Source organism: Marinobacter sp., assembly GCF_041687235.1.
Taxonomy (GTDB): domain Bacteria; phylum Pseudomonadota; class Gammaproteobacteria; order Pseudomonadales; family Oleiphilaceae; genus Marinobacter.
The window spans coordinates 115,343-230,685 of record NZ_JAWLCH010000002.1 but is presented as its reverse complement, the minus strand read 5'-3'; the positions used below and the strand labels follow the sequence as shown (position 1 = coordinate 230,685).

104 protein-coding genes and 3 tRNA genes (2 of these 107 running past the window's edge) are annotated in these 115,343 nt (G+C 52.6%); 59 read left to right on the top strand and 48 right to left on the bottom strand.

Annotated elements, in window-relative coordinates:
- The 6 genes from sucC to rluB all read left to right on the top strand — a co-directional run.
- Window positions 1–14 carry the final stretch of an ADP-forming succinate--CoA ligase subunit beta gene (gene sucC / locus ACESMK_RS04795; protein ID WP_372995803.1) on the top strand. The gene continues 1,153 nt to the left of window position 1, outside the view, so the window shows 14 of its 1,167 coding nt (coding positions 1,154–1,167); its start codon lies off the left edge, out of view; its stop codon occupies window positions 12–14.
- Window positions 14–886, top strand: coding sequence for a succinate--CoA ligase subunit alpha (gene sucD / locus ACESMK_RS04790; protein WP_064228102.1), 873 nt, complete (start codon window positions 14–16; stop codon window positions 884–886). The genes sucC and sucD overlap by 1 nt, the downstream gene beginning before the upstream one ends.
- Before the next feature lie 120 nt (window positions 887–1,006).
- On the top strand, window positions 1,007–2,221 hold the full coding sequence (locus ACESMK_RS04785; RefSeq protein WP_372995801.1) for a tryptophan--tRNA ligase: 1,215 nt from the start codon (window positions 1,007–1,009) through the stop codon (window positions 2,219–2,221).
- Between the two features lie 59 nt (window positions 2,222–2,280).
- Window positions 2,281–3,114, top strand: coding sequence for a segregation and condensation protein A (locus tag ACESMK_RS04780; protein ID WP_372995799.1), 834 nt, complete (start codon window positions 2,281–2,283; stop codon window positions 3,112–3,114).
- Between the two features lie 42 nt (window positions 3,115–3,156).
- Window positions 3,157–3,795, top strand: a complete 639-nt coding sequence (scpB, locus tag ACESMK_RS04775; RefSeq protein WP_372995797.1) for an SMC-Scp complex subunit ScpB — start codon at window positions 3,157–3,159, stop codon at window positions 3,793–3,795.
- 39 nt (window positions 3,796–3,834) lie between these two features.
- On the top strand, window positions 3,835–4,818 hold the full coding sequence (rluB, locus tag ACESMK_RS04770; RefSeq protein ID WP_372995795.1) for a 23S rRNA pseudouridine(2605) synthase RluB: 984 nt from the start codon (window positions 3,835–3,837) through the stop codon (window positions 4,816–4,818).
- A 3-nt stretch (window positions 4,819–4,821) separates the two neighbouring features.
- Here the strand turns inward: rluB and ACESMK_RS04765 are convergent, their stop codons facing one another.
- Window positions 4,822–5,748, bottom strand: coding sequence for a GGDEF domain-containing protein (locus ACESMK_RS04765; RefSeq protein WP_372995793.1), 927 nt, complete (start codon window positions 5,746–5,748; stop codon window positions 4,822–4,824).
- Window positions 5,749–6,034: 286 nt separating this feature from the next.
- On the opposite strand from ACESMK_RS04765, the gene ACESMK_RS04760 reads away from it, so the two are divergent.
- The 5 genes from ACESMK_RS04760 to ACESMK_RS04740 all read left to right on the top strand — a co-directional run bounded on the left by ACESMK_RS04760 (window position 6,035) and on the right by ACESMK_RS04740 (window position 16,355).
- The gene (locus tag ACESMK_RS04760) at window positions 6,035–6,718 is read left to right on the top strand and encodes a GntR family transcriptional regulator (protein ID WP_372995792.1); all 684 of its coding nucleotides are present in this window, start codon (window positions 6,035–6,037) and stop codon (window positions 6,716–6,718) included.
- A 1-nt stretch (window position 6,719) separates the two neighbouring features.
- On the top strand, window positions 6,720–10,214 hold the full coding sequence (gene smc, locus ACESMK_RS04755; protein WP_372995790.1) for a chromosome segregation protein SMC: 3,495 nt from the start codon (window positions 6,720–6,722) through the stop codon (window positions 10,212–10,214).
- A 122-nt stretch (window positions 10,215–10,336) separates the two neighbouring features.
- Window positions 10,337–11,350, top strand: a complete 1,014-nt coding sequence (zipA, locus tag ACESMK_RS04750; protein ID WP_372995788.1) for a cell division protein ZipA — start codon at window positions 10,337–10,339, stop codon at window positions 11,348–11,350.
- A 73-nt stretch (window positions 11,351–11,423) separates the two neighbouring features.
- On the top strand, window positions 11,424–13,460 hold the full coding sequence (gene ligA, locus ACESMK_RS04745; protein ID WP_372995786.1) for an NAD-dependent DNA ligase LigA: 2,037 nt from the start codon (window positions 11,424–11,426) through the stop codon (window positions 13,458–13,460).
- Between the two features lie 144 nt (window positions 13,461–13,604).
- Window positions 13,605–16,355 carry a hypothetical protein gene (locus ACESMK_RS04740; protein ID WP_372995784.1) on the top strand — a complete coding sequence of 917 codons (2,751 nt, stop codon included), beginning with the start codon at window positions 13,605–13,607 and terminating at the stop codon, window positions 16,353–16,355.
- Between the two features lie 11 nt (window positions 16,356–16,366).
- Here the strand turns inward: ACESMK_RS04740 and ACESMK_RS04735 are convergent, their stop codons facing one another.
- From ACESMK_RS04735 to ACESMK_RS04725, 3 genes are all read right to left on the bottom strand, one after another.
- Window positions 16,367–16,999 (bottom strand): CBS domain-containing protein, encoded by a 633-nt coding sequence (locus ACESMK_RS04735; RefSeq protein ID WP_372995782.1) that lies wholly within the window; start codon window positions 16,997–16,999, stop codon window positions 16,367–16,369.
- Between the two features lie 73 nt (window positions 17,000–17,072).
- Entirely contained in the window at window positions 17,073–18,968 is a 1,896-nt protein-coding gene (gene mnmC, locus ACESMK_RS04730) for a bifunctional tRNA (5-methylaminomethyl-2-thiouridine)(34)-methyltransferase MnmD/FAD-dependent 5-carboxymethylaminomethyl-2-thiouridine(34) oxidoreductase MnmC (protein ID WP_372995780.1), read from the bottom strand.
- A 4-nt stretch (window positions 18,969–18,972) separates the two neighbouring features.
- A complete protein-coding gene (locus ACESMK_RS04725; protein WP_372996060.1) occupies window positions 18,973–19,545 on the bottom strand; it encodes a peptidylprolyl isomerase in 573 nt (190 codons plus the stop codon).
- Between the two features lie 265 nt (window positions 19,546–19,810).
- On the opposite strand from ACESMK_RS04725, the gene ACESMK_RS04720 reads away from it, so the two are divergent.
- Window positions 19,811–20,560: a pilus assembly protein PilB gene (locus ACESMK_RS04720; RefSeq protein ID WP_372995778.1), complete on the top strand. Its 750-nt coding sequence runs from the start codon at window positions 19,811–19,813 to the stop codon at window positions 20,558–20,560.
- Window positions 20,561–20,590: 30 nt separating this feature from the next.
- On the opposite strand, the gene ACESMK_RS04715 is transcribed toward ACESMK_RS04720, so the two are convergent.
- The 3 genes from ACESMK_RS04715 to flgA all read right to left on the bottom strand — a co-directional run bounded on the left by ACESMK_RS04715 (window position 20,591) and on the right by flgA (window position 22,250).
- Complete coding sequence (locus tag ACESMK_RS04715; RefSeq protein ID WP_372995776.1) at window positions 20,591–21,061, bottom strand: flagella synthesis protein FlgN; 471 nt, start codon at window positions 21,059–21,061, stop codon at window positions 20,591–20,593.
- A 7-nt stretch (window positions 21,062–21,068) separates the two neighbouring features.
- The gene (gene flgM / locus ACESMK_RS04710) at window positions 21,069–21,395 is read right to left on the bottom strand and encodes a flagellar biosynthesis anti-sigma factor FlgM (RefSeq protein ID WP_372995774.1); all 327 of its coding nucleotides are present in this window, start codon (window positions 21,393–21,395) and stop codon (window positions 21,069–21,071) included.
- A 153-nt stretch (window positions 21,396–21,548) separates the two neighbouring features.
- Complete coding sequence (gene flgA / locus ACESMK_RS04705; RefSeq protein ID WP_372995772.1) at window positions 21,549–22,250, bottom strand: flagellar basal body P-ring formation chaperone FlgA; 702 nt, start codon at window positions 22,248–22,250, stop codon at window positions 21,549–21,551.
- A 188-nt stretch (window positions 22,251–22,438) separates the two neighbouring features.
- On the opposite strand from flgA, the gene ACESMK_RS04700 reads away from it, so the two are divergent.
- From ACESMK_RS04700 to ACESMK_RS04675, 6 genes are all read left to right on the top strand, one after another.
- On the top strand, window positions 22,439–23,368 hold the full coding sequence (locus ACESMK_RS04700) for a chemotaxis protein CheV (RefSeq protein WP_372995770.1): 930 nt from the start codon (window positions 22,439–22,441) through the stop codon (window positions 23,366–23,368).
- 37 nt (window positions 23,369–23,405) lie between these two features.
- Window positions 23,406–24,233 carry a CheR family methyltransferase gene (locus ACESMK_RS04695; protein WP_372995768.1) on the top strand — a complete coding sequence of 276 codons (828 nt, stop codon included), beginning with the start codon at window positions 23,406–23,408 and terminating at the stop codon, window positions 24,231–24,233.
- A gap of 3 nt (window positions 24,234–24,236) precedes the next feature.
- On the top strand, window positions 24,237–25,433 hold the full coding sequence (locus ACESMK_RS04690) for an MFS transporter (RefSeq protein ID WP_372995766.1): 1,197 nt from the start codon (window positions 24,237–24,239) through the stop codon (window positions 25,431–25,433).
- Window positions 25,433–26,050, top strand: a complete 618-nt coding sequence (locus ACESMK_RS04685) for a flavin reductase family protein (protein WP_372995764.1) — start codon at window positions 25,433–25,435, stop codon at window positions 26,048–26,050. Before ACESMK_RS04690 ends, ACESMK_RS04685 begins: the two co-directional genes overlap by 1 nt.
- Before the next feature lie 20 nt (window positions 26,051–26,070).
- A complete protein-coding gene (locus ACESMK_RS04680; protein WP_372995762.1) occupies window positions 26,071–26,970 on the top strand; it encodes a LysR family transcriptional regulator in 900 nt (299 codons plus the stop codon).
- A gap of 110 nt (window positions 26,971–27,080) precedes the next feature.
- Window positions 27,081–27,446, top strand: coding sequence for a hypothetical protein (locus tag ACESMK_RS04675; RefSeq protein WP_372995760.1), 366 nt, complete (start codon window positions 27,081–27,083; stop codon window positions 27,444–27,446).
- Window positions 27,447–27,475: 29 nt separating this feature from the next.
- On the opposite strand, the gene ACESMK_RS04670 is transcribed toward ACESMK_RS04675, so the two are convergent.
- Complete coding sequence (locus tag ACESMK_RS04670) at window positions 27,476–28,135, bottom strand: cupin domain-containing protein (protein WP_372995758.1); 660 nt, start codon at window positions 28,133–28,135, stop codon at window positions 27,476–27,478.
- Between the two features lie 66 nt (window positions 28,136–28,201).
- Window positions 28,202–28,732 carry an isochorismatase family protein gene (locus tag ACESMK_RS04665; protein WP_372995756.1) on the bottom strand — a complete coding sequence of 177 codons (531 nt, stop codon included), beginning with the start codon at window positions 28,730–28,732 and terminating at the stop codon, window positions 28,202–28,204.
- Between the two features lie 190 nt (window positions 28,733–28,922).
- On the opposite strand from ACESMK_RS04665, the gene ACESMK_RS04660 reads away from it, so the two are divergent.
- From ACESMK_RS04660 to ACESMK_RS04650, 3 genes are all read left to right on the top strand, one after another.
- Window positions 28,923–29,013 (top strand) — tRNA-Ser (locus ACESMK_RS04660).
- A gap of 84 nt (window positions 29,014–29,097) precedes the next feature.
- Entirely contained in the window at window positions 29,098–30,360 is a 1,263-nt protein-coding gene (locus ACESMK_RS04655; protein ID WP_372995754.1) for a tyrosine-type recombinase/integrase, read from the top strand.
- A 213-nt stretch (window positions 30,361–30,573) separates the two neighbouring features.
- On the top strand, window positions 30,574–31,647 hold the full coding sequence (locus ACESMK_RS04650; RefSeq protein WP_372995752.1) for a tyrosine-type recombinase/integrase: 1,074 nt from the start codon (window positions 30,574–30,576) through the stop codon (window positions 31,645–31,647).
- 103 nt (window positions 31,648–31,750) lie between these two features.
- Here ACESMK_RS04650 and ACESMK_RS04645 read toward each other — a convergent pair whose 3' ends face one another.
- Window positions 31,751–32,050, bottom strand: coding sequence for a mobilization protein (locus tag ACESMK_RS04645; protein WP_372995750.1), 300 nt, complete (start codon window positions 32,048–32,050; stop codon window positions 31,751–31,753).
- Window positions 32,051–32,252: 202 nt separating this feature from the next.
- Between ACESMK_RS04645 and mobQ the strand changes: the two genes are divergently transcribed.
- From mobQ to ACESMK_RS04620, 5 genes are all read left to right on the top strand, one after another.
- Window positions 32,253–33,938, top strand: coding sequence for a MobQ family relaxase (mobQ, locus tag ACESMK_RS04640; RefSeq protein WP_372995748.1), 1,686 nt, complete (start codon window positions 32,253–32,255; stop codon window positions 33,936–33,938).
- A 509-nt stretch (window positions 33,939–34,447) separates the two neighbouring features.
- The gene (locus ACESMK_RS04635; RefSeq protein ID WP_372995746.1) at window positions 34,448–35,344 is read left to right on the top strand and encodes a hypothetical protein; all 897 of its coding nucleotides are present in this window, start codon (window positions 34,448–34,450) and stop codon (window positions 35,342–35,344) included.
- Window positions 35,345–35,431: 87 nt separating this feature from the next.
- Window positions 35,432–36,061: a hypothetical protein gene (locus ACESMK_RS04630; protein WP_372995744.1), complete on the top strand. Its 630-nt coding sequence runs from the start codon at window positions 35,432–35,434 to the stop codon at window positions 36,059–36,061.
- Between the two features lie 89 nt (window positions 36,062–36,150).
- Window positions 36,151–36,711 carry a hypothetical protein gene (locus ACESMK_RS04625; protein WP_372995742.1) on the top strand — a complete coding sequence of 187 codons (561 nt, stop codon included), beginning with the start codon at window positions 36,151–36,153 and terminating at the stop codon, window positions 36,709–36,711.
- Window positions 36,712–36,789: 78 nt separating this feature from the next.
- On the top strand, window positions 36,790–37,386 hold the full coding sequence (locus ACESMK_RS04620) for a hypothetical protein (RefSeq protein ID WP_372995740.1): 597 nt from the start codon (window positions 36,790–36,792) through the stop codon (window positions 37,384–37,386).
- Between the two features lie 254 nt (window positions 37,387–37,640).
- On the opposite strand, the gene ACESMK_RS04615 is transcribed toward ACESMK_RS04620, so the two are convergent.
- The 5 genes from ACESMK_RS04615 to ACESMK_RS04595 form a co-directional block, all read right to left on the bottom strand.
- A complete protein-coding gene (locus tag ACESMK_RS04615) occupies window positions 37,641–37,946 on the bottom strand; it encodes a hypothetical protein (protein WP_372995738.1) in 306 nt (101 codons plus the stop codon).
- 307 nt (window positions 37,947–38,253) lie between these two features.
- On the bottom strand, window positions 38,254–40,530 hold the full coding sequence (locus tag ACESMK_RS04610) for an AAA family ATPase (protein ID WP_372995736.1): 2,277 nt from the start codon (window positions 40,528–40,530) through the stop codon (window positions 38,254–38,256).
- Between the two features lie 97 nt (window positions 40,531–40,627).
- Window positions 40,628–41,407 carry a hypothetical protein gene (locus ACESMK_RS04605; RefSeq protein WP_372995734.1) on the bottom strand — a complete coding sequence of 260 codons (780 nt, stop codon included), beginning with the start codon at window positions 41,405–41,407 and terminating at the stop codon, window positions 40,628–40,630.
- A 19-nt stretch (window positions 41,408–41,426) separates the two neighbouring features.
- Window positions 41,427–42,557: a restriction endonuclease, SacI family gene (locus tag ACESMK_RS04600; RefSeq protein WP_372995732.1), complete on the bottom strand. Its 1,131-nt coding sequence runs from the start codon at window positions 42,555–42,557 to the stop codon at window positions 41,427–41,429.
- Entirely contained in the window at window positions 42,505–42,732 is a 228-nt protein-coding gene (locus ACESMK_RS04595) for a helix-turn-helix domain-containing protein (protein ID WP_372995730.1), read from the bottom strand. Before ACESMK_RS04595 ends, ACESMK_RS04600 begins: the two co-directional genes overlap by 53 nt.
- Window positions 42,733–42,859: 127 nt before the next feature.
- On the opposite strand from ACESMK_RS04595, the gene ACESMK_RS04590 reads away from it, so the two are divergent.
- From ACESMK_RS04590 to ACESMK_RS04580, 3 genes are all read left to right on the top strand, one after another.
- Window positions 42,860–44,098: a DNA cytosine methyltransferase gene (locus ACESMK_RS04590; protein WP_372995728.1), complete on the top strand. Its 1,239-nt coding sequence runs from the start codon at window positions 42,860–42,862 to the stop codon at window positions 44,096–44,098.
- Between the two features lie 360 nt (window positions 44,099–44,458).
- The gene (locus ACESMK_RS04585) at window positions 44,459–48,325 is read left to right on the top strand and encodes a DUF4365 domain-containing protein (RefSeq protein ID WP_372995726.1); all 3,867 of its coding nucleotides are present in this window, start codon (window positions 44,459–44,461) and stop codon (window positions 48,323–48,325) included.
- Window positions 48,326–49,069: 744 nt separating this feature from the next.
- Window positions 49,070–49,363, top strand: coding sequence for a hypothetical protein (locus tag ACESMK_RS04580; RefSeq protein ID WP_372995724.1), 294 nt, complete (start codon window positions 49,070–49,072; stop codon window positions 49,361–49,363).
- Between the two features lie 816 nt (window positions 49,364–50,179).
- Here the strand turns inward: ACESMK_RS04580 and ACESMK_RS04575 are convergent.
- The 4 genes from ACESMK_RS04575 to ACESMK_RS04560 all read right to left on the bottom strand — a co-directional run bounded on the left by ACESMK_RS04575 (window position 50,180) and on the right by ACESMK_RS04560 (window position 53,283).
- Window positions 50,180–50,884, bottom strand: coding sequence for a hypothetical protein (locus tag ACESMK_RS04575; RefSeq protein WP_372995722.1), 705 nt, complete (start codon window positions 50,882–50,884; stop codon window positions 50,180–50,182).
- A 325-nt stretch (window positions 50,885–51,209) separates the two neighbouring features.
- On the bottom strand, window positions 51,210–51,890 hold the full coding sequence (locus ACESMK_RS04570) for a DNA-binding protein (protein ID WP_372995720.1): 681 nt from the start codon (window positions 51,888–51,890) through the stop codon (window positions 51,210–51,212).
- Window positions 51,891–52,387: 497 nt separating this feature from the next.
- On the bottom strand, window positions 52,388–53,008 hold the full coding sequence (locus tag ACESMK_RS04565) for a DUF938 domain-containing protein (protein WP_372995718.1): 621 nt from the start codon (window positions 53,006–53,008) through the stop codon (window positions 52,388–52,390).
- A complete protein-coding gene (locus ACESMK_RS04560; RefSeq protein WP_372995716.1) occupies window positions 53,008–53,283 on the bottom strand; it encodes an acylphosphatase in 276 nt (91 codons plus the stop codon). Before ACESMK_RS04560 ends, ACESMK_RS04565 begins: the two co-directional genes overlap by 1 nt.
- An 85-nt stretch (window positions 53,284–53,368) precedes the next feature.
- Here ACESMK_RS04560 and ACESMK_RS04555 point away from each other — a divergent pair, with 85 nt between their 5' ends.
- The gene (locus ACESMK_RS04555; protein ID WP_372995714.1) at window positions 53,369–54,142 is read left to right on the top strand and encodes a fructosamine kinase family protein; all 774 of its coding nucleotides are present in this window, start codon (window positions 53,369–53,371) and stop codon (window positions 54,140–54,142) included.
- Here the strand turns inward: ACESMK_RS04555 and ACESMK_RS04550 are convergent.
- From ACESMK_RS04550 to ACESMK_RS04540, 3 genes are all read right to left on the bottom strand, one after another.
- Window positions 54,139–55,086, bottom strand: a complete 948-nt coding sequence (locus ACESMK_RS04550; protein ID WP_372995712.1) for an AEC family transporter — start codon at window positions 55,084–55,086, stop codon at window positions 54,139–54,141. The genes ACESMK_RS04555 and ACESMK_RS04550 overlap by 4 nt on opposite strands.
- A gap of 153 nt (window positions 55,087–55,239) precedes the next feature.
- Entirely contained in the window at window positions 55,240–57,570 is a 2,331-nt protein-coding gene (locus ACESMK_RS04545) for a xanthine dehydrogenase family protein molybdopterin-binding subunit (protein ID WP_372995710.1), read from the bottom strand.
- Window positions 57,567–58,028, bottom strand: a complete 462-nt coding sequence (locus tag ACESMK_RS04540) for a (2Fe-2S)-binding protein (RefSeq protein ID WP_372995708.1) — start codon at window positions 58,026–58,028, stop codon at window positions 57,567–57,569. The genes ACESMK_RS04545 and ACESMK_RS04540 overlap by 4 nt, the downstream gene beginning before the upstream one ends.
- 163 nt (window positions 58,029–58,191) lie before the next feature.
- Between ACESMK_RS04540 and ACESMK_RS04535 the strand changes: the two genes are divergently transcribed.
- Window positions 58,192–58,596, top strand: coding sequence for a DUF1330 domain-containing protein (locus tag ACESMK_RS04535; protein WP_372995706.1), 405 nt, complete (start codon window positions 58,192–58,194; stop codon window positions 58,594–58,596).
- On the opposite strand, the gene ACESMK_RS04530 is transcribed toward ACESMK_RS04535, so the two are convergent.
- Window positions 58,597–58,926: a branched-chain amino acid transporter permease gene (locus tag ACESMK_RS04530; RefSeq protein ID WP_372995704.1), complete on the bottom strand. Its 330-nt coding sequence runs from the start codon at window positions 58,924–58,926 to the stop codon at window positions 58,597–58,599.
- Window positions 58,919–59,623 (bottom strand): AzlC family ABC transporter permease, encoded by a 705-nt coding sequence (locus tag ACESMK_RS04525; protein WP_372995702.1) that lies wholly within the window; start codon window positions 59,621–59,623, stop codon window positions 58,919–58,921. Before ACESMK_RS04525 ends, ACESMK_RS04530 begins: the two co-directional genes overlap by 8 nt.
- A gap of 168 nt (window positions 59,624–59,791) precedes the next feature.
- Here ACESMK_RS04525 and ACESMK_RS04520 point away from each other — a divergent pair, with 168 nt between their 5' ends.
- The 5 genes from ACESMK_RS04520 (at window position 59,792) to pgsA (ending at window position 64,941) form a co-directional block, all read left to right on the top strand.
- Window positions 59,792–61,411, top strand: a complete 1,620-nt coding sequence (locus ACESMK_RS04520) for a methyl-accepting chemotaxis protein (RefSeq protein WP_372995700.1) — start codon at window positions 59,792–59,794, stop codon at window positions 61,409–61,411.
- Window positions 61,412–61,494: 83 nt separating this feature from the next.
- Complete coding sequence (locus ACESMK_RS04515) at window positions 61,495–61,746, top strand: hypothetical protein (protein WP_372995698.1); 252 nt, start codon at window positions 61,495–61,497, stop codon at window positions 61,744–61,746.
- A gap of 100 nt (window positions 61,747–61,846) precedes the next feature.
- A complete protein-coding gene (uvrY, locus tag ACESMK_RS04510) occupies window positions 61,847–62,509 on the top strand; it encodes a UvrY/SirA/GacA family response regulator transcription factor (protein WP_092032593.1) in 663 nt (220 codons plus the stop codon).
- Window positions 62,493–64,355 (top strand): excinuclease ABC subunit UvrC, encoded by a 1,863-nt coding sequence (gene uvrC, locus ACESMK_RS04505; RefSeq protein WP_372995696.1) that lies wholly within the window; start codon window positions 62,493–62,495, stop codon window positions 64,353–64,355. The genes uvrY and uvrC overlap by 17 nt, the downstream gene beginning before the upstream one ends.
- Before the next feature lie 7 nt (window positions 64,356–64,362).
- Window positions 64,363–64,941, top strand: coding sequence for a CDP-diacylglycerol--glycerol-3-phosphate 3-phosphatidyltransferase (gene pgsA / locus ACESMK_RS04500; protein WP_372995694.1), 579 nt, complete (start codon window positions 64,363–64,365; stop codon window positions 64,939–64,941).
- Here the strand turns inward: pgsA and ACESMK_RS04495 are convergent.
- Genes ACESMK_RS04495 through ACESMK_RS04480 form a run of 4 tightly spaced genes read right to left on the bottom strand, consistent with a single transcriptional unit; the run spans window position 64,874 to window position 68,467 of the window.
- Window positions 64,874–65,524 carry an ABC-type transport auxiliary lipoprotein family protein gene (locus ACESMK_RS04495; RefSeq protein WP_372996058.1) on the bottom strand — a complete coding sequence of 217 codons (651 nt, stop codon included), beginning with the start codon at window positions 65,522–65,524 and terminating at the stop codon, window positions 64,874–64,876. The two genes, pgsA and ACESMK_RS04495, sit on opposite strands and share 68 nt — an antisense overlap.
- The gene (locus ACESMK_RS04490; RefSeq protein WP_372995692.1) at window positions 65,524–66,462 is read right to left on the bottom strand and encodes an MlaD family protein; all 939 of its coding nucleotides are present in this window, start codon (window positions 66,460–66,462) and stop codon (window positions 65,524–65,526) included. The genes ACESMK_RS04495 and ACESMK_RS04490 overlap by 1 nt, the downstream gene beginning before the upstream one ends.
- A 5-nt stretch (window positions 66,463–66,467) precedes the next feature.
- Window positions 66,468–67,289 carry an ABC transporter ATP-binding protein gene (locus ACESMK_RS04485; protein WP_372996057.1) on the bottom strand — a complete coding sequence of 274 codons (822 nt, stop codon included), beginning with the start codon at window positions 67,287–67,289 and terminating at the stop codon, window positions 66,468–66,470.
- An 11-nt stretch (window positions 67,290–67,300) separates the two neighbouring features.
- Window positions 67,301–68,467 carry an MlaE family ABC transporter permease gene (locus ACESMK_RS04480; RefSeq protein ID WP_372995690.1) on the bottom strand — a complete coding sequence of 389 codons (1,167 nt, stop codon included), beginning with the start codon at window positions 68,465–68,467 and terminating at the stop codon, window positions 67,301–67,303.
- A gap of 152 nt (window positions 68,468–68,619) precedes the next feature.
- Between ACESMK_RS04480 and ACESMK_RS04475 the strand changes: the two genes are divergently transcribed.
- Window positions 68,620–68,695 (top strand) — tRNA-Gly (locus ACESMK_RS04475).
- 60 nt (window positions 68,696–68,755) lie between these two features.
- A tRNA-Cys gene (locus ACESMK_RS04470) sits at window positions 68,756–68,829 on the top strand.
- A 92-nt stretch (window positions 68,830–68,921) separates the two neighbouring features.
- Here ACESMK_RS04470 and ACESMK_RS04465 read toward each other — a convergent pair.
- The 3 genes from ACESMK_RS04465 to ACESMK_RS04455 all read right to left on the bottom strand — a co-directional run bounded on the left by ACESMK_RS04465 (window position 68,922) and on the right by ACESMK_RS04455 (window position 70,982).
- On the bottom strand, window positions 68,922–70,025 hold the full coding sequence (locus ACESMK_RS04465; RefSeq protein WP_372995688.1) for a hypothetical protein: 1,104 nt from the start codon (window positions 70,023–70,025) through the stop codon (window positions 68,922–68,924).
- Window positions 70,026–70,168: 143 nt separating this feature from the next.
- Window positions 70,169–70,408 (bottom strand): hypothetical protein, encoded by a 240-nt coding sequence (locus tag ACESMK_RS04460; RefSeq protein ID WP_372995686.1) that lies wholly within the window; start codon window positions 70,406–70,408, stop codon window positions 70,169–70,171.
- Between the two features lie 154 nt (window positions 70,409–70,562).
- Window positions 70,563–70,982, bottom strand: coding sequence for a hypothetical protein (locus ACESMK_RS04455; RefSeq protein ID WP_372995684.1), 420 nt, complete (start codon window positions 70,980–70,982; stop codon window positions 70,563–70,565).
- A 799-nt stretch (window positions 70,983–71,781) separates the two neighbouring features.
- Here ACESMK_RS04455 and ACESMK_RS04450 point away from each other — a divergent pair.
- Both ACESMK_RS04450 and ACESMK_RS04445 read left to right on the top strand, forming a co-directional pair.
- A protein-coding gene (locus ACESMK_RS04450) for an IS3 family transposase (RefSeq protein ID WP_372995596.1) occupies window positions 71,782–72,905 on the top strand; the annotation gives its coding sequence in 2 pieces (ribosomal slippage) (window positions 71,782–72,040 and window positions 72,040–72,905; 1,125 coding nt in all).
- Between the two features lie 282 nt (window positions 72,906–73,187).
- Complete coding sequence (locus tag ACESMK_RS04445; RefSeq protein ID WP_372995682.1) at window positions 73,188–73,544, top strand: hypothetical protein; 357 nt, start codon at window positions 73,188–73,190, stop codon at window positions 73,542–73,544.
- Between the two features lie 2 nt (window positions 73,545–73,546).
- Here ACESMK_RS04445 and ACESMK_RS04440 read toward each other — a convergent pair whose 3' ends face one another.
- On the bottom strand, window positions 73,547–74,236 hold the full coding sequence (locus tag ACESMK_RS04440) for a hypothetical protein (RefSeq protein ID WP_372995680.1): 690 nt from the start codon (window positions 74,234–74,236) through the stop codon (window positions 73,547–73,549).
- A 273-nt stretch (window positions 74,237–74,509) separates the two neighbouring features.
- Here ACESMK_RS04440 and ACESMK_RS04435 point away from each other — a divergent pair, with 273 nt between their 5' ends.
- From ACESMK_RS04435 to ACESMK_RS04425, 3 genes are all read left to right on the top strand, one after another.
- Window positions 74,510–75,244 (top strand): HNH endonuclease family protein, encoded by a 735-nt coding sequence (locus ACESMK_RS04435; protein WP_372996055.1) that lies wholly within the window; start codon window positions 74,510–74,512, stop codon window positions 75,242–75,244.
- 54 nt (window positions 75,245–75,298) lie between these two features.
- Entirely contained in the window at window positions 75,299–75,538 is a 240-nt protein-coding gene (locus tag ACESMK_RS04430; RefSeq protein WP_372995678.1) for a hypothetical protein, read from the top strand.
- Between the two features lie 660 nt (window positions 75,539–76,198).
- The gene (locus tag ACESMK_RS04425) at window positions 76,199–76,816 is read left to right on the top strand and encodes a hypothetical protein (protein ID WP_372995676.1); all 618 of its coding nucleotides are present in this window, start codon (window positions 76,199–76,201) and stop codon (window positions 76,814–76,816) included.
- 944 nt (window positions 76,817–77,760) lie between these two features.
- Here ACESMK_RS04425 and ACESMK_RS04420 read toward each other — a convergent pair.
- From ACESMK_RS04420 to ACESMK_RS04410, 3 genes are all read right to left on the bottom strand, one after another.
- The gene (locus ACESMK_RS04420; RefSeq protein WP_372995674.1) at window positions 77,761–78,426 is read right to left on the bottom strand and encodes a hypothetical protein; all 666 of its coding nucleotides are present in this window, start codon (window positions 78,424–78,426) and stop codon (window positions 77,761–77,763) included.
- A 567-nt stretch (window positions 78,427–78,993) separates the two neighbouring features.
- Window positions 78,994–79,923 (bottom strand): hypothetical protein, encoded by a 930-nt coding sequence (locus ACESMK_RS04415; RefSeq protein ID WP_372995672.1) that lies wholly within the window; start codon window positions 79,921–79,923, stop codon window positions 78,994–78,996.
- 610 nt (window positions 79,924–80,533) lie between these two features.
- Complete coding sequence (locus tag ACESMK_RS04410) at window positions 80,534–80,890, bottom strand: hypothetical protein (RefSeq protein WP_372995670.1); 357 nt, start codon at window positions 80,888–80,890, stop codon at window positions 80,534–80,536.
- A 510-nt stretch (window positions 80,891–81,400) separates the two neighbouring features.
- On the opposite strand from ACESMK_RS04410, the gene ACESMK_RS04405 reads away from it, so the two are divergent.
- The 3 genes from ACESMK_RS04405 (at window position 81,401) to ACESMK_RS04395 (ending at window position 86,283) form a co-directional block, all read left to right on the top strand.
- On the top strand, window positions 81,401–82,396 hold the full coding sequence (locus ACESMK_RS04405) for a helix-turn-helix transcriptional regulator (RefSeq protein ID WP_372995668.1): 996 nt from the start codon (window positions 81,401–81,403) through the stop codon (window positions 82,394–82,396).
- A gap of 806 nt (window positions 82,397–83,202) precedes the next feature.
- A complete protein-coding gene (locus ACESMK_RS04400) occupies window positions 83,203–85,314 on the top strand; it encodes an AAA family ATPase (RefSeq protein WP_372995666.1) in 2,112 nt (703 codons plus the stop codon).
- 15 nt (window positions 85,315–85,329) lie between these two features.
- Window positions 85,330–86,283, top strand: coding sequence for an opioid growth factor receptor-related protein (locus tag ACESMK_RS04395; protein ID WP_372995664.1), 954 nt, complete (start codon window positions 85,330–85,332; stop codon window positions 86,281–86,283).
- A gap of 10 nt (window positions 86,284–86,293) precedes the next feature.
- Here ACESMK_RS04395 and ACESMK_RS04390 read toward each other — a convergent pair whose 3' ends face one another.
- Window positions 86,294–86,971, bottom strand: coding sequence for a hypothetical protein (locus ACESMK_RS04390; RefSeq protein ID WP_372995662.1), 678 nt, complete (start codon window positions 86,969–86,971; stop codon window positions 86,294–86,296).
- 183 nt (window positions 86,972–87,154) lie between these two features.
- Between ACESMK_RS04390 and ACESMK_RS04385 the strand changes: the two genes are divergently transcribed.
- Window positions 87,155–87,781, top strand: a complete 627-nt coding sequence (locus tag ACESMK_RS04385; RefSeq protein WP_372995660.1) for a hypothetical protein — start codon at window positions 87,155–87,157, stop codon at window positions 87,779–87,781.
- 208 nt (window positions 87,782–87,989) lie between these two features.
- Here ACESMK_RS04385 and ACESMK_RS04380 read toward each other — a convergent pair whose 3' ends face one another.
- Window positions 87,990–88,916, bottom strand: coding sequence for a 5'-nucleotidase (locus ACESMK_RS04380; RefSeq protein ID WP_372995658.1), 927 nt, complete (start codon window positions 88,914–88,916; stop codon window positions 87,990–87,992).
- Between the two features lie 109 nt (window positions 88,917–89,025).
- On the opposite strand from ACESMK_RS04380, the gene ACESMK_RS04375 reads away from it, so the two are divergent.
- From ACESMK_RS04375 to ACESMK_RS04350, 6 genes are all read left to right on the top strand, one after another.
- Entirely contained in the window at window positions 89,026–89,283 is a 258-nt protein-coding gene (locus ACESMK_RS04375; protein ID WP_372995656.1) for a hypothetical protein, read from the top strand.
- Window positions 89,238–90,227 (top strand): metallophosphoesterase, encoded by a 990-nt coding sequence (locus ACESMK_RS04370; protein WP_372995654.1) that lies wholly within the window; start codon window positions 89,238–89,240, stop codon window positions 90,225–90,227. Before ACESMK_RS04375 ends, ACESMK_RS04370 begins: the two co-directional genes overlap by 46 nt.
- 128 nt (window positions 90,228–90,355) lie before the next feature.
- Window positions 90,356–92,995 carry a PD-(D/E)XK nuclease family protein gene (locus ACESMK_RS04365; protein WP_372995652.1) on the top strand — a complete coding sequence of 880 codons (2,640 nt, stop codon included), beginning with the start codon at window positions 90,356–90,358 and terminating at the stop codon, window positions 92,993–92,995.
- Complete coding sequence (locus ACESMK_RS04360; RefSeq protein WP_372995650.1) at window positions 92,992–96,192, top strand: UvrD-helicase domain-containing protein; 3,201 nt, start codon at window positions 92,992–92,994, stop codon at window positions 96,190–96,192. Before ACESMK_RS04365 ends, ACESMK_RS04360 begins: the two co-directional genes overlap by 4 nt.
- Window positions 96,193–96,235: 43 nt before the next feature.
- Entirely contained in the window at window positions 96,236–97,918 is a 1,683-nt protein-coding gene (locus ACESMK_RS04355; protein ID WP_372995648.1) for a hypothetical protein, read from the top strand.
- Window positions 97,911–98,915: a 4Fe-4S binding protein gene (locus ACESMK_RS04350; protein WP_372995646.1), complete on the top strand. Its 1,005-nt coding sequence runs from the start codon at window positions 97,911–97,913 to the stop codon at window positions 98,913–98,915. Before ACESMK_RS04355 ends, ACESMK_RS04350 begins: the two co-directional genes overlap by 8 nt.
- Here ACESMK_RS04350 and ACESMK_RS04345 read toward each other — a convergent pair.
- From ACESMK_RS04345 to ACESMK_RS04295, 11 genes are all read right to left on the bottom strand, one after another.
- The gene (locus ACESMK_RS04345) at window positions 98,908–99,681 is read right to left on the bottom strand and encodes a DNA-methyltransferase (RefSeq protein WP_372995644.1); all 774 of its coding nucleotides are present in this window, start codon (window positions 99,679–99,681) and stop codon (window positions 98,908–98,910) included. The genes ACESMK_RS04350 and ACESMK_RS04345 overlap by 8 nt on opposite strands.
- Window positions 99,668–100,588, bottom strand: coding sequence for a DNA methyltransferase (locus ACESMK_RS04340; RefSeq protein WP_372996053.1), 921 nt, complete (start codon window positions 100,586–100,588; stop codon window positions 99,668–99,670). The genes ACESMK_RS04345 and ACESMK_RS04340 overlap by 14 nt, the downstream gene beginning before the upstream one ends.
- A gap of 257 nt (window positions 100,589–100,845) precedes the next feature.
- Window positions 100,846–101,802, bottom strand: a complete 957-nt coding sequence (locus tag ACESMK_RS04335; RefSeq protein WP_372995642.1) for a WYL domain-containing protein — start codon at window positions 101,800–101,802, stop codon at window positions 100,846–100,848.
- Window positions 101,803–101,809: 7 nt separating this feature from the next.
- Window positions 101,810–102,730, bottom strand: coding sequence for an ADP-ribosylglycohydrolase family protein (locus tag ACESMK_RS04330; protein ID WP_372995640.1), 921 nt, complete (start codon window positions 102,728–102,730; stop codon window positions 101,810–101,812).
- A 98-nt stretch (window positions 102,731–102,828) separates the two neighbouring features.
- Window positions 102,829–104,064: a DUF2201 family putative metallopeptidase gene (locus ACESMK_RS04325; protein ID WP_372995638.1), complete on the bottom strand. Its 1,236-nt coding sequence runs from the start codon at window positions 104,062–104,064 to the stop codon at window positions 102,829–102,831.
- Window positions 104,061–105,185: an AAA family ATPase gene (locus ACESMK_RS04320; RefSeq protein ID WP_372995636.1), complete on the bottom strand. Its 1,125-nt coding sequence runs from the start codon at window positions 105,183–105,185 to the stop codon at window positions 104,061–104,063. Before ACESMK_RS04320 ends, ACESMK_RS04325 begins: the two co-directional genes overlap by 4 nt.
- A 1-nt stretch (window position 105,186) precedes the next feature.
- Entirely contained in the window at window positions 105,187–106,989 is a 1,803-nt protein-coding gene (locus tag ACESMK_RS04315) for a hypothetical protein (RefSeq protein WP_372995634.1), read from the bottom strand.
- A gap of 79 nt (window positions 106,990–107,068) precedes the next feature.
- On the bottom strand, window positions 107,069–107,227 hold the full coding sequence (locus ACESMK_RS04310) for an ATP-binding domain-containing protein (RefSeq protein ID WP_372995632.1): 159 nt from the start codon (window positions 107,225–107,227) through the stop codon (window positions 107,069–107,071).
- 960 nt (window positions 107,228–108,187) lie between these two features.
- The gene (locus ACESMK_RS04305) at window positions 108,188–108,478 is read right to left on the bottom strand and encodes a hypothetical protein (protein ID WP_372995630.1); all 291 of its coding nucleotides are present in this window, start codon (window positions 108,476–108,478) and stop codon (window positions 108,188–108,190) included.
- 315 nt (window positions 108,479–108,793) lie between these two features.
- Window positions 108,794–109,021: a hypothetical protein gene (locus tag ACESMK_RS04300; RefSeq protein ID WP_372995628.1), complete on the bottom strand. Its 228-nt coding sequence runs from the start codon at window positions 109,019–109,021 to the stop codon at window positions 108,794–108,796.
- A gap of 68 nt (window positions 109,022–109,089) precedes the next feature.
- Window positions 109,090–109,977 (bottom strand): metallophosphoesterase, encoded by an 888-nt coding sequence (locus tag ACESMK_RS04295; RefSeq protein WP_372995626.1) that lies wholly within the window; start codon window positions 109,975–109,977, stop codon window positions 109,090–109,092.
- A 133-nt stretch (window positions 109,978–110,110) separates the two neighbouring features.
- Between ACESMK_RS04295 and ACESMK_RS04290 the strand changes: the two genes are divergently transcribed.
- From ACESMK_RS04290 to ACESMK_RS04265, 6 genes are all read left to right on the top strand, one after another.
- Window positions 110,111–111,031, top strand: coding sequence for an ADP-ribosylglycohydrolase family protein (locus ACESMK_RS04290; protein ID WP_372995624.1), 921 nt, complete (start codon window positions 110,111–110,113; stop codon window positions 111,029–111,031).
- Between the two features lie 944 nt (window positions 111,032–111,975).
- Window positions 111,976–112,521, top strand: a complete 546-nt coding sequence (locus ACESMK_RS04285) for a TIGR00725 family protein (protein ID WP_372995622.1) — start codon at window positions 111,976–111,978, stop codon at window positions 112,519–112,521.
- Window positions 112,522–112,652: 131 nt separating this feature from the next.
- Window positions 112,653–113,477 (top strand): hypothetical protein, encoded by an 825-nt coding sequence (locus ACESMK_RS04280; RefSeq protein ID WP_372995620.1) that lies wholly within the window; start codon window positions 112,653–112,655, stop codon window positions 113,475–113,477.
- Window positions 113,478–113,539: 62 nt separating this feature from the next.
- Entirely contained in the window at window positions 113,540–114,268 is a 729-nt protein-coding gene (locus tag ACESMK_RS04275) for a polysaccharide deacetylase family protein (RefSeq protein WP_372995618.1), read from the top strand.
- The gene (locus ACESMK_RS04270; RefSeq protein ID WP_372995616.1) at window positions 114,246–115,067 is read left to right on the top strand and encodes an arylamine N-acetyltransferase; all 822 of its coding nucleotides are present in this window, start codon (window positions 114,246–114,248) and stop codon (window positions 115,065–115,067) included. Before ACESMK_RS04275 ends, ACESMK_RS04270 begins: the two co-directional genes overlap by 23 nt.
- Before the next feature lie 3 nt (window positions 115,068–115,070).
- Window positions 115,071–115,343 carry the 5' portion of a phytanoyl-CoA dioxygenase family protein gene (locus ACESMK_RS04265; protein ID WP_372995614.1) on the top strand. The gene runs 828 nt beyond the window's last position, so 273 of the gene's 1,101 nt are visible here — the first part of the coding sequence; its start codon is at window positions 115,071–115,073; the stop codon falls past the right edge of the window.

Genomic DNA, 115,343 nt, shown 5'->3' with positions numbered 1-115,343 from the left:
CAGGGGGTAAATAATGAGCATCCTGATTAACAAAGACACCAAGGTTATCTGTCAGGGCTTTACCGGCGCGCAGGGCACCTTCCACTCAGAGCAGGCGATTGCCTACGGTACCAAGATGGTTGGCGGCGTCAGCCCCGGCAAGGGCGGCACCGAGCATCTGGGACTGCCGGTGTTCAACACCGTGCGTGACGCCGTTGAAGCAACCGGCGCAGAAGCGACCGTTATCTACGTTCCGGCGCCGTTCTGTAAAGACGCCATCATCGAAGCGGCGGATGCCGGCATTCAGCTGATCGTATGTATCACTGAAGGTATCCCGACCATCGATATGCTCTACGCCAAGGAATACGTGGATCGCAAGGGCGTTCGCATGATCGGCCCCAACTGCCCGGGTGTTATCACTCCGGACGAGTGCAAGATCGGCATCATGCCTGGCCACATCCACAAGAAAGGCAAGGTGGGTATCGTATCCCGTTCAGGCACCCTGACTTACGAAGCGGTCAAGCAGACCACTGACTTCGGCTACGGTCAGTCTACCTGTATCGGTATCGGTGGTGACCCGATTCCGGGCTCCAACTTCATCGATATCCTGGCGCTGCTTCAGGAAGATCCTGAGACCGAAGCCATTGTAATGATCGGCGAAATCGGCGGTACCGCCGAGGAAGAAGCCGCAGCCTATATCAAGCAGAACGTCACCAAGCCGGTGGTTTCCTACATCGCTGGTGTTACTGCGCCTCCGGGCAAGCGTATGGGTCACGCCGGTGCTATTATCTCCGGTGGTAAGGGCACAGCAGACGAGAAGTTTGCCGCCCTGGAAGACGCCGGTGTGCGCACTGTCCGCAGTCTGGCCGAGATTGGCCAGGCCCTGAAGGAAGTCACTGGCTGGTAAGCTGGCCTTCTTTCAGTAAAAACCCCCGTTTCTGCCCTGCAGAGCGGGGGTTTTTTATTTATAATGCCGGGTCGCCTGAACTATGATGGCGGTTCCAATACAAAATAAGGAGTTCGTGCTTTGAGTTCTGTAGATTCCCAGCAAAGGGTTTTGTCCGGCATGCGTCCGACCGGCAAGCTTCACCTTGGCCACTATCACGGTGTGCTGAAAAACTGGGTGAAACTCCAGCACGAATTCGAATGCTTCTTCTTTGTGGCGGACTGGCACGCGCTGACCACCAACTACGACGACCCCTCGGGCATTGAGCAGAGCGTCTGGGATATGGTCATTGACTGGCTTGCGGCCGGAGTGAATCCGGGCTCGTCCACCATGTTTATCCAGTCTCAGGTGCCCGAACATGCGGAACTGCACCTGCTGCTGTCGATGATTACTCCTCTCGGCTGGCTGGAGCGGGTCCCCACTTTCAAGGACCAGCAGGAAAAGCTCCGGGAGAAAGATCTGGCGACCTATGGCTTCCTGGGTTACCCGTTGCTGCAAAGCGCAGACATCCTGGTCTATCGGGCCGGAAAGGTTCCCGTGGGTGCTGATCAGGTTTCTCATGTCGAGATTACCCGGGAGGTTGCCCGACGCTTTAACCATATCTACGGCCGGGAACCAGGATTCGAAGAGCAGGCCGAAGGTGCCATCGTGAAGATGGGCAAGAAAAACGCCAAGCTTTATCGCAATCTCAAGAAGCGCTATCAGGAAGAGGGCGATATGGAAGCCCTGGAAACAGCGCGGGCCCTGCTGAAAGAACAGCAGAATATCTCCCTGGGCGATCGTGAGCGCCTGTATGGCTATATTGAAGGTGGTGGCAAGGTTATTCTGCCCGAGCCGCAGCCGTTGTTGACGCCGGAATCCAAGTTACCGGGGCTGGACGGCCAGAAGATGTCCAAGTCCTACAACAACTATATAGGCCTGCGGGAAGAGCCGGACAGTGTTGCGCAGAAGGTCCGTACCATGCAGACCGACCCCCAGCGGGTTCGCCGAACCGATCCGGGTGAACCGGAGAAGTGCCCGGTGTGGGGGATGCATAAGATTTACTCCGACGCTGACACCCGGGAATGGGTTCAGACTGGCTGCCGCAGCGCGGGCATTGGCTGTCTGGACTGCAAGAAGCCGCTGATTGATGCCATCGTTGAAGAACAGCGTCCGCTTCACGAACGGGCGCGGGAGTATGAGGGCAATCCGGATCTGGTCCACTCCATTCTCCAGGAAGGCCGTGAACACGCCCGTGATGCCGCTCGTGATACCCTCGAGGAAGTCCGCGCAGCGATGGGGCTTCATTATCGCTGAACCCGCAGGATCCGGTGCCGGGGCCTGACAGGCACGGCGCTGCTCCGGAGTGAAAGGTTATGACGGAAGAATCCACCGATCAGGCAACGCCCGAAGGTCAGGACGCCACACCAGAGCAATCGCCGCTTGCGCGGGTGTCCGGCAAGCCGGTGGTGGATCTTCCCAAAGACCTCTATATCCCGCCGGATGCGCTTGCAGTGTTCCTGGAAGCTTTTGAAGGGCCACTGGATCTCCTGCTTTATCTTATCCGTCGCCAGAATATGAATATTCTGGATATCGACGTCAGCGAGATTACCCGTCAGTACATGGACTACATCGGCGCCGTCGAAGCCATGAGATTTGAGTTGGCTGCAGAATACCTGGTGATGGCGGCAACCCTGGCGGAGATCAAATCCAGAATGCTGCTGCCCCGCCAGGAGAGCGACGACGAGGAAGAGATTGATCCGAGGGCTGAACTGATTCGGCGGCTGCAGCAGTATGAACGGTTCAAGCAAGCGGCCGAGGATATCGACGAGATGCCCCGCCTGGAGCGGGATAACTATGCAGCCTCCGCCACTCTGCCGAAGATGCCTTCCACTCAGCCCCATCCCGATGTGGACCTGAGGGAAATGCTGCTGGCACTCCAGGGTGTATTGAAGCGTGCGGATCTGTTCACCAGCCACCATGTGGAGCGTGAAAGGCTCTCCACCCGTGAGCGCATGTCCGCGATTTTGTCGGTGCTTCAGGATGATCGTTTTGTGACCTTCGAGAGCCTGTTCACACTGGAGGAGGGGCGTCTTGGAGTTGTGGTTACCTTCCTTGCGACACTGGAGCTGGTCAAAGAACAGCTGATTGAGGTTGTCCAGGCGGAAGTGCTTGGCCCGATTCATGTCCGCGCCAGGGCAGCCAGCTAAAACCGCCGGTAACCGAAAGCACGAGAAAACGGATTAGACACCATGAATGAAGAGCATCTGGCGAGAATCCAGGCCATTGCCGAAGCGGCCTTGCTGGCGGCGGGCAAGCCGCTGTCCCTCGACCAGCTCCGGGAGCTGTTCAGTGAAGAGGAGCGTCCGGCCCGGCAGGTCATGGAGCACGTGATGGTGCTTCTTGAGGCGGCCTGTGAGGGCAGGGGATTTGAACTGAAGAAGGTCGCCAGTGGCTACCGGATCCAGGTTCGCGAGGAATTCGCGCCCTGGGTCGGTCGCCTGTTTGAGGAAAAACCCCAGCGCTATTCCAGGGCACTCCTGGAAACCCTCGCGCTGATTGCCTACCGGCAACCCATCACGCGGGGTGAAATTGAGGACATTCGGGGTGTTACGGTAAGCAGCAATATCATTCGTACCCTGCTTGAGCGAGAGTGGGTGCGCGTTGTCGGCCACCGCGATGTTCCCGGTCGTCCGGCCATGTACGCGACGACCAAACAGTTTCTGGATTATTTCAACCTCACGGGCCTGGACCAGCTGCCGCCCCTGAACGAAATCCGGGACCTTGAAGAAATCGGCCGGGAAATCGAAAAGAATATGCAGGCCGAGATCGAGTTCGAATCACCGGCTGCCGAGAATGACGACGACTCTTCGAGCCAGACACTTCACTGATGCCATTCAGGTGTCAGTCAGCGACTAAGGATTGATTTCATGGCGGCAGAACGCCCCAAAAAGCCGGCCGGACCGGCGCAGGACAAGATTAGCCATGGAGGGCCCGAGCGTATCCAGAAGCTACTCGCCAGAGCGGGTATCGGTTCACGCCGGGAAATTGAAGGCTGGATGGAAGCCGGCCGCCTCACGGTGAACGGCCAGCCGGTGTCTCCCGGCCAGAAGGCAACCGTGGAAGATCGCTTCGAGCTCGACGGCAAGCGCCTGGAAGTGTCCGGGGCAGCGGACGTGATGCGCAGGGTGCTTATCTACAACAAGCCCGAGGGCGAAGTCACTACCCGAAAGGACCCGGAGGGGCGGCCGACCGTGTTCGATCGTCTGCCGCGTCTCAAAGAGCACCGGTGGATCTCCATTGGCCGGCTTGATATCAACACCACCGGCCTGGTGCTCTTTACCACGGACGGCGAGCTTGCCAACCGGTTGATGCACCCCTCCAATCAGATCGATCGGGAGTACGCAGTGCGTATTTTCGGGGAAGTGGACGATGCAATGATCGAGCGGCTGCTTCAGGGTGTTCTTCTGGAAGATGGCATGGCGAAGTTTTCCGATATCTCACCAGCCGGTGGCAGTGGTATGAATCGTTGGTTTCACGTTACCCTGCTGGAAGGCAGGAACCGGGAAGTTCGGCGGTTATGGGAGTCCCAGGGGGTTCGGGTCAGCCGTCTCAAACGGGTGCGTTACGGACCTGTTTTTCTGCCCAGCAGACTGACTGTCGGTAAATGGGAAGAGCTTGACCAGAAGGCCGTGGATACCCTGAGCAGGACTGTCGGGCTCGAGACGGTTGAGATTCCCCAGAAAACGCCGAACGAAAAAGCAGCCCATGACCGCCAGAGGCGCAAAAGCCCTGGCCGCTCCGGCAAGAAAGTACCCGGCAATAAATGGGCCGTCAGTGATACCAGGCCAGCAAAACCGGCGGGCCGCAGCCCAAGGCCGGAGCGCTCGCGGAGCAAAACACCCCGCGGCTGATGCTCAGGAAATGGTGGCAAACACCCGGGTGCAGTTCCGGCCCTGGTGTTTGGCACGATAAAGTGCTTCATCAGCTCGTGCCAACCACGCCTGTGGCGATTCCTTGGGCAGGAAAGTGGCAACGCCACAGCTGGTGGTGATCTTCAACTCTTTTTCTCCACCATCCACCCGGATGGCTGCAACCGCCTCTCGAACCCGCTCGGCTACGTCTTTGGCATCCTCCTGCGATGTATGGGGCAGCAGGATGGCAAACTCCTCCCCGCCAAAACGGTATACCGTGTCGGACGTCCTGACCGACCTCTCCAGCTCTGCAGCTGCAATCTGAAGCAGGTGGTCTCCCACCACATGGCCGTGGGTGTCGTTGACGGCCTTGAAATAATCCAGATCGCAAAGTATGAGCGAGTAGGGTTCGCCATGGCGCTCAGACAGGAGGCTTGAACGCTGGAGGGCATCGTCCAGGGCTCGTTTGTTGGGAATACCGGTCAGTGAGTCTGTCAGCGACGCCTGCTCAATGGCAACGTATTGGCAGGCGTTGCGAATCGGGCAGATGGCCGCGCCGAGTATCATCTCGACACCTTCCAGCTCCTGCTCCGAAAACCGCTGCCGGCGCTGGAGGGTGAGGGTTCCGTAGTTGACACCTTCAAGACTGAGCCGGTACTCACACCGATGGGGGCCACCCATACCAGTGGCGTAGACAAAATCCTGATTGCCAATCCGGTGACGGTAGTTGAGGGCGGTGAAGGGGATGATAGTAACCAGTTCTTCCGCCAGAATGGCCAGCTGTTGTTCCAGGGACAGCGTGGTCGACAGGCGACGGGTCAGCCTGGTGAGCACATCCGGCGTGTTGTTCCAGTCCTGATGTGCCTGACGCAGCGCAGCCAGTTTCTGGGGCTGGGAGGGAGACTGTTGGATCGACGGTATGTTTTTCACTCGGATTCACTCTGTCGCGGAAGTTTACAGTGCTGGATTTGTCCAAAGCAGAAACTGTGCCCGATCCGTAATTTCTTTTTAAAACAACGAGTAAAAATAAAAAAGTAATTCCAGATCTAGATTAAATAAGCCGGTTTTCGGGTTGCCGTCAAAAAACCGGCAGGGATTTGCCGCGGAGTTTTCGCCGCTATGCAAAATGTCAGACAAGGGGATGGGGCTAAAGATTCCCTGTGGTAAACTTCTGCGTTTGAAATTGTGCCGTCTGCAGAAATGAGCGACCAACTCTATGAGGTTTCAGGCCCCGGAAAGTCTGTCTGAACAAATCGCCCAGCATCTTGGGCAAAGGATCATCACGCGAGATCTCAAACCCGGAGAACGCATTCAGGAGCTGAAGGTGTCCGGCGAACTGAATGTCAGCCGTGGTTCTGTGCGGGAAGCGCTACTTATTCTCGAGCGGCGGCATCTGATCGAGATTTTCCCCCGGCGCGGTGCCGTGGTCTCAAGCCTGACGGCCGAGAGTGTCAACAGCCTTTACGACATCTACATTGATCTGCTTTGCATGCTCGGTCGAAAGGTGCTCGAGCGCTGGTCCGGTAAGGAACTGGGCGGCGTTATGGGGCAGGTTCGTGAGCTGCAGGCAGTGATTGATGCTCTCAACGCGACCAGCGCTGACGCCGCCGAGCAGGTTATTGATGCCGGTTTCGGGGTTATGCGTTACGCCTACGGCCTGGTTGACAACCCGTTTCTTGAAGAAACCCTCGAGAACTTCCGCCCCGCTATAAGCCGTACCTATTTCGTGGCACTTGAACATTTCCGGGAAGAGATCGGTGAGACGGCGACCTTCTTCCGGCAACTGGCAGACGCCGCCATCAATGACGATACCGAACGTCTGCAGGCCGTTATCCAGGCTTTTGGAGAGCACCAACGGCAGCAGGTGTTGACGATTCTCCGACAGGAGGCGAGCGCCTGATATGCGTCTGAAGTCCATCAAACTGTCTGGCTTCAAATCCTTCGTCGATCCCACCACGGTGCCGTTTCCTTCCAACATGACGGCCGTGGTCGGGCCCAACGGCTGTGGCAAGTCCAACATCATTGACGCGGTTCGTTGGGTCATGGGTGAAAGCTCCGCCAAGTACCTGCGCGGTGAATCCATGACCGACGTCATCTTCAACGGATCCAGTGCCCGCAAGCCCGTCGGCCAGGCGTCTATCGAACTTGTGTTTGATAACAGCGATGGTTCCGCGCCGGGTGAATTTGTCCGTTTCAACGAAATCTCGGTTCGCCGACGGGTTTCCAGGGAAGGGCAGTCCGAGTATTTTCTGAACGGGTCCAAGTGCCGGCGTAGGGACATAACCGACCTGTTCCTGGGTACTGGTTTGGGGCCGCGCAGTTACGCAATTATCGAACAGGGCATGATTTCCCGGCTGATTGAGGCCAAGCCGGAGGAACTTCGGATCTATATCGAAGAGGCCGCCGGCATATCCAAGTACAAGGAGCGGCGCCGGGAGACTGAGAACCGCATCCGCCGCACCCAGGAAAATCTTGAGCGCCTGACCGATCTGCGAGAGGAACTGGGCCGTCAACTGCAGCATCTGGAGCGCCAGGCCGCAGCCGCCGAAAAGTACAAGGCCTACAAGCAGGAAGAGCGCCAGAAAAAAGCCGAGTTGACAGTTCTCCGTTGGCAATCGCTGGACAATGATCTGCAAACCTGGCGCGGCAAGATCCGGGATACCGAACTTGAGCTTGAAAAGCACCTGACCGAGCGCGTCAGTCTAGAAACGTCTCTGGAATCCCTCAGAGATAATCATCAGGAGCGTACCGAACATTTCAATCGCGCCCAGGCCAGGTATTACGAGGCCGGAGCTGATATTGCACGTATCGAGCAGAGTCTCGAACACCAGCGTGAACGAAGCCGCCAGATGGCCGCCGAGCTGGATCAGGCGCTGGCCAACCAGCGCGAACTTGCCCGTGAACTTGAGCAGGACGAGGACAAGCTGGCCGGTATTCAGGAAGAGCTCGACATGATGGAGCCGGAACAGGAGGCGCTGGCGCTGCGGTCTGAGGAATCCGGCGAGAAACTCCAGCTTGCCGAAGACGCCATGAGCGACTGGCAACACAAGTGGGAGGATTTCAGTGCCCGTTCGTCGGATGCCCGGCGCCAGGCCGAGCTTGCCCAGTCCAGAATTCGCTCCCTTGAGGATGCTATCGAGCAGTTGCTGACGCGTCAGCGCAAACTCCAGGATGAGCAGGAATTGCTGGAGGGCCAGATGGATCGCGCAGAGCTGGAAGAGCTGCTGGAGCAACAGGAAACCCTGGAACTGCAGCGTGAAGACGCGGCCGAGCGCATTGCCGCCATACAGGAAGAGCTCTATGACGCCCGCCAGAACCAGCGCGATGCTGAGCAGGCGGTCTCCGAAGAACGCCAGCGGGTGCAGAGCCTTCGAGCCTCTCTGGAATCACAGCAGGCGCTGCTTGATGAGCAGATGGGGGCCGGCGATGATGTCCTGCAATCCTGGCTTTCACAGAATGCGTTGAGCGATATGCCCCGCGTTGCCAGCCAGCTCAAGATTGCCGATGGCTGGGAGTTTGCCGTCGAACAGGTGATCGGCCGTTTTACCCAGGGGCTGTGCCTGCCTGAGATCGGCCAGCTCTCATCAGCCATGAAGGAGGCGCCCCGGGGGCTTGCCCTTGTTGAAGCCGGCGCCTCGGGTGACAGCGGGAGCAGCGGTCTGGCTGCCAAGGTGTCCGGCGTTAAGGCGATTGCCTCCCTGCTTCGTGGCATTGACGCGGTAGAGACCGTTGCCGATGCCATGGGAATGCGATCCACGCTTGGGGACGGGCAGAGCCTGATAACACCGGAGGGCGTTTGGGTATCCCGGGATTGGGTATTGATGCCGGACTCGGACGCCGGCCAGGTCGGAGTGATCGAGCGCCAGAAAAAAGTGACGGAACTGGCCTCGCAACTGGCCGAAGCGGAAGAAAGGCTGGAGGCCGCGTGCGAGCAACTGGACAGGCTCCAGGAACGGGCGGAACGCTCTGAATCCGCCCGGGACGAGGCTCAGACCCGTTTGAGCGAGGCCGATCGGGAGCTTGGCACCTTGTCCTCCCGTGTCAGCGGCCTGCGGGCCCGGGCTGAGCAGATCGATGCCCGGCTTCAGCGGATACGGGATGACATCGACGATGTTGGGCAGAATCTCGAGGGCCAGAAAGAGAGCCTCCAGGAGGCCCGGGAAGAGTGGCAGCAGGCGCTGGCATCCACGGAAGACAGCGATGAAGAAAAAGAACGACTTCTCGAACAGCGCGACAGCCTGCGCGAGAACCTCGACCGGCTGCGGCAGGAGGCCCGGCACGACCGTGACCACGCCCACCAACTGCAGCTTCAGCTTCAGACCCTGAACAGCCAGCGTGATGGACTCAGGCAGACCATCGACCGGATGCAGATGCAAAAGGAGCGTATCGATGAGCGCCTGGATATCCTGAGGGAATCCCGTGAAAGCGCCGAGGAGCCCATTGAAGACCTTCAGATGCAGCTCGAAGGCCTGCTTGACCGTCGTCTGGCAGAAGAGGAAAAACTTGGCGCGGCTCGCGATGCCCTTGAAGAGATCGACCGAGAAGTGCGGGAAAAAGAGCAGGGCAGAAGCGGCACGGAACACCGGATACAGGAGGTCCGCTCGCGGCTGGAAACGCTTAAAATGGAATCCCAGGCGCTGGAAATCCGTTCCGGCAACCACATCGACCAGCTCAAGGATCTGGATGTGAAGCTCCAGGACATCCTGTCGCAGCTTCCGGACGGAGCCAACGAGAAAGACTGGGCGGACGAGCTGGAGCGTATTGGTAACCGTATTCAACGACTGGGCGCGATCAACCTCGCGGCCATTGAGGAATACCAGGTTCAGAGCGAGCGGAAAACCTATCTCGACGCCCAGCACGAGGATCTGATGGAGGCCCTCGAAACCCTCGACAACGCCATCAGGAAGATAGACCGGGAAACCAGGCAACGCTTCAAGGAAACCTTTGATCAGGTGAACGGTGGCCTCCAGGCGCTGTTCCCGAAGGTGTTCGGGGGCGGTAATGCCTACCTGGAACTCACCGGCGAAGACCTGCTGGAAACCGGTGTGGCGATTATGGCGCGGCCGCCTGGCAAGAAGAACAGCACCATCCACCTGTTGTCAGGGGGCGAAAAGGCGCTGACGGCCATTGCCCTGGTGTTCTCGATTTTCCAGCTGAACCCGGCCCCCTTCTGTATGCTGGATGAAGTGGATGCGCCGCTGGATGACGCCAACGTGGGCCGTTACGCCAACATGGTCAAGGAAATGTCCAAACAGGTGCAGTTCATCTACATTACCCACAACAAGATTGCCATGGAGATGGCCGATCAGCTGATGGGGGTAACCATGCATGAACCGGGGTGCTCCCGTCTGGTGTCGGTGGACGTGGACGAAGCGGCGGCGCTCGCGGAAGCGTAAGGCTGTTCAGAAAACCGGCAACCATGACAAAAACGCCATCTGGCCCGGGTGTGCGTTGTATTCATTACGGGCTTTTCTTAGAGTAGCAACGTTACGGGATCTGCAAACAGGACAGCAGCACTATGTCACTTAGGGAATGGTTAATTGCCATCGGTACCCTGGTCATTATCGGCATTGTCATTGACGGTGTTCGCCGGATGCGGCGGGCCCGCAAGGAATCCATGGCGATTTCATCGGGTATGGGAGCGGACGAGCTGGAGGATTCTCCTCTCGACGACGAGTACAACCCCGAGTTGCCCAACGGCGGGGCGCGGACCATTTCCCGGGATACCCTTGAAGAGCGTGGCTACGTAAAGCGTGACAAGTCCAGCCGATTCGGGTCTCCGAAACCCAAGCCGACTCGTCCGGTGACAGCCGCTGCCAAGTCTGGTGAGCCGGAGTCGCCGGAACCGGAACCGCAGCAAGTACCGGAGCCGGAGCCACTGACGGGGCGCCATGAACAGGCCGTTGAGTCAGATCAGGACTTCGACCTGTCCAGCCGTGAGCCCGATGAAACCGAGCTGGAATCCGGTTGGGGTGCCATTGACGAAGACGCGGAGGCAGCTCCACCGACTGTCACAACGGAAGTGGAGGAGGACACCGCCCGGCGCGAACCCGCCAGACCCACCAGCGGCCAGCCTTTGGCGGGTGCCAATCGGCCGGAGGCTCGGGAAGTCATTGTTATCAACGTGCTTGCCAAGAGTGATGAGGATTTCAAGGGGCCAGCCCTGAAGAAGCTGTTTGAAGCCTGCGGCCTGGAACACGGTGACATGGATATTTACCACCGCCATGAACAGTCCGACACGACCAGTCCGGTCCAGTTCAGCGTTGCCAACGCCGTGGAACCCGGCACCTTCAAGCCCAGGGACATGCCCGCTCTGTCCACCCCGGGGATCAGTTTCTTCATGAGCATGCCGGGACCGACCAATTCGATGCAGGCGTTTGACTTCATGCTTGAAACGGCTCAATGCGTGGTGCGTAACCTGGGCGGAGAACTGAAAGACGAACGCCGAAGTGTGATGACCCCTCAGACTATCGAACATTGTCGCCAACGGATCCGGGAGTTTGAGCGCAAGCAGCGTTCCCAGAGGGTCTGAAACCCGGTGACAAAAGACGGCCAGATGCCCGGTTTGTTCCGGGCATTTTTTTGAGAGACGAGAGTGCCAGTCCATGAGCAAAGCCACGCCCGACATCATTCAGCGTGTAGAAGAACTCCGTTCGGTCATTGATGACCATAATTATCGGTACTACGTGCTGGATGACCCCCGGATTCCAGACGCGGAATACGACAGGCTGTTCCGGGAATTGCAGACCCTGGAAACCAATTACCCGGAACTGGCAACGGATAATTCGCCTACCCGGCGGGTTGGCAGCGCTGTCGAGACCAGTTTTGAAGAGGTGGTACACCGGTTACCCATGCTGTCGCTGGACAATGCGTTCAGTGAAGATGAGCTTCGTGATTTCGACCGGCGGGTCAGGGACCGGCTCGATATCAGTGACGACGTGGAATACGTCTGTGAGCCCAAGCTGGACGGGCTTGCGGTCAGTCTGCACTACGAAAATGGCGCGCTGACGACCGCCGCTACCCGGGGGGATGGCTATTCCGGGGAGGACATAACCGCCAACATCCGAACCATTCCCTCTGTGCCATTGAAACTCCGCGGAGACGATGTGCCTGATCTGGTGGAAGTCCGGGGCGAGGTCTATATGCCCAAGGACGGTTTCGAACAGCTCAATCGCCGGTTGGCTGAGCGGGGCGAGAAGACCTTTGTGAACCCCCGCAATGCAGCGGCTGGCAGTCTCAGGCAGAAGAAATCCACGGTCACCGCCAGGCGGCCCCTGGAAATGTGTGCCTACAGCGTTGCAGTGACCGACGAGAGCCTGTTGCCCGATACCCAATGGGACGGGCTCCAGAGGGTTAAACGCTGGGGCTTCCGGATTAACCCGGAGATGCGCAAGGCCAAGGGCGTTGAGGAATGCCTTGCGGCCTACAGCGAACTTATGGCCAAACGGGACAGCCTGCCCTACGAGATTGATGGGATTGTGTTCAAGGTCAATCGCCTTGACCAGCAGAAAGCCCTGGGCTTCGTCTCCCGGGCGCCGCGCTGGGCAATTGCCCACAAGTTTCCGGCCCAGGAAGAGTTGACGATCATTGAGGATGTGGAGTTCCAGGTGGGGCGCACCGGTGCCGTCACCCCGGTGGCAAGGCTGAAGCCGGTATTCGTGGGCGGCGTGACGGTCAGCAACGCCACCCTCCACAACATGGATGAAATCCGACGTCTTGATGTGCACATTGGCGATACCGTGTTTATCCGCCGCGCCGGTGATGTGATACCGCAGGTGGTCAAGGTGGTCACAGAAAAGCGTCCTCCGGGCGCGAAAGAAGTGGAGCTGCCCTCACAGTGCCCGGTCTGCGATTCGGATGTTATCCAGATTGAAGGAGAAGCGGTCGCCCGATGTTCCGGCGGCCTGTTCTGCCCGGCCCAACGCAAGGAAGCCATCCGTCACTATGCCTCCCGGAAAGCCCTGGATATCGAAGGCCTCGGTGACAAATGGATCGACATCATGGTCGATCAGGGCATGGTGGAAACCGTCGCCGACCTGTATCGCCTGACAACCGATGATCTGGTTAAACTTGAACGAATGGGGGAGAAGTCGGCCGCCAATCTGGTTGCTGCCATTGATCGGGCCAGAAAGCCAGTCCTGTGGCGTTTCCTTTACGCCCTCGGCATTCGAGAGGTCGGGGAGGCCACTGCCAAGGGCCTGGCGGCGCACTTCGGGACTCTGGAGGCCATTGCCGAGGCTGATGAAGAAAACCTGCAGGCAGTGCCGGATGTCGGGCCGATCGTTGCAGGTCATATTCGGAGCTTTTTCGAGCAGACCCATAATCGGGAAACCCTGGAAGCGCTGCGTGAAGCCGGCGTGGAATGGCAGGAAGAGCAGATCCAGAAGGGGGATAAGCCCCTGAAAGGCCAGACCTGGGTGCTGACAGGCACGCTCTCCAGAATGACCCGGGACGACGCCAAAGAGAAGCTGGAGGCCCTGGGCGCCAAGGTGGCCGGAAGCGTCTCCAAAAAAACTGCCTGCGTGGTTGCGGGCGAGGCCGCCGGTTCCAAGCTGGCCAAGGCTGAACAATTGGCGGTTCCTGTTCTGGATGAGGCAGGCTTGATTGCCTTGTTGGAAGAACATGGGCTGGAGGTGGGCTAACCGAATCTGAGAACTCGCGCAGATCCCCTGCGCACCAAATTGGCTACCATGGCGTTGTTCTGTAACGGTGTGTAAACCGCCCGGTGTTTCTGCTTCATCCGGGCGTTCGCTGCCACAACAACAACGATTGAAACGGATTTTTTCATGGGCGCCGATTTTTACTCCCGCATTCATCCTGTTCGCCGTATCGCCGTTCTGGTGCTGCTTCTGGCCGGGTTCTCTGGCTGCAAAACGGAAAAAGATCCCGATCAGCCGACCGTTCTTGGTGCGCCTCCGGTGTTCGCCTACCTCGGCGTTGAATATTCCTACAATTTCGGGGCCTATGGTGGCGAGGATATCCTGGATTACTCTCTCACTAATGCTCCGTCCTGGCTGGCGCTTGAGGACACCAGCAACAAGGCACGTCAGGGCATTATCATGCGGGGGGTTCCGGGTCTGAGCGGCGGTAACCGGGGGGACGCCGATCTCGGCAAGACCGAAGGAATCAACCTGTTGACAACCGACGGCAGGATGGCCGGCTTTCAGCCGTTCGACATCGACGTTAAATACAACGTCATGTCGCTGGATGCGGAGCTCTTCACCGAGGGTGAAAGCCTGGAAGTCCCTGAAAGTAATCGGGAGCAATGTGCGTTGCCGGATCTGGAAACCGAAGGCGAGCACCGTTTCTCGGTCAACCAGTACAACGATGATGGCTCTGTGTCAGGTACCAGGGAACTGAGCTTGCCAACGCGCCGTGTTTTTGTGAAGGTCATTCTTGATCAACCCTCCGTAACCCGGGTAGCTGTTGCCTTTGAGCTACGCTCCGATTACGACCCGACCAGCTGCGACGTCGGGTTCTCGCCTCCGCATCAGAAGTGCGATCACAGCGTGTCCAATACCGGTGATGCCATCCTGGGCAAGGATGTTGTCGGGCTTGGAAGTGACAGTCCTCTTCCGCGGGATGAGAGCGGGGAGAACGAACTTGACTACATCGACTATGAAATGGACGAAGAGGGCTTCTACACCCGTGGTGTGATTACGCTCGAGCCCGGTATTACCGAGTGCTACCTTCCCCTCGAAGTTGTTGAAGACAGCTTTCCTGAGCCTGTTGAGTCACTTCAACTGGCGTTGACCGAGGTTCGTTCCGGGCTGGCTGGTCTTGGCAGTGGCAACGGGGGTGTGGTCACCAACCTTTCCATTCAGGATAACGAACCCGTTCTTGCACTGAAAACGGCCAAAGGTGGTGTCAGGGATACGCTCAATGTTGGTGATGTGCGCGAATACGTTGCCCGGCTTTCTGGTGAGCGGGACCGGGATATTTTTGCAAAACTCAGCCATACCGAGGACTCCACCGCACGAGTTGGTTCCGAATTTGTTATCGAGCGGCAGGAAGATGGAAACTGGGTTGAGAATGACGAACTGGTTTTCCCGATGGGTACAGATGAAGTGCCTTTCCGGATTCGGGTGCCAGCAGACAGCTACGCCAACCCCGCCTTCAATGACCGGGTTATATTGTTGGGCATTGACGAGAGTTTCCAGGCCGGCCGGGAGGACTATGCCCGCGGTGAAACTGAAAACCTGATCCGGGTCAGTCTCAACGAACTGACGTCACCGCTTGCGCTGAATGAGGCTGATGGTTTTGTAGCCACGGATTTTGCCATGGGCCACGACGGCCGACTGTTTGTTGCCGGTTACGACAGCCAGGATAGCGATAGGGTGCTGGTTCGGATTTTCGACCAACGGGGCGCACAGCTTCAGCAGGTTGACATCTCCGACGCCGGCGACAGCCTGCAGGCTCCCGACCCGGTCATTAATGTCGTACAGCGGAAAGTGACCCAGGCCGGTACAAAAGTGGACCGCTTCGAATTTGTGGTTGCCTACAGTACCGAGCAGCCGGTTGCGGGCACCACCGCACTGGGCGGCCGGGACGTCGTGACGTCACTCTACTGGTTCGATTCTGCGAGCAACGGTGGCGAGTATGTTCCCACCTGGACAGTAAGGACTGGCACCGATGCTGACGATCAGGTGCGCTGGGCCGGAATCAATGGCAATACCGGCTATGTTGTGTTGGCCGGTGAAACCACAGGTGTTTTTGACCAGCAGCAGGCATCGGGAGGCATAGACAGTTTCCTCCAGAGAATTGACACGGAGCTGGACGGCAATACCCAGCAACCTGTCGTCGCCTGGACCCGCCAGGCCGGTTCCGGGGCCGATGACAGCGTCGCCGGTGGCAGCACCGGGTCGTCCAACCCCGGGTTGTTCGGTTCAGCAGCGGGCTCGGTGGAAGGCGCTCCGGTCATCGGCGGTACGGATGCCTTTTTCTACACTGCTTCCGGTGCAACCGATGATCTGGACATCTATCAGGTGGGCACAGAGGGCAATGAGACGGTTTCAGGAGGGGTGTTCCGGAACAGCACCTTCTGGTTGATCGGAAGCAGCGATGGCCTCTACTCCGTTGTTGAGCAGGAAGACGAAGACCCCGTACTGGAACGAGAACCGGTTTCAAGTGCTGCAGGGTTCCTTCTCGGATATTCGTCTGCGGGAAATGTGAGCCGGGCTTTTTCTCTCAACGATGAAAGTGATCAGGCTGTTGTGTCGTTCTTGGGGTTGACCGATTTTGACGGCGACATGGCCGTTTCCGGTGTCACGGATGGGGATTTCTCCGGCGAGGCCGTAGTATCCGGTATGGATCAGGGGATTCTTACCCGGATTTCACTGGTGCCGGAGGGCGATGACGATAGCGAGGACAGCCGCTTCCGGAACAACTGGCGCTACCAGCTCGCCGCGGACGACTCCGAAATTCTCGCCCTGGAGAACTACCGTGATGACGAGATTGCAGCGTTAACCAGGCTGGGCAGTGACTGGAAAATACTTCTGTTCAGCCCGGAGGGGCTGCTTCTGACGCCTCTGGACTAGCAGCGAACGGTTCAGACCGTTCCTTCGTGTCGCCCGGCGCTGGCGTACAGGCGCAGGTAGTCTGTGCTGGTTACGATACCTGCAGCAGCGCCCTTGGCGTCTACCACCAGCGCGGCATTGAGTTGGTGGGCCAGCATCAATCGTGCGAGTTGGTGGGCGTCGGTCTCCGGGGACGCGGTCAGGAAAGCGGGAAGCTCAATGTGAACCAGGCTCTGGCTCATGGCATTGCCCTCATGCTCATGGAGCCAGCCAAGGAGCCAGCGCAGATCCACGAGGCCTGCAACGTTGTGTTCAGACATGATCACCAGATGGTGGACCTGATGTTCATCCATCACTGACAAGGCTTCCGAAATCGTTGCAGAGGCCGGCACGGAATACAGGGTGGGTGAAGAAATTCTGGATACCGGAAGATAAGGGCGGTCTTCACGGCGTTCGCCCGCAGCCGCGGCACCGTATTCTTCAAGGGCCTTATACCGACCGGCATTGGCTGCCTGCTGAAATTCGGCGTCGGTCGCTTCACTTCTGCCAGGGTTGATGGCCTGTGTTTCTGCCAGCTCCGTTACGTCGCCCACGGGTCGGGCCCGGAACGCTTCCGGCAACCGGGTTCCGACCGGGCGGCCGGGTTCGCTGACAAAAATGGACATGATTGCTCTCCGTGACAATGCCACCTGTTAAAGGGTTATCGGCAGTCTGACCGGGAACTTCAGATGTAGTTTATTACGAAACCGCCATATCTTTCTGGTACAGGCGTCGGGTTTCCAGGCGTCTGGCGAGGTTTCCGGGCAGACAGGCCGGCTGCCCGGTGAGTTGGTCGGCCAGGTACTCGGCGAGCAACGGAGCATAGGTCAGCCCTTTACTGCCAAGGCCCGTAAACAGGTAGAGATCATCCAGACAGGCACTTTCTCCGTTGAACATCGGGCCGGCGACGGGCTGGTAATCGTGGGTGGTGCAGCGAAAAGCCACTCGACCATCCAGGTCCTGACCTGACAGCCCGCCTTCCTTTGTGTTGAAGACGAGCGGCAACATCTGGTTCAGTTCCCGAAGGTTCTCCTCATGGCTCGCTGCCGTGGGTGACGGGTTATTGCTGCGCAAGTCAAAGGTAGCCCCCGTCACGGCAAAATCGCCGAGCGCCGGGTTCAGATACCGATTGCCACAGATCACGGTCCTGGCGTTAACGACAGACGTTGCAGGCAGGTGAGTGACCTGGCCCCGAATGGCTTTCATCCGGAAACGGCCCTTTATCGGGATCAGGTCGGGGCTCAGATGGCCCGAGCAGATAACCACCCGGTCGGCCACAATGGATGTGCCTTTCTGCGCGGAAATGTGCCACTGTCCGTTGCAGGGTAGCAGTCGATTCACAGCCACATCGAATGCCGTGGTTATCAGTGGATGGTCCGCCAAAGCCCGGCACAGGTTACCTGGCTCGAGCCACCCGCTGCCTGGAAACCAGAGGCCGCCGGATTGTGTTGGCACGCCCGAAAGCTGGCTGGCCTGCTCCCGGGTCACCGGACAGAGAACGTCTTCGGGATAGCCGTTGCGTTGCAGGAAGCGGTTCTGTCGGTCCGCTTCCTGGGGGCTGTGGGCCAGCTGCAGCAACCCCGTCGGGTGCCAGTACTGGTCTCGCCAGGCGTTATAAAAGCGCTGGGAAAAGATCAGGGATGTGAGGGCCAGCTGGGTCTGGTCGTTGAACTCCACGCCGAGTTTCGCATAGAGGGCGCCCTGGGCATTACCCGAAGCGCCGGTTCCGGGCCCCCGGGCATCAATCAGCGTCACTGGCCAGCCCCGGTCCGCGAGGTTTCGTGCCAGTGCGCAGCCGGCAATGCCCGCCCCGAGAATTGCGATCGTTCCGTCTCCGGTTGGCTTGGCTTGAGGGTAGGCTTCATCTTCAGTCGGCAGAGCACCTCTGAGCATTTCGCGCTTTCGGCCGTACCCCGAGGTCTTCTCCATGCAGAACCCGGCGTCCGCCAGGGCACGCCGTACCCGACCGACCGATGTGAAGGTGGCCAGGGTTGTACCGGGTTTACTGTGGGCGCGAATCTGGTTGATGGTGGTCTCAAGCCACATATCTGGATTGCGGGCAGGGGCAAATCCGTCCAGGTACCAGGCATCGGCCTGGAACGCCAGGGATTGCCAGGCATCATGAATGTCGCCGAAGTAAAGGGTCAGCCGAACCCGCCCTCCGGCCAGTACCAGCCGGTGTGCACCGCGCACCAGAGGTGGATAGTGCCGCAGGAGTTCGTCAGCCAGCGGTTGCAGTTCCGGCCACAACGCCAGTGCCCGGGCCAGATCGTCGCGGGTCAGCGGGTAGCGTTCAACGGAGACAAAATGCAGGGTGGCGACATGGGATGGGGCGGTGCTGAGCCAGGCCTGCCAGGTTGCCAGGAAGTTCAGGCCGGTCCCGAATCCGTTTTCGGCGACAACGAAACTCCCACCCCGGGGAACACGCGAGAACCGCTCCGGCAACTTGTTATGTTGCAGAAAGACATGCCGGGTTTCTTCCAGGCCGTTGTCCCGGCTGAAATAGACGTCGCCAAACCGGACCGATTCCGGGACACCGTCCCGCCAGGCAATCTCTGCCGACTCGATCCCCGGAGGCAGCGGTGACCGGTTCATGGTGTCAGCCTTCGGACTCGATTACTGTAACCTTCTCGATCATCACCGGTTCAACCGGGACATCCGCCATACCTTGTTTCCTGGTGGTCTGTTTGCGGGCGATAGCGTCAACAACGCCCATGCCTTCAGTGACCTTACCGAAAACGGCGTAACCGGGGCCACGGACGCCCTCGTTCAGGAAGCCGTTATCTGAAAGATTGATAAAGAACTGGGACGTCGCCGAATCGGGCGCACTGGTGCGGGCCATGGCAATGGTGCCACGCAGGTTTGGTAGCGTACTCTTGGCTTCGTTGCGGATCGGAGCCCGGGTTGATTTGCGGGAGAGATCTTCAGTAAATCCGCCACCCTGGATCATGAATCCGGGGATGACCCTGTGGAAGACGGTGCCATTGAAAAAACCGTCCCGGGCGTATTGCAGGAAATTGGCAACGGTATCCGGCGCAACATCGGGACGCAGCTGTAGTTCAATGGCCCCCTCGCTGGTCACCATCCGGACCATGGGCAGAGCTTCGCTGGCCTGTTGCTCACTGCTCTGGGCCAGCGTTTTGGTAGCCGGCACCAGCAATGTGAGGAGCATAATCAGTACGGGAGTCACACTTCTTACGGGTTTTACCAGATTTGTCATTTTTAGCCGCTCTCTGTGTTATTGGCAGGGGCGTTTCCTGCGACAATTCAGTCAATTCTGTTATCAGGTGCCAGATCTTACCAGAACGGGATGGTAAAACGGCGACTGTATCAACGCACATTTTGTTGTGATCGGCTAACCTTCCGATATCGGAATTCGTGGATCACATTGGCCGGGCCGGGTTGTACGGTTTTCACTGTTCAAGAGGAGAGACTGGGTGAGAATCCGTCAGGGATTTGAAGAAAAATCACGCCTCGGGCGACTGCTGATCAACCGCGGTTATCTGTCTGAAGGGCAGGTCGATGAAGGCCTGAAGCTTCAGCGCGAAACCGGCCAGCGTCTGGGTGAGGTGTTTATCCAGGCTGGCTGGATCAGCGAAAAGGAACTCTACCGGGTTCTCAAACACCAGTCCCGGTACCGTAACGCGGCGGCGCTGGTGACTATGGTCACGCTGCCGTTCCAGCCTCTGGTCACGCTTGCGGCGAGCAATAACGCAAACGCCTCACAGTCGGCACTGGAAGCTGGTGAGCTGTATGAGAGGGGTAATCTAGCCCCCTTGTCGGAGACCGAGCTGGCGGCAATTTCTGGTCAGGGGGATCCAACCCTGCTGGATCGTATCGGAATTGTTGGCGATATGGCGGATAATCCGTCGGGCTCCGGTGGGCAGGATGGACAGGAAGCGGCGGACGTCATCGAAGGCCTGAAGCTTGCGGCGAACATCTTTGTGCCGGTGCTCAACTTTCTCGATTCAGACCTGACCATTTCCGGTGTGCATTACCGTGAAGGAGAACCCCGATACCAGGTGGGGGAAGACGGCGGATTGATGCTGGCGTTCCCGGAGCGCATTGAGGAGATCAGGATGGACAACATCCGCGTTACCGGCAGCCAGGGCGCCTCAATGGGCAACGTGAGTATTCACGACATCCGCTTCCACCCGGACTCACAGATGACCATTTACACCCGCTGAGTGTTCGCCAGTGGCGTTGCCAGGGCCTGATCAGGCGCTGGCGAGCACTGTACTGCTAGAAACCGTGGTCTGTTGTCCCTGGGCACCATAGAGCTTCTGCTGGCCGGTGGCGCCACGGAAAATATCCGTGAGCCGGGAAAGGCGTTTCTGCAGGTGTGCTATCACCCGGCCGTTGGTCTGGTTCAGGGTTTGGCAGGCCCGCAGTTTCCGGTCCGCGTCCTGCCAGAGATTGAACAGTTCGGCAGAGCCGGCACTGCGGATAAAACGGGAGGGGTCACCGCTCTCAGGGCGGTAGCCCATCTGGACCAGCGTCCGGATTTTCTGTTTGGCCCGCTCACGTAAGGCACTCAGAAGGTCGTTTTTCTCTTTGGTAAGAGCGTCCAGCTGGCGGAGGTCGGATTTTGCAAGACAGGATTTTTCTCTGTCCAGGATATCAGCCAGTGTTTCCAGCTGGCTGATATCCTGGGAAAGAAGAGTTTTCAGATCATCAATTGCGGCCATGGTCTACTCACCCGAAAATGCTTTCATCCATCTCAAGCATTTTCTGGGCCAGTTTCTCGGCGTCAATCTTGTACGTGCCGTTCTCCAGGGCGGAGCGGATCTGCTCAATGCGGTCGTCATCCATTTCCGGATAATCACCCAGCTTCTGTTCCAGCTGTTTGAGATTCTTGGCCTGATTGCTCAGGCTCACGTTCTCACCCCGGGCTCCCTGAGCCTGGGTTTTCGCCTGTTCATTGGTCGCCGGCTGGGTATTCTGGGTGCTGGCGCCCTTGTCGGCCGTGGTTCTCTGGGTGTTGACCTGGCCGGGGCCAATTCCATTTAAGTCAACTGACATATCATTACCTGCTTGCCTGTTGCGCCACGCGATTGCGACGCTTACTCGAGTTTATGTCTTCTTAACGGCTGCGCCGCGAAAACCTTTAGTAATTTTTTCGCCTGTTTGCATGGCATAAACTTGCCGCTTCGGCAACGAATTGCCGAGCCCGACCTACATCGGTATCTCCACCTGGCCGGGTGCCACAACGCTGGCCTTTATGGTTCGGGACGAACGCAGATTCTCCACGAGAACCTGTTCCCCGATACTGGCACTGGCGAGGGCTTTGCCGCGGGAACGCACTGAAAACCCCCCGGTTTTTGCGGTGATGATAACATGATCGCCACGTTCCACTGCATTTGGCGCAGAGAGCATGTCGGGAGTAATCAGCGAGCCTGCGTTGACAGCTCTCCGGACCTGCATCCCGATAGCCTGGTCCGTTGCGGTCATGACCCCGCGTCTTGAGGCATTCACTTCAACGGACTGCTGGCTCAACAGGTCACTGGTAATACGTTCCCCCCGGGTCAGTGGGCGCGCTGCCACCAGAGCCGGCCCCCGGATGGAAACAGACGCAGTGACGAACATCCGCCAGGGGCGGGCACCCTCGCAGGCTACCTGTATAGACGGGCTTGTGCTTTTCCAGGGATCACCGCTGAATTCCACGTTCAGTGGCTGTGCGCATTCAGCCAGGGCAAGCCGGCTGTCGATCGAACCGGGCTTGAAGCTGACGTTATAACCCTCGGCAGCCTGTTCAGAGGCGAAACTCTCCAGAAACGCCACTGTCGATTTGCGGATCTGATCGGCGGTGGTTTCAGCCAGCACCGGGCCGCTCAGGCCAGACATTAGGATTAGTAGGGCGAAATTGGTGATGCGCATACGTGTCAGTTTGTCCTATGCTGTCAACATCAGGGCAGAAAAGCCCGAATCAGGTTAAGGATTCGGGAAAAGTAGCCGTTAAACTGGTTGTTCCGCCGCTGATATGACGGTTTTCCGTCAATCAGGCAATTATTCAGTGATCAGCAAGATATATGCCGTTGTGAATTCGGCAAGCCAGGAGAACCAAAATGGCAGGGGTATTGGACAGTGTGAACCAGCGTACTCAGCTGGTGGGGCAGAACCGCCTTGAGCTCCTTCTTTTCCGTCTCAGGGGGCGGCAGATCTACGGGATTAACGTCTTCAAGGTGAAGGAAGTCCTGCAGTGTCCAAGACTCTCGTCACTCCCGAACAGCCGCCCGGTTGTCCGTGGGGTTGCCCACAGTCGGGGAGAGACCATCCCCATCATTGACCTGAGCATGGCGATCGGTTTGCCCGGTATCCCACAGGAGGAACTGGCCACCAGTTTTGTGATTATCACCGAATATAACCGGAAGACGCAGGGTTTCCTGGTAACCGGTGTTGATCGCATCATGAACATGAACTGGGAGGATATACTGCCACCTCCGAAAGGCGCAGGTCGCGATGTGTACCTTACCGCCGTTACCAAAATTGATGATAAGCTCGTAGAAATCATTGATGTAGAGAAGATTCTTGCAGAAGTTTCTCCTCTTGGGGAGGATGTCACTGAAGCGGTTCTCAGCAAGAGTGCAGAGCGGGTGCCCGGTCACCTGCCAGTACTTGTGGTGGACGACTCTTCGGTAGCGCGTCGGCAGATTGAACGCTGCCTCACGGCCATAGGCATGGAAGTTGTCACCAAGAATGATGGCAAGCAGGCGTTCGAATACCTGAAGGAAGTGACTGCTGACGGTTCGCGGGCAAAAGATCACTTCTCATTGATCATCTCTGATGTAGAGATGCCTGAAATGGACGGCTATACCCTGGTGACCAAAGTCAAAGGTGATCCGGCCCTGGCAGACATGTTTGTGATGCTCCACACGTCACTCAGCGGTGTCTTCAACCAGGCTATGGTGAAGAAAGTCGGAGCGGACGACTTTATGGCGAAGTTCAGTCCGGACGAACTGGCAGAACGGGTTATGGAAATCATCGACCAGGGTTGATGGGGCCGCTCAAAGATTCACTCAGAACAGAGACCCAATGAAAGCGGAAATAACGCCACAGGAATATGAAGCCTTCAAATCGTTCCTGCAGGATGCCTGTGGGATTTTACTGGGCGAAAACAAACAGTACCTGGTGAAAAGCCGGTTGCGCAGGATTCTCGAAGAGAACAGCCTGAACACCCTTGGTGAGCTTCTTGAACGCCTCAAGCGGCCGGGCCGTGGTGGCCTGAAAGAAGTGGTCATCGATGCGATGACCACCAATGAAACCCTGTGGTTTCGTGACAATCATCCGTTCCGGATTCTCCAGGAGAAACTGCTTCCCGAGTTCGCCGAGCGCAGCTCAGGGCAGCCTCTGCGAATCTGGTCCGCAGCCTGCTCAACCGGGCAGGAGCCTTACTCCATCGCCATGATTGTGGAGGAATTTCGCCGGTCAAGGCCCGGGAAGCTGCGCGATGTAAAGATCACCGCCACCGATATTTCCAAAAGTGTTCTCGAGGTCGCCCGCAAGGGCGAATACGAGATGATCGCCATTGGCCGGGGTCTCTCCCCGGAGCGGCAGAAGCAGTTTTTCACGCCGTCCCTCAACGGTGGTTGGCAAATCAAACCGCAGATCAAGAGTATGGTGGAGTTCAAGGAGCTGAATCTGCTGGAACGCTACATGCTCGGCAAGTTCGATATCGTGATGTGCCGGAACGTTCTCATTTATTTTTCCGCGGACCTGAAAAAGGACATTCTCACCAGGATGCATGCCACCCTGAACCCTGGCGGGTACCTTGTTCTGGGCGCTTCCGAGTCACTCAACGGCCTGCCGCACCTCTATGAGATGGTGCAGTGCCATCCCGGAATCATCTACAGGAAAAAGTAACCCATGCCCCTTAATGTCTGGGTCCTGGTTGCCGCTCAGGCGCTGGCCATGTGCACAGCGCCTTTTCTTGTGTTTATCGGCAGCATTCAGGGCCGTCTGCTCGCGCCAGCGGCAGAGTATGCAACCCTTCCCGTTGGTCTTGTGGTAGTAGGCACGGTGCTGGCGATAAAGCCGGCAACCTGGCTGATGGAACGGATTGGGCGCAAGCGTGTGATGTTGCTGGGCGCGGTCATGGGCATCGTGGCGGGCCTTATGGGGGCTTTGGCATCCTGGTCGGGGCTGTTTTCGTTGTTGTGCCTTGCCGCTGTGGTCGGCGGTACAGGGCTGGCGGTTGTTCACCAGTACCGGTTTGCTGCCATGGAATCGGTGCCACCGGGCATGGCCGGTTCGGCTGCCGCTCGTGTGTTGCTGGGTGGTCTGGTTGCGGCCTGGCTCGGCCCGGAAGTGGCCGGTTTGGGCAGTGGCGCCGACGAGCAGTATCCGTTCCTGGTCAGCTGGCTCGGCCTGGCGGTGGTGCAGGGCGCTGCCTTGCTGATTCTCGGCGCAGGTTACCGGGCCAGGGGCGAACGGGTGCAGGAAACCCACCCGGGGGGTGGCCGTCCACTGCGTGAAGTCCTGGCGAATCCTCTGGTCTGGGCTGCGATCAGCGCTGCGGCCATCGGTTATGCCGTGATGAGTTTCATAATGACGGCCACGCCATTGAGCATGACCGAGATGGCCGGGCACGATCTCGACGATGCCAAACGTGTCATCCAACTCCATATCATGGCCATGTATCTCCCCTCATTGATCAGCGGCTGGCTGACCCGGGTTGTAGGCATTCCCCTGATGATGGCGGCAGGATTGCTCGCTTACCTTGGCTGTATTGCCCTGGCCGCCAGTGGTGTCAGTTTTCACCATTATCTGTCCGCCCTGTTGTTGCTGGGTATCGGCTGGAATTTCCTCTTCGTGGGCGGGACCACGCTATTGCCCCGGGGGTATCGGGATGCGGAACGCTTCCGGGTACAGGGCCTGAACGACATCATGGTATTTGGCTCCCAGGCTACCGCCGCACTGTCGGCAGGCGCCGTGCTGAGCTGGCTGGGCTGGGGCGGGCTGGTTATGGTCGCGGTACCGTTCCTCATCCTGCACGGGCTGCTGATGACCCTTTGGCTGTTGCGGGAGCGAACGCCTGAAACCGCAGTGAACGGGAGAGAATGATGCTTATAGATTTCGAGGGTATGGACCCGAAGGATGCCTACCACGTTCTGACCCAGACGGTTATTCCGCGCCCTGTGGCCTGGGTGCTGAGTGAAAACCCTGACGGTGATTTCAATCTGGCGCCGTTCTCGTTTTTCACGCCGATCACCAGCAATCCGCCGTTGTTGATGATTTCCGTCGGCAAAAAGCCGGCAGAGGGCGTGTCCAAGGATACCCGGGTGAACATCGAGGCGAGGAAGCATTTCGTCGTTCACATTGCGCACCGGGAACTCGCTGCCGCGGTTACCGAATCCTCGCGAACCTTGCCCCATGGCGAATCCGAGCTGAAGAATCTTGATCTGGAACTGGTGGACTTCGAAGGTGCCGGCCTGCCGCGTCTCAAGGATTGCCACGTAGCGTTCGCTTGCGAACTGTATGATATCAAGGAGATTGGCGCCGCTCCCCAATCGCTGGTTTTCGGAAAAGTAACCCGGGTTTGGGTGTCCGATGCGGCAGCCCGTTACGATGACAAGAACAGGCTGGTCTTTGATGGCGCCGCCATTGATCCGATTGGCCGTTTGGGTGGAAGCGAATATGTCACGTTCGGTGACATACTCAAGATTCCCCGGCCATCCTGATCAGCCCCCGGGAGACAGGGATGGACCAGCTTAATCTTCGCCATCTGTATTATTTCTGGGTGATCAGCCGGGAAGGGTCGATTGCGCGGGCCAGCGAGGTTCTGGAGCTTGCACCTCAGACCCTCAGTGGCCAGCTTGCCACCTTCGAAGCGTCCGTGGGTGGGCGGCTGTTTTCCCGGGAACGGCGCAAACTGGTTCTGACCGATCTCGGGCGGTTGATCCTGGGGTATGCCGACGACATTTTCGCGCTCACCGGAGAGTTGGCAGAGACCCTGCGGCTTGATCCGTCCGAGCGGCCGCTGACGTTGCGTGCTGGCGTCTCTGCGTCTATCCACAAGCTCATTGCCTACTACCTGCTACAGCCCGCCATGGCAGGCGAACGCTCTATTCAACTTGAGTGCCAGACCGGGCGCACCGAAGACCTGGTGCTGAGCCTGAAGCGCAAGGAGCTGGATCTGGTACTGACGGATCGTATGCCGAAGCTGCAGGAGGAGGGGAATCTCACAGTACATCCCTTGTCGGGATCCACCATGAGCCTGTTTGCAGCGCCAGAACTGGCGAATAAGCTGAAGACCGGCTTTCCCGAATCACTCAATGGCCAGCCCTTACTGGCCAACGCCACCGATGCGCCCTATTTCGAGCGGCTGATGAACTGGTTTTCCCTGAATGGGGTTCGCATGAGACTGGTTGCCAGGGTGGACGACAGCGCCCTGATCAAAGTCTTCGGAAGCCAGGGCTACGGTGTTTTCGCCGCCCCGACAGCAATCCGCGATGAGGTCTGCCGGCAGTATGAGGTTGAACAGATTGCATCCATCGACGAAGTGATGGATGAGCTGTTTGCCATTACCCGGGGCCGAAAGACCGCTCACGAGGGGGTGCGCGCCATCGTTGATGCCCATACCGGCCACAGTTACCCCTGACGTCATCGAAAAAAACGAACTTAAAAGATCAGAAAAGCTTATTTTATCGAACTCTGTTCCTGTCCACTATGGAGTTGTGAAAGGCAGCAACCCATAGAGGAGCAGTAGCTATGAAAACCATCCACAAATTCCGTCTGGAACCGGGCAAAGAGCCGACAACGCTCACGCTCAAAGAGGGTTACAGGGTGGTGCGCAGCGAATACGTCGTGCCCCACAAGGCCGTCTACCTCTGGGTGGAGCAGCCTCTGAATGTCACCACACCCACTCTGGAGCGGCAGTTCCGCGTCGCTTTCTCGGGAGAGCCCGTGCCCGACAGCTTCGAGTATCTTGACACGGCACTGGATCCATTTGGCCCTGAGGCGTACCACGTGTTTGCGGTGCCGGCCGGGGAGGAAGTTCTCTTCAGCCCGGTATCCGACGGCGCAAGCAACGACGCATTCAGCAGGCAAAACTGGCAACACACAGCGATCTCTTAGCCACTGTTCGGGCCCCTCGGGGCCCTTTTTTATGGCGCTGAAACCGGTAGGTGACCGGTTTTGACCCAGATAACCGTTTCCCTGTCTACGAAGGGGTGGTGCTGGCTCATGTGGGGGCTTCGAATCCAGGTTCCCTCGGGATAGCGACCATGCTCATCACAGAATTCCCCCGACAGCACGAAAATTTCCTCCCCGCCGAAGTGCCTGTGAGGCTGGAACACCTCGTTGGCTGGCCATTTCACCAGGGCCACATGCTCGTGTTCGAATTCGTGTAACGGCATGACCTCGAGACCTCCGATACCCGGAAGCCAAGCCGTATTCCGGGTGTCGATTCGCACGGTCGACTGATCACGGTCATCGAACTGGTGGAGTTTGACCAACAGGGTGCAGCCCTCTTTGCTGAAAGGCGCGTGCCCGCTGCCTGGCGGATTACGCAAGTAGGTTCCGGCCGGGTAGTCGCCGGTCTCGTCGGAAAACACGCCGTCCAGAACCAGAATTTCCTCTCCCAGGGGATGCTCGTGTCGCTTGAAAGACGCTCCCGGCTCGTACCGAACTACGCTGGTCGCGTGGCCGCGCTCGGCTTCCTCGCGAGCCAGAGGCTTTCTAAGAACCCCGCCGGCGGGGCTGGGAACCCACTCCTGCTCGGCGGTGCGAATGACGACCTTTTTGGAAAAGTCCATATTGAGCATTGCGAACCTCGAAACCACCTGTGACTGAAGCGTTCTTCTACGAATATACCGCCCCAGCGGATGCCTTTATTTGATCAGGGTCTGGATGTTCCGGAACTGCGGATGCCTGGCATGGCGCATCCATTCAAACGCCACCATCTCCAGCGTTACAATCCGGGCGCCGCTCTCGCTCAGGCGATCCAGCGCGACATCGCGATCAAACTCGTTACGGGACCCGGTCGCATCTGCCACTACCCAGACCTTGTAACCCGCATCGATCAGGCTCAGGGCGGTCTGCATCATACAGACATGGGTTTCGCAGCCGCCAACCACAATGTGCTGCCGGCCTTCCGGTAACTGATCCACCAGGCCATCCGGACAGGCATCGAAATGGTGCTTGGCCAGGGTCTGGTCACACAGCTCCCGTACCGCTTCAACGTTATGGCCGAGCTTATCGGGCAGCTGCTCTGTGCCCAGCACCGGAACCTCCATAAGGCCTGCGATGGTGGCCAGAACGATGCACCGGTCTACCACCTCATCACCGTGGCTTATGGCCGGCATCAGTTTTTCCTGAACATCAATGAGCAGCAGTGTCGATTGCTCGGCTTTCATCAGCATGGTTATGTCCTCTTGTGGATGCCTTTCTTTGTAACGATAGTCCTGAATCCGTTCAACCGATAAACAGAAAACCGCCCAGGCATGAATTTTTTTGACGATTTTTCACCAGGGAGTTGCCAACCGCCCGTAAAACCATTAAAGTTTGCGCCCTCAAATGAGCGACGACATCGCTGATTTGAAACAGTTTATTGGAGAGGTGGCCGAGTGGCTGAAGGCGCACGCCTGGAAAGTGTGTATACGTTAATAGCGTATCGAGGGTTCGAATCCCTCCCTCTCCGCCATTTTTTTGGCGTAAGTGACTGAGATATAAGGGCTTTTTCGGTTTAGCCGAAGCGTTTTACTAGGTGGAACAACCTGGTGGAACAATGTACCTTCAAAGATCATCTCACGCAGTTTATTACAGTCGAATCCCGGTGCCTCGAAAATGGCATCGCTCCGGTTTTCCCCACACCGTAAGAATTTCCCTTCGAACAAAGTCCCGGTCGGAAGCACTCAAGCTAAATGCTCGCGTCACACATGCTGTCCTAGAACTTTTCGAGAAGGACTCAACTTTTAGATCGATTGAAGTTTTTAACCAAGCCATTGATGCTGTTCGAATAGCACCGCCGTTGTTCATCCCTTCAGCTCCCGTCCTTTCGCCTGCCAGTCGCTCTTCAAAAGCAAGTCAAAGAAGCACTAGAAATAAGCGTCAAACCTCCGCCATTCTCATTCAAGAATTTATTAAGCATAAAAAAGCAGAAGGGAGCTGCACAGAAAGATATCTGGCACAGCTATTCAACCGGCTAAAGCCGTTTGGAGTGTACCTCGATCAGTTCGGCATGAAAGGATTTGGGCCGAAACAGGCTGTTGGCTATCGGGATGACCTCGTAGCACGTACCAACTGGGCTCCCAAGACGGTTAACGAGCACGTTAGCGTCGCTCGGCAGTTTATTGCCTGGTGCGAATCAATGGAGTACATCACACGCAATCCCTTCGCCCGACTGAGGCTAAAAGTAGCCGATGATCGCAAAGACATTGATCAGCGCGTAATCTGGACAGGGGCTCAGCTTGAGGAGCTTTTTAATGCGAAGCCATTCCAAGGGGTAAGCGGGCTGGAGAACCGGCTGATTGCATCACTACAGTTAAAAATGGGTTTGAGGCCTAGTGAAGCTTGTCAGATACGCTGTGAGGATGTTGCATACGATGAGGCTCATAAGATCTGGTACTTGAAAGTTACCGACGCAGGACCTCAGCAGCATTTAAAAACACTAGCGTCGAAGCGTAACCTTCCCCTGCCGAACAGCATTTTGGACATCGGGTTTCTTAAATATCTAAAGGACAGGAAACAGGAAAAGCACCACCAATTATTCTCGACCTCACCGACAGGAAAGTATAACGATTGGTCACGAAACTTCACCACGAGACTTAATCGCTACATACGCACTTACGTTACTCCTTCAACAAAAGGTCGGTCACCGACCTCGTATAGTTTTAGGCACACGTTTGCCGATGCCCTGAATCGAAAAAGTGTTCCCGAGCACATCGCAGCGCATTTACTTGGTCATAAACATGAGCAAATTACTTATGGCAGATATGGCTCGGCACCGAGTCTAAAGCGGCTTAAAACCATTCTCGATAGATTGGAATGAGGCCTTAATCTGCTGGAATGTACATTTAAAAATGGCGCAGTCGAAAAAAATTACAGAACTTTAATAAATTTGCAAGTTAATGAATTTTCGAATAAATTTAAATAAGGTGTAAATAATTAAATAGTAAAGAACTGAAATTGTTATTTAAATTGCCATTTACAAAATAAAAACTGCCAAATATCATAACGAACATCTTAACTAAAAGGAGTCGTTATGAAAAAAACTAATTCTCGCAAAAACCCTGTTTTCTACAACACAGAAATCGGAAAGCTGTTGGAGGAATGGTTTTTCTATGAATGTGGAAATCTCTCTAGTTCAACGAGGAATAATTACGTCTCAAAGGCGAGGATAATTGATCGATATTTCAAGAAAATTAAGATTAAAAATATAGATCATGACCGAATCATCAAGTATGTGATGTACCAAGGAAGAGAATATTCAAATAAAACCATAAATGAGACCTTCATTGTTCTTAGAGGCATTTTTAAGCGAGCGCGCCGACAAAGACTAATTGATTTTGATCCTATGGCCGAAATCGAAAATCTGAGAGTTTATGATGACGAGGCTGAACCTTTTACAAAGTCGGAGATCGCTAGCATCATTAAAGCATGCGACCAGTCTATGCAAGCGGAAATTGCACTTTTTAAATTAGGATGCATGACAGGTTTAAGGATTAGTGAGTTGCTTGCCCTCGATTGGGAGAATGTGGACTTCACGCGACGCAGAATACGGGTAAGCAGGGCAAAGGTAGAGGGTAAGCTCAAAATTACCAAGACGAAAGCGAGTCGGCGTCATGTAAATCTTATCAATGATGCATTTGAGACCCTTAAGGATCTTTATGAAGTAACTGGTTACGCGAAGCCAAGAACGTATAAAGTGTTTTACTCATCGGATAAGTCGAGAAATAAAAAATTACGTCTTGTATTCATCAATACAATAACGAAGCGACCTATATGTAATGAGAGCCATTACGGAAAATACTTCTTCAAACCGACTCTGGCTAAAGCCGGCGTTTACTACAGAGGTCCATCGCATACTCGGCATACGTTTGCCTCACAAATGCTCACCGCCGGTATACCGATTAAAAAAATTGCTAATGACATGGGGCATACATCAACACAGATGATCTACAAGCACTACGGAAAATGGATTGATGAGGATGCACCGCAATACATCGATCAGGCAGAAACGCAATTTGACGGTGTATTCACGGATAAGAGGACGAACAAGTTTTTCGGGATGCCGGCTGAGAATGGTTGCTCGATTGAGAGAAAGAATTCAGCCTGAAGCAGATCAATTCTGGCGGTCAGAACAACAACAATTACCGCCTCGCATCCCATCTTCCATTGGCACTTCTGTGCGTGAGCACAGGACCATATAAGTCAAAAAATTAATTGCGCTCTGCACTCAGCTTAAAAAGCTCTCGGTCAGTATCCCTAGTCAAGAAATTGTGCATTAGCATTTTCAACTTTTCCTCTGACCAATCTCCGTTATTCACCTTATTTAGGACCGCCGAACCGACGAGTATTTTCCTTCTTGTATCATCTTTACGTTTCTGGTCATTGATTTTAGCCAGCTCTCTTCTTTTTGCCTTTGCAATAGCACTTTTTTTTCTTTTTAACTCCTCTTCGATTTTTGTTTTTTCATTTTCAAGTTCTTCAATTTTTTGTTCTGGCGTTTTTCTATTCATTGTTAACTCCGAGATTTCGTTTATTGTTTTATAATAATAACACAGAGAGTTTGATCTCAATCTAAACACCCTCTGAATTTCGGAACGAAACGAAGACAAGGGCGCACTTATACATTCTTCGAATGTGTGCGATCTGCGATGCAGAGACAAAGTGGATTTTGATAGGAGATTAAATTGTTACTTAAATATTAAAAAGTAGATTATGGCAATTTATCGATTTTCATCACAGATAATTAAAAGGAGTGAGGGTAGATCCGCTACCGCCGCTGCGGCTTATCGTGCAGCGGATAAAATTTATGATCGAACTACCGGTGAGGTGTTTGATTACACGCGGAAGCGTGGTGTTTTTGAATCTTGTATTTTGGCCCCTGACTTTGCCCCTAATTGGGTATATGACAGGTCAGAACTATGGAATCAGGTGGAGGAAGCAGAACGCAGGGGAGACGCTCAGCTTGCTCGAGAGATTGAGTTAGCGATCCCGGTTGAGCTATCTATCAAGGAAGGAATTAACCTGGTTAAGGAGTTTGCAAATGACCAGTTTGTTGATCGTGGGATGATCGTTGATATTGCCTTTCATAATCTTACGTCTGGAAACCCGCATCCTCACCTGCTGGTGAGTATGCGGGAGATCAATGAAAACGGATTTGGCAAAAAAAATCGAGCTTGGAACGACCGGGGTCTGATTGCTACATGGAGAGAGCAATGGGCGAATTATGCGAATCGTTATTTGGAAAATGCCTGTTTAGATATCCGAATTGACCACCGAAGTTACGCGGAGCAAGGGCTGGATAAGATCCCAAAGATACACATGGGCCCAGCCGTCGCAGCTATGGAACGCCAGGGTATCGCAACGAGAATCGGCGATATCAACCGCCATATAGAGGTGGTCAATGCCGCCCAAGAGAGAGAGGTGGCGGAACTTGAGACGAGATGGCGGGAAGTCTTTCTTGAAATAGAGGTTATTCGGAAAGAATCATCCTACTCACAACAGACTTCCGGAACGCTTAGTATCGCGCCCGAAAATCCAGTCATATCAGTTCACTCAGCAGAAGAAGCCTCGAAGTTCGAAATCGGCGTTGCCTCTTCTATTGCCGAGCATTACAAAGCTCGCCTGTTCCAGAAAACCTGGAATGTGGAAGCGCACCCGCGTCTTCTTAAACAGCTGAAATGGGTAGATAGACACGGGCGCTCTCTAACACTTAATTCTGGTGAGCAGATTGTGGACGAAGGTAACAAGGTCAATTTAAGTCGAGGCACAGATGATGGTATCTCAGCTGGCATCGAGGTGATCAAGGCGAAAGGATGGCAAAGAGTGACGCTGAATGGATCGGATGACTTTCAGCTAAGAGCAGCATTGGCTCTGAAGGAGGAGGGCATCCTACCAGTTTTCAGTAGCGCTTCGGCTGAAAAAAGCTTCCTCAAGCGGAGTGAGGCAGTCTCTGTCAATGATTTCCAGAGTTTTGTTGTTACTAGGGGAGAAGTATCGAATCCTGAAACTAGAGCATCATCAGAGCGCCAGTCTCAATGTAAGAGTCAAATAGCAAGATTAAAGAAATATGTGAGAGAGGCTATCGAGCGAAATCCGCTCCCTTCGATTACCGTCTTGCAGGACAACCCCGAGTTTCTCAGGCGATGGGCACGTGCCCGATGGAAGGAATTGGAGTGGAGTGGGAGTCCCGACCTACTTGCTGAAGCTTTCCGCGCTGTTGCCGAAGAACAAGCCTATCTGGCGGGATACTCAGTCCGTTCAGTCCAAGATGTAGGTATTGATGATACCCTGACCGCTCTATTAGCAGGCTCACCAGCTCAGCGGTCTACTGCTCCAAACGCAAAGGCAAAATCCAGTTCGAGTGACCTGTCCCAAATTACTGAACCACTCATTACCTAGTCATGCCGGTTAATTAGCCCTGACTGCGTTTTAGTACCGCTCATTGCCAGAAGAATTCAGCTCTATTCAAGCCCGTTTTCCTGGCTAAAACCTAAGAAATTCATCCTTTCTGGCTCTAAGGAATTGGTCCAAACCTGAGTTTCTGTGGGCGCTTTTGGTCGGCAACGATGTCGGTAGAATATATGTGCATATAGTAAAAAATACCTGAATTCCGCAAAATGCTTGCGGTGTGATTTGCACGGTGCCGTGCACTTTTAACAAGGCACCTTTGTAGATCATCGTTTTAGGCTGAACTTTTTCCGCCCCTGGATTTAACTTGCAGAAATGTGCACGGATAAGCCGCTTGCAAACTTTTGACAGAGCCCGTACTCGCAGAATAGTGGAAAGGCAGCTAGTATCCGTTTGAAATGGATTGAAAATTCGGACTGTGACTCAGGTCTAGATTGAAAGAGCCGACTGGGTGTGGTGCGAATTCAAACTAATAAGCTGTTAGGTCTCAAGGAGAACTCGTGCCAGGAATTGAAGTCGAAATTGCGCCTCCAGCCAATTGGCAGGACTTTGAGCGACTTACGCTCGATTATGCACGTAGGGCATGGAAAGACGATTATGCAGAACGCAACGGCCGTCAAGGCCAAGCCCAAGCAGGCGTTGACGTCTTTGGCTACAATCGTTCGTCGAGAGAAGAAACCGGAATTCAGTGTAAGAAAAAGCAAAATTCTGCTTCTCCTTCAAAACAACTAACAACCGCTGAAATCGATGCTGAAGTATCCGCTGCTAAGGGGTTTAAGCCAAAGCTGTGTCGCTTTGTCATTGCCACCACTGGTCCAAGAGATGCAAATTTGCAGGCGCATGTTCGTGCGTTGAATATTGCCGGGCAACCATTCAAGGTGTCGTTGATGTTCTGGGAGGATTACCAAGACTTTTTCAACGACCACACCGATCTTATGTACCGATACTATAAAGAGGTTCTGGAGTACCGAGATAGTTACGATGAGCTAGAGCATTACTTACTTCTGCTGGGTTCTGCGTTTGACCGCCCTGCCATAAGAACCCCGTTTCACTTGGAGAATCGAGCTACTGATTTCATCAAAGCAATCGGTGATACCCAAAATGCAATTGCTACCGGACGCTTGGTAGATCGAGAATCTAGAATTATCGATGAATGTAGAATTCCAAAACCGCAAATTGTGGGACTAAAGAAGGCTGCGAGGCTCCTCCAGAATGCCAGGGAAATCGCTACTCAAGCTTTGCGCGACGGCGAAATCGTTGAGCATGAGACAGTCATTGAAATTAGGTCGCATGAAGTTGCTCAACAGTTGAACTCCTTACGAGAAGAGGCTGTCGAGCTTCTGAACAAGGAGCTTGTTCAACGCAGTTTGGAACCGGTGGGTTTTTGCGAAAGTTGAGATATAACAATCGCATGTTGTCGGACTGGTTTTCCACTGCGCTCCAAACCAGCCGCAAATGCGGGCGTTAGCCAAGGAGGAAAACATTTGGATTTGATCGAAGTCGGAAAAGCTCTCCTACTGCTTATAAGCGCGATTGCAGGTTTTTTGGTAGGGCAAGCGAATGGTTTTTTTGACAGGCGGAACGAAAAAAGAAAGGCATTCAGTCGCGCACTGGCCGAATTGTTAGAAATTCGGCATCGATTTAAAGGAGCCGTGTATCTTCTCCGACGGCTAGGAACTGATATAAATGTCCCACCCGAATATCTTGACGATATCGTCCAGGGTCTGCCAGACGGTTTGCTCTGGGACCCAAGCGTCTCTGCTCGATACGCTGATGCCATCAATACTCTTTCAGCTTACGCTCCACTGTCTGCCTATGTTTTAAGATCAAAGGACATCGTCGGCCTTGTGTTGAACGGAACTCCGGTCACTTTTGGTACCAATAAAATCACCCACTCCTTAGCCCTGAAAAACTTAGAAATCATTGAGAAAGCCATGCTTCCTGCTTTAGAGGAATCAATTGAAGCTGTCTCACAATTCCTAGGTAAAAAAACAAAGAAACCGACTCAAGAAATCCTCGATGGTAGCCGAGAGGTTCTTCCTGAGGTAAAAAGCATTGCTGATGAGTTAATCGCCAATGTTAACGCTACGATAGCAACAGGGGCTAACCAGTGAATCAAACCGACCATTTTGCGCTGACGCTGCAAACGGCGGCTTACTCAAGGCGTTACTTTCCCCAGCTAGCTCCAAAGAGACTCTAAGTTATGGAGTTTGAAGACCTACTCCTTTTAGTCGTCCTGACTATTGCTGCCTATGTCTACATTGTTGCCCAAATTGAGAAGAAGAAAAGGGCGCGAGAATACGTAGAAAAGCACGCGGAATTGCAGGCAAGGCGTTATCGGGAGATGCAGAAGTCGCTTCCGAAACACATGCAACGTGCATTGTCTCAGTTTGAAACTGAATACCAGCAAAATCCTGGGGCGTTCAAATCATTGCATGAGTTTTCACCACTTGCATGTTTTGGATACAAGGTTGGAAAAACGAATGGACTGCCCGATCAACAGCGGCGTGAGATCATCTATTTTACTTGGTACGCGGAAATTCCCTCAGTAGTACCTAGCCAATATGCTCGAGAGTGGGGAGAGCCCGGTACCAGTAAAAGGTTTTCCAAGATTCGTAGCCACTTGTCTATGCTTGCGAACCAGAGGCGCACACGAAAAGGCTATGAGGTTGCCGTCTCGCACTGGGACTCAGATGTGAAGTGGTTTAGCGGAAATTACTCGGACTTGGCTTACCAGTACAGTCAGTACGGGTTCAAAAGTTAACAAGGTGGCCAACGGGATGCCAACTGCGTGTTGCTACGTTGACGTCCATTGTCACAGCGTTAGGTAAAAAGGATAAGCATGGTCCTTCGATTACTAAAATGGATTTGGCGGGCCTGGCCTGTTCTAGCGGTCACAGCTATGATTATGGCTCATTGGTTGGTACTGATTTTCTTGCCATTTGATTGGGAGATAGTAAACAAAACGATTGCGTTCGCGCTACAGATTATAGGTGGCTTTCTCGTTCTCTACTCTATCGATTCAAATATTGGGGTTATTCGTGGGAGATCGCTAGGCTTAGAATTCCGTCAATATTTGGCGCAGTTCCCACTATTGAGAAAGACGCATGTAATTGAAGCGAAAGGTGCTTCTTGCACATTATCGAGCGGTGAAGCCAAACTCCGAACAACTCGTAACCCTACGACTATGGAAGAGAAGCTAGATTACCTTCAGGAGCAGATTGATGAGATTCGACACAGTTTTAGAGACGAAATTTCTAGAATCCGTGGTGAATTTGATCAAAGAAAGACGGAGGTAGAGCAAAAGATTGGCTCACTTTCTAAATCTATAAACAACGTTGAATCAATTGTTGAGGAAATTTCAATCGGCAGTATAAAGATACAAATTTTTGGCGTGCTTCTCTTAGTTCATGGCGGGATCTCAGGATATATTGCCTAACACGGCCAGACACGCGACGCATTTTGCATTGCGGCTTACCCTCCATTTCAAAGCCCCGCATGTTGCGGGCGTTAAACGTCTCATCCGAGCTACACAAAAGCAGACGCTCGCGCCCGAAGTTAACTGGATGACTTGATTGCCGCAGAAAATCTGGCGAAACACCAACGGGCGGAAAGCTCAAATGAGCGATGCACCTGAAATAGGAATGATTACAGGTCAGTATGTCAGGAGACTTGAATGATGCCGAGAAGTATTCACCTATCCCAGTCGGGATTTTCTGCCCTTAGTTTCTGCTCCTTAGTTAGGTCATTGGGAAAGAGCTTGTCCAAAACACCAGGAAGCCACCAAACACTGCTGATGATCACCACGACGGGTAATATCATGATGGGGCCCCAATGAAATGATTTTGCAGCGCTGAGAAAACCAATAATGATCAATACTACGCAAATGATAGGGCCTTTTGCGCCGCGTTTCTGATAGCTGAGCTTCAAGTTATCTCTCAGCACAAAGTAGACAATGACCCCGCTAACGAGATACGTAAGCCAGTGTTGGTCACCCATAACAAAGCCCTTCCAAAACAGTGAATCTGCCGGAGCCAGTCTACTTGTCATCCTGAAAGAGCGCTACAAACTCAGATCGCCCTGAGTGGTTGGGATGTTCCGTTAGATCCCGAAAGCTCTTATTGAGGAAGCTAATAAATTGAAGAGCACCGGACGGTTACCAGATTGCTCCATCGGCGGATTCCGCTTGTAAATAGTTCTGACTTGCTGAGCGTTGTCTAAGCCGAACGGTGAAGCGATGCATATGGTTCGATGTTTTACATTGGTAAATGTCGCAACTACATCTATAAAAACTTCAAGCGAGAACCTATTGTCCATCATCATTAATTGACTTCATTAGCGCCTGCCAGTGAGGGCGGTCATTGCTCTCAATAGCCGAAAGTAGATCCTTAATCGCATGTTCAACGTCGAAAATAAGCTCGTTATTCCCGGCTAAGCGCTCGATGGTGTTCGCATGACTAAAATAATGGAAAACTTTCAGAATTCGCTTAGCTTTTTCACTGCCAAATAGCTCAGTCGCTCTCTGGTCAACTGTGCTGCTGATATCACCTGGCATACGGGAATATGTGTAAAGCTCTACAAAACGGCGGACAGCGTTTGGAAGTAGCAATAACATTTCGTAGTCGAGCTTGTCCGGAGTGCTAAAAAAGCGGTAGATGATCTCAAAAAGAAAGTGGTACTCAGAGGCGTATCTCGAAAGTGAGAGTGGCATGTTATCTAGGGAAGAGCTTTGACTTCCGATACGTTTGATGAGGAAGAGGGGAGCGTGGTTTTGTTTTGCTGGGGGTATTTCTCGTAGTAAGTGAAAAAACTCAAAATTATGAGTGGAAATAAAGATTTGTTTGCATTTAGTGGTCCACTGTCGGTTTCCGTTTACCGGTACTTGATGGAAAAAAAACTCACGTATTGCAGCGGTAACTTGGAAAACATGATTTGCGTCTAAGCTTGAGATCGGATCGTCGATATACACGACGGTCTTTTCGAATTGCGCTGGCGTCAGCTCTCGGAGTTTTGTCAGGAAGTAGCAGAAAGCAATCGCAGTTCTCTCCCCGTCGCTTAAGTTTCTGGCGACCGCCCCGTTGTTTCGGACCAGTTGAAATCTTTCCTCAGAACCATCAGAAACTACTGTAATTTGAACAGCTTCGGATCCGAGCATCGAAGACAGCTTCTTGTTGATTTTTTCGCGTCCAAGCTGTGCCAAGCTTATGATAGCTTGAAGCTCCTTTGCTTCATTGTTTAGAGCTTCCTCGAGTCGTTTAATCCGGTCCCTTTTGTTTCTCAGGCGCTCGTATTTTACTTCGTTCGAGGAGTCCTGCTGTTCGTCGAGAAACTCTTGCACATAGTGAAATTTAACTTTTTTGATTGCGCGCGCTTTGGCCTCAGAGAAATTTTCAGCCAGCTTATTATTGTCGTCAATCAATTCGTTGACAGAGCTTTTTGCGTCGTCAATGGCCTCAATAAGATTATTTGGCAGAGGAGAGGCTTCCTGGGATCGGAATGGAGCATCAATCTTCTTCTGTATCTCCTCGGCTAAAGTATCTACAACTTGATTAAACTTGCCAATTTCAGCGAGCATTGTAGAGGCGGCCTTGCGAAACTTTTCCCTGAACTGAGGGTTAAACTCTGTTTCTGTCGGTAGGCGGTCGTCTAATTTTGCTCCTTTCACGCGAAAGTATAGGTTTTCAACTTTGCGTTTGTGATCGGCGAGGTCCTTAGAGAAGTGCGCACGTAGCTTATCTAACCTTTCTTGATCCAAGTCGTTGCCACAGAACTCGCATTTATCCTTTTCCTCATGCAAAGAGAGGCCAGTTTCGACCCATTTTTCTATCAGTGGGTTCTCTTCGAGGTGTTCAATGGTACTGGTAAGGTTTGGCTTGGCTAAAAGGAGAGATATAGCCTCTTTATGCAGCCCCTCAATTGACGGCGAGAGCGTCAGATTTTCGACAGTACTTGGTCGCTCGCTCTCGGGCGTGAGCGCGAGTTTTAGATTGTCTTGAAGGGCTTCGTCAGTTAATAGCTGTGATGTTTCAAGGCTAGAAACTGTGCCCATATCAGTTCCGAGATGTGCGGCAGTGTAAGCCTGCACGAGCCCTACAGTCCTTTTAATATGTGCTGCGGTAGTTGTTTTGGCAGCAGCGAAGCTACTTTTGAGGTCGCTCTTCTCTCTTTCATACTCTCCGATTTTCTTCTTCGCTCGGCCGAGCATATCCAGGCATTTATCAAGCCTTGTTTGTGCCTCTTCGGATTCTTTACCCAAAAGGAGGATGGGATTGAATTTTTGGCCTGCGAAGTTAAGGTTGTCCCGTATGAAGTCAGAGTTGAAAACCCGAACTATTTGGTCGGACTCGGTGAAATTTTTCTCGGTGATTACACCATCATCGGTTTCGATAGTAAAAGAACAATCTGATAGATCCGGATTCTGAACTCTTTTTTCTAGCTGGGAAAACAGGCGGGAGAGGGTGGTTTTCCCTGAGTAATTCCAGCCATAAATTAGGTTTTTAACACCAAATGGCTGCATTCCCGCGGGCTTTGTGTAGTTGTCGTATACACCTAAGCCTTTGATTTTTGATATTCCGGTTATCATTTCAGTCCTTTTTGTTTGCTGATTTCAAATCTGCGCTTACTGAAGGACGCTCCTCAGTGATTCTAAATGTGGTCGTGGTTTACGATAAGACCGAACCCTAGTTGACCAACTCATCGGTTAGGAGAGGTAGGTCAATTATTTGTGCTTGCTCAGCAATCTCTAGAAGAGTCCTAACAAGTTCAATATAGGGTAAATTGCTCAGATTAATATTGTTCGCTCTTACCGCCGCTAACATTTCATTCCTTTTGATAGCGAATGGCGCGATATCCTGTTGCTTGGCAGAGCTATATGCGGATTTCAACATCGGAGCTTTCAACGAACCTGCGCTAACGCCGAAATAGCTTTGAGCGGCCTCCGCTAGTCCAATATATCTAGCCGGATCACGACGCTTGCCAAAGTAGCCAACCGGCCATTTCGAAACGTCGTCTATTTTTATGCTCGATCCAATTAAACACTGATCTGCACCAAGGCTTGTGAAAATGGGTATATAGCAATCAGCTCCTCGCTCTTGTGATCTCCTATGTGCCCGATCGTTGATCAAGAAATACGATTTACGCTGCTCTGCAAGCTCACATTTTGCTTCAAATGATTTGACCTTGCCATTCACCTCGCCAACAAAATCTGCCTCATTTACCGGCCTGTTTAGGTCGAGAGCGTTGTGGCGTATGTTGGTTACATTCTTTGATTCCAGGTACTGGAGGCATACCAATTCCCCTAAAGCACCTTGGAGGTCGTTCTGTACGTTACCTGCTTCCTTGCTGTCTCGGTCGTTTGCTCGGAATGGATCGTTGACAGCAACACGTAATGCTCCGAGTACCGCGGCAGCTAACCATGTATCAAGCTTTAGAAACAGTCTCGTAGAATTAGGTTTAGGCAAAGAAATTACTCCCTCATCTTTAGCTAGAGTAAGACTGCCAAAGGTCCATCCCTTCCTGGCTGACGCCAATTTGCTCAAGCCTAGCACCAATCTCCCTGTATGCTTGACCAACGACGGCTGGGCCATCCTCTGAAGCTAATCCAATACACATGTTGGAAAACTCTAGCCAAGATAAAAACACAGTCATCCTGCATCCCAGGTCTCTTGCCGTGTTAACTTCTCGCTCAAAATCAAACTGTTTCTGATTTTTGCTGACAGCGAGGAATAAAACGTTGGTAAGTCCTCTTTCAAGAACTTTCTCCGTACTGGAAAGAAGCTCTGGACCGCTTACAGGCTTGTCTTTAACTTCAATCGAGGTGTGCACTTGGGATCTATCCGCATCTTTAAACACTGTTATGTCCAGTGGAAAGCGCCTGTCGGGATCGTTGATATGGCCGGCCTCAATTTGAGATGGTCCAAAGATTGCCGACAGAAGCCCTGCGGCGGCTGCTTGTGCACGTCTCCCATCCTCACTTTTACTTTTAACAAAGTCGTCGATGGCCTTTGCAAGAGACTTGGTTACGAGGTGGTCACCGGCATTTTCTCCAACTTTGAAGCTGGAGTTAAAGTTTTTTGCCCGGGATGCGATGAACCCTCGCAGCGCTAGCTTGGCTTCTTCAATTGTGTTTATTTCAGCGAGTTGATGTAGCGACGAGAAGAGGTATTCCTTACCTTTCTTGTTTCGCACATTCTCGATAGCATCGATTCTCGAGCGCCCAACGAAAGGAGTGTTGTTGAGCGGGTTAGCGCCATTGGCACCTATATCTATTCCTAGATACGCCCTTTCTTTTGCCCATACGCCATCGGCTAGTGACCTTGCAGAATAGGCATTCTCGCTACCCTCTCTGTCCAGCAAGGAAAAAGTATCGACCTGAGTATTAACACATTTTGCGAGGATCGCTGTGCCAAGGGCAGCAATAAAGGTGGAGCTTTTACCCCTGGGGCAAAGAGCACTTAATTGGTCAGTAATTTCTTTCCATTTCCGAGAAGTAGGATTGTTGGCGTACTCTTTTGCGTTTTTGTGTTCATCATAAAGGGCTTCTTTAGCCCTACTGTGATCAATCTTTATCGCCATTTGGGGTCTCAGTGGTATCGTCGTTGTAATACTCAAGAAGTTCACCTAGTTCGCACTTGAGTACATTGCATAAGGAATCAATAGTAGAAAGCGTAGTGTTGTAGTCGTGCCTTGATCCGAGAGCCTCGATTGTCGCTCGAGACACTCCAGCGTCCGTAGCAAGCTGCGCATAGGTTATTGTTTTTCCGGTTCTCTTTGTGTAAAGAGCCATTGCATGTCGAAGTCGGATTTTTATCACTTGTACTCTCAATACAATATGTGTAAGGTGTGCACTGGGGATTTTTTCGAGCTTGGTCGATGCCCATGCAAACTCTTGAAAATTACAGGTTAGGTCTTAAATGCGCAAGGTTGTGAGTCTGTATACAGGTGCTGGAGGGCTAGATCTGGGTCTCGAAGCTGCAGGTTTCCAAACAGCAGTCGCCGTTGAAATGGACAAGTGGGCATGTAGGACTATTCGCGCCAACCGGGATTGGCCGCTATTCGAGGATGATATTCACAACGTTAGTTCCGAGGAGCTGATTGCTGCTGGCGGGTTTGAAAACGATACCCCCGACCTGTTGATTGGTGGGCCACCGTGCCAACCTTTTTCAAAATCTGCGTATTGGTCCCAAGGTGATACGAAAAGGCTGGACGATCCGAGGGCTGACACTCTTTCTGCCTACCTTAGAGTTTTAAGAGATCTTCGTCCGAAGGCTTTTCTTTTAGAAAACGTCCAGGGCATGACTTTCAAGGGGAAAGATGAAGGCCTCCAGCTTTTGAAAAATATAATCAACAAGATTAACCAGGAGACTGGTTCCAATTATTCCTTTACTTGGCGAGTTCTAAATGCCGCAGACTACGGTGTTCCGCAAATGAGGGAGCGAGTTTATTTGATTGGTGCCCGCTCTGGACAAGAGTTCGTTTTCCCTTCCGCGACACATACATCGCCTGCATCATCTCAAGATGATCTGTTTATCGACACGCCGTGGAATACGGCATGGGACGCAATAGGTGATTTAGAAAACTCTGAGGAGTCGAAGGACCCTAGATTGGCAGTTGGAGGGAAATGGGGCGAATTACTGCCTTCGATCCCGGAGGGTAAAAATTACCTTCATCACACCGATCGAGGAGATGGCCTGCCGCTTTTTGGATGGAGAACCCGTTATTGGGGCTTTTTATTAAAACTCGCAAAGAATCATCCCTCTTGGACGATACAGGCTCAACCAGGGTCTTCGATTGGACCGTTTCATTGGAAGAGCCGAAAATTGTCTATGCGTGAACTTTGTCGATTACAAACTTTTCCAGACGACTATGTGATAGAAGGCGGCCGATCTGAGATGCAGCGTCAGCTAGGAAATGCGGTCGCCAGCTTGATGGGGGAGATTCTCGGCAAAAACATCAGAGATCAATTCTTTAACGATCGAGTTGATCTTTACACTCACAAGTTGATGCCTAGCAAGCGCTCGGATGTTCCGCCTCAAGAGCCCTTGTCTCCTGTTGCTAATCAGTATTTAAGCTTGGCGGGTGAGCACGCAGCTCATCCGGGAACGGGGAAGGGGCCGGTAGCGTTGAAACGTAAGGCTATGTCGGATGTTTAAAAGCCGATGCCCGTAAGCCGTGAGGGTATGGGCTCAATAATAGCTTCTTCCCTAAGGATTTATAACGTTACCGAGCACTGTAGTGAACTGCTTTCGACGAACTATTGCCGGCAAGAGGGCTACCGACGACTCACAGGCCTAGCTGGCCGTTGAACATTATTAAGCTGAAAACGGTTAAGCTAGAGGGGAGCAGGTCAGTACGACATTGCGTTGCTTGGGTCAGACGTGAAACCTAAGGTACTGTGACATGGGCGGGCGAGATCAAAGGCTGAGCGCGTTTGATCGTAGTAGAGGAGGCGCTCTCAATGGGAGCATAGGCGCTGGCCCCATAAAGCGAGCTATCTTGAAGAAGGAATAAGGATGTCCCCGAAACCAATGCCGCGAGACTCTCGTTCTCAAGAGATTGGAAGAAACGCAGCAACGGCCTTGTCAGTTCAAAAGCCAAGTAATTGGATTCCAGACGAAACTGATGGTGACTTAGATTACGGAATCGACTACTCGGTAAATCTCAAGAATGACAATGATGAAATTATCGGCAATTTTCCTTTGCAGCTAAAGGGCACAACCGATCCGAAGTATTCAATCGACCGCACTCAAATTTCATTCTCATTCAATATCAGCACCTTGAATCTCTATGAAAACTTACTGGGTTTCATCGTAGTTGCAGTTGTTGACCTCTCTCAGCATGAGCCTGAGCCATGGAAGTGCCCCATTTATTACAGGATCTTAGACGAAGAATTTTTTGATGAGCTTGGGGATCTGCCGGATGGCCAAAAGACAAAAACGATTAATATTGACTGCGCGTCTCAGCTTAATAAAGGCCTTGATCTTGTTGGTTATTATGAGGGTAAAGTTGAAAAGAAAACCCAATTTTCACTACTAAGTCGTGCGCTTAAAAGAAGGTCTAGCTCTCCTCATAAAGACCTCTCGGTTATCACAGATAGACTTACCTCTCAACCAGCCTTTTATGATGCTATCCATGATGAACAAGACGTTCCCTGGATAACCAATAGCGCATCGATACCCGCCGGCAAGCTTCAGGAGTCATGGGCATTAATAGAAGTCAATAGGCTTAAGTTTGCCCAAGAAAAGTTAAACTGCATATCTGTTGATACTATCGAAAATGATCATGAGAAAGCAGAGTTGGCTTTTCAAAAGTCGAAAATACTTGAGCTTCGGAGTTTGTTTCTTGAAGCTATGAACAGCGCCGAGGAAGCGTTTGAACTTTCTAAAAAGGATCGTTACAAGAAGCACCTCTATCAACTTAAGATATCATGCTTAAGTGACAATCTGTCTGAAATCGATGCAGCTTTTTTTGACGGCTTAGACGAAGAAGACTACTTCGAGTGCGTGACAAAGTCGAAAATTTTGGTTTTAAGAAAAAAGCCTGAAGACGCGTTAGCCCTCATCAGAGAAAAGCACCCCGAAAAAATCCTCGGCCGGTTTTTGATTGCCGCAGCGGCGGGGGACCAGCAAGAGATCGAAGAAATTCTGAATAATCACGAAATAGATGAGCTAGATAATGAAAGAGATCAGCTGTTATGGCTCGTCTTAGCATCAAGAGCTTACTACTTTAAAGCAATAGGAAGAGAAGAGGGCAAACACTCAGATTCGATTATTCCTCTTTGGGGCCGGGAGGGGTTCGATACTGAACTGCTAAAGGCTAGCTATAGCGCGGCAGAGAATGCCTGGATTCTATGCGAGCGACTCGGGTATCCGAATAGCCTAATTTTGCTATTAGACATTTCAGCCTCACTTTACACGCTTTTTAACGCAACAGAAGATTTAATTTTGAGGCTGGAAAATATACATGATGAAAGACCTCAAAATCGTGAGTTGTCGCGCACTTTGGCAAAGCTTTATTTCAATGAAGAGAGATTTGAAGATTGCATTTCTTTGGTAAGATCATTTTCGGATCAAAAGAATGATGAAGATTTGCCCTTAGAAATATTGGCTTATTATCACCTCCCTGACTACGAAGAAGTAGTTAAGCTAGCAAGGGAGAATATCGATTTACTTAGCATTGAGGGTCTCTACCAAGGGGATGTAGCTTTGTGTGTGGCTATACAAGCCGCTTCCGAAACAGTTGATAATAGAAGTTACCGATTATTCCGAGATTCGCTTGAAAAGCTTCCAAACGGTCCTGCCTTACTGGCCTTAATTCAGTTTATGTTAGATGGTCAGAATAAGCCCGAAGATCGTGAACGTTTGGCAAACCAACTGTACGACGAATATGTGAGGTTGGATAGGCCCGTAGTCATTGCGACCCAGCTATTTCGGTTCTTTGATGGTAAAACTCAAGATGGTTCACGAAAAGTAATCGAGCTGGCTGAGAAGATACTTGAGTCCTCTGACTTGAGTCCGGGTGAGTATCTACACCTCTGTCAAGCCTACATCACAAACCGTCAGTGGCAAAACGTAATCGAAATTGCAGACCGAATTCAAGGCCGAAATTTTGAATCGGTAGAATGGACGATAGTGAAGTCTATGGCATTGGAGCAATCTGGGAGAGTGGCCGACGCCTTGGATGTTCTTGAGGAATACGTCGCGCATAGACAGTATTCAGATGGATATCTTGAACACTTCGTCGGCCTCTCTTTACGATTAGGTTTTTTAGATAAGGCTGAGCAAAACCTACGCAAGCTCCTTGGCATGAATCTGAAAAGGCAGAATAAACTGTCGGTATTTCAGGCCCTTATCTATATATACTCCGCTGATCCTGACTCTCAGGAAACTCTTTCTGACTTTGTGGAGAAATTCGGCAATTTAGTCGATCGGGAGAGTGAAGAAGAAGAGGGGCAATACTTAGTCTTTTGCTTAACGTTATCCCCAATCTTTCTAGCACGTTATGAGGAAAAGCGTGCAGAAGTCCAACGACGCCTTAAAGACTACACGGAGAAATTTCCCCAATCTCGTCTTTTAAAAAGTACTCAGTTTGATGAGGATGCGTCTCCAGAGAAGCAAATCGCTCAAATTAGGCAGATGCTTGGTTTTTCGGAAGAAAATCGGGTTCGCCTCCAAAGAAACAGAAACCTCATTCGTCGCAGGGCGCTTCCAATACCATTCTGTGAACTGCATAACGCACTAGAAAATCTGCCAGACATCTTCGCTTCATGGGTTTATGCAAAGAACACAGATGAAACTCAGCGTGAGTACAAAGTTGCCCATAGTGCGTCCACCTCATTCAAAATGAACATCGACTCGTTGAAGTCAAAAAAGCTCTTTGTTGATGAGACTGCAATCCTTCTCCTTCACGATATCGGGGCATTGTCGGTTGTGCTCGATTTTTTCGATAGCGTTCTCGTTCGGAAAACCTTTTACTCAAAGCTGTCAGAAGCCGCGCATCCATCCATGGGAAGCGTAGTTTCTCGCATTCCTCGGGAAATCTTGAAGATTCTCCAATCGCAAATGGGAAAAATAACGCTTGTTGGAGGTCCGGCTGAGAATTCAATGCATGACTATAAAAATATAGTTAGGCAGTTCAATCCAGTTTTTATTACTGATGACCAGGCTTTGTGTCATATTTTAAGTTCTATATCGACTGATTTTGAAGCATACAACTCTATATCGCTACTGGAATGTATGGATAGTTTGAAAAGAATTTCGGATGAAGAGTTTTGCCTTTATGTTTGCAAAATAGGATCTAGTGGTATAGAGCTTCCGTCTATGAGCGTAGAGTTATTGGCGAGAATCTATAGTGCGGTGAGGTATGAAAAGGAAATTTTCAAGGAATTCAGGGTTCTGTTCAGGTCAGTCTTTCCGTCTTTTCGCTCTCATGAAGATTCTGAAGATGTTTTCGTCCGATTTTTCTTTCAGTATTTCAGGCTCCGCAACGAACCCGACAACGCTTCGTCAATTAACCAGTTGATTAGAATATATGAGATATCCCACCCTAGAATGCGCCCCGTTATTTTGAGGGCAAATTTGTTCGTGTATTTGTGCCTTCATACTGAGCCGGTTGTCGATTTTGAACTCCTTGGTGTGAGTGGTGCGCACAAAAGGTATTGGGATATATTCGAATATTGCGTAAAGGAGAATGCGCAAAAAGATTTGTCTATTAAGTTGCTTTTTTCTTATGTGCTAGAGGTTGCATTTACTTTAGATGATGAGCAAAGGCGCACTTTGTTCGAAAGGATAAAGCATTGCTTTGTCGAAGGTGCTGATGAACAGCAAAAATTTTCCGAAATGTTTACGCGAATGGAGATGGCAAGAGCCGAAAAAGACTAGCTTGGCTAAGAGCTTGAGGTGAATTCTTTTAGTCTTAAGATTTTACATCAAGTGAGGTACATATTATGTAAGCTGTACATTGATCTACATAGACTGTAAAAATATAATATAGCTATTTGCTTTTGTTTTCAATAATCTTTTGGTTTCAAATGATGGACTTGAATTGGTCTAAGATTACCAGGGTGGGGAGGAATTCAGGTTGGTGACGTCCTTGTCTTTATGTCCTTTCTCTTTTTGCTTTCAATAATTTTATTTTGCCATATTTTTTTAAATAAATAAATGGTGATTAAATAACTTTAATAATTAAATAATAAAAGATATAGGTGGTAAATTAATTTCCTTTTTAAGTTGTCTATAAATAAATTGATAGTTAGGAAAGAAGTTTAAAATATTCTAAATCAAGAAGTAGTTTTAATGCAGTCTAACCCATTTCAGAACAGCTATAATAGGTTTATAGGATTAACCATACCCTCGCCATAGGCTTCAATGAAAATCAATTTTAGGTAAATAAATTGGTCCTTCTCGATCATTTAAATAATCAGAGTTCGATGTTCAGACGCTATTTCCTCCAAAGCTACGCTGAATTCGTGGATCCTCCCTCTGCCGACTAACCAAACTCACTTTAAACAAGACAGTCGTGGAAGTCCCTCTGCGTCAGGTAAGGCTTTCTTCAAGTTGATCATCGTAGGCGCTCAACAAAGCCATTGGTTATACTCAGGAATAACGAACCACAGGGGAAAGGCCATGAATGCTTCGACTCAGCAATCTAACCGTGATGCTGCGCTCCACATACTTTCATTATGGGGGCTCGATTCACATCAAAAGGACCAATTGTTGAGTGATTACGACAATGTCTTAGCAGTGCTCTCAATTCATGATTCTCTTGTCAGAATCTTCGACTTCGACGAGGAGCGAGCCTGCCAGTGGCCGACAAAAAAAAATAAACAGTTTTCTGGAGCGACCGCTGTTGAAGTTATGTTAGGTGGTGATTGTGAGCGGGTCCGGAGCTATTTGCGTTATCACGTCTTTAACGCATGAGTATGAGGTGTCGATTAAGTGGATAGTGATCAAGGTCGGAATATGATTAAGAGGCGACTGAAGCGGAAGCTTCCTGGTGAAAAACTGACGCTTGATGAGATCCGTGAACTCAAAAAGATTGAAGCTGAGAGCGTAAACGATCGCATCAAACGCGGGATTAGGTATGAGGACGAGTCTCAGGTCTGGTGGCAGTTATGGTCCGAAGGACGATTTTTACCTAAAAACCGTAAACTGCCCTCCATACGATATTTGACAGGACTCACAGCCCTCAATCTTACGATGGAAGGTCGTAATGCACCTGGCTGGCACAGCACCTACCTCAGCAACCGGGCAAGTTAGGAATGGTCAGGGGACTTGATCCATGATACGACACCTATTCTTGGTTACCGAGGGATCTACAATGCGACAGAAGAGTTACGACGTCACGTAAGTGACTTGTCAACTGTCATTCTCGCGGCGTCGTATGAACGTGCGGTATTCGATTTACTATATCACTACGCGGTTGAGTGTGAACCGGTGCCGAACATCCAAGCGAAAGATATCGATCATGAGGTTGATTTTAGTTTGGTGCGACTATGGATCAACGAGAGCGACATCAATAGCGAGAGGCTTAAGACAAGGATGCTTTCATGGTTACAGGAGTAGGGAGGAAGGGTTTCTTAGAGCGCCCCGCGGTGGGGCTATGCATAATTTTTTTGAACATTGCGCATATTTGAAACAAAGACCATGATTTTGTGCCGAATTCTTTACGCACTGTAGCTATGTGGGTGCAGCCTTCGACTGCACCCCTTAACATTCAACCATACTGAAAAGGTGTCAGTGTCCGGGGGGAACTTGGAGACTCGAACAGTTAATGGAGCGCAATAATTCTATGTCTGTTTTCTTCATTTGTGCGATTCTTTGGTGTTCATCGAAGTCATTAATATTAATGAAATAGTATCCGTGGTATGGCATCGAGCGGGAAATGTTCCGCCCATTATTTGGTTCGTAGGCTGCGATAAAAACCGATTTCGAATTAATCGTTTGGGATTTCTTGGCTTCGTTGATTTCGCCGAGAAATCTTCTTGCTTTTGAGTCAAGCCGCCCGTCAAAGAAACGAATAGGAATTAGTGTGAAGTCGCAAAAATTTGATGCAAGGACAATATTTTCAGATTCTGCAAACCGTCTTAGTCCGATGCCTAGGAGATAGTTATGGTTGGGATTTGAGCATAGCTCAAGGCAGATAGTACGATTGCCAGCATACCATGGGGCGTTTCTAAATCTATCCGGCTGTCTTCCAATTCGTGTTTCTGCAAGTTCCTCAAAATCAGTACCGATGCGATTCGGCTCGCGCTCGAAATCATCAAGCATCGCATTTATCTCGTGGGGAGCCAGGCCTCTTAGATCTATTTTTTTGAGTTCTTTGTCGTAGGCAATGAAGTCGATCCACTTTTTCTCGAATCTATCGAGGCAGCTTATTACGGCTGCTTGAAGGGTGGTTTCACCGCAACCCCCAGTGCTTCTGAGTACACTTATGATCATTTTATCCCCTTACAGGATGTTGAATTGAGCGTCAGATATGATCCTAGTACTCAAGATCGACTACTTTCAATATGTTTCAGGTGTACATGAAATTTACAATAAGAGGTTTTATTTGGATAAAATGTCAAAAAATTATAAACGTCAAAATTAAAGTTCTGATGTTTCGGAGATTTTGGGTAAATTGCACATTAATAAGAAAGGGTTTTAATTGTATATTTATAATATTAAAATTTTGTAATGCAAAAAGCCAGTGGCAAGCATCTGGCTTTCTTTCGGTGAAGTGGGTAAATTTCGTAGTTTGATACTAAGTGATTATTAACAGCCGCTATTCAGACGATTCAACATAGCTGATCTCTGAAATATCGATCTTCTGATCACTCAGTCTTCTCAAGAGGCAAGCCGTCTGCTGAAGAACTTCCTGAGCATGGTGGTTCTGGTTTCTTATTTCGTCTTCGCTTGTATTAACTCTCAACTCTAGTGACTCAATTTGTTCGTTGAGTGATATATTCCGATCTTGTAGTTGGTTGTGTATCGCTATTAGTTCACGGTTTTCATTGGTAAGATTATCTATTTCCTCTTGAAGTTTATTTGTGGTATTTACAAGATGGCTATTATTATCAGTCAGCCGTTGATTGTTTTCTTTTAATTCCGAAATACTCTTTTCGAGTTCCTCATTTTTTTGCGCCTTTACTCTAAGTTCAGCCTTAATTGTAGAGTTCTCGGCTGACAGCTGACCCAAGTCGTTTTCCAGTCGCTCTCGAGCAACATTTATCGCGCTCTGCCAAAAATTATCGATTGGATTTTTAAGCGATTTTGGAACATCAGAAAAAGCAGGATTGTCATAATTTCCATCAAGTCTTTCTCGCCAGGATGTGAGGTACTTTGATATCGTACTATTAGAACCTCTATCTCCAAGAGTTTTTCTGATACTCGAATGGGTGGGGAATCGACCTTCTTTTAGTATTTCAAAACATGCGACATGTACTTCTTGTTCAGTTATAAACATTATTTTACCTTTTTGAGTTTGTTTAATATTAACTGCCTCTCTTATTACAATAGGAACTCAAAAATCTGTATGCAAGTCAAAAGTAGATTTAAAATTCTTATTTTTTAGTACAGTTTGTGTAGTGTGAAATACGCTTTACGTACCGTGTAATACAGTTCATAGAAGATATGGTGGGATATAAGGGCGTGCATCAAAATTCTTGCTGGTATTAATCAATTACTAAAATTAAAAGCTCTGTAACCAAGCAGGGTTGTGTTGACAGATCTTGTTTATTCAACTATAAATATTGAGTGTGTCAATGCTATTTTATTCGTTATTTGCATTCACTTTGTAAAACGTGAATAAAGCCCGTAGGTATGCGGTTCGTTGAGGTTTGCGGCTGTCGCCGTATCGAGGGTTCGAATCCCTCCCTCTCCGCCAATATAAAACCCCAGCAGAAATGCTGGGGTTTTTTATTGGCTGATTGGCAGGGTAGAAAGAACCCTCGCGGGTTCGACCTAGGATTTCCGCCAAACCAACAACCGATTATTAGCCGGCATCCCGAAATCCTCTTCAAGGGCCAGCCCGGTTTCTGAACCGAGTGCCTCGAGATCCTCAATATCCCGAATCCCCATATGTGCTGCCTGAGTTCTCAGTGACAGGTCAAACCGCACATTGCTCTCACTGGTGTGCCGGCCACCGTAGCTGAAAGGCCCATACAGACAGAAAATTGCGCCTTTGGGCAAGACTTCAGCCAACCCACGAAACATCGCCTGGACCTCTTCCCAGGCCATGATATGAGCGGTGTTGGCGGAAAACGCGCCGTCGATGGCCGGCAGACCGGACCAGTTTCCGTCCAGTACGTTCAACGCAATCGGCGAGTTGATATTGCCAAGGTCTGAGTCGTCGATCCACGCTCGACAGAGCTGGGCATTCTGAGGGTGATCCGTGGGCTGCCAAACCAGATGAGGCAAATGACTCGCGAAGTGCACTGCGTGCTGACCAGTGCCGGAGCCAATTTCCAGAATCGTGCCCGGTTCGATGAAAAGCTCGGTGAGTCTTTCCAGAATCGGCGCTTTATTGTTTTCGCAGGCTTGCGAAAACGGCTTGTTTTTCTGCATGTTCTGGCCCGAATCCATTAGCGCACTCTGAAATCGCTGAATTCACCGGTCGGGATTTCCGGAGTCAGGTCAATGGAGTCCACCCTGGCATCGGGTGGCCCGTCTGCGCACCAGGTTTTCAGCTCGTCCAATCGGTCTTCAGGACCTTCGGCCACCACTTCAACCCGGCCGTCAGGCAGGTTGCGGGCGTAACCGGTCAGCCCCAGGGAGGATGCTTTCTTCTCAGTAGAGGCGCGATAGTAAACCCCCTGTACCCGACCGGATATGAGAAGTTGCCAGCGTTTGGTCTGCATGGTTTGCCCCCGGGAGTTCTGTCGTGTCAGGCTTTGCTTCAATCTACCGGTTCGGGCAGTATAACTTCAAGGAGCGCGGGAACCGATGGCCGATACTTACCTGAAACACAACGCCACTGGCTATGCCGATGGGCTCCTTTGCGAGGCGGAGGGGCTGGAGCACCTTGCCGCTGCACTGAAGGAGGCGGGCGTTACCGGTATTGGTGTCCCGGACGTCTTCCGGGTGGATGAAAACGAACTGGAATTGACCGCGATTCAGGCTTCCGGTGGGTCCGATCGGGCCAGGGAAGCGCTCGGTGAGGGGCTGGCCCGACTGCACCGGTTGTCGCAGGCCGCCTATGGCTGGGGCCGGGACAACTATATTGGCCTGTCACCGCAACCCAATCGCTGGTGTGACCGTTGGGGTGAGTTCTTTGTTTGTGATCGCCTCGGCTACCAGGTTTCCCGAGTGCGTGATGCCGGCCAACGGGCCCGTTTCCAGGAGATCCTGGATCAACACAGCCAGGTGCTCATTGAATGGCTGAACGTCCACTGTGACCACCCAAGCCTGCTTCATGGCGACCTCTGGAATGGCAATGTCCTGTTCGATTCGAACAAGCCCTGGCTGATCGACCCGGCGGTCTACTGCGGTGATCGCGAAGCGGATATCGCCATGACGGAAATGTTTGGCGGCTTCGGCGAGGCGTTCTACCGGGCCTACGACCAGCACTATCCGCGTTCAGCGGTGTATGGCGTCAAGCGGGACATCTATAACCTCTATCACTACCTGAACCACTACAACCTGTTCGGCGGTGGCTACCTGGATGGATGCCAGTGCGGTTTTGCCGCAATCGAGACTGTCGGGCGCGGCGAATTCTAGATCAACCCGGCACTGCGCAGAACGAAAACACCCAGAGTCACGGTCACGCTCGCCAGAAGGGTCGTCAGGGCGATGATGTTGGCGGCCAGCCGATCATTGCCACCGAGAGCCTTTACCATCACAAAACTTGCCGCAGCCGTGGGGCTGGCGAAAAACAGGAACATCAGGCCAAGCTCCGGGCCGCGGAAGCCCACTAGCCAGGCTGCTGCGGTGCATAGGGTGGGCAGTGTGACCATTTTCATCAGGCTGGAGCTGAACGCCGTTTTACTGTCGTTCCGGATAGCACTCAGGGAAACAGTCGCACCGATGCACAGCAAGGCCAGGGGCAGGGTGAGGGAGGCAAAATAGTCGCCGCTGGTCATCACCCAGCCTGGCAATGTGATATCCAGTGCGGCAAAGGGGATCGCCACGAACACCGCCAGGATAAGCGGGTTGCGCACAATATCGTGAAAAATCTTACGCCAGTCCGTGGTCTGGCCTGGCTGATAGGCCACCAGCACAATGACCGACAGGATGTTGTAGGAGATGATCACAAGCCCAAGCAGAATCCCCCCGGCGGACAGGCCGAAGTCCCCGTACAGGTTTGCCGCAAGGGCGAGGCCAACAATGCCGCAGTTGCCCCGGAATGCGCCCTGGACATAGACGCCCCGGTCTTCCCGGGCCACTCGCCAACGGGCCCAGAACCAGGCGATGCCAAAACTCGCCAGGGTCGCGCCCAGGTAAAACCCCAGAAGCCGGGGATTGAAGGCGGTGTCGAGGTCGGCCCGGATGATACTGAGAAACACGAGGGTCGGCAGGGTGGCTTTAAACACCAGGGCCGAAGCGGTGTTCACAAAGGCATTGTCAATCCAGCCAATCCGACGGAGCCCCAGGCCGATAAAGACCATGGCAAATACCGGCAGCGTTGTCTCCATTGTTTGCAGGAACAGATCAATCAGAGTCATCACGGCCGGCCATCGGATAGAGGAGTGTGAAACGCTTCCGGAGGAATTATAAGCGGGTAGAAAGCTAGGATGCTATGGGAATGCCACCAAGGTCTGGGCCGGGAACCGGGTCAGTTCGGAGAATCAGGGCCCCGAAAGGGGCCCCGAGCGGTTTCAGCCTTTCAGTTGGTCACCAACCGGCAACCGTCTGATGCGTTTGCCGGTTGCGGCATAGATTGCATTACACAGCGCTGGCGCGACCGGCGGCAGGCCGGGCTCACCAACACCCCCCATGGGCTCATCCGGGTTGTCGACCAGATGAACCCGCAGGGTTCTAGGGGCATCCGGCATGCGCGGGATCAGGAACTTGTCGAAGTTGCCCTGCTGCGCCACGCCGTCTTCAAAGGTCACCTCGCTCTGTAGCGCAATGCCAATACCCATCACACAGGCCCCTTCCAGTTGGGACCGGATGCGCTCCGGATTGGCCTGTTTGCCGCAGTCGAAGGCAATGTCGGCCCGATGGATGGTGAGCTCTCCCTGATCATCCACCTCCACATCAAACACAATTGCCGTGTAGGAGACGAAGCTGTGATGGAAGGCCAGGCCAAGCCCGCGCCCCTTGCTCTTCGACTTGCCCCAGCCGGCCTCTTGGGTGGCCCGCTCAATCACCTTCCGCATACGGCCGATGTCGATTGGATAGAGGTCCGGGTCCTCGCCGTAGTTCCACCCGTCGCCGACCGTCAGGTTGTGGATCTCGCGATCCGGGCCAAGCAGCTCCAGAGCGTAATCCCGGTGGTCCTTGCCCGCTGCCACAGCCAGCTCATGGGCAAAACTCTGGATCGCCCAGGCGTGGGGCAAATTGTAGACAGCACGGAACCAGCCAATGCGAACGTGGGCGGGTGCCGGTGGATTCTCGAGCCGCAGGGCCGGCACCGAGAAAGGCATGGTATTGAAGCCCATACCCAGTTCGAATTCCCCTTTGTGTTTCGGGTCGGGCGCAAACAGCGAGCCGATGCTGGGTGACAGGGTCCGGTGGAGCCAGCCAGTCGCCTTGCCGTCGTCATCCAGCCCCGCCTCCAGATAGTCGACCGACACCGCGTGGAAGTAGGCGTGGTGAATGTCGTCTTCCCGAGACCACTGCAACCTGACCGGTCGACCTTTGAACGCTTCGGCGATACTGGCCGCCTCGATGGCAAAATCCGGTTTCGACTTGCGTCCGAAACCGCCACCCAGCAGCGTCACGTGAACGGTGACGTTCTCGGTATCCATGCCGAGCCGTTTGGCGACGGTATCCCGGGTTGCCTGGGGATTCTGCACCGGTGCCCAGACTTCCGCCTTGCCGTCCTTGATGCGCACCGTGGCAACAGGAGGTTCCATGGGCGCCTGGGCCATGTGTGGCATGTAATAGGTGGCCGATACCCGTTTGCCGGCGTTCTCCAGGGCCGTATCCAGGTCGCCATGCTGGCGGACCACCTTGCCCGGTTGCTGCGCCGCTTTCTCCAGCGATTCCCGGTAGGCGTCTGAGGTATAGCCGGCATTGTCACCGGCGGGCTCGAGATCCCAGTCAATCTCCAGTGCCTTTCGGCCTTCCATCGCCGCCCAGGTGTTGGAGGCCACCACTGCAACGCCTCCCAGTGGGCTGAAGCCTGCCGGTTGGCCGGTACCCTCAACCTTGAGGACTTTCTCCACGCCGGGCACCTTCAGGGCCTCGGTATCGTCAAAACTGGCAACGTTTGCTCCGTAAACGGGAGGGCGGGCGATAACGGCGTAGAGCAGGTTATCGAAAGGCACATCTGCTCCGAATACCGCCTTGCCGGTGACAATATCTTCACCGTCAATGGCTTTGGGGTAGGCCGATTTCAGCTCCCCGTTAATCAGGCCGGTTTCCTTGCCGATAAACCGGAGCTCGTCGTCGCGCTTCAGTACCAGGGCGTTGCGATCGGGAACATCGAGTTCCCGGGCTTTGCCCGCCAGTTCGCCAAAGCCCAGTTCCTTGCCCGAGGGTTTGTGAACGATGGTATGCACGCCGGCCTGAACCTCGGTGACAGGCACATTCCACTCACTGGCGGCTGCCTGCTCGAGCATCTGTCTGGCAGCGGCCGCAGCCCGGCGCATGGGCTGGTACCAGTGGCGCATGCTGCGGGAACCGTCGGTATTCTGGTTGCCGTATTTGCTGTGGTCGCCCTCGGCCTGTTCCACTTTTACCCGGTCCCAGTCAGCGCCAAGCTCATCGGCTCCGACCATCACCAGGCTGGTGCGGATGCCCTGGCCCATTTCAGCGCGGTTGTTCACGATGGTTACGATGCCATCGGCATCGATGTGGATAAACACGTTGGGGTCGTCAACCCAGCCCCCGGGCATGGCACCGGCGCCAAATTGCGCCTTTTCACTGGCCAGCGGCATATCCCACCGGGCTGCAAGCACCAGTGCAGAGCCACCGGCCAGGCCCATCAGGAATCGGCGACGGCTGACATTGGCGATCAGAAGTTTGTCGTCGCTGCTCATGCTTCGCCCTCCTGGCTTGACGCCCGCTCGATGGCTGCAAGGATTCGGTTGTAGGTGCCACAGCGACAGAGATTCCCGGCCATGGCATCAATAATCTCGCTGGATTCGGGTTTCGGAGTCTTCTTAAGCAGGGCGGTGGCGTTCATGATCTGGCCACCCTGGCAATAACCACATTGGGCAACCCCGAGATCTAGCCAGGCTTGCTGGACCTTGCTGCCAACCGGGTCATCGGCCATGGCTTCAATGGTGGTGATCTCGCCGCTGGCGGCCGAGACGGGTGTTACACAGGAGCGCACGGCCTTTCCGTCGAGGTGCACCGTGCAGGCGCCGCACTGGGACATACCGCAGCCGAATTTGGTGCCTTTCAAACCAAGCACATCGCGGATTACCCAGAGCAGGGGCATATTGTCCGGAACGTCAAGCTCGTGTTGCTCGCCGTTGATGGTGAGGGTAGCCATAGGATCCTCTTTTTTGAGCGTGTCTTACGTTTCCTTCACTGTAGCTGTACGGCGCAGGATGGCAAAAAGAGCAATCTGGATGAAAGGTAATAAAATCCCTTGCGTGCACGCCTCGGGCCTGGGCTATAGTAGGCCCCGGAAACATGAGAAGAAGAGGATAAGGATGGACGCCGTTAATCCCACGCCTGAACAACTACAGAAAGTCCTGGCAGATACTCCCAAGGACCAGCCTGTGGTCATGCTGAACCTGCTGCGCTTCCGTGATCGGGCCAATTACAAGGAAGAGGCTCCCGAGCGGTCGGGCCGCGAGGCGTACAAGCTTTACATGGAAGAGGCCGCCGCCTGTGTCAGATCGGTGGGTGCCGAGGTTATCTGGTCCGGCCGCAGCGTCGGTTCGCTGATTGCGCCCCCGGATGAATCCTGGGATCAGGTGCTTCTGGTTCGCTACCCGTCAATCGATGCCTTCATGGCCATGATCGAAAGCCCCGAATACAAAGGTGTGGTCAAACACCGGACCGCTGCACTACAGGATTCCCGGCTGGTGGCCAATCTGGAAAACCGGATGTAGTCAGATCCCGGCCTGCTGGATGGCCATGTAGCTGATGGTTCCAGCAGCGATGGAGAGCAGGGCATTACCGCGCCACAGGTGAATAATGACCACCAGGGCCCCGGGCAACAGTGCGTCGAACCCCAGCCATGAACCCGACCAGTCCGCCGAGCGCTGCAGAAACACCGTGGCCAGCAAGGCCATGACCGCGGCAGGCAGGTAGCGTCCGAGGTGGCGAACCAGCGGGTGTTCGGTGTGGCGCTCGAAAAACAGGAACGGAATCACCCGGGTGGCAAAGGTAGCGATCGCTGCTACCGCAATGAACGCGGCCAGATAGCTCGAATCACCCATGGCTTTTTTCCTCCTGTGCCGCCTGAGCGCGAATCTTCCGGTATTCCAGCAAGAGCACCGCCGTTACCAGGGCTATGGCGCCAATCAACTGGTGAGCTGGCGGCAGTAACAGAATGGCGACACCCGCTGCCGCCGCGCCAAGCCAGATCGGGAAGCCCTCGCCAAGGGCTTTGTACTGTTCCAGAGTCAGCACAATAAACAGGGCCACCAGCGCGAACTCAATGCCGGTGCTGTCGAAGGCCACGTTGTCGCCAAGGAGTGCACCGATGGCGCATCCGGCCACCCAATAACACTGATTGAAGCCGGTGATCCTGAAATCCACTTCCTGTTCGTGAGCCCGGTCACTCCCGCGTGGGCGGCTGGTGAGCAGGGAATAGGTTTCATCCGTCAAACCGAAAATCAGATACAGCTTTCGCCAGCCGGCGCCTTTGAACTGGCCAAGCAGTGAAAGTCCATAGAAGAGATGCCGTGCATTCAGCACAAACATCGCGATGAATACCTCCAGAAGGCCGGCGTTAACCGCCAGAAGGCTCACTGCCAGAATCTGTCCTGCTCCGGCGTAGATCAGAATCCCCATCAGCGGCGCCGCCCACCAGGCATAGTCAAGCTGCGTTGTGAACAGCACGCCAAAGGCCATGCCCAGCGGAAGGTAGCCGAACAGAATGGGCAAAGTGAGTCTGAAAACGGACTGGTTCATTAGCATCCAAACGGTCAGAAAGCGGCGATCATAGAGAATTGGCCGGTTTTTTTGAAGTGGTTAACAGCTTGCACGGTCACTGGAGATGAAAAACTGACGCAGTAAGCGCAATAAAAGTGTCACAAAAACGGCATACCATCCGCGGCATAACCCGCTTTTGGAGTTGTCATGTTCGGCACAGTAAGAACCCGGATCCTGTTTTTCGCCTTTCTCTCGGTCTTTGCCCTGACCGGGCTCGCCGCTCTTTCCTGGAGCATCATCCTGAAAGCGGAAGACGCTTCAGAGACCCTGATCCGGACCAACCTCAACGAAGCCTGGCTGCTGGCCGATCTGGAGCAGGATCATCGCCATCTCCAGGATCTCGCCTACAAGATCAAGGCCCAGCTCATGTTGTGGGATGAAATCGAGACCGAGTTTGGCCGTCTGGAAGCGTCGCTGCCCCGGCACTGGGAAAAACTGGAAGAAGACAGCGGCCTCGGCAACTGGGCGGCAGAACACCGTGAGGATTTTGAACGGGTAACGGCCCTGATGGCCCGGATGAGTGAAGGGATCGCTGAAAAAAGCTATTACCGTGTTGGCCAGGTAGTGGACTTCAACCTGTTTCCGGCCATGGAACCGATGCTCGGGGCAATCGCCGAGCGCCAGCTTCAGAGCAGGGAGTCTGTGTCGGTCGGCGCAGATAAATTGCTGTCGTTTCTGGCTGGCCAGCAAAACTTTCTGGTCGCCGGCTCTGTCTCCTTCCTGCTTGTTGTGGTGGCGATGACCTGGTGGCTGAGGCAATCCGTGATTCTTCGGTTACAGGGCATGGAAAATGACCTCGTGGCCATGGAGAAAAACGCCGACCTCACGAGGGTGCCGGTCCTGAAGGGGCGGGATGAGGTGGCCGGTGTAGCGACAGCGCTCGGCGGCCTGGTTTCACGTTTCGAGCATTTCATCGGCGATATCCGCACCGCCGCTGGCGGTCTGGATGAACGTTCCAGCGCCCTGGATACTGGGGCCGAGTCGCTTCAGGCGGCCTCGGAGCAGACCAGGAAGCAGATCGATGACGTCAGCCAGTCCATGGCGGCCATTGCCGATCAGACGACGGCTATCGAGCGGGCCACGGACGAATCCGCCGCTACCGTAAAAACGGCTGTTGCGGCCAATGAGGAAGTCCAGCACCGGCTGACCACCAGTGAAGCCGCGGCCGAGCACACGGTGGATGTCATATCCCGGGTTTCCGGCTCGATTCATGCGTTGAATGAGTCGACGGGCAAAATCGAGCAGGTGATCGGCGTGATTGCCGATATTGCCGAGCAGACCAACCTGCTTGCCCTGAACGCCGCCATTGAAGCAGCCCGTGCTGGCGAACACGGTCGGGGGTTTGCGGTGGTTGCCGATGAGGTGCGGACCCTGTCACGCCGCACGTCTGATTCCACGCGGAACATATCGGAGTGGGTACAGGATCTGGTGTCCGGCGTCAGCAGCGTCGACGCGCTTCTGGAGGAAATGCGTGACGCGGGGAGCAGTAACCGTGAGCATCTGGCGGCACTCAAGGAGCACCTGGAGTCCCTGAAGGGCCGGTTCGTTGAACTGGAGAACCACAGCACTGAAATTAGCTCGGCTGTGGCGCTTCAGCGTGATGAGATCGGACGGGTGGGCCGGCGGTCCGGGGCGCTGGATGAAAGCGCCGATTTCCTGATCCAGAGTGTCGAGCAGACCCGGACCATCAGCGAGGCCCTCAGGCAGGAATCCGTATCGATGCGACAATTGATCGCACGCTTCAGGACCGCTGAAGAAGCCATCTGACCGCTTCTCCATACGCCCGGAGTGCGTCCGGGCTTCTACCTCGCCGCCATTATCCTTACCATGGAGGTTACACAGGAGGTAGTATGACAGACAGTACCGAACGCCAGCCCGAGCAAGACCCCAGACAGGAAAAGTTCATTGTTGACACCGAGTTGCTGACGGAAGATCAGCTCCAGGGTCTGGTGGAGGAATACTGCACCCGTTACCACGGACTGAATGACACCGAAAACCCGATGGATGAGCGGAGCAGGGTGCTGTCTGCCGTACGCCGGGGCGATCTGGTGGTCTGGTTTGATCCTGTCGAGAACACCGCAGGCCTGGGTGTGCCGGCTTAGGCGTCAGGTCTGTCACTGTATTTGTCTTTGCACCTACCCGGGGCCGGAACTAAACGTTACAATCGCGCTGTTTTCCCGAAAGCCGTGTGCGAGGTGAATTTTGATCAGGGTACTGGTTGTAGATGACCATGAGCTGGTGAGGTCCGGTATCACCCGGATGCTGGCTGACAACCCGGACATTGAAGTCATCGGGCAGGCGTCATCCGGTGAGGATGCCATCGATTTTGTCCGCCAGCAGCGGCCGGACATTGTCCTTATGGATATCCGCATGCCGGGCATCGGGGGCCTTGAGGCAACCCGTCGTATCCTCCGCATTGATGATTCCATTCGGGTGATTGTGGTAACCGCCTGCGCGGACGATCCCTATCCGACCCGCGTCATGCAAAGCGGAGCCACCGCGTATATCACCAAAGGCGCTGATATCAAAGAGATGGTCCGCGCCATCCGCATGGCCCACACCGGCCAGCGTTACATCAGCCCGGAAATTGCCCAGAAAATGGCCCTCAAGCAGCTTGGCGGCGGTGATCGCGATGAAGACGGCGAACTTTCGATGTTCGACCGGCTTTCCGAACGGGAAATGCAGATAGCCATGATGGTGGTGGACTGCCAGAAGGTACAGGACATCTCGGACAAGCTGTGCCTGAGCCCGAAAACGGTGAATAGCTACCGCTACCGGATCTTCGAGAAACTGGAAATCTCCAGTGATGTTGAATTGGCCCTGATGGCAGTGCGGCTCGGGTTGCTTGATGCCGACAAGGTCTGACCCTGAAAGCACCCACATCGGGGAGTTTGACAGCAAGAACTTCCTGAAACAGTTGACCGAGCGACCCGGCGTCTACCGAATGTACGACGAAGGTGGCTCGGTGCTTTACGTTGGCAAGGCCCGCAACCTGAAAAAACGGGTGGGCAGCTACTTCCGCAAGACCGGCCTGGCACCGAAAACGGAAGCCCTGGTCAGCAAGATTGCCTCAATCGAGGTGACCATCACCGGCAGTGAGACCGAAGCGCTGCTGCTTGAACAGAACCTGATCAAATCGCTGCGGCCGCCCTATAACATCCTGCTCCGTGACGATAAATCCTATCCCTATATCTATCTGTCCTCCCACAGCGATTACCCCTCGCTGACGTTTCGTCGTGGGCGCACCAAAAAGGGTGGTGGTACCTGGTTCGGGCCCTTTCCGAGCTCTGGAGCGGTCAAGGAAAGCCTTAATATTCTACAGAAGGTCTTCCGCATAAGATCCTGTAGTGAAAACTATTTCAGAAATCGAACCCGGCCTTGCCTGCAATACCAGATCAACCGCTGTACTGCGCCCTGCGTGGGCTATGTTACGCCCGAGGAATACCAGGAGGACATCCGCCACGCCACCATGTTCCTGGAAGGCAAGAACCCCGCCATCATCCATGATCTGATGAATGCCATGGAGGCGGCCTCGAAGAACCTGGAGTTTGAAAAGGCAGCGGCCTACCGGGACCAGATCAACCACCTGCGCCATGTTCAGGAGCAGCAGTCGGTGGACGGCGAGGGCGGCGACGCCGATGTGATTGCCATTGCCCAGGATGCCGGCGTCGTCTGCATCGTGGTGATCATCGTGCGCGGCGGCCGCGTGCTCGGCACCAAGGACTATTTCCCCCGCTACTCCATTGAACAGACCGAGGGCGAACTGCTCAGTGCCTTCCTTGGCCAGTATTATTTCGGGGGCAACACCCGCCGGGAAATTCCGCGGGATATTCTGGTGCCGGTTGAGGTGGAGGGGCAGGAACTGTTGGCCCAGGCGCTCACTGAATCGGCGAACCGGGAAACCCGAATTCGCGGCAACGTCCGGGGTGAGCGGCGCCGTTGGCTGGAACTGGCCATGACCAACGCCCGCCAGACCCTGCTCACGCACCTGGCCAGCAAGGAGACTGTGTACCGGCGCCTGCTGGCCCTGAGAGACCTGCTGGAGCTGGCGGAAACGCCGTCACGGATGGAGTGTTTCGATATCAGCCACAGCCACGGGGAAAATACCGTCGCATCCTGTGTGGTTTTCGATGAGAATGGCCCCCTGAAAAGCGATTACCGGCTGTACAATATCGAAGGTGTTACCGGCGGTGATGATTACGCCGCCATGCGTCAGGTGCTGTCCCGCCGGTATAAGCGGATGGTGGCCGGGGAGGGCAAACGACCGGATCTGGTCTTCATAGACGGTGGTAAGGGGCAGTTGAACATTGCCCGGGAAGTGTTTGATGAGCTTGAAATTTCCGATATTCCGCTGATTGGTGTTGCCAAGGGCGTGACCCGTCGGGCAGGCATGGAACAGCTCATTGACGCCATGACCGGCGACGTATTCCGGGTACCGGCAGATTCGCCGGCGCTGCACCTGATCCAGCATATACGGGATGAGTCCCATCGGTTTGCGATCACCGGGCACCGGGCCCGCCGGGACAAAAAACGCCGACAGTCTACACTGGAAGGCATTGAGGGCGTGGGGCCAAAGAGGCGTCGCGACCTGATCCGATATTTTGGCGGCATACAGGAACTCCGCAAGGCCGGGGTTGATGAGATGGCCAAAGTGCAGGGCATCAGCAAATCACTGGCCGAAACCATATACGCAGCATTGCACGACGAGTAAGGACAGCATGAATCTACCAAATATCCTCACCCTCTCCCGCATCATCATGATTCCGGTGTTTGTGGTGATCTTTTATCTTCCGGTGGGGTGGAGCTACCTCGTGAGTGCGGCTATTTTCGGGTTGGCGGCGGCAACCGACTGGCTGGATGGCTATCTGGCCCGGAAGCTGGACCAGAGCACTCCGTTTGGTGCCTTCCTGGACCCGGTCGCTGACAAGCTGATGGTGGCTGTCGCACTGGCCGTGTTGATCGAAGAGCACTCGGCGATTCTGCTCACGATTCCGGCCACCGTCATCATTGGCCGTGAAATCGTCATTTCCGCCCTGCGGGAATGGATGGCAGAAATTGGCAGCCGCGCCAGCGTCGCGGTGTCCTACATCGGCAAGATCAAGACCACGGCGCAGATGTGCGCCATTGTCGGCCTTCTGGCGTTTCCTCCAGGCGTTCTCTGGGCCAACGTTGCCCTGGCGCTGCTCTACATTGCGGCCATTCTCACGCTCTGGTCCATGGGCCTGTATCTCAGGGCTGCCTGGGCGGATCTGTTTCCGGAGAAAGCAGCAGGCGAGACGGATAATCACACGTCCTAGCCCATTCAATCACCCTGGCGGCAAGATCGCCGCCAGCGGCTCCGAAGGCGTCAACAATCTCGTCAATTGAGCTGCCCGAGGCGGGCTCCACGACCCGGACCGTGTCGTTGCAGAGGCTGGCCCTCGAACGGTTGTGGATCATCTGCAGATGCACTTCGATCACGACTTCCGGCCCGGATTCCGGGCTTTCTGCATGAAACCCCGACAGTTCGGTCGCCAGGGTAAGGTCCGCCCGGGCCGGGTTGGTGTCGGTAATAACGCCGGTGTAAAGGTCACTCTGGCGAATGGCTCCCACGAGTGCATCCCGGACAACCACCGGCACCGTGTCACGCCAACGCACACCCTCGTAGGCCCTGAACTCCCGGGGCGACGGTTTTGCCAGAATCAGCGATCCGTTGAGAGGCTCTGAGGCGAGCGGTGTATCGACCCGCAACGAGGCCGGAATTCGTTGCGCTGACTGCCGCGGTACTTCCGGCATGGCCATCTCCATGAATCTGGGTGGCTCCGGATTGGGAAACACAGTGCAACCCGCAGCAAGGGCAATCAAACCGAAACAGGATGCGTTAAACACGGCCCTGAGCATCACTGAGTCACCTCCTTCATGGTTTCACTCCCGAAAAGCGTGCCCCTCGGATCCTGCTCCAATCGGTGGGTAAACTGGTTCAGGCTGCGCAGGGTAGCCCTGAGTTCCCTTAGCGCCGGCTCCAGTTCGCCCATACCCTGAAGCCCGGCATCCACCGCGCCCTGATTGTTGCGGGTCAGCTCATCGATCCGGGCCATGGTGGTGTAGATAACGCCCAGGGCTCGATCCATGGACTCCAGAACTTGCTGGCCATCGTTTTGCAACAGCTCATTGGCGTTGTCGGAGACCCGGGATACCTTGATCGCCGCTTCCTCGGCCCGGATTGCCGCGGCATCGAAGCGTTCAAGCAGGGCGGTGAGTTGCTCCCGCCGGGAGAGCATGGCATCGGTCGCTTCACGGGTGTTCTGCAGAATGGCGGCGGTGTTCTCAATGTTACTGCTGGATAACAGCTCCGTCACGCTGGTGAGCAGTTGGTCCGCTTTGGTCAGTAGCTGCTCGCCATTGGCGACGAAATTATTGAACGCTGAAGGCTCGGCAACAATGACCGGCGGATTATCAGGATCGCCCCGTAACTCCGGCTGGTCGGGACTACCACCGCTAAACTGAACGCTCATGCTTCCGGTAATGTTGGCGAGCACCAGACCGGCACGGGTGTTCTCGCGAATCGGAACCGACTGGTCAACACGAACCAGCACCCGCACATGGCCAGGATTGTCCGGGTCCAGCCTCAGTTCCACCACGTCGCCAATCTGAACACCGCTGTAGAGCACCGGATTGCCCTCGGAAAGGCCGCCAACCGCATGATCGAATACAACTTCATAGTAGCCCCATTCGCGATCAGCAGAGGATTTCGCCAGCCAGAGAGCAAAGATCAGGGCGGCCGCAAAGGCCAGGATGGTAAACAGGCCAATGATCAGGTGGTGGGCCCTTGGCTCCATGGTAACTACTCCTGCTCCGATTGTGTCGAATGGTCCCTGAATGCGTAATTCGCTGCCCGACCGCGGGGGCCGTTAAAGTAGTCCTGGATCCATTCATCCTCCGTGGCCGCAACCTTCTCCAGCGTATCAGCTACCAGCACCCGGCGCTGTGACAGTACCGCAACCCTGTCACAGGTTGAGTACAGGGTGTCCAGGTCGTGAGTGACCAGAAACACGGTCAGCCCAAGGGCATCCCGGAGTGTCACGATCAGCCGGTCGAACGCAGCCGCCCCGATGGGGTCCAGACCGGCCGTGGGCTCATCCAGAAACAGGATTTCCGGATCAAGTGCCAGGGCCCGGGCCAGGCTCGCCCGTTTCACCATGCCACCAGAAAGCTCGGAGGGGTAGCGTACCGCCGCATCGGGGGGTAAACCGGTCAGCGACAGCTTCATGCGGGCCAGTTGCTCCGCCTCGGCGCGCTTCAGGCCTGCATGTTCAATCAGGGGAACGGCGATGTTTTCCTGCAGGTTCAGGGAGGTAAACAGGGCGCCGCCCTGGAACAGAACCCCGAAGCGTTGCTCAATCCGGGACCGGGCACGTGCCGGAAGCTGGATCAGATCCTCGCCGAATACCCGGATATGGCCCGAGGCCGGAGTGTTGAGCCCGACGATACTGCGCAACAGCACCGTTTTGCCCGTGCCCGACCCCCCGACCACGCCCAGGATTTCACCCCGGAGCAGGTCCAGATCCAGATCCTGGTGGACCACCTGGGCGCCAAACCGGTTGCACAGGTCCCGCACCGCAATCACTGGCTCTTTGTTCGCTCGAGGTCTCGGGGATGCCGCCATAACCGCCATGTTTACCAGCCCATTTCCATAAAGAATAGTGCAGCAATGGAATCCAGCAGAATGACCATGAAGATCGACTGAACCACGCTCGAGGTGGTGTGCTCGCCCACCGATTGGGCGCTGCCGGCCACCTTGAACCCTTCCAGGCAGCCAATCACCGCGATCAGAAACGCAAAGACAGGCGCTTTGACGATACCCACAACGAAATGCTGCAAGGCAATGTCCCGCTCCACGATAGCCATGAATTGGGTAGGGGTGATATCCAGCACCAGGGCACACACCATGGCGCCGCCTACCATGCCCGAGATCATTCCGACAAAGGTGAGAATGGGCAGGCTCACCATCATTGCCATCACTCGAGGCAGAACCAGCAATTCTATGGGGTTCAGGCCCAGCGTGCGGATGGCGTCCAGCTCCTCGTTCACTTTCATGGCACCAATGTGGGCGGTAAACGCGCTGGCGGTTCGGCCTGCCAACAGAATTGCCGCAAGCAGAACCCCGAATTCCCGCAGGAAAGAAAACGCCACCAGGTTAACCGTGTATATGGTTGCGCCAAAATCGTCCAGAACCGTCGCCCCCAGAAACGCCACCACGGCACCCACCAGAAATGTAAGCAGTGCCACAATGGGCAGGGCATTCAGGCCGGTGTCATGAACGGCTGCGACGAAGGGCGTCATACGCCAGCGCCAGGGCCTCGGAAGGTTCCAGGCCAGGGTGCCCAGCGTTTGGCCCATAAAGCCCACGAGAATCCAGAGCAGCCGAAAGATACTTTCTACCTTTTGGCCGGTGCCGGTAACGAAGCTCCAGAGCAGGGAAGGTGCGCGCCTATCAGACCCGGGTTGGTCTTTCATGGCTTCACAGACCGCCCTGATCAGGGCGGATTTCTCGTCCGGCAACTCCTGGTTGGCCGACGCGGCCTCCAGCAAACGTTCTGGCCCCACCAGAGACGCAAGCTGCGATGCACCGGCGGTATCAATTCGCTGCAGGCCGGAGAGGTCGATGTTCAGCCCGCTGATATCTCTGGCAGACCTCACGGAAGCTGCCGATGCCAGCACCCGGTAATGACTCAGCAACCAGTCCCCGGTAACCCTCAGGGTGCCGGCTTCAATGGTAACGGAGCCCGGGCCTGAAGACGGTCTTTGTGGGTCGGTCTGCTCGGAAGAAACGGGGCTGGGCACGTTCAGTCGAATCCATGGGTGATTTTGCTGGCCAGTCGTTAGCTTAGCCACAAACTCCAATAAAACAAAAACTTGATAAAAAACTATTGACGCCCGAACGGTAATCCGTAGAATACGCAGCCGTTGACGAGGCAATGCCCCGGAAACAAAGAGCGGGAATAGCTCAGTTGGTAGAGCACAACCTTGCCAAGGTTGGGGTCGCGAGTTCGAATCTCGTTTCCCGCTCCAATTTCAAGTCTCTCAATGCCCACCTGAGAGCACAAAGATCCGATCTCTTCGATCTTTTCCGGCGCGGTGGCAGAGTGGTTATGCAGCGGACTGCAACTCCGTGTACGCCGGTTCGATTCCGACCCGCGCCTCCATTTCTTTCCCTTTATTTACAGCTAGTTACCAGTTTCGAGCCAGAGCCGGCGTTTTGATGGCGACATCATGGCGACAAAATGGCGACAACGATTCATGGTTTTTCCGGATCGCGGAGCGATTTCAGAGTTGATTTTGATCGCTCTGGCGGACGAACCAACCGGTAGTGTTTGCGCATTGCCTCGGTCTCGTGACCACCTTTGTTGTTCTCCCCCTGGGACAAAAACTCGTCAGTTAAGCCCTTCTTCCTCAAGTCTCGCAACTGATATTTACCCTTGTATCCGGCCTCTTCACAGGCCTTTGCCCAGGATATTTGCATGAAACGATGCCGCACCGGTTTTGTGCGACTCCTGAAATCAAAATATCGAGGGTAGACCATCAGATACGGCGAAATGATCTCCTGCTCACGCTTCCAATCCCTGAACCACTCGATCAGTGCTCTCAGGTCCTCGTTCATCTCAATAACGATGGGGACTCCGGTTTTGTGCCGAGCAAACCAAATTTCGCCAAACTCGCCTTCATCATCCTTGATCTGATCTTCTTTCAATCCGAAAACGTCGATAGGTTGTTGGCTCATCATGTAAATCATGTCGCAGATTTTTGCGCGCCAGGTTCCGTCCATCTTCCGCCTGTTGATCTTGTGGATGCAGAGTCGGGCGGTGATTTCTTTGTAGGCTTCATCTGGAATCAGGACCTCTCGTTTGGGTTCGCTGATCTTTTGGATGTCCCGCATTGGATTTCTATCGATGAGGCCGTCCTGGACTGCCTGGGTGAAAACCCGGGACAAGGTGTTCCTGAGCCCGTTGTAGTGCGTGGGCTTCGTCTGCCAGGGGGAGAGGAGGCGCCTGATCCGTCGAAGCAGTTGGGGGTCCGAGAGTAAAAAATTGGAATGCTCATTAGATTCCATTTGCTGAGCATCCGCGGCGTAGTCGGCTCGGGTGCCCATTGCAATCGGACGACCCCGGTTACGGCCACGCTGGCTGAACACCTTGCATTCGCCCCAGCGTATTTTTCCCTTCACGACTTCGTGACCAATCAGCTTTGTACGCCAATAATGCAGGTATTCTCTTAATGTTATCCGAGTGGCTGCATCGACAGATTCGACCATGGAGAGATTGTCTGCCATTTCTCTGGCATCAAATTCTTTCCGTTCCTGCTCCCACATCTGCTGGAGCATAGCCCAGCGGCGTATTGCCACGTTGCGGTCACTGGTTTGTAGGCTTCCCTGTTTACGCGTGACCGGATGTCGTACGTAGAAAGTTCCATCCCTGTCACGGATGTAAAGACCCGGGTATTGGACCAACCACCGTTGGCCAAGTTTTCTGCGGGGCGGCGCCATAGTTACCGGAGTTGGTTGGCGAGGGATTGCAGAAAGCTGGCTTCATGCATGTTTTCAGGCAGGCCCCGAATACGCTGACCCATTACCTCGAAATAGAAATCCAGGTCAATGCGCCAGCGCCGTCCGTCCCGAAACGCGCCGGGGATCTCATGAATACGGCGGCGAATAGTGGATTCGGAGGGTGGGTCCTCGTCGCAGCAGTAGACAATCTCGATAAAGGTTCTTATTGAAACTGGTCTCATAAACCGCTCCAGCCAGATCGTTTGGATATTCGTAGCCTCGTTGGGTATTCAGTATCGGTTCAAGAGGCTCATGTTTAGATCTTATGTGGCCGGCTCTGCGTTTTGTGACGTTAAATGGGTTTTTTTGACGACATTGCAGTGGCTTTTGGGGTAATCACAAAAAATCATCAGAACTCGTACCATAGATATTGCCTCCCACATCAAAACCGGTGATACCGTCATCAATCATTGGTAGGCCGCTGGCGGGATTTATATAGGATGATTCTGAAAACCCCATTGGGTCGTCGAATAGAGTTGAAGAATCACTGATTTCTGATTGGTGCAACGTGGGCGCCTCGGGATTAGCCAATGACAAGTATGGTGAGCTCGCAGGAAAGTCCGAAAGCCACGATGAAGTTGGGTTGTTCTCGGACCCGCAATCAATGTTGCTGAATGAGCTTGTGTGTTTGGTTGGAGTTGCTAACGCCAGACCGATATAACCACCCGCTATGGCGCCCCATGTGCCAAGTTGCTCGCCGAGCATTGCCCCAATAATCATTAGAATAATCGCGGTCATGCTGATTGCCTCATTCATAGTGAAGGTCCAGCTTAACCGAATCTGACGTTCTACCAAGTGCAGGCGTTTTAGGGTTTAACCTAAATTGCAACGCCAAGGCCATACTCAACTTTAACTTGTAAACATCCCTGTTTTAGTTACACCGCTGATTAGAGCTTCCCGCCGGTTGGTGTATCGCCAGATATTCCTCGGTGCGTAAGGCCCTCCAGTGAATCGGAGAGTTAGGCCGCTCGGGGAAAGGTCCGCTTTGTGGTCATTGCCTGAAACCCATAGCCTGGCCGTAACGAACATTGGAAAGCAGACCTTTTTACCACGCCGAGATGGGCTAGTGGATAGAGCCTGAACCGGGGGAGGTTCGCTCATGGGCTAGGAGTGGCGAGGGCACCAGCCAAAGTCCAAGCTTTTAAACAACAGGATGATTTGTGGTGTCAATTTTGGACCACGCTATAGCGGCGTTACCAGTTGGCTGATCAATTGTTTAAATGCTGTTTCTGAGTCTTTCGCGCCTAACGACTTCAGGCGTATGTCGGTAGAGCCTATCTTGCGAAACGAGTTGATTGTTAATACTCCTCCTCATCCCTGGTCAGACTGTAGCCGCCACGCCTAATTCAGGATCCTACGCAGCTTTAAGATATTTCTCACACGAATCCTGCATTGACAGTGATATGGTAGTGGCCGAGTCACTTGGTCAGCACGACCGGGACTTAGCGCCGGCACGGATGCCAGGCAAACGCGACACCTGCCCAGTGTGACCTGCTCCCCTCTAGCTTAACCGTTTTCAGCTTAGTAATGTTCATCACAGTAGAGGACGATGAACATGAAAAAGCGATTTTCAGAAGAGCAGATCATCAGCATTTTGAAGGAAGCCGAAGCGGGCCTGGCGGTGAAGGAGTTATGCCGCAAGTACAACATTTCTGACGCCACTTTCTACACCTGGCGCAAGAAGTTTGGCGGCATGGAAGTTTCAGAAGCACGCCGGTTGAAGGCTGTCGAAGACGAGAATGCCAAGCTCAAGAAGCTATTGGCTGAATCTCTCCTGGACAACGAAGCTCTGAAGGCTGCTCTTAACCGAAAGTACTGACCGTCGAGAACAAGCGCGAGGCCGTGCGGGCGATGCAGGAGCAAACGCCGATTTCACAACGCAGGGCCTGTTTTCTCGTCGGGTTATCCCGCGCTTCGTTTCATTACCGCTCCACCGTTGCGGCCGGTGACAATGTGCTCAGCGAGCGCATTACGGAACTGGCCCACGAGCGACGTCGGTTTGGTTACCGACGGGTTCACCAACTGTTGCGACGGGAAGGAATCGACGTGAATCATAAAAGGGTTTACCGGCTTTATCGGGAGGCTGGTCTGGCCGTACCAAAGCGCAAGCGTCGCAAAGGTATCGCCATGGAGCGTCAGCCACTGGTGTTGCCAGAAGCTCCGAACCAGACGTGGTCCATGGACTTCGTCATGGACTCACTGGCGTGTGGTCGGCGGATTAAATGCCTGACCATTGTTGATGACTTCACCAAGGAGTGCCTCGACATCCCCGTGGCAAACGGCATCTCTGGTAACCAGGTTGCCCGCACTCTGGATGCCATAGCAGCCTTTAGAGGCTACCCGCAGGCTGTCAGGACAGACCAAGGACCGGAATTCACCAGCAAGGCTCTGGACCAATGGGCTTATGACAACGGTGTGGAACTGAAGCTGATTCAGCCTGGAAAACCAACCCAGAACGGCTTTATTGAAAGCTTCAATGGACGTTTTCGTGACGAATGCCTGAATGAACACTGGTTCCGGGATCTGGCTCATGCCCGGGAGATCATCGGTAATTGGCGACGAGACTATAATGAAAACCGGCCCCATTCAGCTCTGAGCTACCAGACACCGCTGGAGTTTGCCGCTGGCTACCGGACTACGGGAAAAGGGTCGAAATTAACCGACATTACTAAGCAGTGAGTGGTTTAGTGATCGGGGGCAGGTCAAGTGGTGTGACGCGCCAAGGAGAGACTTGGCACCACCCCCGCATGTCACATTTTGCACCCTTTGGTTGACCCAATCTTGAACTATTAAATCAGGCACAGCAGAATACTGTTCGCATATACAGTATTGGGCCAGAGGCATTCCATCAATCTCCATGAGCATCTGTGGCCGTCCACATTGTTTTTGGCAAAGTTACGATATTTGCCATCTGACCATACTGGTTTGCCATTCTAAATGAACAGGATTAGCGGGCTGAGGATGGAGTTTCGTCGCCGACACAATATGACATATGCCACCCTTCAAGCGTTTGCTTCAATGGAAACCGTCGGCATCGTTACAGAAGATGGTATTGAGCTTTCTCATTGGCTCGGCGTGGCGGACCGCAGGATTCTACGATTAGTTCCAGAGTTAAAGTCGGTTCTATTGGATATCGAAGCTTGGCGTACGATGATTCTTGAGCCCTACAAACGGCTTGGGCCCGGTGTCTATATGGTTGGGGCTTTCATCGGAGATGGCAGAGTTGTTGGCGTGATGGAAGGACGACAGCCAATGGTCAGGGTTTTGTCGTCTAAACCGGACGCGCTGGGCCGGTCCTTCGGCCACGAAAATGAATAAATCTACTTCCGGTACTCTGACAACTGGCGTTCCAGGTTTGCGTACATGGTCAGAAGATCGTCCTCATTAAGCTTTCCTTTGGTACTTTTCTTAACCTTATGTTTTTCCAGCTGGCTACGCTGTTCGGCGTATACATGATGGAGGACACTGGCTTGATAGTCGCAGCCCTCGTGTTCGTTCAGTTGTTTTCGAAGCGATTTGAACTGATCAGGACGGGGAACTTGTTCGAGCTTTTTAGCTATATCTTTGGGTCGGATATCGAATACTTTTCCCCAATGTTGTACAGCCTGCTCCCATGCCTGAGACAGAGATGCCCGTTCATCAATGTAGAATTTGTTAGCAGCGCCTCGTTTGTTTACGGAGAAATAGCAGGTTTCCTGTGAAGCACTTTTCCCGCTTCCGATACCAAGCGTGATGCCGTGGAAACCTACGCCGCGATAGGGGCGGGTGGCTGGATGGTCTTTCCCGATGAAATCGAGGTATTGAATCGCTGCGAAGCGGGCCATATAACGGGCCTCATAGTACCTGGCTCTGGTCTTTTGATATTTGTGCCAGAACTCTTCAGAAATCCGAGTGTTTGGCCTCTTTAAGGAGAAGTACTTCTGGTAGCGTTTACCGCGAATGGTGGCAACAACTCGCCATCCGTGGAAGCCAGAGGGCAGCTCCCCTTTTTCATAAAAGCTAATAGCCATGGATAGTCGATCTTTCCCGTCCAAATCACGTTAAAGATAGTACGCAGCCAAGCAGGCGTCGCCGCTTTGCTCTTAGGCCTATGCAAGCTTGCTGCAACCGATAATGGTGAATAAACTTCTCAGCCTTTTTGGGCCGCAAACTGGTAACACCGACCTTTGGTCAGTCGTTGTCGCTTCCTTGGAGTGAAGCATCGTCCGTGGAGTGTAAGGTTGCGAGGGATCATACGTGTACAGTCTACGGTAAGTTTACACTTGAGAGAGCCTTTAAACATCATGGTTTGCGTTTTAAGAATCCTGCCCCTCTTCTTTTCGTTGGTAGTGGGTTTCATCAGTGTTCCGGCCCATGCGTCCGTTATAAAAAAGTCGAACAGTGGCCTTTGCCATCCACCGCAAAGTAGTTGGTATGAGCGAACCAAGAATTATCAACCCTACGACTCCCTTGATGCCTGTTTGGATTCAGGTGGTAAATTGCCAGATGGGGTCTCTTTTGCATCGGTTCGACAGGCACAGGAGCAACAAGGCAGGCTACGTAGCTATGAACGGTCTGCGTTTGGTCACGGTTGGGATGATGCTGATGGAGACTGTCAGGACAGCCGTGCTGAGGCATTGGTTGCCCATTCCACAACCAACGTCCGGTTTGCAGACGGAAGTCGTTGTAGGGTGATCTCAGGCCGATGGATCAGTCCGTTCACAGGCAAGGTCATCCAGAACAGCAGCGAGATTGACATTGATCACGTAGTTCCGCTCAAGTGGGCTTGGAAGCGCGGAGCGAAGGGTTGGACGCAAGCTAAACGAGAACGGTTTGCAAACGATATGGTCAATCTCTCGCCCGTCGAGCTAAGCCTTAATAGAAGTAAGGGGGCCCAGGGTCCGGATGAATGGTTGCCACCGTCAGGCCAGTGCGGTTATGTGGCAAGGTTCGTTCGTATCGTGAAACAGTACGATCTTAAGCCGACAAAGCCGGAAACTCGATGGTTGAAAGCGTTCCTGGAGCGCTGCCGCATCTGACTCTCTGCTAAACTATCCTTCGAGACAATGATTCTCACTGATGGAATAAACGAGGTGAAAAACAAACAGTTTACTGGGCAGGAGTTGCTGCAAGCTTCGGATGCGGATTCGGCGCATACCGAAGAGTTCGCCCAGTCCAAGATGAAAGGACGCTCACCATTGGAGCGACTGAGAGGTTCAGTTAAACGCTATGAGCGACCTACCGATCCCGTTTGGGATGAATTCTTTGACTCCTGTGAGCGAGTTTCAGAGGATTTCATGGTGGAACGGGGTCAGCCGTTGGGCAAAGGCTGATACCTCCATGCCGGGAGCCCTGTTGCAGGTTTACGCAGCACCACGTAAACCCATCAACGGGTCGACACCTCGTTGACACTCGTCTCCCGGGCTCTGCCCCTTTCGCACGGACGGTTTCAAAACGGTGGTGGACCTACCCCAAGGCACATGACACACCCCAGCCTCAAATTGGAATCTATTTCATAGGCCTTATTCGCCCAGCCTGGATGTCCGCTTCGCGACCGAGCCGAGCTAAACAAAAGCGAACGTTCGCTCGCCTGTGATTCAATGGAGGGCTGGACACCCTATAAATATCTGGCGAAACATCAAAGGGCGGAAAACTCTAATCAGCAGTGCAACTAAAATAGGGATGTTTACATAAGAGCCATAGGAAACAAGCGTCCCTCGATCTGCGGTCACTTTGAGAAAACGCTTGAAGTGATCGTGCTGGCGCTGTGGGCGTGTTCTTGGGTTGTTCTCTTTGGCAGTGGCTGTCCAAGCTGCTGCGCTGTTTGGCTCGAAAAGTGTCGGTTTATCTTACACTTCTGGGTTTTCATAAAGGCGTGCATTAGGAAAGTCTATACATTTCATCGACAAAGGCAAGGTGGCCCTATTTTTGCTAAGGTAATTGCTCAATCTCTAACGGCTACTCCATGACCAAAACATCGAAGGAGACGGACAATGGCGAGAATTCAATTATTGCTACTGTCGTTTTTGTTGTCGACCGGCGCCACTGCCATGCCGATGCTGACAACGGACAGTACTGGAAACGTAACGGGGGCTAAAGGATTGGAGTACGGCGGCATGACGTTCGCGATGGAGTTCATCGTCGGCTCGTGTATCGACATCTTCAACGGTTGCGACTCTGACGACGATTTTATCGTCGATGGTACATCCTTCACTCATTCTACTTTGCTTCCAACCTTTTTTGATGCGTTCATAGCTCCAGAAAATTTAACGGATGATGGTAGCCTTGACGCTAAACCTGAACTTGCACTGGGATGTTCCAGCAGCTTCAGTTGCAGAACTTTTGCGCCGGGCTTCTTGGATAGTCCCGAGCTTGTCTCGGGGGCTTTGGCTGGCAACTGGCGTTGGGAGAGTGAAGAGTCCGACATTTTTCTGTTAGACTCCTTGATTTTGGTGAATTATGACGTCAGCAGCAGCGGCTTTTCTTTTTTCAATTATGCGAAGTTTACTAAAGAAACTTCCCCTGTCGCCGTCCCTGGCCCTCCCTCATCGCTTTTGCTCGCGCTGGGTCTCGCAGGCTTCGGGTTGAGGAGGATGCGCAGATCGGCTTAGTAGCGAAGTATCAATCCCAATCAGTCCTGCGATAATCCATCGCCGACATCGCATTAGATAGGAGCCCAGAATAGCGGCACCCTTGTCAGGTGCCGCTATTTGTTGCTCATAAAAGCGGTGAAGCCTGTCCAACGCGTTTCCGACCGTTTTTGCTGCAAAACTTAACAGCTTGCGGCTGAAACGATAGCTCAGAAGATCAAACCCCTTTCCGATACAACCGATAAACGTTTTATCCACTCTTTGGAAGTGCCTGTCCACAGCGACTGAGCTGGATCGCTAAGTATGTTTGAGCAATGCAGCCACGGCGACGTCTACTATGGTGCGGCTTTGGGTCCTTTTCGTAGCCGCAAATGCTAGCTGGCGTTATCGTCCAAGCCGAATGTCCGCTTTGCGACCATAACGCACATTCCGACTTGCTTGGTGTGCGAACAGGTACGCAGCCCCAAGTGGTTGGAACCGATAGCTGAAATTTAGGTAATTTCCGGAGAATGAGGATGGCGACCAGTCAGGGTAGGGCTACGTGTAGTGCTTTCCGCCTTATCACGAACGTTAGGCTCTAATCAGAGATCAGGGACTCTCTCCGTTTCAACGAAACCACCACCAGATAAATCCGATTGGGGCAATGCTGAGGAATACCTGTCACGTGAACAGTTCAGGCAGGACATCCTAAGTTCTTTAACAGATGCGAAGGCTGAGCATAAGCAGCGTCTGGGTATGTAAATAACTTTAACTACAGGAGAGCAGGTAAAAAGCGACTGTGAATTCGATCGCCTGCCGCGGATGAATAACAGCCAGAGAGATGAATGCATACAAAACCAAGGTCTGGCCTGAGAGCCAGATCTGTCGGGAAGCACCGCTCTGCAAAAAAAACATCAATAAATTCGAGTACAAAGCGGCGCAAAACCAGGTTGGCCCAGAGACTTCTTCTGAAGGTGTCTGTCAGATCAAGCTTCGTTTGTAGGGAGAGCCTGGGCTTCCAATTCGTCGAGAAGTCTTTCACGATAGTTGATAAGCGCGTCAGCTATTTCCTCAGGATGGAATGGGTCTCCGCCAACGAAAACGGCGTATAAAGCGGCTTCCTGAATCTGATCGTCAGTCATGTCTGGCGTGACCATGTCATCAAACACACCCATCTCATAATATGCGTTTGCAGCAGTATCATCTGTTCCTCGCATGCTTTGGAGGTCGAGAACCATCTCGCTTACACATTCTTCTACTGAGCTCTTCAATTCGCGATACTTTTCGCAAAGTTCATCGAATTCCATATCGCTCTCGTCCGAGAGGTAGTCATCGAAGATCTTTTTATAGTCATCGATGTAGGGCCGGATGAGTGTTTGAGCTGCCTCTATGTCAGACTCGCTGACGGCCTCGCCCAGCTTGACCTTCAGCACCTCACAGTAGTGCTCAGGCCATGACATAGCACTCATACCGCACCCATCGAAGCATGTGAGTCCAGTAGCTTCTTCCCCCGGGCTATTCCCAAAATCATATTGGAGCGTCAAACGGCTGCCGCTGTAGATTAGGAAGATTCTCTTCCCGCTACGCTGGCAGATTCCGCTCACGAATCCGCCATGATCTTCTAAGTCTATCTTTTTCAAAAGGTCCTTCATCTGTATTCCTCATTTTTGGGTTTGAGTTTCCAGCGTACGAGAAAGTTAGGGCCGTTTGTGTCGTTAAATTGACTAAATCGTGCACTTTCACGTCCTCAAGTGTTCTCAGAATACAGAGCTGCGGCGCCACGCAGCGATGCAAGTAGTAGAGATCCGTCGGTGAGTTTCGTGTGTTTGCTGAGCTGCCTTAAAACCAGCGCGCCGATATGAAAGACTTGGCCAATGGGTATGGGTAGGGAATACGCGGTACCTCGTCCCTGAGTCGCAGAAATAAACAGCTTGCCGGGTTGGCGTTTGATGCGAATCCCTTTCTGAGGTCGTTTAAAAGTTGCGCTAGGGAGAAGCCCTAGACATACGGCTGCCATGATCGGGAGCTCGGTCTCACTGAGCTGTAAGGTCAGCTTGCGCTGCCACTCAATCGAATCCCCATTTCTCGGCGCGACATCAAGGTTCACGGTCCAACCTACAGGTTCTCCCCGGTGCATCAGAGGCGTCGCCTCCACAGTCAGAGCGGCCCCGGCGCCAAAGCACCGAGCCTTCTCCTGAGCAGCTGGCGCTGGAAGGGAGTTATCGAACATAGCGGTACAGACTGAGTGCATCGACAATGGGCGTGGCTTCCAGGCTGGATTGCCTGGGCAGTCGCGGCGATCGGTTGTCGGCTGATCCTGGATCTGAACGCCAGAGCTTTCTGGGAAGCACCTTCTGCTGGGCAACGACCACGCCGGAGATAGGCGTAGAAGCTCGCACAACCTCTCCATTTTCCAGGAAGGCGTAGTTGGCGCGGAGTTGATTTGGTAAAGGGACTTTTCGCGCCAAAGGTGCGCCGGGATCGCATCGGCGGTTGATCAAATCGACAGCAATTGCAGAGGTGTTCTGGTCAGGCCATTCTGATGCGAGTCTCAAGGCCTCTTCGTGGGTCAGCTTAATGATCCGGGAGTGCTTGGTCGTCCAGGACCAGCTAAAAACCTGCAGATTCGGTGGCATGATGCGTATGCGGGTGTAACAGCTCTTTAGATCGAGATCAGCGATACGCACGGTGTCCATCGCCCGGCGAAGAGTTTCGCTACGAAAGCCCTTGTCGCGGATTTCGTTTTGGATCAAGCGGGTAATCCGGCTGGCCGGTAACTGCCTTTTTTTCTGGAACTGCCGGATGTCCAGGACCGCCTGTTTGAATGCACCTTTAGCGTCGTTGTAGTCGCTGACGGCAAGAACAGTGGCTGGTGAGCAGCAAATAATGCCCGCGTGCAATTGCGGGCGGGTATCTGGCCGGATTGTCAGATGCGTCATTGATCGAATCGCCGCCTGCAGAGCCTCGCGGGACGTGTGCTCAGCTTCACTGTCCCCGTGGGTCGGTACATACACCGGGTAACCGGCCAGATAGTCGGACTTGATGGCAGAGGCAACAGCGAACCCTTGATCGGACATCCGCTGGAAGGCGGTGGAAAGTTTTAATATCAGTTCCTGAGGTAGTAATTCATCGTTGAGTTGTCTCGGCATGATGATACCTCGCTTAGCCCGATTCAGAAGCTCGGTTGGGTGAGCCTCCATTATACCGGCCCCCCAAAATGAGCAAGGCGGTAGCCAGTTATGGCTGGAACTTCAGTATCACCAGTGAATATCAGCCAGCTCTGGTCCTGAGTGAATGATGATTACTACACCAGATCCGTTTTAGGTGCCCGACCGATCCCATACCCGAAACTTCAGAGATGACCGGAACCCATGGAGCCTGTCTTTTCCTTACCTTTCCTTGTTTTACCTTACGTGACCTGGCACCCGCGAGACGGTGTCTCACGGGTTACTTGCTTGGTAGGGGAAAAGCCCACTCAATGGAAGCGTGGAGCAGGGCGTTGCGGGCTGGCGGGTAAAGAGCACCGGTGGCGGATCTGGTTTAATAAACCAAATTCAACGAAACCACCACCAGATAAACCCGATTGGGGAAATCGCGACGACCAGTAATCTGAACATTCCCGGAAAGCTCTCCCACTCGTCCCACCCAGCGGCAGAATCGTTGAAATAGCTAATACACAGCAGGGACACGGACGTCCAAATCACACACGTGAAAGCGACAAGAAAAACTATCATAGAGCTCCTTTTTCGGGTGAGAGAGCTAGCTCATCAGCTGGCATTCAGCTTCGCGTAAGGCAATTTCCCAGGTCTCGTTTGAAACTGGCATTCCGTTATTGGCTAGCTGCTTTACCCCGAGCTGTTTTCGTCTGGCATTTACCTTCTCAATGTGCTGTTGGGACATTGGATTTAATCCCCGGCTGCGGTCTTTGGCATCGGCAATGGAGTCATAGTAATGATCGTACTCCTCCGGAAACTTCTCGGCGTGAATCTGGTGTGCGAGTTCCTGGAGGCTGGCTTTGAGTGAATCCTCTCGATCCAAAACTTCGATTTCGGCTGGCGTTTTACCGATGCGGGCTTCTCGATGGGCACGGGTTTGCTCGGCTTTATAGCGATTCATGAGAAATACCTCGCTTGATTGTGAATAGAAACGTCATCGCGTTATGTTGGCTGATCGTCAAGGCTTGGATGACAGCGTCTGTGGGGCGTCTGGCGAGATCGACAATTTCGAGCACGGGATTTTCGTAGCGGAGTTCTGCATACCAGACTTGGTAGAAGTATGAGGTGGCTCTGTCCAGGGCTTCAGTAGTTATTAGCTCGCACCAGATAAATGCTTCAGGCGACTCCGGTTGTTGGTAGACCCTCGAATTCGAATCGAACACCGGATTTCCGTGAATGAGGGCATTGTATATTTCGTGATGGAATCCAAGCATTGTGTCTCGGAAATCATAGGATGCGTGGGTGAACCCATGTTCCGTTAACAGCTTAGGAAAGTTATGATTGTTCAGTGTTTGTGACCCTCCATCGTTTCTGTATTCTCGGCTTTACTTCACCGCAATGAAAATCTAGCATTCTGAAGCGACATATAATGTCGCCAATCTCCAGGCCATTCACAAGAAAAGGATATTTCATGTCCAACACCGCGGTCCGTTACCTCACCATGCTCAGAATGGTCCCTCGTTTTCCCAAAGCTATCACCACAAGCGAATTAGCGGGGCGCCTTGATGATCATGGTTTTAAGGTAACAATGCGCTCGATACAGCGGGATCTGGAAAAACTGAGCGCGGACTTTCCATTGCTTGTTGATGAAGACTCTCGTCCATATCGGTGGTCTTTCGACCGTAATGCCACCATGGACATTATTCCGGCACTCGACTTGCCGGCAGCGCTAACCTTCGAATTGGCCCGCGCCTATCTCTCGCCAATGTTGCCGCCACGGGCGCTGTCGCACCTGAAGCCCCATTTCGATGAAGCCCATCGCACCTTGCTGCGGGAAAAGAACCCCCTGGGGCAGTGGCCAAACCGTGTGCGTGTCATCAACCGCGGGCTGGGCGGTGAGCGGCCCGCGATTGATGCGGATGTTCTGGAAACCGTAACCGAAGCCTTGTTACGGGAGTACAAATGCAATCTAACCTACCAGGCTCGCAACTGGCCGGAGCCGGAGGAGATCGTGGTACACCCGTTCGGGCTCATTTTCCGGGATCCGAATGTTTATCTGATCGGTACCATCGAGGGTAGGGAAGGAACACGTCAATTGGTGCTGCATCGAGCCATCACCGGTGAATTGTTGGAGGAGCCTTCAGAGCGTCCGGATGATTTTGATCTGGATTTATACATCCGCTCCGGCGCTATGGGCATTCTCAAATCCAATGAACCGCTATACCTGAAGTTACGCTGTGACAAACCTGCTCTGAATCATCTCATCGAATCGCCGCTGGGTTTTGACCAAATCACCACCGAAATTGATGACGAGACCTTTGAAATAGGGGTGACAGTAGGAGATACCCAGGATCTGCGCTGGTGGCTAACTGCACAGGCTATTCATTGTGACATTCTGGAGCCGGAGTGGTTGCGAGAGAATATAACAGCCACTCTCGAACGGGGACTGGCGAGAATGAAAGCCTAGGATCCATCACCTGAGCCGGTCTCGCTGACCTGCACCCAACTTTCTAATCGATCGGGATCTTAGTAATGTCGACGGTCTATGTTGGACATTTCGATTCAAAATGTGATGAGTATTATCTTTCCAGGCGTGCTCAATCCTTTTCAGTAAGTGTCACCGAGGCATCTCCAAGGTCGATCTGCTCGTTACCTTCCAAGAGGTAAACGGACGAACTAAAAACAGGTGAGATGTTCACAACGAGGGTTGGTCCAGACGGTTCACAATCCTCGTCAAGCTCTCGCTGGGTTTGCCTGGAGGCGAGCTCACGATAGCGAGCAGTGGCTTCCTCATCCAATGTTATGGTTAACCTCATAATTTACACTCCGGGATTTGTTCTGATCGAGATTTCACAGTCAGTTTTCTCTATGGTTGCAGAGAGGCGCGACAAATAAGGTCGCCTAGTGAGCAATAACGATGAATGAATGCCATCAATGCCAGACTGCCTTGGTTCACATCACGCCCGATATACTGGCGGATTCCAAAGAACGCCTAAAACCCGGCTTCAAAACTTTGTTACGAAAGAACATTGCGCGTTTTGCGGAAATTACTCCATTTGCCCTCGTTCCGATGCTTATGCGCTTGGCTTAGACCGTGAGCTTGCTATCCCCATTATTGTGCGCAATGGCCAACAAACGAGCATCCACGAAATGGCGCTCTGGTAGGGCGGTTTTCGGGCAGGTGCGTGGGCACTGACGTTGTAGATGAGACTTTGCGACACGGCCTGTCGCCTTTTGCCTCCATAATATTCCGAGATCTTCTGGAGGCCCATCATGCTGTTATGGAAAGAACTCATCAATGAAGCCCACGAATCTGACAACCTCTCATCCTCATCCAAAGACGACCTGAAGCTGCTGCAGATCTATCTATGCCGGCTGTTTCTCATCACAGGGTACAGAAAAGAATTCCGAATCGTTGGCACGGAGGAGCCAGAGGCATTCCTGGGGCTTAAGTTGTCGTCCGGAGATGATAGTGAGGTAAGTGCACCCGTTTTCCTGGAGGCGGTACGCAAGCGTGAAAAGCAACTCACCCGGAGTCTAAAAGGCATGCCGGATCTTTCCTTTGAGCCTCTGCTGGCCAACCTGATCAAGTTGCTGAAAGCCAATGTGGTTGAAATCAAGCTGCTGATTTTTGCCATTTTGTTGCTCAAGCATCCAAAGGCTAAAGACGTAATGCGGGACTTGGAGATTAATGAATATGGAAATTCGGTAAGTGCCCTGGCGAGGGCGATGCGAGAGTCCGCCAGAACAATTGCGGCAGCGCTGGATCAGGATGCCATGCTGTGCCAGATCCGCCTGTTGGAAGAGCCAAGCCAAAGCAGCGATATCTGGGATCTGGTTGAGGCGGGCCCGCTCCTAAGCCAGTTGGTGGTCGCCACTTCAGAGCAATGTGAGACTGGCGCACCGGAAGACATCGAGCAGATGCTTTTCAAGCACATCTGCCCGCCGGGGCCTGCGGCGATGCATCGCATCCGAGACTTCCGGGGCGTTCCGGATCTGCAGCTGATGCTGGACTACCTGGAGGATGCATTGAGTAACAAGTACCGGGGCAAAAACATCTTGCTACACGGAAAGCCTGGCACCGGAAAAACCCAGTTGGCCAGGGCTATGGCGGAAAAACTGGGTGCGCCTCTGTACGAAGTACCCACCAAAGACAGTCACTCGGGAGCCATGACCGGCCGTGTTCGCCTGGACGCTGCCAAAATGGCGCAGATGTTTCTGGAAGATCGCCTCGGTGCTGTTCTGTTGTTCGATGAAATGGAAGATGCCTTTCGCAAACCCGATCAGCTTGCCAAGGGATGGTTCAATCAGATGTTGGAGGAGAATGGTGCTCCGGTGATCTGGATCAGCAACAATATCAGTGCCGTCGACCCCGCTTTCCTGCGGAGATTCGATTTCATTGTTGAGATCGAAGGCACCGGTGGTGAGCGCCAATCCGAAAAGCTCCAACAAGCCCTGTCCGTATTGCCCGTTGCTCCAGCGTGGGCATCGGAAGCAGCACGCAAGCCCTGGATGACGCCGGCACTGGCAAGGAATCTGGCCGAGGTGGGCCAGCACTTGCCACCACGCCAGATTATCCGTAACCAACAACGCCTGGAATCTATGATTCGGCAACGGCTGGAAGTGATGGGAGAAAAAAAGCCGGGCCGCGTGCTGCCCAAACCGAAGAAAGCAGACTTTCCCGACTTCCGCACCGAGTGGATCAACACCAAGCCGACCCTCTGGAATGTGGAGCGTTTCATTCGGGAGAAGGGCAACGCGCGAATCTGCCTGTACGGCCCACCGGGTGCCGGTAAAACTGCTTATGCTCAGGAGCTCGCCAAGCGGCTGGGTAAGCCCTTAATGCTGCAATCCGGCAGTGACTTGCTGGGCATGTACGTGGGACAGACAGAAAAGAACATTGCAGAGATGTTCGACAAAGCGGAACGCACGGGTGCGGTGCTCCTGTTGGACGAAGCGGATACCTTCCTCTACAGCCGCAATATGGCGCAACGCAGCTGGGAAATCAGCGCCGTCAACGAATTCATGGTTCGCCTGGAACGCTTTGAAGGTGTGTTCCTGGCCACCACCAACCGGTTCGACAGTTTCGACAAAGCCATACTCCGCCGGTTTCAGATGAAGGTCGAGTTTGACTATCTGACTGCGGAGCAGGTGAAAGCCATTCTTGCAAACTGTGTCGTAGACCAGGATAAGGCGAATAATCTGAGACTGGCAGACCTGGCGGAACTAGAACATCTCACACCGGGGGTAATGCGAGCCGCGGTGCAGAACCTCCGGCTGCGAGGATTCCGGCCACGGATTGGTCGACTGCTCGATGCATTGAAAGAAGAGCAACGCCAACAAACTGATGGCTTGCTCAGGCAGCCAATCGGCTTCATTCAATAAACGAGTTCGCCCCCTATGACAAGACAAAAGATGGCCTGGAAAGTTGGCTGCGCCCATCCAGTCAAATCCATAACCATAAACTGGAACAGAGAGGCGACTCTGGATCGGGAGGAGCTTGCAGCATTCTCACCGGAGTTGTATCGGCTAATGACAGGCAAGTTGGTAGCAACCGCATCGCCGGACTGGTCGGCCATCCTTTTGTATTCTGAAGCACGCTGGGATGTCATATCCGAGCAATTGATGGCGTTGCCGAATGACAACCCGGATGCTCGAAAAGTGCAGCGCCGAATGATTGGTTACGCCCATTATTTCGATGCAACGGAACCCCTGACTATCGAGCAGCCATTATCCGGCTTCGGGGGGATCAACAGCGAAAGAGATAATTGTTGGCTGGTCTGCTTTGATGAGAGCTCAGCGGAGCTTTGGTCCGAAGCCAACCTTCTCAGTATTGCCGAAGCTAATGCTCCGGAAGAAAGGTGTCTGATCCAATTCATGCGCGGTGAGGGCGGGGACCACCTTGGCCGAACGCTTGACGAAATTCTGGCGTTTGATGACTTCTGGTTGGAGCACACTCACGATTTCGTGCAATGGTTGTTTCCTATACCGGAGCCTAGTCGATCGAGCCCAATGGCGCCGGTTCTAACCGAGGAGGATCGCCAGCGCTTTAAGGCGGATGGCAGTCTTAAACGGCAACAGAGAAAGGCACTGGATCGTATGCTCGCCTTCTATGGTCTTGTGCGCGGGGATGGCGTGATAGAGGCGCGGCGGGAGTTGAATCCGAGGGATCACATCTGGCTGAAAGCTGGTGGACACAACCATCTACGGATTACCCGGATTATCCGGAGCCTGCATTATTGCCACCAGCCCGAATTGGCGAAGGTGGCCCAGCAGGCATTCGTTAATATTGGCCAGACCCTCGGTTATGTCAGCCAACATAGTATCGGCTATTGGTTACGGGCAAACGAGTAGTACCTGCCGGTTATTGGCACCGAACTTCAACAATCACAACTGTGAACGGTTCTCGGTCGCGCGCATTTCCCGAATCTCCATCGAATTCGATCTCTGGTTCCTTCCATACGTCTTTTACCGAGCATGTCAGGTTGTTTGTAATGTCACCCCGGCCAATGAGGCTCCCGGAAACGATCTCCCGGAGTCTTTCGTTCCAGTCGGAAACCGTGCGGAAATAGGTGCGCTTGGTAATGAAGACAAGATAGCTTGTCTCCAGGCGGCTGCCTTCCGGAACAGCATTCGCGAGTAGTGCCAAACGGTCAATATCCTTTTTGAGGTCCGCGAACTTGGTGCCTTTTTTGAATTCGATAATGTTTGCCGGTCTACCCCGTTTACGGGTAAACAGCGTTAAATCAAAGCGGCCGTTCGGCCTTAGCTCCGGGAATCTCTCCAAGGCTTTCTGATTATCTTTTGAAACACCCGCTTTTGTCAGAAGTTCCGAAACGGAGGCTTCCAGATGGTAACGGAAATTGACAAAGCGAGAGGATAAGTGCTCTCCAACCCGAGTCACCATAAAGTATTCCGGCATCTCGCGGAGCGGTCTATTGCATGCATCGATTGAGTGATCGTGGGCTGCCTTTAAGGCGTTCATGATTTCTGCGACGCGGGTTTTACCAGAAGATCGTAGTAGTTCGGTATCAAAGGACATTGCACTTCTTCCTTGAGTTCATGGTTGTCCCTGATTAACCGCGAAATTCCTGACGATTTCAGGGCGGCTGATCTTCTGCCTTGTAAAAGTATGTTAAATGAATGAATAGTTAGAAGGCTGACTATTTATCGAAGGTGGAAACTGTAATTATCCGACTTTGGCAACAAGTGTTGAGACCAAACAGTGATTAGAAGAACAGCAAAGAAAGCACGTTACGGTTTATTTTCTCAAAAGAGGTTGGACGAAGCAGAAAGAAAAACGGGCGGCCCATTCAGCCATTTCGGTGAGTATAGCTTATTGGATGAAGGCCCAATTTTGTCCGGCTGGGTTCAGATTAAGCCCAGCAAACCGGTAATGCTAAATGCCATTGTGTGTGACGACTACGAGCGAACAAAACTAGCTCTGATAGAGGGCGCAGACGTTCATCAGAGTAGAACTTTTGACGTCGATGCCTACACCGGTCGAATGACAGAAAGGTCCGAACTGGTCAGAGGAAAAGTAGTCATAGACGAATCGGGCGCTGCCAAAAGGGTTCTTCCAGTGTGGCACCGGGGTGAGGGAGTTTATCTGCTAAATAATCTATCGCAGGTAATCCACGCTCCTGATCATCTGAGGGAGTTTTTAAGATCTCTGTACGCTATGCGAATCGCCGAGATGGCCTCGGCCGATGAGCTGGTAGATGCTATTGACCTTGGAAAGGTGAGCCTTTGTTCTCTGATGAGTACAGATGACTGGGATCTGCTCTGCGGCGCCCACAACCGTAGCCGGTTTCCGTTTCATTTGATAAAGAAAGTACAGATGGAGATATAGCGGTGGATCAACAGACTTTATCGTGTCCGAGCTGTAAGAAAGAGGCTCTATTCAAACTGCCAGTCAATGTTAAGAACACTACTACCAGGCAACCTTGCTCACTTTGCAGGAAGGTTGCCAAAATCCAGATCCAGAAGGGACGAGTTGTGGGAATTTCCAAAGGCTAGGCGTTACCAAAGGTTTGGGCCGCCAAAGGGCGGCTCAGCCCCTACACCAAATTCGCCACCCCAAACGGAATATGCACCATCGGAACATTGCCAGCCTCAGACTCCAGATGCGACCGCTGGTCATCAAAGAACATATGAGGCCTAAGCACGTTCAGAATCCGGTCCTTCTTCATGCCACCGAGGAAGAACACCTCATTGGCATCCACGCCCCAGTGTTCCAGAGTGGTTATCACGCGCTCATGAGAGGGCGCATTCCGGGCGGTCACGATTCCGGTTCGTAGCGCGCGCCTGTAATTCGGGTCGGCTTCCAAGGCGTGGTCTTCCAGCTTTTGCAGGTGCGAGAGTTTTCTGAACAAGTCAGCCAACGGCCCCGGGCTGTGTGGAATATGTGAGCGGGAGGTTTCGTGTTCCTGAAACTCTTCCAGGGAGCCTGCCTTATAAACTTTCTCGGAAGCATCGTCCGCAATCACACCATCGAAGTCGAAAGCGATGCGCAATTCAGCGTCGTCCTTATCATCTACTACATGGCTGGGTAGTACGGTACCGGCGGGGTGGCCGTAATCGATGGCTTGCAAGACATCGGTATCGTTCGCTGATAAAAACAAGGAAGCATTGAATGCCGGGATGTAAGGGTAAGGCGATTTGCCTTCCAAAAATGCGGCGCGGCTGATGTCCAGACCATGATGGGCGATTGAGCGAAACACCCGCTTGCCGGTGATCGCTGAGTTCCTTGAAAGCAATACAACTTCCACTGGAGACTTATCCGGGAACCGATCGTTGATGGCCAGAAACCGTCGAACGAACGGAAAAGCTACGCCTTTCTCAAGCGGCGCATCCAGGTGTGATTCCTGGTACTTCCGATAGGCTTTTTCGCCCTGTGTTCGGAATACTTGGTCGGAATCAGATAAATCAAATAGCGCGCTGGAAGCGACAGCGATTACGAGTTTGTCTTCAATGGGGTAGGGCATAGGCCGGGCCTTCTGCGTCAACGGAACAAAAACATACCATAATCCGGATCGGCGACATGTTCTGTCGCAACGCCTTCTTACACTGGAACCATAGCGTACAGGAGGCTGAATGAGCATCGTACTGAAAGCAGAGATGATTTCCCGAGCGTTGTTTGAATTCGATCCGATGAACACCTGCTGCAAAGAGAACGATTGTTTTGACGAATACTACCGTATCGGCGAGGGTGTCGAAGGCCGCTTGCGGCAGGGATTTTCACTGAAGCAGGCGTTGGTTCTGGAGCTGGCTGAGTCCTTTTTCGATGACGGCGCCCCGCATACCGATTGCCTGGATCCAGTGGTAGCACATTTGGAAGGGAGGGATCACTGAGCATGTATGATTTGATCGGAGACATCCACGGATACGCAACCGAGCTAAAAGCATTGTTGGAAAAACTCGGTTACCGGGAAGCCAACGGTGTTTGGCAGCATCGCGATCGCAAAGTAATTTTCCTAGGGGACTTTGTAGACCGAGGGCCGGAGCAGGTTGAGACCGTCGAGATAGCTCGGAACATGGTTGAAAACGGTCATGCGTTGGCGGTTATGGGTAATCATGAATTCAACGCTGTTGCTTGGGCCATGGAGGATCCGGAGCAGCCCGGACAATACCTGCGTCCCCATATTGCAAAGAACCTGAAACAGCACAAAGAGTTTCTTGAGCAGGTTGGTGAGGGAAGTGAGAAACATCGCCGGATGATTGACTGGTTTAAAACCTTACCCATCTACCTGGATTTACCAGGCTTGAGGGTGGTCCATGCCTGCTGGCATCCGGAGTATCTGGAAAAGGCCAACCAATACACGGACAGCCATAACCGGATTTTGCCAGAGGCGTGGGTGACCAGTAGCCGCGAGGGAAGCGAGCCTTTCAATATTGTTGAGACTCTACTCAAGGGACTGGAAATCCCCTTGCCTCACGGGGAGTGGTTTCACGACAAAGAAGGTAACAAACGGACCGATATACGTTCCCGGTGGTGGCGAACTGGCGAGCTGACTTACCGTGATTTGGCGATGGTACCGGGTGAGGAGATTGACAATATTCCCCACACACCAGTTAAGCAGCACATTCTGCCGGGCTATGACGGAGAGAAGCCGGTATTTGTTGGCCATTATTGGATGAGTGGAGAGCCGGCGCCTCTCAGCGACCATATCGCTTGCCTGGATTACAGCGTAGCCGGGAAGCATGGTGGAAAGCTTTGCGCCTACCGGTTTGATGGTGAATCAACGTTGACGAAAGGTAACTTTGTCTGGGTTGAGGGCCTCAAAGTTGAAGCCTAAAAACCTGATTTCCTGATGTATTTACATGAATTTACAGCCCCGAATTTGCCGGCAACAACGCGAGCGGTTATAACGTTAAGCAGGTTTGGAGAAACTGCTTTCAAGGCATATTAAAATAAGGAAAAGAAATGGACTTCTTGCTGGTCCCTGATGCATTAACCGCCAGTGAAACCCGCTTCGCGCTAGCCCAAAGAAATACCATGGGCGCCAAGGTCGGCAGCTTTTCTGTTCTGTTGGAGACTCTGGCAGAGCTGTGGTTGATAGAGCCCAGTGAGCTGGACTGGAACGTCGCGCTGCAGGAGCAGGCCCTCGCCATGGAGAATGCGTTCTGGGCCAAAAGTATCCGGGTGGATGAGCCTGCAACCGTTGCGGAACTGAAAGCCAGTATTACATTTTTGCTCAACCATTCGCCGCTCGGCGCCCGACCCGAGGCGGTACCTTCCCCGGCCAATCGTAACCAGCGCTATTACAATGACCTTGTTGCCCTTGTTCGGCGACTCGAAGAACGACCAGACACGGATCAATTGGCTGAGCAATGGGTCAAAGAGCACGAAGAGCTTTGCATCGAGCCGATCTACGTTTACCCGCGATTGCCTGAAAAATCCCTGTACCCCTGGCAGCGCCAGGTTCTGGAAATACTGCGCACAAAAGGCTGGATGACGCCGGAGCCGGATAAGTACGGGTTTATACCTTCACCAACGCCGGAGAATGAAAATAGCCCGATTCAGAAGTTCGCAAATACTTTGTTCCATTCGGACAAAGCCCCAATGGAACTTGAAAACCTGCACTGGCTCACCTGCCGTGATCACCTTCAAGAGGTAGAAGCCGTCACATCCATGGTGCAGGCAGCGGTCGAGCAGGGTATGAAGCCGGAGAGGATTGCCGTCGTCGTACCCAAGGGCGGCGATTACGAGCTCTGGCTGGAAAAACACTTTGAGTACGCCGGCCTGATCGCCAGCAACCTTCGGCCGGAGTCGGGTGTCTTCGACTGGCAGTCCTCACTGATTCATGACCTCCTGACTAGCCTTGTTCAGCCAGACATTCCGATGGCCATGATGAGCGCTATCATCAATCCGCTCATGCCCTGGGCGCCAGGGGTTGGTCATAAGCTGGCGGAGCGGTTCGGTAAAGGCGATGAGCTGACACTTGGCAACGAGCCCAGCGAGCAGGAGAGGGCCATGCTCCGGCTTCTTCTAACAACGCCGGAGCCGAGCTCAGCTGCGGTGCTCGATTGGATCAAAGAGATTGCTGAAAACACCCAGGGTCCGAAGATGAAAGGCCTTGGTAAAAAGCGCATGAGGACTTTGCTCGATAACACACGCCGATTAACGGGGCTGTATAGCGGCCAGCCCTTTATCGAGCAGATCAGCAACGTCATCCGGCAAATCCCGGTCGCCACCCTGGAGTCCCAGGAAGACCGGGTTCGCTACCTGCATGCCATCAACATCATCCGGGAAGGTGAGCCTCTGCCATTCCAGGTGGACGAACTCTTTGTTCTGGGCTTTAACCAGGGACATTACGCCTACCAGCTGGAAGCCACTGGCCCCATCGCTCGGGAGAGCTGGGATCAACTGGCAACGGTTTCAGGCCTTGCCATTCCCACTGTGGAAGAAAGTCAGAAACGGTGGGAAGATGAATTCTCCGAGTTGATGCGAAGAGCCGATAGTCGTGTGACCTTCTTGCGCTCCATGAATGATCATCAGGGCGGCGCCTTGGAACCGAGCGAGACCCTCCTGGATATGGCGCTGTGCATTCAGCCCCTTGAAAAGCTCGATCCTGAAAGCCTGGAGCAACCGGTACTCAAGGCTGAACACCCACTCCTGCGCAAAACAACCATTCAGCTGGAACAACCGGAATCGCCAAAACTGAAAGACCTGGAGCTGGCTCCGGAATTGATCCAGCAAGCACGCGTCAACCAGGATGGAACGCCGAAACCGGAATCTCCGAGCAGTCTGGAGAAACTCATGCAGTCCCCGCTGGCGTGGCTGCTGTATCGCCTGGGCATAAAATCGAGGCAGTGGGAACCTCAGACCCCGGACATCTCCGTGCAGGGCATCATCGCCCATAAAGTCTTTGAGCTGTTCCAGACCCACCAGAAGGACGTCTGGAGTGAAGTGTTGTTCGACCGCCTGTTCAATCAGGCGGTTCAGGAGGAAGCGTCATTTTTGGATTCTCCCCAGTGGCGGCTCAAGCGGACCCGGTTGCGCAATAGGATTTACCGTGCTCTAAACAGCTTCGCCGGCTGGTGCAAACAGGAGAACTGGACCATTTCCAATGTGGAACTAGAGCTTCAAGGGCAACTCTGGAATACGCCTCTGAGAGGCTTCGTCGATGCGGTGCTTACGAACGGCAACCAAACGCTGATCGTCGATTATAAAACCTCCAAGCACGGCAGCCGCCTGAAACGGCTTGAAAAGGGTTACGAACTACAAACTCTGATCTACAGGGAGCTGTTCCAGCATGGAAATAAAGCGGGCGAGGTGATGAGTGGCTACTTCACCCTCAACGACACCACCTTACTAACCGACAAGCCCCTACAGCCGAGCGATCAATTAAACGTGGTGCAGCCTGAGCCGAACCTGACCGCGCAATCTGCAGAGGCCGTTGAGTTGGTGCAAGAACGCCTTAGAGACCTGAATAACGGGAACATCAAGCTTAACGAGCGCACTGACGAGAAGTTCTGGAAGGACCGGGGCATCACCGCATATGCGTTAACAGACAGCCCGGTTGTCAGCCGGTTTACCCGCGAAGAGGAGGGCAACTCATGAGCCAGTCCGCCATTCTGCCTGCCCAGCCTCTTACACTGATTAAAGCGGGGGCCGGTGCCGGTAAAACCTACACTATCCAGAGCACGCTAGCGGACTGGATCAAGCAGGGCATTGTTAAAGCGGACCGCGTACTGGCCGTTACCTTCACCAACGATGCCGCGAACGAAATGCGCACCCGTATTCGCTTGGCGCTTTTGAAAGAAGGGATGATGGCCGAGGCTCGCCTGCTGCAGAAATCTAACATCTCAACCATCCATGCCTTCGGGCTGGAAATCCTCAAAACCTTTGCCTACGAAGCCGGTAAATCGCCCGCACCGCGCCAGTTAACCGAACAGGAGCAGGATTTTCTGTTGCGCAAGGCGATGGATCAGGCGCAGGCCATTCAACCCGTACTGGATGACTTGGAGCATTACGGATATGGCGGAGGCTTCAAGGGTGACGACTTTCAGGATGCCGACGAGCAGCTTACTGAAACCATCCTCGCGCTCATTAATAAGCTCCGTTCACTTGGCAAAGGGTTTAGCGAAACCTCTGATGAAGCGGAAGCGCTGCTGAGACAAGCCAAAGACATCATCAAGAAAACGTATGGCCATATTCAAAAAGATGGCGTCCCTTATGCCGATCAGCTTTGGAGCGCCATAGAAGCGGTAAAAACCGAATATCCCGACCCGACAACCCTCCGCGAGAAAGGTGAGTGGGGGAATAACGGCGACACTCGTGCCTTCGTCGACATCATTTATTCTGCCACGCGGGAAAGGCTGGATCGGGATTGGAAATTCTGGGCAAGCCTGCAATTTGACGACAAGCTGAAAAAGATTCGGGAAAAACACCCCCGCGCGGATCTGGCCGAACCGGTCTGGAACGCTGCCGAGAAACTCAGTGTTCATCCCGGGCCGCTTAATGACGCGTTGACGCATATCGAGTGTTTAATCAACGGTGTTCTGGAAACTCTGGCAGCATACCAGCACACGAAAGAGCAGGCTGGCCTTGTCGACTATGGCGACATGGTGCACCTGGCTAACGACATGCTGGCTGCCAACCCGGAATGGCTGAAAGAAATTGCAGGTGATTACGATTGCCTGATCATCGACGAATTCCAAGACACAAATCCCCTGCAGTACGCTTTACTGCGCCGCTTCCAGGCTAGCAGCAAATACACGCTGATTGTGGGCGATCTCAAGCAATCCATCATGGGCTTTCAGGGGTCTGACAGCCGACTGTTTGCGGAATTGCTGAACGATGGGGAGAATACTCCCGGAGTAGTCAAAGAGTTGGATAGCAACTGGCGCAGCACCCCCGAATTGATGAAGTTCATCAACGGTGTGGGTACCGCGTTATTCGGCAGCAAATACCAAGAGCTGGACCCTAAGGCCGGTTATAAGTCTGATCTGCCGGCTGTACAGGTGCTGCGATTCAGCAAAGACCACTGGAACCTGAACGCAAGCGCGAAAAGCTCCAAACCTGGTTTCACCGCTGAAGGCAACATTGCGCTAGCCAATCACATCAAGGAATTGCTCGGCAGTGCTACCCAGATTACCGATCGCCATAGCGGCAAAAAACGCCCGATCCTCGGCTCTGACATCGCTGTGCTGGCCAGGGGCCATTCCCGCTTAGGTAAGTTTGCGGAGGCGCTTCGCAAAGCTGGAGTAGAAGTGCAAATCCAGCAACCCGGTTTCCTGTCGTGCGAATCGGTGCAGTGGGTATTAAATGCCCTGCAAGCACTCAACAATCGACGGGACCACTATGCCTGGTTGGATCTGCTCACCTCACCACTGATGGGAGGCCAAAGCACGGAAAGGCTAAGCGAACTTTTGGCCAGCTATGATCCTAAAATAGCTTTGAACCACAGCCTAAAAGATCTATTGGAGCCGCTCTCTAACTCATTGCGAAAACAGCCGGTGAAAAACCAGTTGCTCACAATTATTGAAGAAGCCCGCTTGTTCGAAACTCTGAAGAGCCACACGCAAGGGCTTCAGTACCGAGCTAATCTGATAAAGCTCATTGGGCTGGCTGAAGAGTTTGAAGTGCTACAACCAGAAACCCTCAACGCAATGGGTATTGCCGGCAAAAACGCATCTACCTTTCCAGTGTGGCTCAACGAAAACAAAGACAGCATCGACGAACAACCCACGGCAGATCCCCAGGCTGAGGATGCCGTGGTGCTAAAAACCTGGCATTCCTCAAAAGGGTTGGAGTGGCCTGTCGTGATGGTGCTGGATGCGGAAAAAGCCAGTGAACCGCGCTTTCCCAGTATCAGCATGGCCTATCCAGCTGCTGGCATTGACTCCATGCTGGAAGAGAGCTTTGTTCAGGTATTGCCAAATGTTGAAGGACAGGCGAACAAAGAAAGATTCGCTAGGCTACTGTCCGAAGAGAATAAAGAAACCAACAAGAATCTTTATTACGTAGCTCTAACTCGGGCCCGAGAGCAAGTGATACTGCCTTGTTGGGAGGATTGCAAAGATAATTCCATGCTCTCGCTAATCACATCTGAAATCGACGTTTTGGAGCAGATGGGGAATAAACATCACTATTCGGAGAAATTCGTAGGTCAAAGGGACGCTAGTCTTGTCGAACAGGGCGGAAAACACCTTTCTTCTCCATTGGCACTTCGAATAGATCAAAAGTTGCGCGATGAAAAAACAGATTACACATTTACCCCGTCGCTGAAAACAGAGCCCGTTGATTTTGCTGTCCCGGTCACCGAAACAACAACTTATTTTCCTTCGCTCAATCTGAATTCTTACGCTGCCTTGCCCGCCAACGAGGTAGGCGTTTGGGTACACCGCCTGTACCAAGTTTACCTATCGCAACCGAAGCTCTTGAACAAGGCCCTTTCGATGAAGCCTGTTTGCGTAATGGATAATGTACAAAGGCAAGAAATAACAGCCCATCTCGAAGGATTTAAGCGCCACATAGAAGCTCAAACCGGCGGAGTAATAAAATGGCAGTGTGAGGTTCAAGTAATAGGCTTAAAGTCAAATTACCAAGTAATCAGTGGTGCAATAGATATTCTGATCGAAGGAAGAAGTGGTTGGTGGTTGATTGACCATAAAACAGACAATACAGTTGATTGGAGAAAGCATGTTATTCAGCTCTTAACCTACGGTCATCTGTGTGAGACGTTAAATATACAAAAAAGTTCTATTAATTGGGTAAGATCTGGTCAATTAGATTCGAAGTTTAGAAATATTTAGATATTTCGAAGTTATTTCTATAATTTAAATAAAAAGGTGCTAGATGCTAAGGTTCCCTAATCCAGGATCTGATCTTGATAACATAGTTCAATGTTTTATGTTTTTATATGAAAATATTGAACGAAGTGAGTACTTTTCAATTCATGACATGCAAGAGCTTTTAGTGCCCAATGGATTGATTAGTTCATCAGGAGCTGTCGGAACTGAGGCACTTCTAAAAGGCTCAAATAAAGATTTGTCTAGGGACAAATCGTACAATCAATGCAAGATGTATGCTGAAATTTATAGAATGTTAGGTTGGTTTCAGTCAGGAAAAAAGGCCCTTATTTACAATTTTACTCTATTGGGCGATCACATAGCGCACGCGACAACCAACCAAAAGGTTTTAATTGGATATTGTTTTTTAGGTATTTCATATCCAAATGAGGTTTTATCCGTAAATGGCCAGCATCACCTTCGACCGTTTTTGACAATATTAAAAGCCATGTCAGCTTTAGATGGAGTTTTGTCTCGTGATGAGATGATTTTAGGCCCTCTCTCAATGTCTAATGACACCTGTGAGGAAGAGTTTCGGGAGATGTGTTCCCAACTTAGGTCATTGAGAAAAAGCCAAACGAGATTTCGGTCAGAGCTAAATGATACATTGGCCCATAGAAGAATCACTAAAACCACAGCCGGAAATTACACTAGGTTTCCCCTTGGTGCTCTTAGATGGCTTCGCTGGGCGGAGCCGGAGAGCAACAAGAAGGATTATGAAAAAACTACACATACTTATCGAATTACAGAAGAAGGAACGGATATTCTTACGAATATGTTGTCCCGAAAGGATGTGAGGATTATTGATTTTTTAGGTCTACCCGATCCTGCCCAAAAGGAATTCTCAATCACATCTTTCTACAGAATGCTTTTTGAGTCTGGGTTCGATATTTCAGATAATAAAATTGAAGTAAGTAGGCCCTGTGCTGTTGAGCGACGTTTTTTTGACGATAGAATGACTGTATTTTCTCCATTTCAGGTGTTGTCCTCAAAAAAATTATATGAGATTTTCGGGAATGAGCGACCGCACTCGCATCGAAAGAGTGTGTATTCGCCAGAAAAAATTGATGATGCTGAGTTCGTTCAAAATCTGAATAACAAGATTGAATTTAAAAATAGGTCTTTGAAAGACTTCGATAACAAACTTAGTCGAACGATAAGTAGTATTCTGGAAGAAAATAGTCGTATTGATATTGATTCCATTGTTGGCGATCTCGCAAACTCTTTTATTTCATATTCCAAGGATGATTTCTATCCTCTTGTAGCCGAACTATTTTCGATTGTTGGGTTGAAATGTGAAGTTTCGCCTCATGGAGTGAATTCTCGCAGGTGGGATGCAATTATATTAAGCGACGGAGATTCGATCCCAATTGAAATAAAATCTCCGGCAGAGGAGATAAATGTTTCAGTAAAGGCAGTAAGGCAAGCGCTCGAAAATAAAATAATTCTACAGTCAAGGCAGTCTGAAAATAATGAGCCAGACACTTCAAGTATGGTAGTTGGATTCTATCTCCCAAACGAGAGGGCTGAGGTTGCCCAGCTGGTTGAGGATATATACAAAGTCTACGGAATATCTATAGCCGTATTTGGCATCAAGTCATTGTTAACCATGGCTATTAGGTGCATAAAAGAAGATAAGAGTGTTGATTTTTCGGAATTTACGTGCAAACGGGGCCTGATCGATGTCTGAAATACTAAAGGTAAAAGAATCTTTGACGGGCTATTGGTTCAAAAATAACGAATCTCCATCTGAGGTAAAACATGAGGTAGATAGGACTGAATATGGAGAATTAACTCTCGATAATGGTGAGGTTTTAGATTCGCCATGTGTTCTGTGTCATGATATTTTTTGTATAAATGCTCAGATAGATGATGACGTTTTCGATGTTCTGGAAGTATCTCAGACTAAAAAATTATGCCCTGTTGATGCTATTGAGATCGAAAATAAGAGTATAGTCGTAGGAGACTCTTGTATCTCCTGTGGTCTTTGTGTTGTTTCCTGTCCCATTGGTGCGTTGAAGTTTAATGAGAATAATGTTGTGTCAGCAAACAACGCGCGCGACTCGCTTAGTAGTGTAGCTGATCGTGTAAGTCTTAGTGACTTTCAAATAATTTCTTATGATGACTTTGAGGTAGAAAGTGAAAAATTCTTGCGATCTGTGATTAGCGGGATTTTAAAGTCTAAATCCAAAACTTTAACGATTAACCGTCTAATTACAAAAGCCATGTCAAAGTTAGGGGTTCCGACCTACTTAACTAGGCAAGGCGACGTAAACTTAAGAATGGATGCGATATCAAGGATTGGGACAAGGTTTTATCTGGTAGAGATAGAGACACTTGCGAATCTTGATTCTCCAAGGGATATTTTAGATGACGTTGCTGTATTTTGTTCTAGATATGATGTGGATAAAGAGCTTGTCACTGGGATCATAGTATTGACTGAGTTGCCTAATAAAAGGACTGAATATTGGGAGCTAATCGACGATATAGAGCGCGTCACCGGTGTCCGAATATTGACTGTTCCTTTGGCTGGGATTTTAACTCTTTTATGGAATAATTCGGAATTAATCGTCGATGATTTTTTCCTAAGTGCCCAGAACACTTCGGGTAGAAATGCTGTGGAAAAATCATTGGGACGAAAGTTAAATCTCCCAGAAAGCTGTAATTTAATTGAAGCGGCTAAATAGCCGCTTCAATTTGTAAAGCGGAAGATAGTCTATCATTGGCAGTTTCGATGTAATCGTTATTGATTTCAAATGCAATGAAACTACGTCCTAGTTTTTTTGCTGCGACGCATTCTGAACCGCTTCCCGCAAATGGGACAAGAATAGTGTCATTTTCGTTAGAGAAATGTTTAACGATCCTTTCAGAGATGCTGAGAGGCTTTTGTGTTGGATGATCTACCTTTTCATCTCGAAATCTCCTACCGGCCAAAGTCGGGAATGACCAGACATCTCCCGCTAGCCTTCCATCTGGGTGTGGTGTCCATACTTTGCCATTTTTCGTAATTTTATGCTTAAGTCTTTCTTTGCTCTTGTAGGGTTCTCTGATTGGATTATATGTATATTTGTCGCTCTTCGAAAACCATAAGATAGGCTCGTAGTGGGCAGACAAAGTATTTTTATAACCTGAAAAGCCATTCTCATAGTGCCAAATTATTTGGCGTCTGTATTTCAGGCCGATCTCATACATGTAGCATTGGAGCCAACAAAGGTGATGATGAATGCCATACACAAATATGCTTCCATCATCACTTAAAACCCGTTTGGCCTCGTCCAACCAAAGTTTACACCATGGCAACCAATTTTCTTTATTCTTGGTTTCATCCCATATACCGAAGTTCTTGTTCAAGTTATAGGGAGGGTCGGCAATGATAAGATCGATAGATCCTGAGTCGATTCTTTTCATTCCTTCGATGCAATCTTCATTGTAGATGGTATCAATTTTTAGCATTTTGAAGTATCAATATATATTGGTTGTGTATGTTTGGAACATAGGCATAAGGATAGCCGTATGGGAAAATACGTTTGTGCCTCTGATATAGTACCTTTAACCCTCTCATCTCCAAGCCGAGTGGTTCTAGCTTTCGTGCTAAATCCGCGTGAAACATTATATACTTTGATTTGTCTCGGAAATCGCTTACCACGATAGCCATGTATTTTTTAGGTTTTAGTGGGCGTACGCACTTTGCAAATATAGCTGTAAGCTCATCCAGAAAAGTATTGTAATCGTCTATATTGCCTAAATCGACTTCATTGTCGCTGTATTTAGTGTCAAGGTTGTGTGCTTTTCTTTCCTGCTTTACCTTATGATCTTCTTTATGAAGAATATTCCAATAGGGTGGACTGGTGACTATAAAGTCAAGGCTATTGTCATCTAGTTGATCAATGATAGTTCTAGAGTCGCCCTCTAGAACAGTTTGATCCTCCACGCTTTCAAACGATTCAACCTCAGTTTCAATCCGTTCTCTTGCGAGTTTTGCATAATTCGGATTTAATTCGATTCCAATTCCTCGGCGACCTTCAAGTGCACATGCTTTTAGGGTCGAGCCAATTCCGACAAATGGGTCTAGCACTACATTTCCGCGCTTCGTAAAAAATCGAATCAGCCTGGCTACATCTGTAAATGAAAAAGGAGCGGGGTGCTGCTTTTCAATTTTTACGTCAGGATGCTTCGCTCCGAGTCCCTTTTGGTTCCAAACTGAGATTGTTTCGGGGATCCACTCACTGGATGTTAAGTCATTCAATTTGTTCCTTGGATCGTACTTTCCTTTCCTTTCGTTGAGCGCGTTTTCTGGCACTTCTTCAGACGTAGGATCGTTTGTTTCAGGAGAATTATTTTGCTTTTGGCCTAAGGTCATATTCAATTCGCTTTTACCTACCTGATGTTGTGTTTGGCTGGTTTTCTTCGATATAGGCAGCCACGGCTTCAGAGAACCAGTCCTTCAATGTTCGACCGTTAGCGGTCAGTTGACTGTACAGTTGTCTCTTAATCTCAGGGTCGATTTCTACCACGATCCTTCCACTTTGCCCTATGCTCATGCTGTACATCCATCCAGTAAAGTTGCGATATCGATGTTACCTATGTCACATGTAAAGTCAATCGATCAGGACCTAATTATCTCGGCTCGATAATTTCGAGTTCTGTTCCATTTCGCCTGGCGAGCCAACGGTTAAGCTGAGGGCTTTGGTCTATGAAAGTTGTTACTATGTAGTGTCCAGGTGTTGCTGAATCACCTTTTATGTTTTGCCCACGACCAATAGGACGCTTGAATAAGGCTTCTGCTAGCGGTCTGCTCACCCGGATTATCAACCGTAAGTTGTCCTCCATTCCGAGGGCGAAGGATTGGGCGAGATCTGGCTCCAGCGAACTGTCATCAAAACTCAGGCGAGCTTCGGCCTTGGTGATTCTGTGCAGGGGTAACAGCTGAATACTCTCGTCCATATTCGGTGCACTGGGGTATTCCGCCAGTAGGTAGAGTATTTCTTCCTGGAGTAACAGTCGGAGGGGGAGGAGACCTTCGAGCCTGGTTTCCCCGTCCAGTGTTGCGATGGTCAGGTCGAGCGCATCCGAGCTGGCAAGGGCTTCTTCAATGGTGTTTTGCACATCCCCGTCAATGGGCGGAGACTCCGGCCGCATTGGGTCCGGAAGGTATTGTATGAGCTGCATCCATTGTTGTGCTCTCCTGTCGGTCTCTGCCGTCGTTGTGGCTTGTTGCCAGAGCGAATCCAGACGCTTTACCACGCTGCGCGGCAGGCGATTGTAGGCCTGCTGTTTGAGCATCGTGAGTGCCAGGGCGGCATCGTTGTCGTTCAGCAGGGTTTCCGGCAGCAGGCCTTTCAGGGATGTGAGGTGCCAGTAATTGGTTCTGCCGTTAGTACCCTGTTTGCTCTCCTTGTGGACAGACATAGGGAACACTTCCAGCAGGTTTTCCAGGTCGCGCTCTATGGTGCGCTTGGAAGAAGCGTGGTCCCTTTCTTTTAGCTCTTTGTGAATATCCCCGGTTGATTTGGCCAGGCCGGGGCGGGGCAGCAACTTCAGGATCTCGATTTGCCGTCTCAGCTGATCGCTCATGGGAAAGTCAGCCTTCCGGATTGGCGGTTGTATCGGGGGTCAGTTCAATCAGACGCTGGGCCAACTGTTCTATGCGGTCTTTTTCCATCAGCACATTCAGCCAGTCTGCCGGAATGGCGTTGAGCCCGTAATGGCACCCGGCCAGCTGCCCGGTGATCGCCGCGACAGTATCGCAATCATCCCCAAGATTCGCGGCGGCGAGCAGCGCAGCTTCAAGCGAGTCTGTTGTACCGAAACACCATAGCGCTGCCTCCAGAGTATCGACCACGTAACTTTTAGCTTTGATCAGCGCACCGGCCTTCTGAAGATAATCCCCCTGGGCCAGTGTCGTGATTTTTTTGCTCTTCCAGGCTTCGTCTTTTCCCGCTTCGAGGGCTTGGTTTTTGGGTTCTCCAAGCAGCAGATGATGAATAATCATTGCCAGTAACTCACTGGCCTCCAGACACTCTTCGGCACCGTGGGTGGTCCTGGTGGATTCTCTTGCCCAAAGGCGGATAAGTTCCAGGTCCGGATGCGCGGCGAGTACTGCTGGAAGCAGGCGCATCAAGCCACCGTTTCCTGCCGCCAACGGGTGTGTGGATCCTGCAAAGGGTTCATCGGTGTGTTTGAACTTTTTTAGGGCCGCCCCAAGGGTATTGCCTGGCGCCAAAGCCAGTTCACTGGGCCAGCCTTCCTGGCGGTCGTAAAAGCCCTCGTAGCGGCGCATTTGATCGGCCGCATCAAAACCGTTCCTGGCAACCAGGCTCTCTCCCAGGCACAACGCTAACCCCGTGTCGTCCGACCACTGGCCCATAGGCAAGTATCTTCGGGTGCTGTTCATGTCTTTGATGTCAGCGCTGCCACGGGGGCTGAATTCCACGCCGTTGGCCAGTGCATCACCGCATGCCAGCGCCAGCAAGCCGCCGATGGCGCGTTCGTTGAGAGTCATGGAGTATCCGGTTGCCTGTGTGATTGGAAGCGTTGTTAAGTTCGCCAGTTTACGGATATCCGCCCATATCGGCCAGCAACGCCAGATTGCGAGCTTCTCTAAGCCGCATTGTCATTCAGATGAATGACGTCGCCCCAATTTGTCGGGCTGCGGCCATCATTGGTCAGGACCCAGAGCGTCGGGTAGGCGGGCGGCGTTTCCGGGGCTTGCGCGCATCCGTCGGTCAGAACTATCAGTGCTTGCGGCGACTGTTCACTGCACGCCTCAAAGACGAGCCGAAAATCGGTTCCGCCACCACCGGTGATTTCCATTTTGTTCAGTCGGTACAAATCCTGTTCCGTGAGGACCTCGTCGCTTTGTACTCTTGTGTCAAAGACGATCAAACGGAGGCTCACCCGGTTGAAGGACGACAGGATGCCTTTGAGCTCGGCCAGAAAGTCCGGAACGTCATTGATGCAGCTGCCGGAGTTGTCTAAGGCCACCGTGAGTTCCAGGAAGCTTCCTTTTCGACTGGGGAGGTATAGCCCCCGGTGAATGTGCCGGCGTGAGGGCGGTAACCATTGCCTGTCCCCGCCTTGCTGTTTTTGCAGAAAGCGGGCGAGCATTTGCTGCCAGGGAACCTGTGGTTCGCGGATCCGATCAACGATCCGGCGCAGGTGTCCCGGAAGGTTTCCGGGCAACCGGTCCCGCTGCTGCGCCACGGCAATCAAGCGTTGACGCCAGGATTCACCCAATGACTGTTGATCTTGCGCAGTTGCCGGCGTTTCCGGCTGGAAGTCCGGATCCATTACCAGCTCTCCGGAATGTTTATTCAGGGCAGTATCGAGGTCATGGGTATCCAGAACCGTTTGCCCCCGCCTCGGTTGCTCTACCCCGTGGAGGAGGCGGGCGTAGATTTCTTCCGCGGAGAGATCCCGAAAGCGCTTGTCCCAAAGTGCGTCAGTCGGGCAGTGGCTGAGCTCGGCACTGAGGATGTGGTTTACCTCGTAATCGCAGGACTGGTTCCAAAGCTTTGAATCCCGGCCCAGTTGGCGCCGGAAGTGGCCCATGGCGCAGTGCCAGACTTCGTGGGCAATGATAAAGCGACGGTCCGCCTCGCTGCGCTTGGCCATAAACCGGGCGTTGAAGAAGATGTTTTTACCATCGGTTCCCGCGGTGAGCAGGCGGCTGTCGACCACTGAAATCAGGTTGAGCTGCATGGCCAACATGGCGGTAAAGGGTTGGGCCGTCATCATCAGCGCACGATCCTGTTCGCACGCTTTGCGCATGGTCTTTTTGAGAGCCTGGTCCTCCTCTGACGGCAGCAGGGTGGCGCTCTCTTTCAGCGCACTCATGCCACTTTCTCCATGTGCTGGTTGAAGACCTTGCCATGGGTTTTGCTCCAAGCCTCGAAAGCTGGATGGCAAAACACATCCATTGCCCGCTGCTCTTGTTTTGAATTGCCTTCAGCGGCGGTGGCATCCAACAGCGCCAGGGTGGCGAAATCGGATGTCAGTTCACCGCTGATTGCGAAGAAGCGCTCCAGGCGCTCCTGCAGACGATTCTCGGGGCCTTTCCATAGGTGATGGGCCAGGCTGCTGCAGAAAGCAAAACGCTGATCCGCGCGTTCTGGAATGCTTACAGGGCACTCCCCCCGTAGCATGGCCGGTACGTCCGGCAATTCCTTGCTCCAGCGGCGGAATGCCAGGAACTCGGTTGCTACTGCGCTGCCAACCAGTCCCTGAATCATCAGGCTCAGCGTATCCTCATTCAGGCTGTCGCCCGCGTGTTCGAGAATGCTGGCGACACGGGTCCAGCTGCGTGGACTCGGCCACCCCTGTTCGATGTTTCCGTTCATGTTAAAGAAGCATTCGGGCCGGAAGCGTACGAAACCGATGACGTCCGGATGCAGCTGTCTGGCCGCAGCCCATTGGCACCAGCTGTCCAGATCCGCCTCGACATCCAGATGGCAGAAACGGTTGGCCAGGGCGCTGGAAAACGTCTGCGCAACGGCGCGGTCCTCGGCGCGGTTGCCGGCCGCGACCACGAGCCAGCCATCGGGCAGGCTGTAAAGGTTGCCCAGGCGGCGATCGAGAATCAGTTCGTAGGCAGCAACCTGCAAAGACCGGTCCGCCGCCGTGATTTCGTCGAACAGGATAATGCCGCGACTCTCCGGGTCGCGAGGCCATTCGCCGGAGATCAGCCAGTTCACGGAATCCCCATCCGGAACCGGCAGGCCGCGAAGGTCGACCGGTTCCCGCTGTGACAGCCGGATATCAATGAACGCGACACCGGCTTTTTCGCATACGTCACGGATGATGGAGCTTTTGCCAACGCCGGGCGGCCCCCAGAGCATCACTGGCGGCAGTTGGTGGGCCATGTCCGATTGTTCACCCAGCAGCTGCAATTGATGCTGTAGAATGCCGTAGATCTGGCTGGGTGTGGCGTAGCGGGTGGTGTGGTTACGTTCGCTCATATCAGGCTTCTCCTTGGAATAGTGGGTAGTTGGTGTCGGTCTCGATCGCCTCATCTTCTTCGTCCTCACGAGTGCAGGGCGCCAGGGCGATTTGCATCAGCTGTTGCCGGTATTCGCTGACCTTGTCGTCCTGTCTGAAGAACGGACGACGACCGATTCGGGCCGCGAACCAGCTATCCGGATTTCGGGCGAGGCTCATCAATTGACTCCGAAACAGGCCTGGGCTCAGATGGACGATCGGCGGAACGGATTTCACCAGTGTTTCGAGCGGCAGGATGTCGCACAGGAATCCGATCACGGTGCGCTTGTCCTCCTGGGAGGCTCGCGAGCCAATCAGTAGTCGGACGATGCGCAAGGTTGGGTCCCGTTGCTGGCTTCGGTTGCGGCTGAGGAGAAAGTCATCATCGCGGCTGACGTATTCCTTCATACAGCGAATGGCCAGGCGGAATAATGCGTTGTTCCGGTGGTCATCAGCCGCCATGCGAAGAAGCGTTTCGAGCGCAACGTCGTCACTGCAGGTGAGGGCGATGTTGTCGCCATATTCCGCTGCGGCGCGCACGGTCGACTGACAGTGGTGCCATATTGCAAGATCGGCTTCCCAGCCCTGGGGCGCCAGGTCTTCCGGGAATTTCCAGTGCCAGTACAGGTCTGCCTTGGCGACGGCAGCTTCATTGAACGGGCGCTTCGCTCCCTTGTTTTTGCCACGGTTGTTACGGTGCCTGGCCGCCAGTTCCCGACGGGTCTGCCAGACAAGTTGCGGGGCAACGCCCAGGTCACATAGCTCCCGGATTTTTTGGAGACTCAGCACTACCTGCTCTCGTTCATGGGCGTTCGCCAGGATAGTGAGTATTCCGGCAAGCTGGGCACCCTCGCCATTCTTGAAGCGTTCCATACACGTGTTCAGTGAGGATTCGTCAAAGAAGAACCGCGCTTTCGCCATCAAGGGCGTGGGGAGAGCGCCAAAACACTGCACATCCATACCCAACGCGAGGTTCACCTTTGCTAAGGCATTGCAGTGATGCAGGGCGAGGCTGGTTCCGTTCTGAAAGTTCAGAGTCTCCAGCGTTTTGCTGTGAATGCGCGCATGTTGCCAGTTGTCTGCAATGGTTAGCTCCCCGGCGGATTGCTTTTGGTAGAGCACAAACCGATTGCCGGCACCGGCGAGCCGCTTTAGTGAGGGCGCATCGTAGACATCCAACGTCAGTCCGTGGCCCGAACTATTGGCTGTGCGCAGGTTCGGTACCTGCTGCAGCATCACCTTTCCGGAGGTGTTGATTTGAACGTGTCGTAGCCCCGCGGTGTTGGCTATAAGCCAGTCGTTATTCGCTTCCAGAGTCAGTTGATCACTGGTAGCAGGCATGTTCCCGGTAATAATCACCAGGCCCTGGCCTGCAGGCTCTGCAATGCCATCTTCAGGCGTACAGAAAACAAGCCGGCTCCAATGTTGCCGTTGTGGACATGCCTCGAAACGTGTCTGAACGTTTTCCCATGCGCCATCAAATTCGCTGATAGCACCGGCGATGACAAAGGGCTCGGGTTGCTTTTCAGAGTGGAAGTGCACGATTGCGCCCGGATGCCCCGAGGGCAGTGCAACCTGGGAAAGTCTCGGAAGATTGCTCAGCACCAGATGCGGGCGTTTGAGGGATTTCAATCGTTTGAGATGGATGGTCTCCAGGTTAGGCGCATCCAGAATGTCCAGCGCAAATACATCGGGTTCATCGATTTCCAGGACGGCGCCCGGGAAGTTGGCGATGCTGGCACCGCCTGCGGTATCTCTGGTGATGTAGTTTTGATAGCTGGTCATTCAATCCCCCTTGGTTGCCAACGTGAAACAAGTATGGGGAATTGATGCGACAATCTATGACGCTACGGGATTGCCTCGTTTAATTTTCCTTTTTAGCGAACGTCTGTAGCCCAACAGTTGCACGGGTTGCGCCGACATACCAAAGGTCCTCTCGGGAAGCGAAATCGCCACTGTCCATATCGACTAGAAAGACGAACGGCGATTGGAGCCCTTTGTAACTGCTGATGGTGCTGACCACGAAATCTTCGTCCGGAAATGCTGTTGCATTGAACGGTTACGGCCGATCTTCCAGCCATCCGAAATCGACCCTGAACTATCGCAATCCACGCCAAGAATCAAATGGCATGGTATGTCTTTGGTTCAAAGTGCGTTCGATATGCAGACTTTCCTGATTGGGAGCGAACGACCAGTGAATCTTTTCCGCGAGAAACCCCCAAGATGATTCAGAATTTTCTCGATCGGCGCCCTGTCTAATGGAATGTCGACCTTGTGACGAATTCGTGAGCGGCTCAATTTGCAACAGGCGGTCATCAAGAAAACTAGTACATACTCTTCCGAAGGAAGGAGTGCGTCTACCTGAATCCGGTTTTCGTATTCCTAGAACTTCTCCGGATACCGCTTGAGAATCGAAACGATGCGTTTTCGAAGGTCTGCATCCAGGTGGTGACCATCCGACATTTCTGCTGGTTGGGGCGTCGCTCTCCCCGCCGCCGCTGGTTAGGGCTGACTGAGAATGCCGGGTGGCGATTTATTCTGCTGACCACTGTCCACAGAGAAGTATTCGGGAATGGGCGGGAGACGTACATTGACGCTTCGCGCAAGAGCCTCCACAAACACCCGATACGTAGGATCTTTCCCCACTTCTTTAAGCAATTCCTCTCGTTCTTCAGCGCTTTTCTGCGCTTCTTGTTCTCTTTTTCGATCCTCAATACCCTCCACCAGAAGGCGCCCACCAAACCAAAATATGAGACATAGGGGAAACGTGATTACACAAACAAGGGTTGCTGCCCTCATGGCTCCAGCCAAGTCATTGTCGTAGGAAAACGAGAGGAAATAAGCGATCGAATCAATGGTTCTGCCTATGCCGACTATCCCGTTCAATCCAAACTAAAGCGAAAGATTTCGATCCATCCAAGGAAAGACGTAGTAGTGCGCGGACACATACAACGTTCAATGCTACGGAACCAGGCGTGAATGTTTAGTCGACTGGGACAGCGGCCAGGTGGTTACCAATATCGAACAACAGGTTCGGTTCCGCTTTCTGTTTGCACTTGCCGGCATCGCGCAAAGCCCGCTTGTAGGACTGGTAAACCTTGGCCCCCGAAGGGGATTTCACAAAGCCGCGTTTGATGGCCGTGCTCGTTTCCTTGAGGAAAGCCAAGAACTCATCCTCGTTAGGTAGGTGAACCACATAGCCCATAAACTTGGATTCCGGAGGCAATCCAAGCTCTGCAATCACCTCTTCAATCGGTCGTTCACTCACAGCCATAATCAGACTTCCTTACTGAATGATTTGGTATCGGGCAAAGCCGAGCTCCTTAGCTACAGGCGTCTTTTCCGTGAGAGGCTTTGGGGCTTCTTCACACTCAATGACGTTCTCCATCATGCACAACCTCGGCAAGCGGAATCCTGGAGTCTCGCACTCGTACCAGCGGCCGTAGCCTAGATTATTCTGCAGGTCTCCGGAGCGGGGCTTGAAGTTAAGAATGGAATTCTGTTTGGCGAAAACTCCCTCGGACACGTAGATCTCGTAATGGAGTCCGGATTTGTTCTAGGAAAAGCTTTGGCGATTCCAATAGCAAATTCACCCACCTTTAGTCGCCCAAGTCAGTATACCTTGAGCTGAATGAAAAAGAATAAATCCGGCTTCGCTGCGAAAGGTCGCCGCATTTTTTTCTCGCATCAACGGCAGGCTGAAGTAAACCTGAAGAACGGAAAATTTGAGTTCGTTCAGGTGCAGGAGACCCCTGCGTTCGCTGTTTGGAAGGGCGTCTTGTTCTATTAATTCAAAGGGAGGGATCGGCTTAGCCAAAACGAAATTCGTGTCAGTTTGCTCTGGCGAAACAGACTAGCAGAGGCGGGCCCTCGCTCGAATATCCTTTAGGTAACAAAGTGTTCCCGAGCAAGAGGTTGGCCTGTGGTATGGCGATAGGCAATGAGCTTTCCACCATAGGCTGCGGAATAGTCGACGCCCGCTACATTAGCGCCGAGCGTGTCGGGCTCTCCTACCATTGCGTAGTGGCCAAAAAACACCGGAGCGCTATCTGGTTTGGGTCCTTCAATCTGGACCGGCACAACGTCGCTTTCTATCGGGTTTATCTCAGCACGATTTTCGGGCCACCACTGGATCCGGAAACGTTTGCTGCGGAATCCTGGATTATGGGCGAGGCTGGAAGGGAATTGATGCGCGCAACCTGCGACGACCCTATCCAGTGCAAGGTGCAGATCCGAATAGGTGTCTCGATAGGCCGCCAGACCTTTATGATCCAGGCAGGTAATGCCGGTTTTTTTCAAACACGCAATCGCCTCTTCATCCCAGCAGGCGTGAACAACCCGCAGCTCGGGCTCGTCGATGTAAACGGGTTGGTCGCGGAGCCACTCAAACAGGCTGATCAGTCGGTTTGGCTCATACTTGAACGCTTCAGTCAGTTGAACACGGCTGTGATGTCTTTCTGTGGCGTCCAGGAACGCCATTACGTCGCCGGTATGGTCGGCCGCATCGTGAATCCAGTTCAACTCGTGGTTGCCAACGACCAGCGTGGCTGAGCCTGCGTCGACCATGCTTCTTACGGTGGTGAGAACGGCAGCGGCATTCGGACCCTTATCAATCAGATCGCCGACGAACACCGCCAGGTGATTGGGCTTTTGCCAAACCCCTTCCTGCTTTTCGTATCCCAGTTTTTTCAGAAGCGATATGAGTTTGTCGTAATGCCCGTGTACGTCCCCGATTATGTCGTACGTAGTCGCAGGTGTTTGTGCATTCGTCATAGGTATCTCCTCAGTTGGTAATCAGTATGGCGCAGCGATGCGTCAATCTGAGTCGCACCCATTGAGTTTCTCGATGCGACTTATTCTGACGCGCCGGGGCATTAATCTGGTTTCAGCGAATGAGGAGACGCAGATGGCTAAGAGAAACGATTTTCATAAAGGCACGTTGCTAGGACTTGCGATCGGAGACGCCCTGGGAACCACGGTTGAATTCCGCCGCCGCGACAGCTTTCCGCTGCACACGGAAATGACAGGGGGTGGAGCATTTAAGGTGAAGCCGGGTGAGTGGACCGATGACACCGCGATGGCGCTCTGCCTTGCCAAGAGCCTGGTCGAGTGCGGAGGATTTGATTCTACGGATCAACTGGAGCGTTACGTTCGCTGGATGAACGATGGCTATATGGCCTGCCAGGGAAACTGTTTTGATATCGGGAATACGACGCGCGATGCGCTGCGACGGTTTTCGCACACTGGAGTGAGCTTTGCCGGCACGGACAATCCGTTCTCCAGCGGCAATGGTGGAATCATGCGATTGGCTCCTGCAGTGATCGCTGCTGGCGACCGTGAGACCGCGGTGGAGTATGCGATCAATAGTTCTCGAACAACCCATGCGAGTGGGGATTGCCTGGATGGGGCAGAACTACTGGGGACAATTCTTTGGGAACTTCGTGAAGGGGCAGATCTGAAAGAGCTGCTGGAAAATCTACCGGATACCAACGAGCGAGGCATGGCTATCGGACGAATAAAGCGTGGATTTTTCCGCCATTTCACCCGAGATCAAATTTCGTCGAGTGGTTACGTGATCGATACCCTGGAGGCTGCGCTTTGGAGTTGTTATCACTCGGAGTGTTTTGAGGATGCTCTGATTACTGCGGTCAATCTTGGGGATGATGCAGATACAGTTGGAGCCGTTACGGGACAGATCGCAGGAGCGGCTTGGGGAGTTGAGGCTATTCCGACCCGATGGTTGGAGAAACTGGTTTGGCGTGAGAGGGTTGAATCCATGGCCATGGCCTTGGCAAGCCAAGGCATAGGTCGAGCAACGTACCTCTGACTCAACCATTGGCGCCGGATTCTGAACTCCGCCGGCACCAGCTTGCCAATCTTTTCGAATCATTTGTGTACGCATTTCTGCTCGAATCTCCAGTTTGTCTATACGGAGCTTAGCAAGATCCTCGAAGGGAAATTGACGGTAAACGGTGTTTTTTGCGTGCATGACCGAGCCTGGATTGCCCCGATGGATAACTTTTCTATGGGGCGGTCTTTGATTTGGCGTCGTTGGGAGTGAGCGAATGATGTTTTGAGAGACACGATTCGCAGGACGGAGTGACCTGCTTTAGTGCGGCCCTTGCTGCTCAATTTAACGTCTGAATTAGGACTCTTGTTTTTCACGCGGTATTTAACAGTACAACCCCTGCTTAAGATAGCGATTCATATTGATCAGGAAAATACTTGCTGCAAAGTAGGTTTATGAAAAACTGGTAATAAGTTTTAAATATCGCGCTTCTAAATTAGCCAAATACTGTTAAATACGTGGCGTTTCATATCTACGCTCGGATCTCATTATTTCTCGGGCTATATTGATTAGTGCTGGTTAATATGAAGCCTCCGATCTTTCCATGCCCCGTAATCTCCAAGAATCCAGGGCGTTCTCTGGAACCTCGGACGACTGGAATCAGTCGAATTCGGGCTGAGGCCTTGATCTCTTTGCAGGGAGGCCAAGCCTCTGATCTGGCATACTAACTTTGCGAGGCCAAAAGCTCTGTTGGGAGAAACTTCTTAATTTCCCAGGGCTGGACGTTTCATCTGCGCACGTCCGACGTGCTAGTGCGCCTTCTGGTAATTTAAAGCGGCTTTGAGAGTTTCGAGTGGGATTTTTTATGGGACTGTGCGCGCTTGCGACACCCGTGTGCGTTGCTTTAGTGTTCGTGCCCGCAGTTGACAGTGACTTGGTGGGGGCGCTTGCAACCTGCATTGTTTGAATTATTCAGGATGATTATGAAACAAGTTGCAGTTATCGGTTCTGCCGGCAGTAATAATCAGCAACGAAAGCTCGCGGAATCTGTGGGTGCCTTGATTGCACAGGAGGGATCTTCGCTCATATGCGGAGGTCTGCAGGGAGTGATGGAAGATGCATGCAGAGGGTTCAAATCGGTGGCCAGCAGCGGTGTAACAGTCGGCATCTTGCCAGGGCAGGATCCTGCAACCGCAAATGACTGGGTAGATATTGTTATACCGACAGGCTTGGACGTAAGTCGGAATGGATTGGTAGTTGCGAGTGCCAAGGTTGTTATCGCTATTGGTGGTGGCGCCGGCACTTTGAGCGAATTGGCGTTAGCAAGCCAGCTTGGTCGAGCCACGATTTTGCTACATGGTGGTGGTGGTTGGACTGACAGGCTGGAAGCAGATGATTATCTCGATGATCGAGCTTCAACGCCGATCAGACATGCCTATTCAATTGATGAGTGTCGCCAGATACTGAGGGAGTTGATGGAGTCGGATAAGACTTACGGTGCCATCAATAGTGGCCACCTGCAAAGATGAAGTTAATTGTTCCCATAAGCTATTTCGAGGGACGCCCTAGGAGCGAATTGTGGATTGTCGACACGTTGTCTCGTCGTCATTTCCGCTGGCAAACTCTCTCGCCATCAAACCGACCTGTCCAAGGAAAGGGCGTGACGGGTATTGATCGATTGAACGATTCTCACTATGTGATCTGTGATTTTAATCGAGTATTGCTTCTGAATGCTTCCGGAGAGGTCGTTGAGTGTCGCACAGTTGACGACATGAACGATCTGCATTCTGTGACTAGCACGAGTGAAGGTATTCTTGTGACGAATACCGGACGGGATGCGGTCGAGTTATTGGCCGAGGACCTGACTCCTAAATATCGATGGTCTGGCATCAGCGAAACTGAGTGGCTTCGAAGGGTCGTGGGTAATTACGAGGTGGTAGGTAGTTACTTTGACGAGGCCAGCGCTTTGATACCATTTTGTAGGCGCAGACTACCGGATCGGCATCATGTTAATTACGCAATAAAGCTCCCAGACGGGCGTTATGTCGCGAGCAGCCTCGTCCATCGAGCTTACATTGACCTCGCAACTTGGCAGCCCATCAGCCAGGTTTTGAAGCAGCCACCGCATGACGGTTGCCTGTTTAAAGGCAATCTGTGGATTACTTCGGTAGACGGAAATATATACTCCGCTGACACTAACACTGACGGTAAGCTGCATTTCCGGCATCGGCTGTCACTTTTTAACGATGACCCCCATTACGGTTGGTGCAGAGGCCTCTACTTTTCCTGCGGCAAGCTCTTTATCGGTATTACTGCCATCCAGGAGATCTCTAGTCGAACCAGCTGGCTGAGGGGAGCTCCTTCCGAAACTAAAACCGGGCTCTATCAGCTTTGCAGCGATAGCCTGGAGGTTGAGCACTTCTATGATTTCAGCCACCCTGATGGGGCGCGGATATTCAGCATGACTGAAGCTCTTGTATGTTGACGATCATGCTTCACCGCATACTTCCGAAGTTGAATGCGGATTGCTACTACTCTGAGCGGGGTATGGCAATCAGCCAGAGACAGTTCGAAATGTTGCTCGACGAATCGCAACGACGAGGGCTGCCTCTGGTGACGCGTAGGCCAGAAAAAAAGCAGCCGGCTCTGTGTCTGACTTTTGATGACGGCTATGCGGATAATTCATGGGCTTTTGATCGTATTATCGAGCGTGATGGGTGCGCGTGGTTGTTTCCCGTGAAGACTTATGTCCAACAGAATTTTTCTGTCACGGATGACTTTGCCGCACAGTTGAAGGCCAGCCCCAAAGAGTATTCCGAGCTTGACTTGGTGCGACTAAGAAGAATAATCCGGCGTCTGACACCAAAGCGCTACCGGTACTGGAGACGACGAGTAGCTGCGATAGAGAAAGATCGATGTAGTCCTGATCTTTTTCTAAGTGAGGAGGACCTCCAAGAGTACTCGGCTTTGGGAATTCAGATGGGCTTGCACGGTGTGACGCATCGCATCTGGAGCTGTCTGCGTTGGAAAGAGTTGGCTTGGGAGTTGAGGGAGTCGGAAAATTGGCTCTATGGCCTGACTGGTGTTCGTCCAACAGGCGCTTGTTTTCCGCACGGGCAGGCGCCATCAAAAAGAGCTCTTAACTCGCTTCTGAATGTCTACGATTGTTTTGGAGTGGACAAACCGTACAAGCAAGACCAAATTATTCGGCGTTTCTGGTTAAGAGAAACTCATCAGATTAGTGCGGTACTCGATGACTATCTCCGAAAACAGTAGGTATGAATCAGGTTTGGAGGGCTGCGTATCGCCTATTGAGGCCCGAGCGTTTTTAAGGCTCTTGGGTGTTCCTGCATTACCTCCATCGAAGGCTTACTTGGTTCGCTTGATCCGGGCGATTTATTGCCGTATTCCGTTTCAAAACCTTACCATGTTAACTCGACCTCGAGCGGCACCTGCATGGAACGAAATAATCGAGGACATGCTCAGCGGGCTAGGTGGCCTTTGCACGACGATCAACCCATTTGTTTGCGCTTTTCTTCATCAGCTCGGATTCCGATCTGTACTACTCACAAGTACAATGCTCGGCCGACCAGACTCTCATATCGCTATCGGCGTGTGGATTGAAAATCGCCTGTTTTGGATTGATCTTGCCAATGGTTTTCCCTACTTAATGCCGCTTGCGACTGATAGGGCCATAGCTAAAGAATTTGCCGGCTTTCGGTATCGACTGGAGCCGGGTGGAGAATGGGCGAAGATCTATCAGGATGTCCTGGGCAAAGAGAAAACCATCTGCAATCAGGAAGTATGCCTGACACCCGTCCACTACTCGCGTTTTGACGAAATGAGATTGCTTCATTATAGCGATCCCTCCTTTGGCCCTTTCTTGAGACATATCAGACTCAATCGATGGGAGCTGGAGAACGGCTATATCTTGCGGGACAACATGGTGGCCAGGTTTCCCGGTTCTTGGGAAAAACTCGGCCATGATGCTGTGAGCCGATGGATACGAACCTATTTCAAGGATGAGAGATTAGTGAAGTTGTATTTTCAATCTATCGAAGCCCTACCTGCTTGATATATGTTCAATAAACAGTTTTTTACACGTCTGGACACGCAAGCTTTTGCATTTTATGAGCGTCATGGTTTTGTCTGTCTGCGAGGGCTGATAAGCGCCGATACCGTGGACAAAATCCAAGCGAATTGGAGCGCAATGGTCGACACCTATTCGAAAGATATTGGTGTCGATAAGTCGCAATACCTCGATGTGATCAGTCAGTGGAGAGATTTGTGGAAGCAATCCCCCTTTTTTCTTCAGCTGCTAGAAGATCACCTTGCCCCTATCGCAGCTTGG

Bases quoted from the DNA above. Each gene is read 5' to 3' on its own strand.
- sucD (WP_064228102.1), top strand. From the start codon at position 14: ATGAGCATCCTGATTAACAAAGACACCAAGGTTATCTGTCAGGGCTTT.
- ACESMK_RS04780 (WP_372995799.1), top strand. From the start codon at position 2,281: ATGACGGAAGAATCCACCGATCAGGCAACGCCCGAAGGTCAGGACGCC.
- scpB (WP_372995797.1), top strand. From the start codon at position 3,157: ATGAATGAAGAGCATCTGGCGAGAATCCAGGCCATTGCCGAAGCGGCC.
- rluB (WP_372995795.1), top strand. From the start codon at position 3,835: ATGGCGGCAGAACGCCCCAAAAAGCCGGCCGGACCGGCGCAGGACAAG.
- ACESMK_RS04760 (WP_372995792.1), top strand. From the start codon at position 6,035: ATGAGGTTTCAGGCCCCGGAAAGTCTGTCTGAACAAATCGCCCAGCAT.
- smc (WP_372995790.1), top strand. From the start codon at position 6,720: ATGCGTCTGAAGTCCATCAAACTGTCTGGCTTCAAATCCTTCGTCGAT.
- zipA (WP_372995788.1), top strand. From the start codon at position 10,337: ATGTCACTTAGGGAATGGTTAATTGCCATCGGTACCCTGGTCATTATC.
- ligA (WP_372995786.1), top strand. From the start codon at position 11,424: ATGAGCAAAGCCACGCCCGACATCATTCAGCGTGTAGAAGAACTCCGT.
- ACESMK_RS04740 (WP_372995784.1), top strand. From the start codon at position 13,605: ATGGGCGCCGATTTTTACTCCCGCATTCATCCTGTTCGCCGTATCGCC.
- ACESMK_RS04735 (WP_372995782.1), bottom strand. From the start codon at position 16,999: ATGTCCATTTTTGTCAGCGAACCCGGCCGCCCGGTCGGAACCCGGTTG.
- mnmC (WP_372995780.1), bottom strand. From the start codon at position 18,968: ATGAACCGGTCACCGCTGCCTCCGGGGATCGAGTCGGCAGAGATTGCC.
- ACESMK_RS04725 (WP_372996060.1), bottom strand. From the start codon at position 19,545: ATGCTCCTCACATTGCTGGTGCCGGCTACCAAAACGCTGGCCCAGAGC.
- ACESMK_RS04715 (WP_372995776.1), bottom strand. From the start codon at position 21,061: ATGGCCGCAATTGATGATCTGAAAACTCTTCTTTCCCAGGATATCAGC.
- flgM (WP_372995774.1), bottom strand. From the start codon at position 21,395: ATGTCAGTTGACTTAAATGGAATTGGCCCCGGCCAGGTCAACACCCAG.
- flgA (WP_372995772.1), bottom strand. From the start codon at position 22,250: ATGCGCATCACCAATTTCGCCCTACTAATCCTAATGTCTGGCCTGAGC.
- ACESMK_RS04700 (WP_372995770.1), top strand. From the start codon at position 22,439: ATGGCAGGGGTATTGGACAGTGTGAACCAGCGTACTCAGCTGGTGGGG.
- ACESMK_RS04695 (WP_372995768.1), top strand. From the start codon at position 23,406: ATGAAAGCGGAAATAACGCCACAGGAATATGAAGCCTTCAAATCGTTC.
- ACESMK_RS04690 (WP_372995766.1), top strand. From the start codon at position 24,237: ATGCCCCTTAATGTCTGGGTCCTGGTTGCCGCTCAGGCGCTGGCCATG.
- ACESMK_RS04685 (WP_372995764.1), top strand. From the start codon at position 25,433: ATGCTTATAGATTTCGAGGGTATGGACCCGAAGGATGCCTACCACGTT.
- ACESMK_RS04680 (WP_372995762.1), top strand. From the start codon at position 26,071: ATGGACCAGCTTAATCTTCGCCATCTGTATTATTTCTGGGTGATCAGC.
- ACESMK_RS04675 (WP_372995760.1), top strand. From the start codon at position 27,081: ATGAAAACCATCCACAAATTCCGTCTGGAACCGGGCAAAGAGCCGACA.
- ACESMK_RS04670 (WP_372995758.1), bottom strand. From the start codon at position 28,135: ATGCTCAATATGGACTTTTCCAAAAAGGTCGTCATTCGCACCGCCGAG.
- ACESMK_RS04665 (WP_372995756.1), bottom strand. From the start codon at position 28,732: ATGCTGATGAAAGCCGAGCAATCGACACTGCTGCTCATTGATGTTCAG.
- ACESMK_RS04655 (WP_372995754.1), top strand. From the start codon at position 29,098: ATGTACCTTCAAAGATCATCTCACGCAGTTTATTACAGTCGAATCCCG.
- ACESMK_RS04650 (WP_372995752.1), top strand. From the start codon at position 30,574: ATGAAAAAAACTAATTCTCGCAAAAACCCTGTTTTCTACAACACAGAA.
- ACESMK_RS04645 (WP_372995750.1), bottom strand. From the start codon at position 32,050: ATGAATAGAAAAACGCCAGAACAAAAAATTGAAGAACTTGAAAATGAA.
- mobQ (WP_372995748.1), top strand. From the start codon at position 32,253: ATGGCAATTTATCGATTTTCATCACAGATAATTAAAAGGAGTGAGGGT.
- ACESMK_RS04625 (WP_372995742.1), top strand. From the start codon at position 36,151: ATGGAGTTTGAAGACCTACTCCTTTTAGTCGTCCTGACTATTGCTGCC.
- ACESMK_RS04620 (WP_372995740.1), top strand. From the start codon at position 36,790: ATGGTCCTTCGATTACTAAAATGGATTTGGCGGGCCTGGCCTGTTCTA.
- ACESMK_RS04615 (WP_372995738.1), bottom strand. From the start codon at position 37,946: ATGGGTGACCAACACTGGCTTACGTATCTCGTTAGCGGGGTCATTGTC.
- ACESMK_RS04610 (WP_372995736.1), bottom strand. From the start codon at position 40,530: ATGATAACCGGAATATCAAAAATCAAAGGCTTAGGTGTATACGACAAC.
- ACESMK_RS04595 (WP_372995730.1), bottom strand. From the start codon at position 42,732: ATGGCTCTTTACACAAAGAGAACCGGAAAAACAATAACCTATGCGCAG.
- ACESMK_RS04590 (WP_372995728.1), top strand. From the start codon at position 42,860: ATGCGCAAGGTTGTGAGTCTGTATACAGGTGCTGGAGGGCTAGATCTG.
- ACESMK_RS04585 (WP_372995726.1), top strand. From the start codon at position 44,459: ATGTCCCCGAAACCAATGCCGCGAGACTCTCGTTCTCAAGAGATTGGA.
- ACESMK_RS04580 (WP_372995724.1), top strand. From the start codon at position 49,070: ATGAATGCTTCGACTCAGCAATCTAACCGTGATGCTGCGCTCCACATA.
- ACESMK_RS04575 (WP_372995722.1), bottom strand. From the start codon at position 50,884: ATGATCATAAGTGTACTCAGAAGCACTGGGGGTTGCGGTGAAACCACC.
- ACESMK_RS04570 (WP_372995720.1), bottom strand. From the start codon at position 51,890: ATGTTTATAACTGAACAAGAAGTACATGTCGCATGTTTTGAAATACTA.
- ACESMK_RS04565 (WP_372995718.1), bottom strand. From the start codon at position 53,008: ATGGATTCGGGCCAGAACATGCAGAAAAACAAGCCGTTTTCGCAAGCC.
- ACESMK_RS04560 (WP_372995716.1), bottom strand. From the start codon at position 53,283: ATGCAGACCAAACGCTGGCAACTTCTCATATCCGGTCGGGTACAGGGG.
- ACESMK_RS04555 (WP_372995714.1), top strand. From the start codon at position 53,369: ATGGCCGATACTTACCTGAAACACAACGCCACTGGCTATGCCGATGGG.
- ACESMK_RS04550 (WP_372995712.1), bottom strand. From the start codon at position 55,086: ATGACTCTGATTGATCTGTTCCTGCAAACAATGGAGACAACGCTGCCG.
- ACESMK_RS04545 (WP_372995710.1), bottom strand. From the start codon at position 57,570: ATGAGCAGCGACGACAAACTTCTGATCGCCAATGTCAGCCGTCGCCGA.
- ACESMK_RS04540 (WP_372995708.1), bottom strand. From the start codon at position 58,028: ATGGCTACCCTCACCATCAACGGCGAGCAACACGAGCTTGACGTTCCG.
- ACESMK_RS04535 (WP_372995706.1), top strand. From the start codon at position 58,192: ATGGACGCCGTTAATCCCACGCCTGAACAACTACAGAAAGTCCTGGCA.
- ACESMK_RS04530 (WP_372995704.1), bottom strand. From the start codon at position 58,926: ATGGGTGATTCGAGCTATCTGGCCGCGTTCATTGCGGTAGCAGCGATC.
- ACESMK_RS04525 (WP_372995702.1), bottom strand. From the start codon at position 59,623: ATGAACCAGTCCGTTTTCAGACTCACTTTGCCCATTCTGTTCGGCTAC.
- ACESMK_RS04520 (WP_372995700.1), top strand. From the start codon at position 59,792: ATGTTCGGCACAGTAAGAACCCGGATCCTGTTTTTCGCCTTTCTCTCG.
- ACESMK_RS04515 (WP_372995698.1), top strand. From the start codon at position 61,495: ATGACAGACAGTACCGAACGCCAGCCCGAGCAAGACCCCAGACAGGAA.
- uvrC (WP_372995696.1), top strand. From the start codon at position 62,493: ATGCCGACAAGGTCTGACCCTGAAAGCACCCACATCGGGGAGTTTGAC.
- pgsA (WP_372995694.1), top strand. From the start codon at position 64,363: ATGAATCTACCAAATATCCTCACCCTCTCCCGCATCATCATGATTCCG.
- ACESMK_RS04495 (WP_372996058.1), bottom strand. From the start codon at position 65,524: ATGCTCAGGGCCGTGTTTAACGCATCCTGTTTCGGTTTGATTGCCCTT.
- ACESMK_RS04490 (WP_372995692.1), bottom strand. From the start codon at position 66,462: ATGGAGCCAAGGGCCCACCACCTGATCATTGGCCTGTTTACCATCCTG.
- ACESMK_RS04485 (WP_372996057.1), bottom strand. From the start codon at position 67,289: ATGGCGGCATCCCCGAGACCTCGAGCGAACAAAGAGCCAGTGATTGCG.
- ACESMK_RS04460 (WP_372995686.1), bottom strand. From the start codon at position 70,408: ATGAGACCAGTTTCAATAAGAACCTTTATCGAGATTGTCTACTGCTGC.
- ACESMK_RS04455 (WP_372995684.1), bottom strand. From the start codon at position 70,982: ATGAATGAGGCAATCAGCATGACCGCGATTATTCTAATGATTATTGGG.
- ACESMK_RS04445 (WP_372995682.1), top strand. From the start codon at position 73,188: ATGGAGTTTCGTCGCCGACACAATATGACATATGCCACCCTTCAAGCG.
- ACESMK_RS04440 (WP_372995680.1), bottom strand. From the start codon at position 74,236: ATGGCTATTAGCTTTTATGAAAAAGGGGAGCTGCCCTCTGGCTTCCAC.
- ACESMK_RS04435 (WP_372996055.1), top strand. From the start codon at position 74,510: ATGGTTTGCGTTTTAAGAATCCTGCCCCTCTTCTTTTCGTTGGTAGTG.
- ACESMK_RS04425 (WP_372995676.1), top strand. From the start codon at position 76,199: ATGGCGAGAATTCAATTATTGCTACTGTCGTTTTTGTTGTCGACCGGC.
- ACESMK_RS04420 (WP_372995674.1), bottom strand. From the start codon at position 78,426: ATGAAGGACCTTTTGAAAAAGATAGACTTAGAAGATCATGGCGGATTC.
- ACESMK_RS04415 (WP_372995672.1), bottom strand. From the start codon at position 79,923: ATGCCGAGACAACTCAACGATGAATTACTACCTCAGGAACTGATATTA.
- ACESMK_RS04410 (WP_372995670.1), bottom strand. From the start codon at position 80,890: ATGAATCGCTATAAAGCCGAGCAAACCCGTGCCCATCGAGAAGCCCGC.
- ACESMK_RS04405 (WP_372995668.1), top strand. From the start codon at position 81,401: ATGTCCAACACCGCGGTCCGTTACCTCACCATGCTCAGAATGGTCCCT.
- ACESMK_RS04400 (WP_372995666.1), top strand. From the start codon at position 83,203: ATGCTGTTATGGAAAGAACTCATCAATGAAGCCCACGAATCTGACAAC.
- ACESMK_RS04395 (WP_372995664.1), top strand. From the start codon at position 85,330: ATGACAAGACAAAAGATGGCCTGGAAAGTTGGCTGCGCCCATCCAGTC.
- ACESMK_RS04390 (WP_372995662.1), bottom strand. From the start codon at position 86,971: ATGTCCTTTGATACCGAACTACTACGATCTTCTGGTAAAACCCGCGTC.
- ACESMK_RS04380 (WP_372995658.1), bottom strand. From the start codon at position 88,916: ATGCCCTACCCCATTGAAGACAAACTCGTAATCGCTGTCGCTTCCAGC.
- ACESMK_RS04375 (WP_372995656.1), top strand. From the start codon at position 89,026: ATGAGCATCGTACTGAAAGCAGAGATGATTTCCCGAGCGTTGTTTGAA.
- ACESMK_RS04365 (WP_372995652.1), top strand. From the start codon at position 90,356: ATGGACTTCTTGCTGGTCCCTGATGCATTAACCGCCAGTGAAACCCGC.
- ACESMK_RS04360 (WP_372995650.1), top strand. From the start codon at position 92,992: ATGAGCCAGTCCGCCATTCTGCCTGCCCAGCCTCTTACACTGATTAAA.
- ACESMK_RS04355 (WP_372995648.1), top strand. From the start codon at position 96,236: ATGCTAAGGTTCCCTAATCCAGGATCTGATCTTGATAACATAGTTCAA.
- ACESMK_RS04350 (WP_372995646.1), top strand. From the start codon at position 97,911: ATGTCTGAAATACTAAAGGTAAAAGAATCTTTGACGGGCTATTGGTTC.
- ACESMK_RS04345 (WP_372995644.1), bottom strand. From the start codon at position 99,681: ATGCTAAAAATTGATACCATCTACAATGAAGATTGCATCGAAGGAATG.
- ACESMK_RS04340 (WP_372996053.1), bottom strand. From the start codon at position 100,588: ATGACCTTAGGCCAAAAGCAAAATAATTCTCCTGAAACAAACGATCCT.
- ACESMK_RS04335 (WP_372995642.1), bottom strand. From the start codon at position 101,802: ATGAGCGATCAGCTGAGACGGCAAATCGAGATCCTGAAGTTGCTGCCC.
- ACESMK_RS04330 (WP_372995640.1), bottom strand. From the start codon at position 102,730: ATGACTCTCAACGAACGCGCCATCGGCGGCTTGCTGGCGCTGGCATGC.
- ACESMK_RS04325 (WP_372995638.1), bottom strand. From the start codon at position 104,064: ATGAGTGCGCTGAAAGAGAGCGCCACCCTGCTGCCGTCAGAGGAGGAC.
- ACESMK_RS04320 (WP_372995636.1), bottom strand. From the start codon at position 105,185: ATGAGCGAACGTAACCACACCACCCGCTACGCCACACCCAGCCAGATC.
- ACESMK_RS04315 (WP_372995634.1), bottom strand. From the start codon at position 106,989: ATGACCAGCTATCAAAACTACATCACCAGAGATACCGCAGGCGGTGCC.
- ACESMK_RS04305 (WP_372995630.1), bottom strand. From the start codon at position 108,478: ATGGCTGTGAGTGAACGACCGATTGAAGAGGTGATTGCAGAGCTTGGA.
- ACESMK_RS04295 (WP_372995626.1), bottom strand. From the start codon at position 109,977: ATGACGAATGCACAAACACCTGCGACTACGTACGACATAATCGGGGAC.
- ACESMK_RS04290 (WP_372995624.1), top strand. From the start codon at position 110,111: ATGGCTAAGAGAAACGATTTTCATAAAGGCACGTTGCTAGGACTTGCG.
- ACESMK_RS04285 (WP_372995622.1), top strand. From the start codon at position 111,976: ATGAAACAAGTTGCAGTTATCGGTTCTGCCGGCAGTAATAATCAGCAA.
- ACESMK_RS04275 (WP_372995618.1), top strand. From the start codon at position 113,540: ATGGCAATCAGCCAGAGACAGTTCGAAATGTTGCTCGACGAATCGCAA.
- ACESMK_RS04270 (WP_372995616.1), top strand. From the start codon at position 114,246: ATGACTATCTCCGAAAACAGTAGGTATGAATCAGGTTTGGAGGGCTGC.